The sequence below is a fragment of the Gracilibacillus suaedae genome (assembly GCF_017599345.1).
GTDB lineage: Bacteria > Bacillota > Bacilli > Bacillales > Amphibacillaceae > Gracilibacillus > Gracilibacillus suaedae.
Map to the genome: position 1 here is coordinate 1 of NZ_JAGFVL010000035.1, position 115,343 is coordinate 115,343.

The following is a 115,343-nucleotide window of genomic DNA, read 5'->3' on the forward strand; positions in this document are numbered from 1 at the left end:
GTAACGATTCGAAGTAAGCTTCCTCGGTGCAAGGGATCAAGGAAGATATTTCACCGTAGTTCCCTGGCTGAGGCCGTGCCCATGGAAAGCGCAGTGTTCTGCCGGAGCGAATGACAACACTTCTCAAAAAACAGGATGGAACAACGCAAATCCATGTCCAGTTACTGCGCAGTTTATGGATTTTGTGCTTTCTTTTCATACAAAAAGTATACACTCACTCGTTTCCTTTGAATCGAAACGGGGTGTATACTTTTCTGACGGCTGTGTACGTCTGGCATATGCCTGTCGCTACTCCGGCTGTTCAAGTGTTATGCTTCCTAATCTTCCGGATCGCAAGTCTTGGAGGATGATGTCTGCTGTTTTCTCAAAATTCACTCTGCCACCTGCCTCCAGACAACCTCTCCCTCTACCGATGTGTTCAAATATTTCGTTCATATCTTCATTATCCTCTGTTATTTGATAACGTTCCTTTAACACAGAAGGATAATTGGATTGTAAATACTGAATCACAAACGCTGCAATATCTTCTATTGGCAACAACTGATCCTTAATTGTACCTATAGCTGCCAGTCGATAACCAACAACTTGCTCCTCAAATTTTGGCCAAAGTATTCCAGGCGTGTCTAATAACTCAAAATCCTTTTTTACTTTGATCCACTGTTGGCTTTTGGTCACACCTGGTTTATCTCCCGTCTTGGCTATCTTCTTATGAACTAATCGATTGATCAATGTGGATTTGCCTACATTCGGTATGCCAATAATCATTGCACGAGCAGGTCTTGGACGAACCCCTTTTTTCTTTAACCGATCCATTTTCTCTTTAGCCATATCCTTTGCTGTCTGAATAACATGTTGGATATCTTTCCGTTCATTTACATTCACCGCAATGGCAACCATGCCTTCTGCTGAAAAATGGTTAAGCCAAACTTTTGTCAACCCTGGATCTGCCAAGTCATCCTTCATTAACACTACCATTTTTGGTTTTTGATTTAAAATTTGCTGTAAAAGGGGGTTTTGAGAAGATGCAGGCGCCCTGGCATCTACTAATTCAATCACAAAATCAACCAATTTTAATTTTTCTTGTACTTCTCTTTTTGCTTTGGCCATATGTCCAGGAAACCATTGAATTGTCATGTGTTCACCTCAATTTCTGCTATGTTAATCTACGAAGCCGATCTTATCTACAGGCCAATACGTTACACCAGCAATTCCTACTACTTGATCCATCGGGATGAATCCCAAATGTCTACTATCTGTTGAATTTGGTCTATTATCTCCTAAAACAAACACATGTCCTTCCGGAACTTCTTCAGCATCACCCGGAATATCCCGCAAAGAAAAATTAGTTGTATAATTCGATTGGTCTTTGTTTATTTCCTCATCAATAAACGGTTCTTCCACTCGTTGTCCATTAATATATAACTGGTCATCTTTATAGACAATGGAATCACCTGGTAAACCAATCACCCTTTTTATGTAATCCTTCTTCGCCGTAGCATGAAAAACAACAACATCAAAACGATCTGGCTCACCAAACATTAAACCTATCTTATTTACGATAATTCGATCTTTATTCTCTAGTGTTGGTAACATGGATGGACCATCAACTACAATCGGTACTGCAATAAACATGCGAAATAATATTACGATCAATCCTGTAATAATAATGGTTTTGATCCATTCAACCCAGTCAACATTTTTTTTAGCCATGAAAGATCCCTTTCCTTCATACACTCCAAGTGCTTCTAGATTATTATATAGAAGAAAAAGGAGCCTGACAATGCAAGCTCCTTTTTACACGATACTCATTAGCGAATTTCTTTAATACGCGCAGCTTTACCACGTAGGTTACGTAGATAATAAAGCTTAGCACGACGAACTTTACCACGACGAGTTACTTCAATTTTATCAATTCGTGGTGAATGCACAGGGAATGTACGTTCAACCCCTACACCGTAAGAAATTTTACGAACTGTAAATGTTTCACTAATACCACCGTTTTGGCGTTTAATGACAACACCTTCGAATACCTGAATACGTTCACGGTTACCCTCAACAACTTTCACGTGAACTTTCACTGTATCACCAGCACGGAACTCAGGTAAGTCAGTTTTTAATTGATCTTTTGTAATTTCTTCGATTAAATTTTGCATTCTGTTACACTCCTTCCAAACCAATGCTCTTAACGAATTAGACGGCAGCGGAACATCGTTTATTCACCTTAAGCGTTCACTTAAGCACAACTATCAATATAGCATATCAATCCAGGGAATTCAACTATTTTCTTGTGAAGTTTCCCATTCTTTTATCCACTTTTCTTCTTTTTCAGTTAATTGCAGATTTTGCAATAAATCTTGTCTTCTAACATAAGTCCTTTTTAACGCTTCTTTTCTGCGCCATTCTTCAATATGGGAATGATTTCCTGATAACAATACATCAGGTACTTTTAAACCACGGAAATCAGCGGGTCTTGTATAATGAGGGTGCTCTAATAACCCCGTAGAAAACGAATCCTGAACTGCTGAATCTTCGTTACCTAATACGTCTGGTAACAAACGGACAACACTGTCAATTACGACCATTGCTCCTAATTCTCCACCTGTAAGCACATAGTCTCCAATCGAGATCTCATCGGTTACGAGCTCTGTTCTAATTCGCTCATCATAGCCTTCATAATGTCCACATATAAAGATTAAATGCTCTTCTTTTGCAAGTTCTTCTGCTTTTTTTTGTGAGTATGTTTCTCCTTGAGGACACATTAAAATAATACGGGGTTTCTCAGACGTTTTTTTTTCGATCGCCTCTACCGCATCAAAAATTGGTTGAGGCTTTAATACCATCCCAGCACCTCCACCATAAGGGTAATCATCTACTTTATTGTGTTTATTATCCGTATAATCACGGAAATTCACATAGTTATACTGAAAAGCTCCTGACTCCTGTGCCTTTTTTAAAATGGAAGATTGAAAAACACCATTAAACATTTCTGGAAACAATGAGAGTATATCTATTTTCATCAGTCTAATAATCCTTCCATTGGTTCAATTTTAATAAGTTGCTGGTTCGTATCAACTTCTTTCACTACTTGTTCAATATAAGGGATTAAATATTCCTTTCCCTTCTGCTTAACAACCCATACATCATTTGCACCAGGTGAAAGAATTTCTGTAACCTTACCTATAAGTTCACCATCGGTTGTTTCGACTTCGCAGCCTATAATTTCATGATAATAAAACTCGTTCTCTTCTAACTCTGAAACTTCGCTTGTTTTAATAACTAACAATGATTCTTTAAAATGTTCTATATCATTGATATTGTTAAATCCTTCAAAATGTAATAGATCAAAATTTTTGTGTACACGATGACCATCAATAGTAACTGGTTTTAATTCTTGGTTATCCTTTTCTTTAATCCATAAGGTAGAACCAATTTCGAAACGTTCGTCGAAATCGGTAATACGAACTACTTTTACTTCTCCTTTTATACCATGCGTATTGACAATTTTCCCTACTTTTAAATGATCCATCTTAGCTCATACCACCTGTTATGTAATTTTCGTAATCATGCCATCTTTTATAATAATGGATTTTTGTTCTGTTAAGTCATCCCAGTTCATACCTTCTTCAAGATCGATAACTGCTTCGACTTCTCCATCATTAATTTCACTCCCAATTGGTAATATTTCCAACTGTTCGAGTTTGTATTTATACCAATTAATATGGTCCTTGCGATTAGATAACTCTTTCTTGAATTTGGCTGCGATATCTGCTTTTTTGTTAGCAGAGCGTTGTTCCAATTTTTTCTGCTCAAATTTTAATTGTTCACATTCCTGCTCAAGTTTAAAAATTTTGAATTGATATCCTTCTTTCAATTGTTCTTTACTTTGGTCTGTTACTATTTTTTTGACGGCTACTTTTTTAATAATTTTCATTGCTTCAGCCTCTCTCTCATCCCTATTAAAGAGCATAGAAACACCTAACAAAAGAATAGCACGCCACCAAACCAAAGCGCAAGTATACACTAGAAAACCCGCACACTAATCTCCCCTCACCTGATTCGTAATAGATATATACTGCGAAGTAATGAAAATACTGTTTGTTCGAAACTAAATGCACAGTCAACTACGAAGTAATTTTGACATATATCGTGATCATAACCGCCACTCCGGCTGCCCACTTCCCTTTCCGTGGGGTTTGCCCTTCAGCTAACTTTTTCGAGCAAAAACCGCTCAAAAAAGTGGATCTTCAGGTCAAACAATTCCCACAGGAGTGGAAGTGGGCGGCTTTCGTTAAGATATGCTCCACAACACTAACCCGAAATCAACCAATCGATTTCTCCACCATATGTAGCATAGGTTCGACTATGCTCAAGGGGAGTACAGTCGATTAGCACTGTAATAAAACAGAAAAGTTTAGTTCCATGAGTTCATTTCTTTCTATAATCAGAATAACAAAAATAGCGGAGGCAGAATACGGAGACTCCTATGGGAACTCACGCGAGCCGAAGACCCCGCAGGAAAGCGATTTTTGCTTTCCGAGGAGGCTAAGGCCGTGCCCATGGAAAGCGCAGTATTCTGCCGGAGCGAATGACAACACTTCTCAAAAAACAGGATAGAACAACGCAAATCCATGTCAAGTTACTGCGTAGTATATGTTTATGGCGCTCTATTTATTTAACCGTTCTGCTAAAAAAAGAGGGGGCTATTAGCCTCCCTCTTTTCACATAATATCTAAATAGATTTTTTTATTAGATTTCATTCCAGCTGCATAAACAACTGTTCGTATTGATTTGGCAATGCGACCATTTTTGCCGATCACTTTCCCTACATCATTTTCATGAACTTGCAGGTGATACACAACTTTGTTTTCCTCTTCTTTTTCGGTAACAACGATGTGCTCAGGATGATCGACTAATGGCTCTACAATGGTTGCAATCAAAGATTTCATCGAATCACATCACTTTATTATTGATTTTTTGATTCGTGGAATTTCTTCATGATGCCTTCATTTGAGAATAAGTTACGTACCGTATCACTTGGTTTTGCACCTTTAGTCATCCAATCAAGTGCTTTATCTTCATCTAATTTCACTTCAACCGGGTTAACTACCGGGTTATATGTTCCAATTTGCTCGATAATACGTCCATCACGTGGAGAACGAGAATCAGCAACTACGATACGATAGAATGGATTTCTTTTAGATCCCATACGCTTTAAGCGAATTTTTACTGCCATGTTTAACACCTCCAAATAAATATCTAACACAAGATAGAATTGTATCAGATTTATTTCAGTCTGTAAAGGGTTTTTACCTTACATGAATGGAAAATTAAATCCTTTCGGTTTTTTTCCTTTTTTCCCTTTCTTTCCTTGCTGTGAATTTGTCATTTGCTTCATCATTTTCTTCATTTCTTCAAACTGTTTCAACAAACGGTTTACCTCTGAAACAGAACGACCTGCTCCTCGCGCTATACGCTTACGGCGACTTGCATTAATTACACTTGGATCCTGCCGTTCTTTTGCAGTCATCGATTGGATGATTGCTTCCACATGAGCAATTTGCTTTTCATCAAAATCAACATTTTTAAGGCCTTTCATTTTATTAGCACCAGGTATCATGTCTATTAATTCATCCAGTGGTCCCATGTTTTTCACTTGACCCATTTGTTCTAGAAAATCATCTAGTGTGAACGAAGCAGAACGCATTTTTTCTTCTAATTCTTTTGCTCTTTTTTCATCAACATTTTCTTGAGCTTTCTCAATTAGTGAGAGAACATCCCCCATTCCTAAAATCCGAGATGCCATTCGTTCTGGGTGGAACACTTCCAGTTCATCTAACTTTTCACCCATACCTGCAAATTTAATCGGCTTTTCTGTAACAGCTTTAATAGATAGTGCTGCACCACCACGAGTATCTCCATCAAGCTTCGTTAAAACAACACCGGAAACATCTAATTGTTCGTTAAAGCTCTCTGCCACATTCACTGCATCTTGACCAGTCATTGAGTCAACCACTAAAAAGACTTCATCCGGATTAACATTTTGTTTAATTTGAATCAATTCATCCATTAATTCATTGTCCACATGAAGACGACCAGCAGTATCAATGATGACATAATCCAAATGTTCCTCTTTAGCACGTTCCATGGCTTTTTTGGCAATATCCACTGGGTTTGCATCAGTTCCCTCTGAGTAAACTGGCATATTTAATTGTTTACCTAACGTTTCTAGTTGATCAATCGCTGCAGGACGGTAAACATCCGCTGCAACCAATAATGGCTTACGATTGTACTTTTTACGTAATAAATTAGCTAATTTACCTGTTGTAGTTGTTTTACCGGCACCTTGTAAACCAACCATCATGATCACAGTAGGTGGCTTATCTGCCACTGCTATTTTACTTTCATCACCACCCATTAATTCTGTTAATTCTTCTTTTACCACTTTGATGACCTGTTGACCTGGTGTTAAACTTTCCATTACTTCCTGGCCAACTGCACGTTCTTTCACTTTTTTAATAAAATCTTTCACGACTTTAAAGTTTACGTCCGCTTCTAGTAAAGCTAAACGAACTTCTCTCGTCATTTCTTTGACATCTTGTTCGGTTACTTTACCTTTTCCCTTAATTTTCTGAATGGTATTCTGCAGGCGGTCGGCTAAACCTTCAAATGCCATACTATACGCCCCCTATTCGATTTCAATAATCTGTTCTACTTTTTCTTTCCATACTTGGTCATTGTTCTCTTCTGCCAATGCAAGCAATTCCTGAAGCAGACTTTGTCGCTTTAAAAATTTCTGATAGAGACCAAGCTTTTGCTCATATTCCTCTAACATTTGTTCTGTTCTGCGAATGTTATCATAAATTGCTTGTCTTGATACATTAGATGTCTCAGAAATTTCCCCTAATGAGAAATCTTCTACATAATACATCTCCATATAATTTCGTTGCTTGTCAGTCAGCAATTGTTGATAAAAATCATAAAGAGCGTTAATCCTTGTCGTTTTTTCTAACATAATAAGGACACCTCGTTAAGTAAAATACCTTTACACTTCAGTCTAATCATCTTAAAGCAACACTGTCAAGTCTCGAGACTATTCTTCTTCTAACAAATCTGCAAATAAGCCATACACAAATGCATGCGGATCAAAAGTTTGCAAGTCTGTTACTTTTTCCCCAAGTCCTACTAACTTTACTGGGGTTCCTAGCTCATTTCGGATTGCCAAAACGATACCACCCTTAGCTGTACCATCTAATTTTGTTAATACAATCCCGGAAACATCTGTTGCTTCTGAGAATGTCTTCGCTTGGCTTAAAGCATTTTGTCCTGTTGTTGCATCGAGTACAAGTAACACTTCATGAGGTGCATTTGGAACTTCACGCTCGATTACTCGTTTTACTTTTGCTAATTCATTCATTAAATTAACCTTATTCTGCAAACGACCTGCTGTATCACAAAGTAATACATCGGCATTACGGGATTTTGCTGCTTGAATACCATCGTAAATAACGGCTGCTGGGTCACTGCCTTCATTATGTTTAATAACATCAACACCAACACGTTTTCCCCATTCATTTAACTGTTCGATAGCACCAGCACGGAACGTATCACCAGCAGTTAATAGTACTTCTTTTCCTTCTGATTTCAATTGATGCGCTAATTTACCAATCGTTGTTGTTTTTCCAACTCCATTAACTCCAACAAAAAGGATAACGGTTAAGTCATCTTGCTGCATATTTAATGAAGTATCTTCTGATTCGTCATCATCCCCCTGGTAAATTTCGACCAGTTTTTCGGAGATCACTTGCTTTACTTCATTGGTATCTTTAATATTTTGTCTTTTCACTTCCATTTCAAGTTCTTCAATTAAATCCATCACGGTTGTCACACCGACATCAGCTGCGATCAACACTTCTTCGAGATCTTCGAAAAAGTCTTCATCCACTTTTCGATAGCGAGCAACTAAATCATTGATTTTTTCGGAGAAAGACTTCCTTGTTTTGCTCAAGCCATCTTTATACTTATCTGACACTTCTACTTGCTTATCTGTTGCTTGAAATTTATCCTTCAGCTTTTTCAGGAAACTCATTTTTCTACCTCCTCACACTTAGGCTTCTAAAAGCTCTGGTGCTTCTTCTAATTTAACAGAAACTAAACGTGATACACCTGATTCTTGCATGGTAACACCATATAATACATCTGCTTCTTCCATTGTACCTTTTCTATGTGTAATCACAATAAATTGCGTGTGCTTACTATAATGTTTCAAATACTGGGCAAAGCGAGTCACATTTGCTTCATCCAGAGCAGCTTCCACTTCATCCAGTACACAGAACGGAACAGGACGTACTCGTAAAATCGCAAACAATAATGCGATAGCAGTTAATGCCCTTTCTCCACCGGATAATAAACCTAATTGTTGTAATTTTTTACCTGGCGGCTGTGCAATAATATCTACACCAGTTTCTAGTAATTGATCCGGATCAGTTAATTTTAATTCAGCATGGCCCCCACCAAATAAACGTTGGAAGACTACTGTAAATTCTTCTTTTATTTGCGAAAAAGTTTCATTAAATCTTCTGGTCATTTCTTCATCCATTTCCGCAATAATTTCATATAATGTCCGTTTGGCTTCCACTAAGTCTGTTTGTTGACTGGTTAGAAATTGATGTCGTTCTTTAATCCTATCATACTCATCAATAGCACCAATATTTACTGTTCCTAATTCTTCAATCGATTTCTTAATTAATTTGACTTGTTCTTTCGCATCCTCGAGATTGTCTGGCTGAGGGTAGTCAGCTTTCGCCTTTTCAAAAGTCATAAAGTATTCACTCTCCAGTAGTTGAAGACGATTTTCCAACTCCAGATCTAATCGATTTCGTTCAATTTCAACCGCTTGGATCTCCTGTTGTAACTGATACTCCTCTTTTTTGGCTTGTTTAAGTGAGCCGTCTAAAGTAGTAACTTTTTGCTGTGTTTCGGATCGTTGTTCACGTAATTGTTGCAACTCTTGCTGCAATGCTGTTTTTTCTTGTGTTTTTAGATGAATCTCTTCGTCAATTTCTTCTGGTGTCTGTTGGCTATTTTTAACATCAATTAATTGCTGTAGCTGTTTTTGCTTTCCTACAATCGTCTCAGAAACCTCAGATAAATCGTTTTTCGAATTTGCAATCTTCTCTTTTTGGTTGGACAGCTTACTTCTTAGTTCTGCTTGCTCGACATGCAGTGTTTGTAATTCCTGTTTAAGTTGTTCTTCTTTTGCTTCAAAATTTTGATGCTGATCTGTCAATTCTTCAATTTCGTTATCTAGTTTACTCAATTTTTCTTGTGTTTTTTCTAGATCTTGTTCAATTTGTTCCAATTGCTGTAACAAGAGTTTTCGATCTTCTTCTTGTTGTAATTTGTCCTGATCATAAATCGACAACTGATCATTTAAATGCTCTAAAGACAATTTCCATTCTTTAAAATTGCTTTGGTGATCTTGATATGTTTTACGAATTTCATCTAGTTGTCGATAACAATTATCTTTTTCTGCTTGCAAATTCGCTAATGCGTCTTTTTGTTCGCTAATTTGCCTCTCATAGTCTGTTACTCGAGTTTGGTATTCTTTATATTTACTCGTTAATGTTTTTAGTTCACGGTCTCTCGTAAATAATGATTGATTATTTTTCTTTTTGGCTCCACCAGACATGGAACCACCAGGGTTCACCACATCTCCATCAAGTGTCACGATGCGGAATCTTCGACCTGTATGCTGTGCAAATCGATTTGCTGCACTAAGTGATCTAGCAATAATAACATTACCTAACAATGCTTGCATAACTGGTTGATATCTGGATTCATAACGAATTAAATCCGCAGCTACTCCGACAAACTCTTCTTCCTGTTCAAGCATTTGAACCATATTTGTTGGTATCTGTTTTGGTTTCATTGCGTTTATTGGTAAAAAAGTAGCTCTACCCTTATTTGTTTTTTTCAGCCATTGAATGGCCTCTCGTGCCGATTTCTCAGAATCAACTACAATATGTTGGGCTTGAGCGCCAAGAGCAGTTTCCATTGCATCCACTAATTGATCATCAAATTCTATTAATTCCGGTATTGCACCGTGAATACCGGTTAACTTCTGTTGTACCCTTGCTTTTAGCACTTCTTTTACACCAAAATAGAAACCTTGAAAATCTTCTTTTAAGTCCTCCAGCATTTCCTTTTTGGATTTAAGGTTTTCAACCATTTGATAGCCTTTATATAATTTTTGCTGCATATCTTCTAATAGCTTCGACTCTACCGTTACTTTTCTCTCTAACTGTTCGTACTCCGATTGGCAGGTATGTAATTGTTCCTCATCTTGTTTACATTTTTCTTCTGCTTCTTGAACAGCTTGCTTTAACTGAAGACGTTCTTCATGGAGGTTTTCCCATTTAGAAGATTTGACATGTTGTTTCCCTTCCATCTTCTCCAATTGCTGCTCAATTGAGTTTTTCTCGTTTCGTTTAGCTGCTTGTTCATTTAACCATTCAATATAATCACTTTTAAGTGTCTCGATATCTTCTTCTATCGTATTTTTACCTTTTTCTAATTGTTCTTGGATAACGGTTATTTGTTCTGTTAACTGTTTATTTTTTTCCTTGTAGTCACTCAGTCTAGTTTGCTCATCTTCTAAGCTGTTTAAAAGTATAGCTTTTTTGTTTTCCGACTCTTCTATTTCCTGTTCCAGTTTTTCTTTATTTTCTTGGAAATGTTGAAGTCGTTCATGAAATATCTTTTTATTTCCTTCAAGACTTTCTAACTTTTGGGTGTCAACAAGTAGTTTTTCCTGTAAACTTGTGATTTTCTCATCCATTTCTTGTATCTGTGCTTTTAGTTGATCACTTTCTGCCTCTCTTGTCTCAACCCATTGCTGTTTTTCTTTTAGTGCATGATGTTTACCTTTTATTTGTTTTTCTGATGCTTCCCATTTCTCATTTAATTGTTCAATTTCTTTAGCCAACAAACCAACTTCCACATTAGTCAATCGTTCTTTTTGATCTAAGTACTCCTTAGCAATTGAAGCTTGCTGTTCAAGCGGTCCTAGTTGCCCGTCTATTTCATATATAATATCTTCGACACGATTTAAATTCTCTTGTGTTTCTGCTAATTTATATTCGGCTTGTTTCTTTCTGTTTTTATATTTCAAAACGCCTGCCGCTTCTTCAAATATAACGCGACGTTCTTCTGATTTTGAACTTAAAATTTCTTCAACTTTCCCTTGACTTATAATAGAAAACGCTTCTTTACCCATACCTGAATCCATAAATAGCTCTGTAATATCTTTCAAACGGCATGGTTGCTTGTTCATTAAATATTCACTTTCGCCAGAGCGATATACTCGACGCGTTACACTAACCTCGTGATAATCAACAGGTAATGCATTGTCTGAGTTATCTAACACGAGTGTTACTTCAGCAACATTTAACGCATTACGTGTATCACTACCTTGAAAAATGATATCTTCCATTTTGGCACCACGTAATGATTTTGCTGATTGTTCGCCAAGTACCCAACGGATTGCATCTGTAATATTACTTTTTCCACTACCGTTAGGCCCTACAACAGCTGTAACGCCTGGTACAAATTCTATTTTTACTCTTTCAGCGAAAGATTTAAAACCAATTGTATCTAATTGTTTTAAATACATGTTTAAAACCCCTATTTATTATCATCTAACAACATAACTTGTATGTTGATGTTAATTTATCCTTTGCATTTCAACTTATTTATTTTATCATAAAGAATAGAGTAAGAGAAGGAAGTTTCATAAAATACCGAAATAGGAGTGAATTGATTTGAATTTGGAAGAGAAATCCGAGGAAAATTTAGCACATATCATTCATGAGATGGGTAGAATGTTGCAAGTAGTTAATGATTCTATAATGAATCCTAAAGATTATGACCTTGATAATTACGAAGAATTAAAATCCTTACATGATCTTTTGCAACAGAAAGGAAAACTAACGGTTGCCGAAACCCAAGCATTTATCGCAGAGCTGAGAGAATACCGAAAATAATAGAGAAAGTCTTAGGAGGGGCTTGTCAAGAAAAGTGTGTAAGTTATTCTAAATACTTTAACACACGTTCATTGAGGTGATCATGAATTAACAGCTGATTCATGACCATTGCCCATTGTTGAATATGGCCACCTTCCCACTTATTTTCAAGTTCTTTGGTTCGTAAATACAAAACTTTTAGAAGGGCGTTCTCGTTTGGGAATGCTCCTTTTTTTGTCACTTTTCTAAAGCTGGAATGTATACTTTCTACGGCATTCGTAGTGTACATAATTTTGCGTATCGCACTTCCATAATCAAATAGTTGTTCCACATGGGAGAAATTCCGTTTCCAAACGTCAATAGCTCCAGGATAAGCAGACCATTGTTGTTGAAAGGTTTCAAATGCACTATGACATGCTTTAAGGCTTGGTGCTGCGTAAACCTTTTTTAATGCAGCAGTAAAAGCTTTATAGTCTTTACTTGGAACATACTTAATCGAATTTCTAATGAGATGAACCATACAGCGTTGTACGACAACTTGTGGGAAAATGGCACGAGCTCCATCTTCTAATCCACTTACTCCATCCATAGAAATAAAGAAAATATCTTCTACACCACGAGCTTTTATTTCATCAAAGATTTGCATCCATTTATGCTTACTTTCCGTTTCATTTAACCATAAACCAAGAATGTCTTTCTTTCCTTCCATGGTATAGCCTAACATGGTATAAACAGCGTATTTCTTGGTTTCGTAGTCGTTACGTACGGTCGTATAAAGACAATCTACGAACACAAAAGGATAACAGTTGCTTAAAGGGCGACTTTGCCACTCTTCTAAATCAGGAAGCACTGTATCCGTAATATCGGATATCATTTCATGAGACACGGAGAATCCATAGATATCTTCAATCGTGGATGAAATATCTCGCTGAGACATTCCTCTTGCATACATGGAGATGACTTTATCCTCGATGGCAGAAACATCTCTTTTACGCTTGGGAATGAGGTGTGGTTCAAATGAACCGTCACGATCACGAGGTACAGCAATATCCACTTCGCCATCTGTCGTTTTGACTGTCTTTTTTCCGTAACCGTTCCGTCTATTGTTTGTTTCCTTTTCTCCCTTATCATTGGATTCATAGCCCAAATGATGATTCATTTCACCTTTTAACATCGATTCAAACATCGGTCCGAATATGTCCTTTAATGCATGTTGCATATCTTCTACAGACTTTGGTTGATACTGTTCAATAATCTTGTTAGCTAATTCTACGGAGTTAGGATCTCTTTTGGGTTTGCCCATTTAAAACACTCCTTTAGCTTTATAGTTATTATTCTACCAAATAAAAAACTGTGTGAGTAAGAAACCGTACGCATTTCTTACTTACACAGTTAATATTACACTCCCCTTAGGAGATTATTTAAGAAAACTCCTAAGACTTTCTAATTCTTACCTTCCCCTTCCAAATAAAAAGACTGTTCAATCTTAAGAACATCTATATGACGAATAGTAACATTTTATCTAGTTCTATTGCACTATTTGTTGGAGACGTTGTCTATTGTGGTATCCACTGGCAATTTGAGGATGACTTTGTCCAAAAGTAATATTTCGAGTACCATATTCCTTTATTGCGATATCTGCATGGTTTATTGCGAAATGTAGTTTCTTTATTGCGAAATACTGCTTCTTTAATCATATATGCTTAAATTTTCTTTTTTGATAAAAAACCCCTCGCTTCAACCTTAATTGAAACAGGGGGTTCACCTTTTCAGACTATTTTATGAAAAATTTTTAATGAGGCAGAGCGTCTAATGCTTGTTTTGCCGCACGTTGTTCTGCTTCTTTTTTCGTCCGACCTACCCCTTTTCCTGCTGTCTTACCATTAATCGTAACAACAGCGAAAAATTCACGGTCATGTGCAGGGCCTTTCTCGTCTACAATACTGTATTCCACTAATCTATTCTTATGTTGCTGTACTGTTTCCTGCAATTGACTTTTGTAATCCATCGTATGCGAAAAAGCACCGGTTGTAATCTCAGGGTACACATACTTCCTTAAGAAGGTAATAACTTGATCATATCCTTGATCTAAGTATAATGCTCCAATGAAGGCTTCAAAGACATCTGCTAGTAATGCAGGGCGATTACGACCACCCGTCATTTCCTCACCCTTACCTAATAAAACGTATTTGCTAAAATCGAGTGTCTCAGCAAAGCGAACTAGAGCTGGTTCACACACGATCGAAGCTCTCATCTTGGTTAAATCACCTTCCTCTAATTCATTATATTCCCGATAGAGGTATTGAGAGACTCCCAGTTCTAGAACCGCATCACCCAAAAATTCTAACCTTTCATTATCTACTAGATTCTTTTTCCGGTGCTCATTCACATAAGATGAATGAGTAAAGGCTTGTTTTAACAATGTTTCATTTTCAAAATAAATCCCTAATTTTTCTTGAAGCTCTTTAAAATCAGACACAATCCTCACCTACCAACATGAAATCAATCATTGTCATTATTATAAAGGATACATAGCTTATCGCCAACCCTAAATTGTAAAGGTTTTTAATAGTTTTGGTTTTGTCTTACTGGATTAGAAACACACCACTAATTCAAGAATTTTGGTTTTCATAAAGGACAAACCCGTTTCATGTTGATTGAAACGGGTTAATCTGTACAGACTGTACTCTTAGACAGCCGAAACTTATTACTTGATTGAACAGTTCTATTGGTTGCTGTCTATGTAATTTACAGCATCACCTACTGTAGCAATTTTTTCCGCATCTTCATCAGCAATTTCCATGTCGAACTCGTCTTCTAATTCCATTACAAGTTCTACAACATCAAGAGAATCAGCTTCCAAATCATCTTTAAATGATGCTTCAAGCGTAACTTTATCTTCGTCTACATCAAGACGATCGACAACGATTTGCTTTACTTTCTCAAAAGTCTCTGACATTTTCACGTCACCTCCTTTCAAAGTATATGTACCTTCCTACATAACCATACCTCCATCAACCGGTATAGTTTGTCCGGTAACATAATTAGCTTGTTCAGAAGCTAAGAATAAAGCAACATTCGCTACATCTTTCGCTTCTCCTAATTTATTTAATGGAATTAATGCAAGCATTTGCTCTTTCTGTTCTTCTGTGAGTTGATCAGTCATATCTGTTGCAATAAAGCCAGGTGCAATAGCATTGACTAATATATTTCTAGCTGCTAATTCCTTCGCAGTTGTTTTCGTTAAACCAATAACACCCGCCTTAGCAGAGACATAATTTGCCTGACCAGGGTTGCCGCTTATACCAACAACAGAGGATACATTAATAATTCGACCACTTTTTTGTTTCATCATTTGACGTGTCACTGCTTTGGTACATAGGAATACCCCTTTTAAGTTTATGTCAATGACATCATCAAAGTCAGCTTCACTCATGCGCATCAATAAATTATCTTTTGTAATACCTGCATTATTCACTAAAATATCGAGACTGCCAAACGTTTTCGTCGTTTCTTTCACCATTGCTTTGACGTCATTTTCATCACTGACATTTGCTTTGATCTTAATTGCTTCTCCTCCGTCAGCAATGATTTGATCTACTACTTCTTGAGCTTTATTTTCACTTCCAGAGTAGTTTACCACTACTTTTGCACCTTTACTAGCAAAAGTTAAAGCAATTTCTCGTCCGATTCCTCTTGAGGCACCTGTTATTAGTGCGACTTGATCCTTTAACATGGTTAATCCTCCTTCATCCATTCGATAAATTCAAATAATGTTGCTTTGTCTTGGACAGTAAAAGTTTTCGCGCGACGATTCACTTTTTTTACGAGACCTGTTAACACTTTGCCACTGCCTACTTCGACAATCGCATCGAGTGGCTCCTCCAATAGTTTTTCGATAATTTCTTCAAAACGTACTGGCGAATATAATTGTTCTACTAGTAATTGCTGAATTTGTTCTTTTTCAGTGACTTTATCAGCGGTAACATTTGCATAAACAGGTATTTCTGCATCAGACCAATTAATATTATGTACTAATTGTTGAAACTCCTTAGCTGCTGACTTCATTAGACTTGAGTGAAATGGCCCACTCACAGGTAAAGGTAATACACGTTTTGCACCTGCTGCTTTTAAATGGTGAGCTGCTTCATCAATTGCTGATTTCGTTCCAGATACAACGATTTGTCCTGGACAATTGAGGTTAGCAATCTCGATAACACCATCCACTTGTTCACTAATTTTTTGCAGTTCATTACCTAAGGTTTCTTGATCCATTCCTAAAACAGCCGCCATAGAGCCTTTTCCTTCAGGATAGGCATTTTCCATTAGCTTACCTCTTTGATGTACTAAAGAAACAGCATCAGAGTAGGAAATAGCATTCGCTGCAACAAGTGCACTATATTCCCCAAGACTGTGACCACTTGTAACAGATGGTGTAATACTATTTTCCGCTAAGATTTTTGTAATGGCTGTACTAACTGATAACAATGCTGGTTGAGTATTTTCCGTTTTTGTCAATACCTCTTTAGGACCTTCAAACATAATCGACGTTAAGTCATAACCTAAACGTTCATTAGCAGTATCAAAGAGCTCTCTTACTTGTGGATACTCCTCATATAAGTCTTTCCCCATTTCGACTACTTGTGATCCTTGACCAGGATAAACAAAAGCGATCTTTTTCACGATTTATTCCTCCTCAGTAGCAGCTTGCAACGTTTTTACGTCAGCTTCTATCTTTCCGATTACATCTTTTTCTACAATGTTTATTGTTTGTTGGATAGCACTGAAAATGGCTTGTTGATTGGATGACCCGTGCGCTTTGATCACTGGAGCAGCGAGGCCAAATAATGCAGCACCACCGTACTCTGAATAATCTAATTGCTCTTTTAAGCCTTTTAGATCTTTTTTCACAAGTGCGGCAGCGAGTTTGGTTTTGGTATTGCTCATAAATGTGTCTTTAATCATCGAAAACATCGTCAAAGCGGTACCTTCCACTGTTTTCAAGGCAACATTTCCACTAAATCCATCGGTAACAACAACATCCGCCACACCATTTAACAGATCTCTCGCCTCGACATTACCAACAAAATTAATCGGCAGTTGTTGCAACAGCTCAAATGCTTTTTTTGTTAATTCATTTCCTTTGCCATCCTCTGTTCCAACGTTCAAAAGTCCAATACGCGGATTCTTTACTTGACGAACTTTTTCCATATAAATAGATCCCATTAGACCATATTGCTGCAGGTGTTGTGCTTTGGCATCAACATTTGCTCCCACATCTAGCAATAAGAAGCCATTACCATTAACGGTTGGAAGTGTCGGGCTTAAAGCCGGGCGGTCTATCCCTTTGATTCTACCGACAACAAACAACCCAGCACTCATTAAAGCACCCGTGTTTCCTGCAGAAATACAAGCATCTGCACGTCCAGCTTTTACTTCGTTTGCCATGAGCACTAAGGAGGCATTCTTTTTACGGCGAACTGCTTTTACAGGTTCATCATCACTAGTAATCTCCTCTTCCGTATGAATAACTTCAATTGCAGCATGTTTCTCCAGATATGGAGTTATCATATTTTCATCACCAATTAACGTAATTTCCAGATCACTAAAGTGGTTCACAGCTTTTAATGCGCCTAATACAATTTCCTTTGGTGCATGGTCGCCGCCCATAGCATCGATTGCGATTTTCATGATTCGTTCCCTTCCTTCTCTTGAGTCGATCGAAACATTTCAAAAACTCCCGAAAAAACCGTTTCGTTATCCACATAGCTAAGCACTTCTACTACAGTCCGATTGTTTTTCTCTAGACCTACTACTCGTGCTTTTGCAATGACCCGTTCTCCCTGTACGACTTGACGGGTAAATTTGATATTTGCATTTGTTGTTAGTGCTAATTCATCATTGATAACGGCAACAGCAAGGGAGTTAGCCTGCGCAAATAAATGGTGGCCACGCGCAATTTTATTTCGTGAAAAAACATGTTCCCCAGTAATATCCATAATTGAAATAGCACGTTTATCTAATTCTAAATCAATAATTTCACCAATAACCTCATCGATCGGAAGTGCCTTAACCGTTTCATTCCAATTATTCGTTGCAACAGATTTGATCCGTTCACGTAACTCTGGAATATTTAACTCCATCCGATCTAAACGAATTGTCTGAATGCTAACATCAAATAATTTCGCTAGTGCTTCATCCGTAATAAAGGGCTTTGCTTCAATCGTTTCTTTTAACAAAGACTGCCGTTCTTTTTTACTTCTTTTCATGAATTACACCGTCCATCTGCAAGTCATCATTCATTCCAACGAAAAATTATGACTAGGTACTAATAGTAATATATAATACCATTAAAAAATATGCAAGTGAATCTAATTTAATAATTGCTGATCTATTTCAATTTGAGAAAGTAAATACTCCATTAATGCTTGGAATTCAGGATTTCTCCACCATTCATTTTCGACAATATCGACTGCATCTGCTCTTGCTGTTTCCAATGCTCGATAATCGTGAACTAAATCTGCTAATTTAAATTCTGGTAACCCGCTTTGTTTGACACCAAATATATCACCAGGACCGCGCAGTTCTAAATCTCGTTCTGCCAAAACAAAGCCATCAATTGTTTCCGTCATAATTCGCATACGTTCTTTCCCTGTTTCACCTTTAGGATCAGCTACTAAAATACAATAGCTTTGCTTATCTCCTCTCCCGACACGTCCTCTTAATTGATGTAATTGTGATAAACCAAAGCGATCTGCGTCCTGGATCATCATCACCGTGGCATTCGGGACATTGACCCCTACTTCTACTACTGTAGTTGAAACTAGTACTTGAACTTTGTTCGCAGCAAAGTCATTCATCACCTGTTCTTTTTCCTCGGTCGTTAATCTTCCATGCATAAGTCCTACTGTTGCCTTATCTTGTAAAATGGTTTGTAATTGATGATATAAATCCAATGCATTCTGAATATCTAATTTATCTGATTCTTCAATTAAGGGACAAATAATATATGCTTGAGAACCTTTCTTTATTTCCTTATATACAAAATTAACGGTTCTTTCAAACATGTTATGCTTGACCCAATAAGTTTCAATTGGCTTTCTGCCCTTAGGCATTTCATCAATTTTGGAAACATCCATATCTCCAAATGCAGTAATAGATAAAGTTCTTGGTATAGGTGTAGCGGTCATAAATAAAATATCTGCTAAAATACCTTTTTCACGTAATATATTACGTTGTTGAACACCAAATCGATGTTGTTCATCGATAATGACATACCCTAAGTTGTCAAAATTTACATCGTCCTGAATGAGTGCGTGTGTACCTATTACGACATTACATGAACCATTTTCAATTTCTGTTAGCATTTCTTTTCGCTTTTTGCCCTTTATTGATCCAGTTAACCGATGTACACTAACATCATCTGGTAATAACTGTTTTAAAGACTCTTCATGTTGTTCCGCTAAAATTTCTGTTGGAACCATTAAAGCAACTTGCTTACCTGCTGTAACAACTCCATAAAGACTAATAACAGCTACAGCAGTCTTACCTGAACCAACATCGCCCTGTAATAATCGATTCATCCGGTAAGGTGATTGCAGATCCTTAAAAATTTCTGCTAAGGCGTTTTTCTGAGCAGAAGTTAAAATAAAAGGTAATTGTTCGATCAACTGTTTTACTTTTTCCATATTAATCTCTTTGGCATTACCTTTTGTAGCTTCCCGGTTTCTCTTTCGGTAGAGTTGCATTTTTATTTGAAACAGCAATAATTCTTCATAAATAAACCGCCTCTTGGCGTGTTTTAACTGTTGAAAGGATGGAGGAAAATGAATATTCCCCAAGCCATCGGCCCGATTTGGTAATTTGTACTTATCTAAATAAGAAGTCGGGAGAATTTCGGTAATTTGATCACGGAAGGTAGCCAATGCACTCTCCATTATTTTTTGGAATTGAGCATTTTTAATGTCTCCTTTGGAAGAGTAAATCGGGGTAATAGGACTTGAGCCTTCTATTGCGCCCTTTTTATAATTATCAATCGTTATTTGCAGCCGGTGTTGATCCCATTTTCCATTTACCGATACTTCTTCACCTGGAATAAAATGCTTTTTGGCAAAGGCACGGTTAAAGAGGACACCCTTTACAACTGCTCCATTAACACGTAAAGAAACAACCATCCTGGATTTTTTTCTTTGATAAAATTGTACGGTTGGCTCGTGGATAACTTCACCAACTATCGTCACTTTTTCATTATGTATCAGTTCATGAAGTGGTTTTTGTTCATAATGATCATATCGGTTTGGAAAGTAATATAGCAGATCTTCAATTGTATGGATGCCAATTTGTTCGAGCGTTTCAGCAAGCTTTGGCCCGACCCCTTTCACTTCTTGAACAGAAATATTATTCATTTTACTCACACTCTCTTAATTCAATTATATAATACAACCCACCAGGTTCTCAGTAGATATATACTGCGAAGTAATGAAAGGTGAAAAAGTAAGGCTTTCTCCCATTCTGGATAATGATGAGTGCTGAAACGACGCTGCGGAAAAAATACTCACTTTCCGTGGGGAACGCTTCAGCCAGGGAACTTCTTGATTTAAACATATTTGTTCCCTTGCACCGAGGAAGCCTACTTCGAAGCTTTACTAGGAGACGCAGGTGCATCACGCGGGGTATTCAGACTGTTCCTTTCCCACAGGAGTCTCGCATTTTTTCCGCAGCTTAGTGTAGTGTTCTGATGAAATAACAGGAAATCCTAAGAATATAGTTCCCTAAGTTCCATTCTTACAATATCAGAACACTAAAATTAGCGGAGGCAGAATACGGAGACTCCTGTGGGACTCACGAGAACTGAAGATCCACTTGGCAAAGTGTTTTTCTTTGCCAAGTTAGCTAAAAACCGCCCACGGAAAGCGCAGTATTCTGCCGGAGCGTATGGCAGCACTTATCAAAATGCAGAATGGAAGAGAGCAAATCCATGTCCAGTTACTGCGCAGTATATGGATTTTGTGCTCAAATTGGATAAAAAGCTCTATCACCTGGGATAGAGCTTTTGTTTTTATTCGATAGAAAATATATAAGAATAGATCGGTTGGTTACCTTGATGAACTTCCACTTCTATATCTTCAAAATTATCCTCGATAAATGCAATAATTTCATTTTCTTCATGATCAGTTGTTTCTTCTCCCCGAATAACAGTAACAATCTCATCTTCATCTGCCTCGATCATTTCAGTTAACAATTCCTTGATAACAGTCATTTGATCAGCGTTTGTTACTTTAATTTTTCCATCAGCAAGCCCCATATAATGACCATTTTCAATCGTCATGCCTTCTATCTGTGTATCACGAACGGCATAGGTTATCTGACCAGTTTTTACTTCCTTGCTTGCATCAGTCATTGTTTCTTTATTTTCATCCAAACTAAGCTCAGGATTATACGTTAACATAGCAGACATGCCTTGTGGGATTGTTTTCGTCGGCACTACTGCTACATTAACTTCAGCTAGTTCGGCAGCCTGTTCAGCAGCCATCACAATATTTTTATTATTAGGCAATATAATAATATTTTCAGCATTTGCCTCTTCAATAGCATTTGTTAAATCCTGTGTACTCGGATTCATGGTTTGACCACCTTGAATCACAACTGTTGCTCCTAAGCTTTTAAATAATTCTGTCAGGCCATCTCCCATTGCAACTGTTACTACTCCGAAAGGTTGCTTTGCTTTAGGCTTCTCTTTTTTCTGATCGACAATGCTGGAATGTTGTTCTCTCATATTTTCTGCTTTTAAATGAATAAAGCTACCAAACCGTTGTCCTAAATTGAAAACATCACCAGGGTATTCCGCATGAATATGAACTTTGACAATTTCATCATCTGATACAACTAATAATGAATCACCATGCTCGCTTAATTCTTCTCTAAAAGCAGCCTCATCATATGGATGTTCTTTTAGTTTATCTTCTTCGAAACGAACCATAAATTCTGTACAATAACCATACTCAATTTCGTCAGTACTCATATAGTCTTGTGCCAGTTTGTGATGCTCTGCACTGACTAGATCATCTAAATCCATTGTGTCATCTTGAGAGGACTCCGGTACTTCTTCACCTTTTAATACTGCTAAAAATCCTTCATAAATCACGACTAATCCTTGTCCACCACTGTCTACTACTCCTACTTCTTTTAGCACAGGTAAAAGTTCTGGTGTTCTCTTCAAAGATTGTTTCGCAGCTTGAACAACTTGTTCCATAAAAGCAACAATATCCTGTTCCTCTTCTGCAATTTTCTTTGCTTCAGCAGCTGTGTCTTTTGCAACGGTAAGAATCGTTCCTTCTACCGGTTTCATCACTGCTTTATAGGCAGTATTCACACCACTCTCAAGTGCTGTAACAAAGCTCTCAATATCCAATTTAACTGTTCCTTCTAATCCTTTGGCAAAACCTCTGAATAATTGTGATAAGATAACACCTGAATTACCTCTAGCTCCCATTAGTAATCCTTTGGCAAATGCATTAGCTACTTCTGAGACACTATCATGATTTGCTTTTTTCACCTCGTTTGCCCCGGAGGTAATAGATAAATTCATATTTGTTCCAGTGTCGCCATCTGGTACTGGAAATACATTTAAAGCATCTATTTTCTCAGCATTATTTGCTAAACTGCGCGCACCAGCTAACACCATATTGGCAAACAATGCCCCATCTATATTTTTTTGCGTCACTTGCGTGTTCCTCCCTCTGCTCCTATTTCCGAAATAACGAATTTTGCACGAAATAGTAGATAATCGTAATTAATCTTGAATCACACGTACGCCTTGAATATAAATATTGATTGAATTAATTTTTAAACCGAGCGTTTTTTCAAGATTATATTTTACCTGTGATTGAACGTTATGTGCAACTTCAGAAATTTTTGTACCATAGCTTACAATGATATACATATCAATGTGCACATCTTCATCATCTTGTCGAACGACAACACCTTTGGCAAAGTTTTCTTTTCTTAAAATTTCTGCAATACCATCACGTAGTTGTTTTTTCGAAGCCATACCAACAATACCATAACATTCTATGGCAGCACCACCAGCGATAGTTGCTATTACTTCATTTGTAATCGTTACATGGCCATCTTCTGTTTTTAGTTCTATTGACATATTTTATCCTCCTTCTTAAATAAATAAAAGAAAAAGTTCCATCAGTGTCTACACCATTTTATATTTGCGTTTTAATTTATTATTAGAAAAAAATGGCTTATCACCAAGTACTAGCGAAGTCTTTGTTTATCTTATAATTTGTTTATCTTATAATATGTAGAGTTTTATTTTTCACTATATCAAAAGACTTCACTGCCAAAATTTTTAGGTCCTAAAGTGCTATAAAATATAAGGGTATTCCATTATAGAATGTATGAAAATCACGTCTATGTCAAGCAATTATAAGAAATGCTACATGCAACCTCTAAAAAAGCGAATTGACCAAACCAAAACATACAAAAACCTACCCTACATTAATTCCTAAATACTTTTCTAATTTGAAATTGCAAAATCATAAAAACTATGATAAATTATATAAGTATGGATTGAGTTAGGTAGGAGGGAACAAAGTAATGGGACGTAAATGTGTAGTAACTGGTCGTAAAACGACTTCAGGAAATAAGCGTTCACACGCTATGAATGCAAATAAGCGTAATTGGAAAGCAAACGTACAAAAAGTTAGAATCATGGTTGACGGCAAACCAAAACGTGTGTATGTTTCTGCTCGTGCGCTTAAATCAGGCAAAGTAGAACGCGTTTAATTTTATAATCAACTCTTAAAAGTAGAGAAGAAAAAAGGCTCCTGTTGACAAGGAGCCTTTTTTCTTTATTTTTTCCCTGAACCTAACAATGCTCGAATGAAACCACCGATAAACCGCGGGAGCTTAATTGTATAAAATTTCATCATACCCCTCCTCTTCACCATGAAGACATAACCTCATCATTATCATTACAACATCTGATTCTTATACAGCTTATGAGGATACATGACTATAATTGCATACCTTTCCATATTTTCATAAGATTTTACGGATTGCTTATTCCGTACTCTTTATCATTATTAATATGCCATCATTAAATAAAAAAGTACCTTGTTCGTTAATTAATTGATTTGATATACAACGAGTACTTCCCCATGTAACTGTATAATTATCTAAAGGATAATAGAATCCATCTAAGGTCAGCCCTTCTACAGTAGGGGTTAGCGGTATAAATGATATTAGTTCAGAACTATTCGCCTGGACACTATAATAACCTGGCTTATAAATAGATAAGATATTTTTATGATCAATTATTTTTGCACTAACGTTTTTTTCTAATAGGCGATAAAGCAGCTGGATATTCGCTAATTCATGATCCAGCCTGCCAGCAGTAACACCAAACAAAAAAATGGAAGCAGGCTGATAAGAAAGAGCTGCTGCAACCGCTAATTCTAAGTCTGTTTCATTTTTTTCTGGAGGAAACTCACGAAAGTTATTTGCCTGTTTTTTAATAACTTGTTTTTCTTCGTTGTCAAGTGAGTCAAAATCACCTATTGCAATATCAATAGGTAATTGATTTCTTAAAAGATAGGAAGCACCTAAGTCTGCTCCTATCCAAATATCAATATCATCCCGATAGGAAAGTAAGGAGGCAAGTGCTTTTTCAGGTCCTCCCGCGACGATTCCAATATTCACGTCAAACAACCCTTCCTCATTTTAAAAATAACCGACTCTGAACAGGGTCTAATTTCTAATTTTTTGAATAGCTGACGCCCGATCTTTTTCATTAAATATTGCACTTCCAGCTACTAGAACATCAACACCTGCTTCTATACATTGTTGCGCTGTTTCTTCGTTTACTCCTCCATCTACCTCAATTTCAAATGATAAACCTAATTCTTCTCGCCATTGTACAGCTTGTCTTACTTTATCTAACACTTCAGGGATGAAAGTTTGTCCACCAAAGCCAGGGTTAACGGTCATAAATAGAACAAGTTCGACATCTTTAATAATCGGTTTAATCATTTCTACTGGTGTTGCCGGATTAATAACAACCCCAGGTTTAACACCCGCATCCTTAATCATATGTATAGTCCGGTGTAAATGGGTACAAGCTTCAACATGAACAGTTAAGATATCTGCACCAGCATCAATAAAGTCTTGTATGTAACGATCAGGTTTTTCAATCATGAGATGTACATCAAGGATTGCATCTGTTACAGGTCGAATAGCAGATAAAACTAACGGTCCTATCGTAATGTTTGGTACAAAATGTCCATCCATCACATCAACATGTATATAGTCTGCTCCTCCCTCTAATACATCTTCAATTTCTTCTTTTAAAATGGAGAAATCAGCTGATAAAATCGATGGTGCTATTTTCGTACGCATGTTAATACCTCGGCTTTCTATTTTTAATTTCTTCTACAAATTGCAAATAGTTTTGATAACGATCTTCTAAGATTTCTTGTTGATCTAAAGCTGCTTTAACTGCACATTTAGGCTCTTTAATATGCATACATCCTCTAAATTTACACTGACCTTGTAAATCAACGAATTCCGGAAAACAGCCTGGTAATTCTTCTAACTCAATTTCTTTAAAATCTAAGGCACTGAATCCAGGTGTATCAGCAATTAATCCTTGTTCAAATGGAATAAGCTCCACATGTCGAGTTGTATGCTTACCTCTACCTAAACTTTCTGAGATGTAGTCTGTTTCTAACTGTAAACCAGGTATAATTCGGTTCAGAAGTGATGTTTTTCCGACACCAGATTGCCCGGCAAAAACAGAAACATTATTATTTAGGTAAACAGATAATTGTTGGTTTACTTCCTTATCTTTCGTAGAGAGAAACTCCACTGTATAGCCGATCTTTTTATAATAAGCGAGCTTATCTTTAATAAGCACAGCTTCCTGATCCGTAAGCAAATCCATTTTAGTAAAAAACAATAATGGTCTAATGACTTTTGACTCAACCAATACGAGAAATTTATCTAAAAGATTAAGGCTTAAATCCGGTTCTTTAACAGAGGCGACAATAATAGCCTGATCCACATTAGCTACCGGTGGACGTGTTAATTGATTATCACGTCCATCGATAGAAAGAATATAACCCTCTTTTTTATCGCGGTATTCAAATTCGACAAAGTCACCAACAAGAGGCGTAATCTTTTTTTGGCGAAAAACCCCTCTTCCACGGCATTGGACAAGACCACCTTCATATTGCACATAATAAAAGCCACTCAGTGCCTTGACAATTTTACCTTTTGGCATTTACTCACCCTCTACATCTTCATACGTTAACGTTTTTTCTATGATGATTTCGTCATCTTTAATCACTTTATAAGTTCCTTCCTCATCAGGTTCAATCGTTAATTCAATCGTAAATGTTGTATCTTCTGTAATCATCTCTACATCCTGATATAGTTCCGAAACCTCGTTATTCATATCTCCTACATAAATACTGATTTCTTGAGGCTCTGGTTCATCTGTTTCCTCATTATTCTCACCAGTATATGGTACGGTGAATGATTCCGTATGAGTAATAGGTTCTTTTGGCTCAGGCCCTTTTGACACTGTTAGTTCGACGACTTCTCCCTTTTCAACCTCTTCATTTGCAGACGGGTTCTGCTCAATGACATGACCTTCTTCCACTTCATCATGATGTACCTCTTTAACATCAGCTGAAAGGTCCCTATCTTTTAAATAATCTGTTGCTTCATCCACATGTAATCCAACCAATCTGTTTAATGTTATTTTTTCTGGACCTTTACTAATTTCAAAAATAACATTTGTATCTCGTGGTACAACTTCATCACCTGGAGAAGGTTGATATTGAGCAATAATTTCACCTACTGGTCGATCCGAGAATTCCTCGTAAAACTTAACATCATTAAACCCTTCATCAAGAAGGATCCCTTCAATGCGTTCATAGTTATTGCCGACATAATCATCGAAAACAACCGCCTCAGGTCCTAAACTGACATAGACCGTAATATCTTTCCCTTCTTTCACCGTGTCATTGGAGCGTGGATAAGTTTCGATCACGTGGTTTTCTTCTACTTCTTCATCGTGGTCTTCTTCCTTCAACACATTCAATTTTAAATCTTCTAATTCTTGAAGTGCTTCTTCATAACTTAATCCAGTTACATCAGGAACTTGTACATCTTTCGGTTGAAATAAACTAGGCAACACGAACAATGCTAACAAAATTGCGCCGAACAAGATCACAAATAAACTCGTAACCAAAATAAACGTTTTTTTACGCTTCTTCTTTTTCTTTTCCTTCGGTTTATCCTGTTCTTCATTATTAATACCTTTCGTAACGATCGTTGTCTCTTCGTCAACCAGAGTGTTATTTACATTTTCATCATCCTTCACAATCGGTATAGCTTTTGTAATCGTATCGTCGGATTCCGGTGGCACGAATTTAGCTACATGTAATTGGCTTGGATCGAGCGCATGTGTTAACTCCGCTTCCATTTCGAAAACTTCCTGATAGCGATGAAACGGATCTTTAGCTGTTGACTTTAAGACAATATTTTCTACAGATTGAGGCACTCTCGGGTTAAATTCTTTTACTGACGGTGTTTCAGATTGTAAATGTTTGAGTGCAATCGAAACGGCTGATTGTCCTGAAAATGGCAATTGACCTGTTAATAATTCAAATAAAACAATTCCTAAAGAATAGATATCTGATTTGCGATTAGCTTTACCGCCTCGTGCTTGTTCCGGTGACAAATAATGCACGGATCCCAACATTGAATTGGTTTGTGTTAAAGCCGTTGCACTTAATGCTATCGCAATACCAAAATCAGTTACTTTAATTTGACCATAAGGGTCAATTAATATATTTTGCGGCTTGATATCTCGATGAATTAAGCCATTATCATGGGCATGTGAAATAGCAGAAGTAATTTGCGTCATAATTTCTATGACTTCCTCTACTTCTATCGGTGCATGCAATTGTATGTATTGCTTTAACGTCATCCCATCCACGTATTCCATTACCATATAGTATATTTGATTTTCTTCCCCAACATCAAAGATATTAACGATATTTGGATGTGATAAGCTCGTAGCTGCTTGTGCTTCTCGGTGAAATCTTGTAATAAACTCTTCATCATTGGCATATTCTAAACGTAATACTTTAATAGCTACTTGTCTTTCCAGAATAGTATCATTTCCCAGATAGACATTGGCCATTCCACCGCCACCAATTAATTTAATGATCTCGTATCGTTCATTTAATACTTTTCCTTCTAGCATGGTGGCTCACCAACTTCTTCGTTCTGATTAATAATCGCAAGCGTTATGTTGTCTTCTCCGCCGCGTTCATTAGCCAAATCAATTAATGTTTGGGTTAACTTGTCATCCTCTGTTTGCATAATAATGTGATGTAGTTCCTCATCTGTAATTTTATTGGTTAACCCATCGGAACAAATTAGTAATCGTTCATATTTATCCCACTTAGCATGAAAAATATCTGGTTCTAATTCTCTCTCTGTACCTAAGGCCTTTAAAATAACATTCCTTTTTGGGTGTACTTGTGCATCTTCTTCTGATAATTGTCCAGTACGGACCAGCTCACCTACTAAGGAATGGTCAGCTGTTACTTGTTTCCAAGTTGATGGATTAAATAAGTAGGCACGGCTATCTCCAATATGGCCAATTACCAGCTCTTGCGCAGTACAAATTGCAACCACAATGGTAGTTCCCATCCCTTGACAAGCACTGTCCGATTGAGCTTTTTCGTATACCACGTTATTTACTTTCTTAATAGCATCTGCTAACCAGCTTTCTAAATCTAGATGTTCCAAAGGTTCATCCAGTTCCGACCACATTTTTTCTATTTGTTCAATAGTAAGTTTACTAGCCACATCTCCTGCTTGGTGTCCGCCCATACCATCAGCTACCACTGCAAGTAACGCATTTTCTCTAGGGAAAACAGCTACAGCATCTTCATTTAATTTACGGACCTTACCTTTGTCGGATTGATATACGTATTTCATTTCAACACCTCTTCTCCCAGTCAACTATCCCTAACTAGTCTTGTCATGAAAAAGCCATCACTATTAATATCTTGAGGGAAAATCTGAATTCCAAATTGACTACGACCTTTACTGTTCTGCAATACTTCCGGTAGTTCAGCAAAAAATGCCGGATCCACTCGGTAAGCTGGATGTTTTACAAGGAAATCCTTGATAACTTCTTCATTTTCCTCTTGATCAACGGTACAAGTGCTATACATTAATTTACCTTCATTTTTTAATAATGGTTCGACATGATGTAAAATTTCTTTTTGAATCGTTGCTAGCTTGTCGATGTCTTCACTTGTCTTATTATATTTTATATCAGGCTTACTTCGAAGTACACCAAGACCTGAACAAGGTGCATCAATTAGAATTCGATCAAATGTATGATTAACATGCTTTTCTTGTAGCTTTCGTGCATCTGATTGCGCTGCCTGAATGGATGTAAGCCCTAATTCTCTTGCCTTTTTGCTAACTAATTCTGCCTTTTTTTCGTGCAAATCATACGCATACACTGCCCCACTATCATTCAATTTTTCAGCAATATGTGTAGCTTTTCCTCCAGGTGCACTACATGCATCAAGCACGGTCATTCCTTCTTTTAAGTCCATCAATTCTGAAACCAACATCGAACTTTCATCTTGAATAGTAAATAAAGCTTCATGGAACGTTTCATCTTTCAAAATATTGCCTTCTTCAATTACTAAACCTTGATCTGAAAAAGTAGATACTCTAGCCTTTATATGACTGTCTTCCAATCTGGAAAGTAATTGCTTCCTTGATATTCGAAGCGGTTGTACACGAATAGAAATTTTCTTATGCGTAATATTGGTTTGACACATTTGTTCGGTAGTTTCGATTCCGTATTGCTGATTCCATCGCTTTACTAACCAGTGTGGATGACTTGTTTCAATACTGATTCGTTTCACCGGATCATTTATATTCTGATAATTAGGAAAACCCTCCCGCTGTGCCGAACGTAAAATACCATTGACAAAGTTAGCAATTCCTTTATGCCCTTTTCGCTTTGCAATTTCAACAGACTCATGAATCACGGCATGATCTGGTACTTTATCCAAATATTTCATTTGGTAAAAGGATAAATAAAGTAACCATTTCACCCATTTATCAATTTTTTTGTTCGATTTAATAAACGTGTTCAAGTCGTAATCAAGTGTTAGCTTTCTTTGCAGTGTACCATAGACGATTTCTGTCAATAATCCTCCGTCTCTTGGTTCAAGTTGATGTTTTTTAAGCATTTGATCAATCACTAAGTGACTATAGCCACCTTGATCACTTATGCGGATTAATAGGTCGAGTGCTATGTTCCTAATATTGTATGATTGTTTTGTCATTCGCCTAGTTTCTCTCCTACTGTCATATTGCTTCCTACACCTCTAAGAAAATCTGCTGTCGTCATTTTTTTCTTTCCTGCTGGTTGTACTACTGTTAATTGTATTGCCTTGTGATCACCAGTTGCAACTAGAAGGCCATCTTCACTAATATCAATCACGCTACCAGCTTGCTCATTAGTGTTTTTGTTTACCTTGGATGCTTGATATACTTTCAATACTTTACCTTTCCATGTTGTAAATGCAACCGGCCATGGATGTAATCCTCGAATACGATTATAAACATCTTGTTGTGGTTGCGTCCAATCAATTTTCTCTTGATCTCGTGTAATGTTTGGAGCAAATGTTGCTTGATTGTCATCTTGCGGCTTTCGATTTGCCTCACCTGAAAATATCGCAGGAACCGTTTCTAGTAATAAATCTGCTCCCACTTCTGATAATTTGTCATGTAATGTTGCTACGTCATCATTGTCTTCGATTATAACTTCGTTCTGACTAATGATATCACCTGCATCTAACTTTTCTGCCATATACATAATCGAGATTCCTGTCTTATCATGCCCTTCGAGAATTGCATAATGAATCGGCGCCCCACCTCTTAGCTTTGGTAATAATGATGCATGAACATTAATACAGCCAAACTTCGGGATTTCTAATAACCCTTTTGGAAGTAATTGACCAAATGCAGCAGTAACAATAAGATCAGGGTTTCTTTTCTTAATTTCTTCATAGTCGTCTTTTATTTTTTCCGGTTGAAATACTGGAATATTATGCTTTTCGGCAGCCACTTTCACTGGTGGAGGTGTTAGGATTTTTTTTCTTCCACGAGGACGATCAGGCTGTGTAACGACTAAATCAATGTGGTAGTCTTCCTTGATCAATCCATCCAGTACAGGGACAGCAAAATCTGGCGTTCCCATAAAAATGATTTTCTTCATTTAAAAAACTCCTCTTACATTAATGAATATGGTTCAAAATCGACTTGTATCGTTAAATCATGTCGTTGAATGTCATCATAATAATGTTCTTGAACTTTGCGAATAATTTCTCTTTGATTCGGTTCATCCTTATATTTTACCATGCACTGGTAGCGATATCTATTATTTATACGAACCATTGGTGAAGGGGTAGGTCCTAAAATAGTAGCTTGATCTGACAGATATTTATATAACAACTTACAAATTGTTTTGGTTACTTCTTGTGCCTTCCATTGATTTGGATGTGATACCGTAATTAATGTCAAAAAATAATAAGGTGGATAATGAAAGCTTTTGCGCATCTCCATTTCCTGCAGGAAGAACCTTTCATAATCGTATTGACTGGCTAACTGTACACTATAATGTTCAGGAGTATACGTTTGAATAATAACTTCTCCAGGTAAACGATGTCTCCCTGCTCGTCCACTAACTTGTGTCATCAGTTGGAATGTTTTTTCAGCTGATCTGAAATCGGGCAAATGTAACATCGCATCGACTGCTAAAACACCTACAAGTGTAACATTTTCAAAGTCTAGTCCCTTGGCAATCATTTGAGTACCTAACAAAATATTGGCTTGTCCATTCCCAAACTTCTCTAACAGCTTTTTATGCGATCCCTTTCGCCTCGTTGTATCAACATCCATTCGAATTACGCTAGCCTCAGGAATATGTTCTTTTAAGGCTTCTTCGACTTTTTGCGTACCTGTTCCAAAATAACGGATCGTTTTACTTCCACACGCTCCACATTCTTTTACCATCGGTATCTGATAATCACAATAATGGCATTTTAATTGGTGAGAGCTTTTATGGAACGTTAAAGCAATATCACAATTCGGACATTTCATCACATCTCCACATTCACGGCACATCACAAAGGTAGAATATCCTCTTCTATTTAAAAATAAAACAACTTGCTGGTTCTGATCAATTCTCTCTTTAATTGCATCCAATAATTTTCGTGAAAACATGGTACGATTTCCTGCATACAATTCGTCACGCATATCCACAATATCGACAGGCGGCATCGTTCCTTCATTCATACGATCAGGCATCTCTAGTAAATGATATACACCTTTTTTTGCTCTGGCATATGATTCCAACATTGGTGTCGCACTCCCTAAGACTACAGGACATTTATGATAAACACCTCGTTTTTTGGCTACTTCTCGTGCGTGATATCGTGGTTGTTCATCTTGCTTATAACTCGTTTCATGCTCTTCATCAATGATGATAATACCAATATTCTCAAATGGTGCAAAAATTGCCGATCTCGCTCCTACAACAACTTTCACTTCTTGTTTATGAATTTTCGTCCACTCATCAAATTTCTCACCAGGTGATAATGCACTATGTAAAACTGCCACTTCTGATCCAAATCTACCTTTAAAACGTTGCACCATCTGTGGTGTAAGTGCAATTTCAGGAACTAATACAATGGCTTCTTTTCCTTGATTTAAAACTTTCTCGATCGCTTGTAAATACACTTCTGTTTTCCCGCTACCTGTTACACCATGTAATAAAAACACTTGGTTCTGTTTTTCTTCAATTGCTTGCCAAATGGGTTCAATCGCTTGTTGTTGCTGCTTACTTAATGGTAATGGTTGTGTTCTTTCAAATTCACTGCCTTGAAAGGGATCACGGTAAACCTTCTTTTCTATTTTCTTTAGCAGCTTTTTCTCTACTAATTGATTAATGGTAGCTGTCGTAGTGTTGAAATCATTTAATAGTTCTTTTTGTTCGATCGGATCAGGATGCTGAATAAAATAGTCAATAATCTGCTTTTGTTTTTTCGCTCTGTTGGATATATCTTCTAATGCTTCCTCTAATAAGTATGTCTCTTTATTCGGTGCAATAAACAGTTTTGTTTTCTTGGTTTCTTTAGATTTAACGATATAATTGATTTGAACATGACCATTACGTACTTCTTTTAATAATAGATTATAGTTACCATTTCTTTCAATAAATTCATCGTAATCGATAACTGCTCTGCCTGCGAAAAGCTTTTGTAACTCATCAGGTAATTCGTAATCTGTTAGTGCTTCTATTTCTTTTTTATATTTTGCCTTCAGGATCTGCGGCAACATCGCCTGAAATGTTTGGATATAGAAACTAACCGTTTGCTCACTAATCCATTTCCCCAGTTGTAATAGCTCCCCCGTTAAAACCGGGGTAAGATCCATCACTTCTTCAATAAGTTTAAGTTTATCAAAATCAGAGTGATCGACAACGTCTAATACAAATCCCATCACTTTACGTGGACCAAATGGAAGCGATACACGCATACCTTTTTGCACTAGATTCTCTAGGTTCTCCGGTATCAAATAATCAAAGGTATGATTTGTCTGGTTTGATGGGACATCCACAATAACTTTTGCTACTCGCATACTTAAACCTTCCTTAGTTCAGAATCTATTAATTGAATAATCTGTTTAGCAATATTCTTTTTGCTGTTCTGTTCGATTGCCTGTTCTTCCCCATCTCTAGTCATAAATAAAACTTCATTTCGATCAGAAGCGAATCCGATATCTTTACGGCTAATATCATTGAGTACAATGGCATCTAGGTTTTTCTTTTCAAGCTTTTTCCTTCCGTACTTCTCAATATCCTGTGTTTCCGCCCCAAATCCAACTAAAAATTGCTTTGTTTTGTGTTGACCAAGATAATGAAGAATGTCTGTCGTTCTTTCCATTTCCAGTGTTAATGGTCCATCTTGCTTTTTCATTTTCTGTTCATTTCTTATTGCGGGGCGGTAATCTGCTACCGCCGCAGCTTTAATAATAATATCCATATTCTCATAGTTCCTCTTCACTTGTTCAAACATCTCATCCGCACTTGTTACTTCTATCGTTGTGACGTTTACCGGAGGGGTTAATCTTGTAGGACCTGTTATTAAAATGACTTCCGCTCCGTTTTCCATTGCTGCTTGTGCTAGTGCATATCCCATTTTTCCAGATGAATAATTGGTAAAAAAACGAACCGGATCTAAAGCTTCTCGAGTCGGACCCGCTGTAATTAATACTTTCTTCCCCTTCCAGTTATTTGTTCGATTTGTTTCTATTTCCAATAACTCGACGATATTTTCCGGTTCTTCCAAACGACCTTTTCCAATATAACCACAAGCCAGATAACCATCACCTGGTTCGATAAAGCGGTAGCCCCAATTCTCCAGTCTGTAGAGATTTTGAATTACTGCTGGATGTTGATACATATGAACGTTCATAGCAGGTGCGATATAAACAGGTGCTTGTGTAGCTAAAAGGGTAGTGGTTAACATATCATCCGCAATCCCGTTTGCTATTTTGCCGATTATATTTGCCGTAGCAGGAGCTAACAACACTAAATCAGCCCAATCTGCCAAGTCGATATGTGCTATTTTTGCAGGATCCTTTTCATCAAATGTATCGGTATAAACCGGATTTCTTGATATTGCTTGAAAAGTAAGAGGTGTCACAAATTCTGTTGCGTGCTCTGTCATCATCACTCTTACATCTACACCAGCCTGTGTCAATTTACTTGTTAATGCAACTGCTTTGTAAACAGCGATACCACCAGAAACCCCCAAAAGCACTTTCTTTCCTTTTAACATATCGGTAACCCCTTTCCTGATATAGAAGAAACCCCCGCAAGCAGAAGCAATGCGAGGGAGTCTCTTCTATTCAACATCGATATTATTCATTGATCATTTTATACTCAGGATCTACTGTTAATTTCTCCTCCAGGATTTCTTCTAAAGCAAGCCCTACGAAAGTTGCTGCTCTAGGAGTCTCTACCTGATGCATTTTCGTATCTTGAATTTGTCGTGCTCTTTTGGCAGCAAGTGTTACTAAGGTGTATTTGGAATTAATTTTTGTTTGTAATTTATCAATCGATGGCTCTAAAATCATTGTTCATCTACCTCCAATAATGCTTTGTATTGTTTTGCTACTCTTTCGCGTTTGCAATGTTCACTTTGTACTATTGCACGAACTTTCCTGACAGCTTCATTTATATTATCATTTACTACAACATAATCATATTTATCCATCATTTCAATTTCATTTCGTGCTTCTTTCAACCGGTTCATGATGAGTTCCTCTGTTTCCGTTCCACGGTCGATAATTCGATTTTTTAATTCTTCCAGGCTAGGAGGAATTAAAAAGATAAATACACCTTGCGGGAAATTTTCTTTCACTTGTAATGCGCCTTGAACTTCAATCTCAAGAAAGACATCATGGCCTTTCTCAATTGTATCTTCTACATATTGTTTCGGTGTGCCGTAATAGTTGCCGACATACTCGGCATATTCTAGCATTTTCTTCTCATTTATCATTTGTTCAAACTGCTCACGTGTTCGGTAAAAATAATCGACACCTTCTCGTTCGCCTTCACGCATAGCTCTTGTTGTCATAGAAATAGAATATTTTAAATTTGTATCTTGTTCAAATAACGCTTTTCGTACTGTTCCTTTTCCCACTCCAGATGGTCCAGATAGAATAAACAGTATTCCTTTCTCATCTATCAACATAGCTCCTCCTACTACTCTTCATTTATTTCGTCATGACTAATCACTCTTTGGCCGACCGTTTCTGGTTGAACAGCTGATAACACTACATGATCACTGTCTGTAATGATAACTGCTCTCGTTCTTCTGCCATATGTAGCGTCTACCAGTTTATTATTATCTCTCGCAACTGTAATAATACGTTTAATTGGAGCAGATTCTGGTGATACAATGGAAATAATTCGATTCGCAGACACCACATTTCCAAAACCGATATTAATTAACTTCAAACTCATCTCGAGCTCCCCCTTAAATTGTAAAGAACAAGTTATTCTACATTTTGTATTTGTTCTTTCATTTTTTCTGCTTCACTTTTTAAATAAACAATTTGCTCGCTGATCCACACATCATTTGACTTAGAACCTATTGTGTTTAACTCTCTGTTTAGTTCTTGAACAATAAAATCTAATTTTCTACCAATCAGATCAGTCTCCTCCATCATTTGCTGAAATTGCTTAATATGACTATTTATTCTTGTTAGCTCTTCGGAAATATCGCCTTTTTCTGCAAGCAGGGCAACTTCCTGATAGAGTCTTGAATCATCAGAAACAGGCGTATCTTCAAGATATCTGTTCATACGCTCAAGTATTCGCTCTTGATACTCTATTATAACAATTTTTCGTCTTTCACCCAACTGTTTTATATTATGAAGTATATTTTCTGTTCTCATCAGGAGATCTTTTCTTAATTCTGCTCCCTCGATTGTTCTCATTTGATTAGCTTTGGTGACCGCTTTTTCCAATGTGTTTTTTACATGTGTTTCTAAATCAGAACTTATTTGTTCTTTTTCTTCAATGTGAAACACATCAGGAAACTGACTAATCATTTCCACTGAGATTTCCCCTGCCAGCTGGTACTTGGTTTGTATTTGTTTTACATGTGCAACGTATTGTTCTACTAAATCCCAATCTGTCTTTAATTGTTTACGGTGTGTATAGGTACCAGAAATATAGATAGAAACGCTGATTTTTCCACGTTTCATCTTATTTTGAATGATTTTTTTCAATTGATCTTCAATAGGTAATAAAAAATGAGGCATATGAAAAGTAATGTCGAGATAACGATGGTTAACCGCTTTAATTTCTGCATTAATTTCCAACTGTTCATTCCGAAACTCTGCTCTACCAAAACCAGTCATGCTTAACATATTTCATATCCCTTCCATTTAACAGTATAAACACTTGTTTCTAACCATAATCATCATATCAAACATTCTATTCAATAGACAAATAATTCTTCGATTCTTTTTGCCTATAAAATTCGTGTTCAAAAAGTTGCCAAATTAGAAGTAAGAAAGATCAAGGCGGTGTAGTTTTGAGTAGCGGAACGTTTGCTTTTAGATACGTGAGCACAAAGGAAAGCTCCATAGAACTACATCGCACGCCGGAAAAGTGTTCATCTTTTCCAAGGAACGGAGAAACAAGCCAACAAAGAGATTCGCCGCTTATCATTTGGTAACTTTTTGAACAACTTCTATAAGAAATGGTATAATGAAATAATGAGGTGATTTTAATGGTATTTGATGGAATTGTTACCCGCGCAATAACACACGAGCTTCATCATGAAATGGCATCAGGACGTGTATTAAAAATATATCAACCTACAGATACCGAATTGTTATTTACAATTAGAAAGTTCGGTACCAATAAACAGCTTTTGATTAGTGCTCATTCAAGTTATGCCAGAATTCATTTTACAACAGATACGTACGAAAATCCTACAGAACCTTCGATGTACTGTATGATGCTTCGCAAGTATTTAAATGGAAGCTTTATTGAATCGGTTGAGCAGATGAAAAATGAGCGAATTATTCATATTCATTTTCAAACAAAAAATGAAATCGGGGACCAAAGCGTTAAAACATTAATAGTGGAATTGATGGGAAAGCATAGTAATATTATTTTAGTTGACCAAGAACGTCAGGTGATACTTGAAAGCATTAAGCATGTATCAAGTGCTCATAATCGACATCGAGCTATTTTACCTGGCAACACGTATGTACAACCACCTAATCAAGGTAAATACAATCCGTTAACCATTGATGGGGATGCATTTATTCGAAAGCTGGATTTTAATGCAGGTAAACTTGATCAACAAATCGTCAATACCTATATGGGGATTTCTCCTGTTTTAGCAAAGGAAATAGTAGTACAAGCTGGTCTTGGTAAAACAGATGCATTTAAAGACGCATTTACAAAGATTCAACAGCAAATACTAGAACATCAATATGAGCCTTTTATAACTAGGAATAAAAAAGAAGGGTTTTATGTTTTACCTTTATCGTCCAAAGATGGTGAAAAAGAGTGTTTTAATTCCGTAAGCAGTATGTTAGATACATTTTATTCCGGCAAAGCTGAGCGTGACCGAGTAAAGCAAAAAGCTGGTGATTTATTACGCTTTTTAACCAATGAACAAAAGAAAAACAAACGAAAGTTAGTGAAATTAGACAAAACATTGGAACAAGCGAAAAATGCAGATCGCTACCAACGAGACGGAGAATTATTAACGGCTCACATGCATTTAGTGGAAAAAGGCGATAAAGAAGTCGAAGTGATCGATTATTATGACCCTGATCAAGCGAAAAGAACGATTACGTTAAACGAGAATAAAACACCTAGCGAAAATGCGCAGGCTCTTTTCAAAAAATATCACAAATTAAAAACGTCGAAACAAATGGTTGAAGAAGAGAAAAAGAAAACCTATCAAGAAATGGAATATTTAGACCAGGTAATCGAACAAATTGATACGGCTAGGGAGCAGGATATCGAGGAAATACGCGAGGAATTACAAGAACAGGGATATTTAAAGAAAAGACAAGCAAAAACAAAGGCAAAAAAGAAAGTGACGAAACCAGTTCCAGAAACATTCTACGCTTCAGATGGAACCGAAATTTTAGTTGGTAAAAACAATAAACAAAATGAATATTTGACTAATCGTCTAGCACGCAAGGATGAAGTCTGGTTGCATACGAAAGATATTCCTGGTTCACATGTTGTGATTCGGTCAACAAACCCTAGTGAAGATACATTATTGGAAGCAGCACAGTTAGCCGCTAATTTCAGTAAATCAAAACATTCTTCCTCTGTTCCGGTTGACTATACGTTAATCAGGCATGTAAAAAAACCAAATGGTGCGAAACCAGGCTTTGTCACCTATGACAACCAAAAAACATTGTTTGTAACACCTGATCAAAGCTATTTGACAAAGTTAAAAGCTAAACCATAAAGCTAAACGCTCAGTCGGTCTAATATACTTATACTCCCCTTAAAGGTAAACAGATTAATGAATAAAATCTGTTTTCATCTTACGGGGAGTTTTTATACCGGCAATCTAGTAGTTTACAATTCTTGTAATTCATTGACCGTGATAAACTGATAATCTCTCTCAGATAACGTTTCTAAAATACCTTCGATGGCCTTGAGTTCTTTTCCTTTATCGTCATACATCGGATGCATCAAGATAATGGATCCCGGTTCGATATTTTCTACCACGTAATTAACTTTATCAGCAGCCTGAACATAAAAACTATCTGGTTCCAGATTCCACATAATTGTTTCCATATTATTTTGCTGTAAATACCATGGTAAAGCAATGATCTTTTTTCCATTCGGTGGGCGAAAATCAATTTGCCCCTCATAACCAATTTCTCTAATTAATTGGTCTGTTTTTTCAATTTCGTTTTTAATAAACGATGGAGATTTGAAAATCATTCGGTTATGAGAATAAGTATGGTTTGCAACCTGGTGCCCAGCTTGTACGATTGCTTCAGCCTCTTCTGGAAAGTTTTCTATAGATTCTCCAATCAGAAAAAACGTTGCCTTAGCATTATATGTTTCTAACAACGATAGAATCTCGTGAACGTTTTTAGTAGGACCGTCATCAAAGGTAAGTGCTACAACTTTTTCTTTCGTTTCAACTTTGGCAGTTAAATCACCAAATAATTGAAAGGTTCTAGAATTCATTAGCTTATAGCCACTAAATAATATGGATACGAAACAAATAACAATAATAGTAATTAAAACGATTGGTTTTCTCATAGCCAATACCTTCTCTTCATCATATTATCAATAACTTGAATAACTGATACTCCATTAATATAACACAGAACATCATCTAGGTGTATGGAAGATAGCAAGACTCTCATTCACAATATAGTAGAGTCATAAAAAAATAACAGCCTATAAATCATATGATTAACAAGCTGTTTTTAATTCATTCTTATCTCCTTTTGCTATATCAACCTCGAACGACACCGCAGAGAAATATCCTTAAAATATAGTTGTGGACTAGCTTTTACTTCCTTGTTTATTATCTCTCATCCTTCTCGATTATCTTTCCAATATAACGGGATTGTGGTCGATAAATCGCATTATTATCAGCTTGTTCAAGTACATGAGCAGTCCAGCCAACCACCCTACTCGCAGTAAATGTCGGTGTAAAAAGTTGTGGATCTAGGTTAATAGACTTCATAATTGCCGCTGCATAAAATTCTACATTTGTATATAAAGAACGACCTGGCTTTAATTCATTTAATACTTTAACAGCTACATCCTCCACATGAATGGCAAGATCTAACCAGGCATCTGAATCTTTCGATTGAAGCAAGGTCTCTCGTAATGCAATTGCTCGAGGATCATGTGTTTTATATACACGGTGTCCAAATCCCATTAACTTTTCACCGTTGTTCAGCTTATTTCTGATCACTTTTTCTGTATTTTCTTTTATGGCTATTTCCTCCAATAATTGGATCACCCCTGAAGGAGCTCCACCATGTAAAGGTCCTTTCATCGTTCCGATTGCAGCAGTTATACTCGATACTAGATCAGACTCTGTTGAAGCGGTAACTCTAGCAGAGAAAGTGGACGCATTCATACCATGCTCCATGGTCAAAATCATGTATGTTTCTAATCCATCCACTTGAGCTTTAGTTGGCTTTTTTCCATTTAGCATGAATAAGTAGTTTTCAACGTGACCGTAAGCATCATTTAGTTCATTAGCACCATTCCCGTTTATTTTATTGTACCAATAAGCGATAATAGTAGGAATTAATGCTGTTAATCTTATAGCATGAGTAATCGAAGGCTTCCATTGGTAATCTGTAGTTCCTTCTGCTGATATAACCGTCCTGATTACGCTCATCACATCCATATTTTGCGGTAGATGCTCCATTATGGATTTGATTGTTGCTGTTAAATGTCGCTTTTTGATTAGTTCATTCTTTAGATTTTCTAATTCATCTGCAGTTGGTAAATAGCCATACCAAAGCAAATAGGCAACCTCTTCAAACGAATTGGCTTTTGCCAATTGTTTTGCTTCATATCCTCTATAAATTAATTGAGCCTTTTCACCGTCAATGTGACTAATATATGTTTCTGCAGCGACAACTCCTTTAAGTCCTTGGTTAACCATTCTCCTCTTCCTTTCTGTTAGAACTTCCTTTATAAACATTGTATAATAGTAATTTAATTATAAAAATTAAATATTTTTAAAATTATTAATTAATATATTTAATAAGGAAGATATACATGGAGTTAAGTTGGATTCGTACATTTATTACTGCAGCTAAAACAGGCAATTTCCGAAAAACTGCTGATTATTTATTTATTTCGCAGCCTTCTGTAACTGTACATATTAAACAATTGGAAAAAGAGCTTGGAATTCAGTTATTTCAAAGAGATGGCAAACGTGTAAAATTAACAGAAGCTGGTAGGAGGTATTTAAACCATGCCATTCATTTGACAGAGGTATATGAAGCAGGAATGGAGGATATCAAAACCTTTAGCCAAGGATACACAACAAAATTAACCCTTGCTATCTCTCCTCTCATTGCAGATACGATCATGCCCTTTGTACTTAAGCAATATATCAAAAAACACCCAGAAGTAGAGATTACGATAGAAATTGTGGAATCAAAAGATATTGAGAAAGCGGTTAGTAATGAAACGGTGGATATTGGTCTATCATGTCTTCCAAGTTTCCATCCTGACCTTGAGAGCCAATTACTATATAACGATCAAGTTGTTTTGGTTGCACCTCATGATGGAATAGATTTTGAAGCTGCACTCCCATTGGATGAAGCAGAGATATTATCCGCCAATCGCTTATTGACACATAATCATCCTGGCTACTGGGATGACTTAATTCAAAATGTAAAGTTATTTTATCCAGGTATTCAAATGATGAAAGTCTCACAAACTCATATTACAAAGCGTTTTATTGTAGAAGGGCTAGGGGTCTCATTTCTTCCTTTCTCAACAGTAAGAAGGGAGCTGCTTGAAGGTAAAATGATTGAGGTTGATATTCAGTCTTTTCCACCACCCCAAGCAAATACTTATGCAATCTATAAATTTGATCATAATAAGCAAATGGAGCTTTTGGAATTTATTGGCCAGTATCATTTATAACAAAAAGTTTTCGAATAACTATTCTGGACTGATTATTCCGAAAATGATAATATGTTCAAAAGGAGGTGTGCCATCATCGCAAGAATTAAAGAATTTCATAAGGAACAAGCATTACATCAAGCCATGCTGTTGTTTTGGAAAAATGGGTATGAAGCCACAAGTATACCAGAGTTATTAAATGTCATGGGTATTAGCCGTTCAAGTCTTTATGACACTTTCACTGATAAACAAACCTTATATATATCTGCCTTAGAACATTATAAAGCTATTTATTCGAGAAAAAGAGATATTCTTGACAAAGCGACAAATGTGAAGGATGGAATTGATCGATTTTTTAAGATTCATATTTCGAGCGCTTATGACCCAAGACTTCCTGGTGGTTGTTTTATAACGAATGCAGCTATATCGCTAGAATCATCTGAAGATAAACAAGTAAACCAATTGATAAAAGATAGTCTTAGTAAACTGGAACAGTCTTTTTTCACACTATTGGAGAAAGGGAAAAATTCTGGAGAAATTAACAGGAATGTTGACATAAAGGCATTAACCTCTCTACTGTTAAATCTGAATCACAGTATAAATGTAATGGCCAAAGCAGGTAAAGATAAACAAGAAGTAGAAGCAATGATTTCTTTTGTTATCCATACTTATTTATAATTTTTTGCCTATTTTGGACTGATCATTCCGTAAACAGTAATCCTATTAACTAAATTAATTCTAGAAAAGGGGATCCATGATGAAAATATCTTTTGTTGGACTCGGAAATATGGGAATACCTATGGCTGAAAATCTTTTAAATGCAGGCCATGAATTAACACTATACAATCGTACATACAAAGAGATCGAGTCTTTCGATAACCAGCAAGTGACATATGCTAAGACTCCACTTGAAGCCGCACGAGAAAGTGATATTACCATTACGATGCTTTCTGATGATAAGGTAATAGAAGAAGTTGCACTGGGTAAAAACGGCATTTTACATGGCTTACCTAGTAATGGTATTCATATTTCAGCAAGTACGATTAGTATCGAGATGTCCAAAAAGTTGACTGAAGCCCATCAATCAAAATCACAATACTTTTTATCTGCAACAGTACTCGGACGCCCTGATGCTGCAAAGGCAGCTAAACTGCGAGTACTTTTAGCAGGACCTAAAGAAGCTCGAGATCAATCCATTCCTGTTTTAGAAGCTTTAAGCCAAGAAATATTTATAATGGGCGATGACCCAGCAACAGGTAATGCTACCAAACTTGGTGTTAACTTTTTAATCGCTTCTATGATAGAATCTTTGGCCGAATCACAATTGCTTGTTGAAAAATATGGTGTAACCTCTAAAAATTTTATGGAAGTAGTCAATGCTCTCTTTCAGTCACCTATATATCAACATTACGGTTCCATGATGGTGAAAAAGCAATTTGAACCAGCAGGTTTTAAAATGAACTTAGGTAGAAAAGATGTCCAACTAGCTATTGATGCTGCTAGCTCTGTCCAATCCCCTCTTCCTTTAGCTGAATTAATTCATGGTCATTTTAGCAAAGGAATTAATCAAGGATATGGTGAATTAGATTGGACGGCTTTAATAAAGTGTTTAAAGGATAGCCCAAATATAGATAAAGTATGAAAAATAGCGAAAAAACAATTAATACTCCTAGTAGCTTTAAATTTTTATTGAATTCTGTAAGACATTAATAAAACAGAACAAGAGGCTAGGACAGAAGCGTTTTATAATTAGTGAAATCCAATAGTCTGGGACATAACTAAATAGGTAGAACGAGAATCCGAACTAAGCGTAGGCAAAATACACAGACTCCTCATGACGAGCACGCGAGCCGAAGATCCACTGTGTGAAGTGTTTTTCTTCACACAGTTAGCTAAAGATCGCCCACGGAAAGCGAAGTATTTTTATCGAAGCGGTATGTGTACTCAGACTTTAATGTTCTCATTTTTCTTAATCTAATTACTCTTTTTCCCAGCCTTGTTTTTTTCATGCATAGTATTTGAATATTTGTATGAACTGTTTTTTTATCCAAGTGGTAATATGGAATTTTGTTGTTTCACCACTATTGACTAATTCATAAAAGATCAGCAACCAAAAACCACCAGTGCAGTACTTTGAACGGTTATTTTTATTGTTGATTATTAGGATCCATTTTTCCTGCACCTCGTTGGATTCTCATTTCTAAAGGAGGTGTACCATGAATGTATGTTGGCCCTGGTTGTAAATTAGGTTTTTGTCCCATCGCTTTTGGATTTTGAATATATTCAAAATTAGCCTGACCATCAAAAGATGGTCCATTTGCCCATCTCCCTGTACTGCTTTCTTCTCCTTCAGAATAATTCATAAACGAATATGAAACTTCTTGTTTTTCATACTCTTGGTTAAATGTACTTGGAACTACAGCTCCTTGAGATTGTTCTAACTCTTCAATCGCAGCCATCCATTGATTTTGATGCATTGTATCACGCGCAATTAGGAAGGAAAGCATATCTCTAACTCCTGGGTCCGTTGTCATCTCATACAATCGAACTACCTGAAGTCGCCCTTGAGATTCTGCATTGAGATTCGCCCTAAAATCTGCTAGCAAGTTTCCACTCGCTATTGTATAACGAGCAGTCCAAGGAAAACCTACACTATCATTAGGCTGTGCACCTAGTCCATTAACAATTGCGTGTTGAGGGTTCATACCGCCAAGAACAGCTTCAACCGCTGGATCTTTAGCTACTTGTTCTTGATCATGAGCAGGCGCTCCATCTAATAGTTGAGCAATCATTGTTGCAATCATTTCCACATGTGCTATTTCTTCTGTTGCAATATCGAGAATCATATCTCGGTATTTACCTTCAGCACGACAATTCCATCCTTGAAATAGATATTGCATCATAACAGACATTTCGCCATATTGTCCACCTAGGATTTCTTGTAATTTTTTCGCATATACTGGGTCTGGCTGACTTGGTTTGGCATCATATTGTAACTCCTTAACATGATAAAACATTTACTAACCTCTCCTTTTTGCTAGGTATAATACTACTCAAGATTAGGTTTAGTAACATATATGATTTATATTAGATGAAATAAATTCCATTCATTAGGTTATAGGAAGAGCTTGACCATTCAATATAAAAAGAAATAACAATAACATATTCTAAAGAATCTGCTGTTTCACACTATTAATAGGTTTATTTATTATTCTACTTATTTATAGTTGGTTATCCATTCCGATGATTGAGTTATAACATAACATTATTTTATATAACGAAAGACAAGAGGGTATTAAAGTTAAAGATTTAGAAAGGAAGTGCATATGATGACAATTATATTAGGACCAGTAATTATAAATAGTAATGAAGGTATATTATCAAATAACATCTTTATTGCTTCTCCAACATCAACAAGTAAAGTCGTTGCCGGTGCTGGAAGTTTTAACACAGGCGATTGGATAACAACCAATAATTTCTTTAATAGTTCTTCAGCTGTTGATCCAGATGCAATTGACTCGAACATTGATGATAGGATTTAAATTGAAATGTAATATTTAACTTAGGGGGTTCTAGAATGTCGGGTTCTTTCTTTAGATCAGTCACTATTAATAGTAATGAAGGATTTATTTTTAAAAATGCATTAAATGTATCTCCACCTTCTACAAGTAAAGTAGTGACTGGATCAGGAAGCTTTAATACGGGCTTTTTTACTTTCAGTAATAATGGAATTAATACGAGTAGTGCAATTGATCCTGATGCAGATGATTCAAATATTGTAGATCCGATAGGTAGGGATGTCGGCGAGATTTAAATAATGTTCTTTTATAAGTGTACCAACTAGAATGAACGCTTACCATACAGTCTAATCAAGCACCACTTCAAACATTAACTATTATTTTTTAAATTCCAAGTACACAGGCTGGTAATTATTCCGACGCAAATAATGGCTATAGTCGATAATAGCAAGGTTTCTGTTGATATGAATATTCCACCAATCATTATAATTAAGGCATCCATCATAAAAATAATAACACCAACATTCAACCTAGTTATTCTAGAAAGCAGTTGTGCCAGTAAATCAGTTCCACCTGTACTTGTTCTAAAACGGAGCATGATCCCTGTTCCAACTCCAATAAATACACCTCCAAGCATAGAACTAATTACAGAAGGCAATTGCAATATGGTTAAAAAAGAATGCTGTAATGGAGCAAGGTAATCGATAGCAAATGAAGAAACCAGCATTCCATGTAGACTGTTATAAAAATAATCTCTTTGATGAATCCAGGCTAATATAAAAACAGGAACACTTAAGAAGATGATGACTAAGCCAGCTTGTATACCGGCTAAGTATTTAACAATTAAGCCTAAGCCAATCATTCCTCCATCCAATAGTTTAAAAGGAATTAAGAAAAAGTTTACACCAATCGCTAACAAGATACTGCCAATTATTATCGTATATATTTTTTTAATTATAAACATATCGATCATCACCAAATCTCACTCGATTTAAGACATGTTTATTTATATGAAAGTAGTGCTTTTGTTTAGACTAAAAAAAGACTGTAACTATAAATACTCAATGTATGAACACTAGTACTCAGCTGATATTGCTCTTACTGTAGACACTTAATCATTCCACTTTCCAGTACAAATCTTCCACAAATTGGTGTGTAAAATACCAGAATTAGAGACAGCATACCTTGTTGTTGGTGAGATTGAAATAAAACTACCGGTTTATACATTATCACTCTAAATATTCCATATTTCCTGAAAGGTTTCTTCTAGGATCAATTTTATTCAAGAATATACAGCTTGAAATAATTTAGCTACAATTTATAGAAGTTTGTTTCAAAAATTCTCTTGCTCTTACCCACCTTCATTAATTTCTTAAAATGATAAAGATCATATAAAGAATATATGCAATAACTAGAATGCCACCTTCAATTTTTCCAACCTTAAAGTTTGTTCTTGAGAAGATTAGTAAGACTCCTGTTAGTGCAATCATAATGAGTATATCGAGAATGATTTTGCTGTTCACTACCAGCGGATGAATGACAGCGGTAGTTCCTAAGACGAACAAAATATTAAAGATGTTGCTACCCACTATGTTTCCTAAAGCAATTTCACTTTCTTTTTTTATTGCCGCAGTAATAGAGGTTATTAATTCTGGTAGTGATGTACCAATTGCCACTATGGTTAAACCAACCAACGTTTCACTCATTCCAAATGAAAGAGCGATATCGGTAGCATTCCTTACCACTAATTCTCCACCAAAAATGATTCCTAGCAGTCCACCAATCGTAAGTAATATATATTTTCCCCATGAGACAGACTCTTGCTCCTTCTTCTCCTTCTTCATCTTATCCCGACTATTTTTAGCAACCTCAACGATATAGTACAAGAATATCGAAAAAAGCAGTAATATGATCAATCCGTCGCCTCTTGTAATAAGGTTTTCATTAACCGCTTGGAGTTGTACATCACTAATCAAAATCAGTAATGCTACACTTGCTAATAACGTAAAGGGGATTTCTTTTCTTATCGTTTCACTTTCTACTTTTAACGGATAAATGAACGCAGCTACTCCAACTACTAATGAGATATTCAATATATTACTTCCTACAACATTTCCAATGGCAACTCCAGCATTTTCTTCCAATGCAGCAATAATACTAACCGTCGCCTCTGGGGAGCTTGTTCCAAACGCGACAATGGTTAGACCTATTAGTAACGGTGAAACATGAAATGCTCGTGCAATTTTTGAAGCACCGTCAACAAATAAATCAGCACCTTTAATTAATAATACAAAGCCTAGAATTAGTAAAATATAAGCCACTTTATTACCTCTTTCTAATGAAAAACTAATATTATTTTGCACTAAATCAAAAATGATACTCAATTTGGGTAAAACTCAAAAATTAAAATAACCGTATATTGAACACCTCATCCTGTCAGCTTCTTTAATAGGCGACAATACTCCATCACTATTTATGATGATACTAAAAATGTCCTTACTTAAATGTAACACACATATTCTTTTCAGACATAGGTTAAATAAGGAATGGTCCAATTCCAATCATCAGAACGGTTTGTGCTAAAGACAGTTGCTATCTAAAAGCTGTAATACCAATCGTTATATGCTTTCCGCCCTTATTAAAAAATCATCTAAACTCCTTCCATATGAAGGAGTTTAGATGATTTTCCTGTGTAGTTCTACGATGATAATATTGTATTCAACGCAGATTTAGTAATTGACTAATCAAGTGAGTATATATTCAAGATTAATGTGGTTTGTCATGTTGTCACAGCAATATTTGTATGTGCTCCATTATCAACCCATCACATATTGATCATCAAAAGTATAAACATAAGATAGCCAAAGGTAGCTAGTAGCTATCATATTAATGGACAATTTACACAGTAGTTACCTTTACCTCTATTTTTATCTAAAAGATGATACAGACAGCAAGTTTTTCTCTGAGGGTTTTCCTTCAACTCTTCGCCAATCTTAAGAAACCGCTCTAGCGGATTATTTCCTATGCCAAATAGATCGGCATCTCCCTGACTAAGAAAGTTAAAGTCTTTATAAATATTAGTAATCATTTGTTCGGCAGGATTCGTTTCTAACAGTTTACGATAGACTGAATTTACTCTCACAGCAATATTCTCCCACAGCACATTCTCCTTAACACCTGTACTTCTCGACAATGTTAATACTAAAGGTGTAAGGTGTTCGGCAAATAGTTGACGTAAGTAGCTCTTCCGTATTGCATTTCTATCTGCTTCGTTTAATGTAATATAGTTCACTTCTGCCTCCTTAAGACTGAGAGAACCGTTTTTAGACCATGTCAAATTAGCAGGATGAAGGGGCAAAATTGTTTGATGAACAATCATACTATACAATGTAGATGAGACAGTAATTACTGCATACCTTTTTATAAACATGGAAGCGGCAGTGACTAAATTTGGTGCTCCCCAAATTTTACTTTGTTCTTTTAACATATGCTTACATATCTCATCATCCAGTAAATCTTGTACTATTACCCCTTCTTTTGGATTAATGTAAAGATGATAGTTTTCTAGATCAGATAATAATTCATTCATGGCAAAACTTCCCTTTTAATTGTGATATCTGTTTCGATACAATAAATAGATAAAAAACGGTGCTCCAATAGCAGCAGTGAACACGCCCGCTGGAATGTCTAACGGATAAAAAGCTGTCCGTGCTACAAGGTCAGATGCAGCAACCATTATGGCACCGATCAAAGCTGTTATTGGTACAAGATGGACAAAGGAATAAGAAATTAATTTCTTTGCAATATGGGGCGCAATTAATCCAATAAACCCGATTCCACCTGCAAATGCAACAGCAGAACCAGCCAACATAACACTAAGAACTAGTAATGAAAACCTAATTAATTGCACACGTACACCCAAGCTAGTTGCTAATTCATCTCCTAATTCCAACGTACTAACCGTTCTTGCTAACATGATAGTCATCAAGATACCTATTACTGCCCAAGGTAAAAGCTGATATACATCCTTCATAACAGCACCGTAAATACTGCCTGTCATCCAAATATATGCCTTTGTTGTAACATTTGTATCACTAAAAACAATCATAAATGATACAAGGCCCTGCATTGCTGCGGCTATTCCAATACCAATTAAAACTAAACGATTGGGCGTTACTCCGTTTTTCCATGATAATCCATAAATAAGAAACATAACAATGGCAGCGCCTGATATTGCAAATAATGGTAACCAAATGATGTTTATTGTTCCCATAAATAAGACAAGGAAAACCATTGCACCAACAGAGCCTCCAGCTGTCACACCAATAATATCTGGGGAAGCCAACGGATTACGAATAATCGATTGTAATATAAGACCGGCAACGGCTAGACAGCCTCCAACTAATATCGCTAATAAGACTCTAGGTAATCGCAACATAGAGATAGTGAAATCGTATTCTCCTGCTGTTTGTCCCGTAATATAACGCCATAACTCAAAAGGAGAGATCCACTCAGCACCCATTGATAGACTAAGAATTACCACTCCAATAAAAATAAGGATTAAAACGGGATATATATATAATAATGTTCTTCCGTTTTTGGTTTGAGCTGCATCCATATTATGATAACCTCCGTCTAGCGATGTAAATAAAAAATGGTGTGCCTATAAATGCTGTCATGACACCAATTGGTACTTCCTGTGGCATAATAATCAATCTAGCAGCTACGTCAGCCAATAATAACAGACATGCTCCTGTAATTCCGCATAATGGTAGTACCAAACGATAATCTGGACCAACCATGCCTCGTACCATATGAGGCACTATTAACCCAAGAAAACCGATGGAACCACCAATAGCAACAGAACCACCTGCTAAAAAAACCACAACGATCGCAATACCTATCTTAATCCATATCGTCTGTTGCCCTAACCCTTTTGCTACATCTTCACCTGACAGCAATATATTAATCGAATGACCCATTAGAAGTGCTATCACTATCCCTGATGCAATAAAAGGTAATACGGGTAATAACATATCCATACTTCTTCCTGCTACTGAACCAGTCATCCAAAATAAAACCGTTTGAATTCGTTGTTCATCTATTACCAATAACCCTTGTGTAAAAGACATAAATAATGCTGAAATTGCTGCACCAGATAATACTATTTTTAATGGTGACACTCCTTGTGAACCAGAGCTTCCTAAAACATAGACACATATGGCCGCTACTCCTGCTCCCAAAAAAGCAATCCACATATATTGCGTCAAAGATTCCATAGAAAAAAAGGTAATACCAACTACAATGAAAAATATAGCTCCGGCATTAATACCAAAAATACTTGGTGAAGCCAATGGATTTCGTGTTAATGCTTGCATCATAGCACCAGCTATCGCAAGGCTCGCACCAATAACACAAGCAATCAAAGTTCTAGTCAGACGGGAAGTTACAACAATAATATGTTCTGTGTTATTAGGATCAAAATGTAGAATTGCATGAAGCGTCGTAGAAATAGAAATATTTGTTTGACCGAGTGTAAGACTAGCAAAAAAGGATAGAATTAATAGGATAACAGCTACGATAAAGGTTAATATCCTTTTTTTTACTCTAGATTTAGTTTTCATCTAACACACCTCATTGTATTCTAGAGAATACTGACAAAAATCAACAGGTAGGAAGCTGCTCCTACCTGTTTTTCATCACTTCTCTAAGTCGAATCGATCGTAGATATCATCGAGCATTAAATTTGCCGCAATGATACCCCCACCCATATTCCATATCACTTCATCAACTCGATTGACTTGATCTGCTTGAACTGCGTCAAGTTCTTCCCATAAAGGATGTGAGGTCCAATCTTGATACGTTTGTTCAACTGCAGGATCATCATCCATAAACAAGTAAAATACATCAGCATTCATCTCTGTAATACTTTCCTTATCTGTTAGCTTAAGCACAGCTTGTGACTTATCAGTTATATTTTTTGGTCCCTTGAAACCTAACTCATCTAGAATAGAACCTGCAAATCCTGTTACATATATACGAGCATGATCTGCTCTAAAATTAAGAACAGCTGCATGTAATGGCCATTCTCCTTCATATTCTTTTGTAACCTTCTCTTGGAAATCTGTCACTCTATTATCCCATTCTTCCAATAGCTTGGTCGCTTGTTCTCCTTTACCAGTGGACTCTCCAACTAATTCAAGTGTTTCCTTAAAAGCAAATACAGTTTCATGTGCAACAGTTGGCGCAATAGCACTTAATTGATCATATATCTCTTCATGTCTTATCTTGGAGGCTATAATTACATCAGGCTCAAGTGCTGCGATCTCTTCTAAATTAGGTTGTGTTTCTTGACCAACATATGTAACTTCTCCTAAATCATCTTTTAGATAATCATACATCGGAGCCTGACGCCACGATTCTACCACACCGACTGGTTTAATTCCTAAAGCAACCGCTGCATCTGTTGCCCCTTGATAAAGCGTAACTACCCGCTCCGGTTCTCCATCAATTGTGCTTGTTCCTAAGGCATGATCAATTTCTATCAAACTCGTTTTTGATTCTGCTTTATCAGAATTTTCCTCCTGGTTAGCACTATCTGACTGGCCACAGGCAGTCAAAAACATAAAAAATAAACATATAAAAGAAATAATTACTCCTTTTTTCATTTGTATTTCCCTCCTGTTGTGATAATGAGAATCATTTTCGTTTGAAAATATCGTTATTAGTGTACAGTAATATGAATCAGATAGCAATAGGTGATTCTATTTTTTTTAGAAGAATTAAATTATTTGCTGCTTATCTACAATGCTTTACATGTGAAATATGTCTGCCTAGTGAATTGATATCAGCAACATTATTGGATCTGGTTAGAAGAGATGCCATAAGAGATAGCTTTTATCTCATACAATTCAATAATTATAAAAAAAGAAAAGCATTCTCACTAAGAATGCCTCTCAAAGAATTGATGCTCTCTTAATTAAATTCTATTTAATTATCTTGAAGAAGTCTCTTCCACTGTTTCGCCCAGTTGTACTTACTTATCTCAAGGATAATATATATGTTAAAACTGTGGCAAATTATCTAAGTTATTGCTTGGATCACCATCTGCATCACTACGCAAATGCTTATCGCCATCCCGTCCTTTAAATGTATTGACATGTTCAATCTCACCGTTATCTGCCATTTGTTGTGCTTGTTTATAATCGACGACTTGTCCAGAAGATAATTTCATTTTCACAATATCTCCATCTTGATTTTTTTGAACAGCTACAATTTGTTCAGCCATTATATCGCCTCCTTTATTTCCTATTTTGCCTATTTCTTAAAAATTTATTACGATTTCAACGGATCAATTAGTTACAAGAATACAAATTGACCAAATTTAACAAGTAATTTGGTGGATATTATCTGTATCTAAATGTTTTTTTCATCCCTAATTAACTAACTTGATATCGTCCGCTCTTTGATGGGGATAAACTTACTGTCAATAAGATTAGTGATAGCAACATCATTACTAATGATCCTAGAATTACTGTTATTTGAATTGAAATAACTTGAGCAGCAGCTCCCATGATACTTGTTGTCACTATTATTAACATTGCTTCCACTAAGCTATAGAAACTACCAACTCTCCCCATCACGTCCGTAGGAATATTTGATTGGTAAAATGTTAGAAATCCTGTATTAGCATAGGAAATAAAAAAGGCAAGAATAAAAAATCCTATTCCGGCAATAAGGAATGTATTGGAAAAAGCATATATAATATAACCAAATGAGACTAAAACCGTACCTAATCCAATTAAGATAGAATTTGTTATCCATTTTACTAAAAATGAATTTATAACTGCTCCTGCCACGATTCCTGCACCTGCAATGGATACAAGTAGCCCATATTCGCTATCCGATAAAGATAAAACTTCTTTAGCAAAGGCTGCTTCCAGTGAATCAATTGAACCAGCCAATACAATCATTACAAAACTAAACAAAACGTAAACCACCATTATATATTTCTTTTCACGGCTGAATTTCAGTACTACGGTCCAATCTTTTATAAATTGCTGAATTGAGATATTGTGGCCTCCTGAGGAAGGAATACTCTTCTTTTCTAAGTTCGGCATCAAACAGGTGAGCAATCCAGAAAAGAATAAAGCTATTGCATTTATATAAATTGCAATTGTAGGATTGCTAATCAAAAACAATAAACCTGCAATAGCTGGGCCAATTAAAAATGCCCCCGAAGTAACTAAACTATGAAGTGAATTGAACCTTTTTCTATCTTTGGCAGGTATCAGTTTTGTGATATACGTCATAGATGTTGGTTCAAACATTGAACTCGCCATGTTTATAATAAAAATAACTAGGTATATTAGAAGAACGGATGACATCATAGGCAACAAAGCTATAAATATAGATCGTATCAAATCAAGAAATATCATTATATTTCGCTGGTTTATACGATCTATAAGACTTCCAGCCCAAAAATTTGTAAATAAAGTAGCTAAAGGTTTAATAATATACAGTCCTGATACAGCAAGAGGCGATCCAGTCATATCTAAGACGATTAAGTTTAGTGCTATAAAGTAAATCCATTCCCCTACATTTGAAACACCAATACCCAGTAATAAGATGGACGGGTATTTCCAAGACATAATAATATTCTTCATTCATACGCCCCCATTATATACTTGAAGCATTGTCAAATTCATTAAAATTGCAAAAAAAATCCCACCCCCAAGACCTTAGTCTTGGGGGCGAGATTTACGCGGTGCCACCCCAGTTTATTAATATGTCACCATATTAACCTCTTCAAGTACGACAAAATATAATTTTGCTTATACTTTAGCCCTATAACAGGAGCCCCTGTCACGCCATCATTTTATAAATCCAACGTGATACTCTGAGGTTTGTTTCAACAAAATAATTCATACTCCTTTTCACCAGCTGGAGCTCTCTGATATAAATTCATTTTGTTTACTCTTCTCGTCATCGTATGTTGTATTTGAATGTATAATTTCATTTATGTTAACATTTGGTAGCTAAATTTTCAATATTTTTATTAAACATTCTCCCTGTTAGTGCAATTCATGCTAAAGAATAGCATCTATTATCTATTTAAGATAAGACCTATTCATTAACACTATTCGCCAACCGTCAGGATCTTCTACGGTAATCCCCTGTTCTTTCCAGTAGCCATTCTCTGGTTCAACTTCTGGATAACCCATTTGCTTTAACCGTTCCGATACTATATTGATTTCATTTTTATCGGTTATATAAAATACTAAAAGGTTATCTTTTGTAGGAGCAGGACAAGGGCTTCCATCAATATGGCGGATGAATTCTAAATGATAATGAACATCTGGCAATCCAAATATAACTCCTTCATATCCCCTATGTCCTTTAAATTGTTGAATTTGCTTAAGACCTAAGCCATTTTGATAAAAATCAATGATTTCTTCAAATTTGTCAGTAGGCCTAGCTATTCTTACTTGAGCTGCTGTGAAGTTCTTAAATTCCATATTTTTAAACCAACCTTTCTTCCTATAGTCATTTGTCAATACAATGTCTAAATATAACAAAAATTCACTACCAGTTAGTGCAATTCTGCTCCTACCATATAAACATAATCTGGTCTTTTTAGTCATTCCCTTTACATATATCCAAAAGATTAAAATCATCGCCTGCCTTATTGTTTATTTTCTATAACCACAATTCGGACATGATTTAAGTGTGTGATCAAATTCATTATTACAATTTGGACATTTCTCATTTGTTTTGTAAAGTTGATTCATGAATTTATTTTGCTGTTGTAATTGAAATAATATATTTTCTTGTTTGTCCATAATATGACTTAATGCAAAAAATATCATTGCTGATAATACCCCACCAATTAAACTAAACAATAAACCAAAGAAAGTTCCATTCATCAATCCTAGTACTATACTAATAATGATTGCCACTATACCAGATATAACAAGTGCTAAACTCATAGATTTCTACCCCCTTTTTACCTCTTTCTTTAGTTAAGCGCTTTAATCATTATCATAAATTCAGTGGATTTATTGGTAAAAGCAATATCCTTAACAAAGCCAAATTTTTCGTGCAAATGAATAGCTCTTTGATTGAATTTGGCTACAGACAGACGAAGTGATGTAATATTATTGTTTTCAATACGATGAAGAACAAATGAGAAAAAGAGGAGCCATTTCCTCTACCTGTCAATTCAGGTTTCATACCAATTCCAATATCTACGAATCCTTCTTGGTACGCTCCGACTTTGAATCCAGCTGGGACTTGTGCAGGCTTGCCAATACAAAAGAATCCAACTAAACCATTGTTTTTATCAACCACAGCATAATATTCATTCTCCAGCAACTCTTTTATGAAGTCTTCATCAACATTATAGAGATCATATGGAGCATCATACTTCCAAGTTACTGTTTCTTTTGCAAAAGCTTCATCGATATCTCTTAATGATAAACCTTTCGTCTTATGCCCTCCTTCAAGGAGAAAATTAAACGAAAATAAATAATGGCGAAAGATAATCTATTTGGGTTCGGAACGATAAAGTTAGCCTATGATCTGTGGAATTTTTGATCCCCACTGATCATTAGCGAAACGTAGCGTCCTTATCCCTAAACATACAGACGTATCGCGCCGTAATATAACATATTTATTTGAGCAATATGTTATGTCCTAGCTTATCCCCTGTTCACATTACCATAAAATAAAGGGATTTTACTCTATGTCTAAAGTAATTGTTAATTGGAAAACTGCTTCATGACATTCAATAATTCCTCAATGGTTTCTTGACCCTCACCTTGCTTGATCGCTTCACTGACACAATGTTTGATATGTCGTTCTGTGACTGAAAACCCTACATTTTTAAGTGCTGATTGAATGGCACTTATTTGAACTAATACATCTACACAATATCGATCATCTTCCACCATTTTTTGTATTCCTCGAACCTGACCTTCTATACGCTTTAAGCGGTTAATGACTTTTTGTTTTTCATCATTGGTTCTTGGCTTAATTGGTTGGTCGTGTAAAAATTCATCCACAAAAACACTTCCTCTCTTTGTACTTACGTCATATCCATTATGGGTTGGGTATTTGTATTTTTTGCAAGCGAACTGATAAAGTAAAGCTATTATACCATATCAACGAATTATCAGTTATCGTTCAATTACTACGCATTATATAAGTATACTTGGATAATCGCTAATCCCTTAGTTAACCATAGTTGTTCCATAATAGTACTTATCTATCTAGCTAATGAGATAGCTTCGGCGGGTTACACAATCTTACTTTTAATAAGCTCCATACAACATTTGCAACACGAGGTTAATATAAGATATTAGTCGCTGAGATAATCTTATCACAATGAATGAAACCTTTTATACATCCAGGTCGTATCTAAATTAGAGAGGAGCTTGAAAACAATATGAAGAAGAACCTAATACTGCTTGCCTTTGTTTTTTCAATTTTCTTACTACCTCAACAAGTCTTTGCAGTTGATTTTTCCATTACGAACACAGAAATTAATGCATATTTACAGGAAGATGGTGATGTGCAAGTTAAAGAGCAACACACCTATCAATTTGATAGTGACTTTGATGGAATCACCCGTACACTGATACCGAAAGAACAGACAGAAATAAATGACTTTCAAGCATTTGAAAATAACAAATCTTTAGATGTTGAACAAGACGAGAATCTTTATAAAATTTACCGAAATGGTTCAGATCAGAAGATCCAAATTGACCTCTCATACACCATTACCAATGGAGTGGAAGTATACACAGACTTGGGGCAATTTTACTGGCCTTTCTTTGACACCAGTAACGAATCCACGTATCAAAATATGGATATTTTTATCCACCCACCTCAGGCAACTGGAGATGTGCTGACATTGGGGTATGATGAAGCTTATGAGACTTCGAGTATAGCTTCAGATGGCATTGTGCATTTTGCCATGGGTGAAGTTGAAAGTGGGACAAATGGAGACATCCGTGTAGCTTATGATGCTTCTCTTTTCCCCGCCGCGAATCTTAAAGAAAACAAGACAATTCGTGAAGATATTCTAGCAGATAAGGCTGAATTAAAGACAAAACAAGTGGCTTATGAGAATAGACAATATCTATTAAGCCATATCTCCCCTTATATTGTTAGTGGGTTATTTACATATTTAATAGCACTAGTTATGGTGGGATGGAGAAAAAAGAACAGCAGATTAAGGGAAGTAGAACGTAGCTCGATCCAATCATTATACTTACCAAATCAAGAGATGAGTTTACCTGCTACTATCCTTTATATGAGAAATATGTATGTGAGTAGTGAATTGGTTTCGGCAGCATTATTGGATCTGGTTAGAAAAGGGTATGTTAAACGAGAGGGTGAAAGTAAATTTGTTGTCGTAAGTTCGAACACAGACTTTCATCATGAGAACATATTAATCGAATGGTTATTCCATAAAATAGGTAAAAATGGCACATTCTCCTTATCAGATCTTGAAGCCTATACAAAGAATAAAGATAATCATTCGACATATCATAGTGACTTTGGCAAATGGAGGGAAGCTGTAAAAGCAGAGGTAAAACAGAACCACCTGTTTGAAAAGAAAAAAGGAGTTCGTTGGACAGCAGGTATTGTCAGTCTTTTAATAATTCCCTTTATTATCATACTAGGTGTACATTCTCTTTTTATGTGGATGATTTTCTCTATCTTTCTAAGTTTCTCCTTATTGCTATTCGCTATATTCTACCAACCCAAAACTATTCAAGGGGTTAGGATCAGACAACAATGCAAACAACTCAGCTCCAGTTACGAGAATATCAGTGAAAACGATTGGAATGACTCGATGAGTGATGAACAAATGCAAACATATATTTATGCAATCGGTACAGGTAATAAGTCGATGCAGAAGAAATTCGAACAACTTAGTCATAACTTGTCCCCAACCTCTACAGCTGATAATAATTTGCAAACAAATGACTTAGTGATGTTGATGCTTATTGCAAGTGCGGTGACTAACCAATTTGACAATGCTGATTCGACGGTGTCCGCTACTACTAGTAATAGTGGAAGTGTTTCTGGCGGTGGAACAGGAGTCGGTGGCGGCGGTGGTGGCTCAGGTGCTTTCTAATATGGAAAGAAAGCATATAACCATTGATATCACAACTTTTGTAAGCAAGTATGTATAGGAAAAGGTGATTTAAAACATATATTTTAAGAAGCAAGAATAGCTATACAGATGGGGTTGCCATTTTGAAAGCCAGCTAGTGCCAGTCAACCGCTATGGCTGACCGTTTCACTTTCCAAGGGGCCTGCTCTTTTAGCTAACTTTTGCAGGAGTACTCCTGCAAAAGTGGATGTTCAGATCATGCTAACGCTAAAGGAGTCGAAACGGTCGGCCTTCGCTATCCTTTTTTCTACAACGAATAACAGAAAAAGCATATGGTTTTATAACCCCTATTAGTATTTCCTATGCCATACCTTACACTTTCACAGGGATAATAACCCAATTACCTGGTCTGACAAATGTTGTAGCACATGGACAAAGCGTAGGCCGCCCATTTCCACTCCTGTGGGAATTGTTTGACCTGAAGATCCACTTTTTCGAGCGTTTTTTGCTCGAAAAAGTTAGCTGAAGGACAAACTCCACGGAAAGGGAAGTGGGCAGCCGAAGCGGTGGTCAAGCTGTTCAAGTATTTCATAATGGATGCTAGAGAAAAGTCATAAGGACTGAGCGGGTTTTTGCTTGTTTAGTTAAAGAAGTAACCATTTAAATGCTAATCTGTTCCAATGCGCTTTGAATATTGTCGGTCAAACCTTATACCTTTTGTCAAAAAGATTAAAGCCTTCGTATAATTTAGCCGGAATCAGAGAAAATAAAAAGTAAGTATCGTTCAATCTTTGTAACAATACTCATACAAATAACAGAGTCACATGGAGGTGTTTTACTTGAATCAGCCTTACCGGTGTCCTAAATGTAAAACAAACCGTTCACGTTTTAATGTAATTGAACAAGTTGCTAAACCAGTGAAATTAAACGCAGCTACTGGCGAAGTGATCAATAATTACGAGCAGGAACCGTTAGAAGCTTTTCATGTCGCCTACAACGGCCCTACCAGGAGAATACAATGCGGTATATGTGGCTTAATCGAAGATGAAAACACCTTTATTAAGTATGCGCAAACAACATAAATAATCATGGAGGATGAATAAATATGACCAAAAACCGCAAAGGACCGAAACAGCAAGAACAACCCGATTTACCCAAAAGCGTACAACAGCCCTACGGTGAACCTTTAGCAGGATCGCATAAAGTAAAAAATAAAAACCATTCCCGACAAAAACATGGTGCATCACATGACATGTGAGAAGACTGTTCAATACGAGGTACTGAGGTAGGAGTTATTCTACAATCTGAACCGATCACGAAACAAAAAAATACTGCATGTCAATACAGGCTTATTTATCAAAATTTTTACACTAATCTTCAAAAGTCCTGTTTGACTTTCCCACTATGACTAAAACCGCTTTCCATACAAAAAATCGCCTACTCCCATTAGTATTAATGGAAATAGGCGATTTACTATTAAATCTACTAAGATGAAAAACGTATATAAACTAACGTTTCATTATATAGCATTTTTCCACATGATCTCGTCGAACAACATCGAATAAATACATTTCCTGCGGTTTCCCAGGAAATATTAATATTAATTATTTCCTAGTTCATCCCGCCATTGTAATAAGTCTGTTTTTTCTACATCTGTAATTTCATTATTTTCAACTAATGCTTTAGCTAAAATATCAAAATTAGTAATCGTTGTAAAAGGTATATTAGCTTCTTTAAATTGTTGATCCGCCTTTTTCAAACCATAACTAAAGATTGCTAACACACTTAAAACTTCAGCACCTGCTTCTCGTAATACAAGTGCACTTTCGATAGATGATCCTCCCGTAGATATAAGGTCCTCAATTACGATGACTTTATCTCCTTGTTCTACCTTACCTTCTATCTGATTTTGCTTGCCATGTCCTTTTGGCTTTGATCGTACATAAACCATTGGAAGATTTAAATAATCCGCTAGCCATGCAGCATGAGGTATACCTGCTGTGGCACAGCCTGCAATCACATCTGGCTTTTCTGTTAACTGATCAATTATTTCCGCGAATTGTTTTACGATTTGTTTTCGTACATCTGGATAAGACATCGTTAATCGATTATCACAATAGATGGGAGAATGAATGCCAGATGTCCATACGAATGATCGATCTGGACGAATTTGAATGGCATCTATCTCATATAGCGCATTGGCAATTTCTTTAGATTTAAGCATTTGCCCACTCCTCTACTACTCGGCTATAATTAGCTTTTGGATTTTCTGCCTGTGTAATACTTCTTCCTATAACTAAATAATCCGCTCCATTTTGCTTCGCAAGTTGAGGGGTTGCTACTCGTTTTTGATCATTCTGATTAGACTCAGTCAATCTAATTCCTGGTGTTACGGTTAAGAAGGCATCACCACAGGCTTGTTTAATAATTGGTACTTCATGTGCCGAACATACAACACCATCTGCACCACTGTTTTTCGTTAATAATGCTAGTCGTTTAACGGCATCGTCTACTGATTGATTGATATATAATTCCTCTTTTAATGTTGACTGATCCAGTGATGTCAGAACAGTTACCGCAATTAGTTTAGGAACTTTACCATCCGCTCCAGCTTCAAGCCCTCTTTTGGCTGCTTTGATCATATCAGAGCCTCCCGAAGCATGGACGTTGACAATATCAACCCCTAAGGTAGCTAAATTAAACATGGCTTTTTCCACCGTTGTCGGAATATCATGAAGTTTCAAGTCTAAGAAAATCGGATGTTTATGTTCTTTTAGCCAATCAATCATTTCCCTACCTTCACGATAAAATAATTCCATCCCTACTTTTACAGGTACTCCATATAAGTCATGCTTCTCGATAAATGCTTTCACATCATCTGCTGTACGAAAATCTAAGGCGAGGAAAAATGGTTGCTTCATTACACATGCCCCTTTCCTATTACGTCTTCCACTGAATCAAATCCATACTGCTTTAACACACTTGGTAAATCATTAATTATCTCAGGGCATGCAAGCGGGTTTTGAAAATTAGCCGTTCCCACTGCTACAGCATTAGCACCTGCTAAAAGAAATTCTAAAGCATCTTCTGCTGTGATAATTCCTCCCATTCCAATAATCGGAATATCGAGAGCTTGACGAACTTCATAGATCATCCGAATCGCAATCGGTTTTATTGCTGGACCTGATAACCCACCAGTTTTATTGGCAATAATCGGTTTGCGTTGTTTTAAATTAATTTGCATTCCTGTTAGCGTATTAATCATCGATAAACCATCAGCTCCAGCATCTGCTACTGCTTTTGCCATTTCTACAATATTTGATACATTCGGAGATAATTTGACATAAACCGGGTAGTCACTTGCTTCTTTTACCTGATAAGTTACTTCTTTCGCTAGTGACGGATCCGTTCCAAATTGGACACCGCCCTCTTTGACGTTAGGGCACGATATATTCAGTTCAATAGCAGCAATATCTTCTGAACGATTCAATGTTTCGGTAACTTTGACATATTCCTCTACCGTACTACCTGCAACATTTGCAATAACTGGCGTGTCATATGATCGTAAAAAAGGTAACTCTTCTTCGATAATTTTTTCAACACCAGGATTTTGTAGTCCGATTGCATTTAGCATACCACTAGATGTTTCTGCTACTCGTGGTGTCGGATTTCCGTATCTTGCTTCACCTGTTGCAGCTTTAACGATAATCGCTCCTAATTCACTTAAATCATAAAACTGACTGTATTCCTTGCCAAACCCGAAACAACCGGAAGCAGGCATGACAGGATTTTTTAACGTTAACCCAGGTAATCTTGTCGTTAAATTCATGTTAAGATCACCTCATTTGCTGAAAATACTGGTCCATCCTTACATATTTTTTTCGATTTCTTAGGGTCTTCTTTTAAAGGAACAACACATGCATAACATGTCCCAACTCCACAACCCATTCTTTCTTCTAATGAGATATAGCCTTTATGTCCATCTAATTGACCGGAAACTGCCTTCAACATCGGGGTTGGTCCGCAAGAGAAAAAGTAATCAAACGCAGGGTTTAATTCATTGATAATGTCTGTAACAAAGCCTTTTTTTCCATAACTGCCATCATTTGTCGCAATATACGTATTACCTAATGCTTGAAATTTTTCTTCATAAAAGATTTGCTCTTTCGATTGGAAACCAAGAACACTCGTAACCTTTATCCCTTTTTCCTTGAGCGTTTTAGCTAGATAGTAGAGCGGAGGAACACCAATCCCCCCACCTACTATTAAGGCATGGTCTATCTCTAATTGATCCACAGGATAATAGGATCCACATGGCAAAATAACATCAAGTGAATCTCCTGCTTGAAATTTACTTAGCTCACGCGTTCCTGCCCCAAATATTTTAAAGATGATCGTAAAAGTTTCCGATTCGGTGTCAACCCCTGCGACAGAAACAGGTCTGCGTAGCATATGATTCGCTAAGGCAATATGCACAAATTGCCCTGGCTTTAATTCTTTTGCCAATGGAGAGTGTAATACCACTTCAAAGGTGTCCTCAGCAATTTGCATATGACTTTTTATTGTCAGCAATTGTTTCGTTATCACAGTACAATCGCCTTCCCTTCTACTGCTGGCTTCGCAGTAAATGTTGTCGAATCAATTACATTCACGATTGCTTCCGCTGTATCTAAGCTAGTTAAACATGGGATACCATGTTCTACTGATTCACGACGAATTCTAAAACCATCAGAACGAGGTTTCTTGCCAGAAGTAAGAGTATTAATCACAACTTGAACTTCTCCTTGTTCAATGATGGAGATTACGTTTTTACCTTCTGCTCCTACTTTTCCAACCTCTGTTACAGGAATATTTAATTCTCTGATCGTATTTGCTGTACCCTCGGTTGCATAGAGATGAAAACCTAATTCAAAGAATCGTTTCGCTATTTCCGATGCTTCTGACTTATCTTTATCAGCTATCGTAATTAGGATGGCACCTTCCATCGGGATTTTTAACCCTGAAGCTGTTAAACCTTTATACAATGCTTTTTCTAATGTTCTGTCACGTCCGATTGCTTCCCCTGTTGACTTCATTTCAGGTCCAAGCATCGTATCAACACTGCGTAATTTTTCGAAAGAGAATACTGGTACTTTAACAGATACTGTTTCTGGTTCTGGTAGCAACCCTTTTTGATAGCCCATGTTGGCCAATGATTCGCCTATAATACAACGTGTAGCAATATTAGCCATTGTTACACCTGTAATCTTACTTAAAAATGGAATCGTACGGCTTGCTCTAGGGTTCACTTCTAATACATATACTTCATTGTGGTGCACGACAAATTGAATATTAATAAGCCCTTTGACACCTAATTTTTCCGCAATTTTTATCGTAGTGTCTACACATTCTTGTTTAATATCCTCTGATAATCGCTGTGCAGGGTAAACGGCAATCGAGTCACCTGAATGTACACCGGCACGTTCAATGTGTTCCATTACTCCTGGAATAATTGTTGTTTCTCCATCACTGATCGCATCTACTTCTACTTCAATTCCCGTTAAATATTTGTCGATTAATACTGGGTGCTTGTGCTTAATATGGTTTGTTTTCGCTAAATAGCTCTCCAACTCATCTTCACTGTAGACAATTTCCATCTGACTTCCACCGATCACATACGATGGACGTACTAAAACTGGATAACCGATCGAAGAGGCTGCTTCCTTTGCTTGATCTAACTGACGCACACTTTTACCTTGTGGTTGTGGAATGTCTAATTCTTGTAAAAGTTGTTCAAATTTATCACGATCTTCGGCAGTATCTATTGCTGTAAGTGGTGTACCTAAAATTCTTACCCCTCGACGCTCTAACCCTTCTGCTAGGTTAATAGCGGTTTGACCACCGAATTGAACAATAACTCCTTCTGGTTTTTCCAGATCAATTACATGCATAACATCCTCTAATGTTAATGGTTCAAAGTATAACTTGTCAGAAACACTAAAGTCAGTTGATACTGTCTCTGGGTTACTATTCATAATGATTGCTTCATAGCCTGCTTCTTTTAATGCTAATACAGAGTGAACTGTTGCATAATCGAATTCAATCCCTTGACCGATTCGGATCGGACCTGAACCGATAACTAGTACTTTATTACGGTCGGTTACTACTGATTCATTTTCCTCTTCATATGCACTGTAAAAATAAGGCGTTTCCGATTCGAACTCTGCTGCACAAGTATCTACCATCTTATAAACAGGTATAATATTCTCATTTTTTCTGAGTTGATACACTTCATCCACATCAACATTCCATAAACGAGCAATTTGAGTATCAGACATACCTAATTGTTTTGCTTCTTTTAATAAATCGAGATTTTGCGGTAGTTCAACTAATTTCACTTCTAAATCAATAATTTTCTTCAACTTCTCTAAGAAGAAACGATCGATCTTCGTTAACCGAAAAATTTCCTCAACAGTCATTCCTTGGCGCATCACTTCAGCTAATACATAGAACCTCTCATCATCCGCATCTACAAGGCGTTCTTTTAAAACATCTAATGATTCATCTTCTAATACTGCTAGGTAGAAATCTTCACCACTGATATCTAGAGATCGTATTCCTTTTAATAGAGATTCTTCGAAATTACGACCAATTGCCATAACTTCCCCTGTCGCTTTCATTTGTGTACCTAGTTTACGGTTACCTAATACAAATTTATCGAATGGGAAGCGTGGAAATTTCGTTACGACATAATCTAAAGCTGGCTCATACATCGCGTAAGTAGTTCCCGTAATTGGATTCATAATTTCATCCAATGTCATACCGATTGCAATCTTAGCGGCAATCTTCGCAATTGGATAACCTGTTGCTTTAGATGCTAAGGCTGACGAACGGCTTACCCTAGGATTTACCTCAATTATATAGTATTGAAAGCTGTATGGATCTAACGCTAATTGGACGTTACAGCCTCCTTCAATTTCTAATGCGCGAATAATTTTTAAAGATGCTGAACGCAACATTTGATATTCACGGTCACTTAATGTTTGGGATGGTGCTACTACAATCGAATCACCAGTATGAATCCCAACTGGGTCAATGTTTTCCATGTTACATACAACAATCGCTTGATCATTTTTATCACGCATAACTTCATATTCAATTTCTTTAAAACCTGCAATATTTCTTTCTATTAAACATTGATTAACTGGTGATAAAGCTAAACCGTTTCTTGTTATTTCTGTTAAGTCGGTTTCGTTGTAACACATACCGCCACCAGTACCACCGAGTGTGTATGCTGGTCTAACAATTAGTGGATAACCAATTTCACCTGCAAAGTCTAATGCTTGTTCTACTGTATTAACAATTTGACTTTCTGGTACAGGTTCATTAATTTCATTCATTAACGCTCTGAATTTCTCACGATCCTCTGCTTGCTGGATCGCATCTAACTTGGATCCAAGTAACTCCGCTCCATACTCTTCTAAAATCCCTGATTCATCTAAAGCAACAGCTAGATTCAATCCAGTCTGCCCGCCGAGAGTTGGCAACACAGCATCAGGACGTTCTTTACGAATGATTTTTGATAGAAATTCTACCGTTAGTGGCTCCATATATACCGTGTCTGCAATCGTGTGATCAGTCATAATGGTTGCAGGATTGGAGTTAGCTAAAATTACTGTGTAACCTTCTTCTTTCAATGATTGACATGCTTGTGTTCCAGAATAGTCAAATTCTGCTGCTTGTCCAATGACAATTGGACCTGATCCGATTACTAATATTTTTTGAATATCTGTTCTTTTTGGCATTAGACTTCCTCCTTCTGTGCTGCTTGATAGCTTTGAATATTATTGATAAAACGATCAAATAAATAGTTTGTATCATCAGGTCCTGGTGAACTTTCAGGGTGATATTGTACCGAGAACGCCGGGTAATTGGAATGTTTTACCCCTTCAACTGTTTTATCGTTTAAAGCAATTTGAGTAAGCTCTAGTTCGGTTTGTGCAATAGATTCTTCTGTTACTGCATATCCGTGATTTTGTGAAGTTAGGTAAGTACGTTTTGTCTCAAAATCATAAATAGGATGATTGGATCCACGGTGACCAAACTTTAATTTTTCCGTATCAGCCCCACACGCTAATGCTAATAATTGGTGTCCTAAGCAAATACCAAAGGTCGGTACAGTCGGCATAACATCCTTGATCATTTCGATCGCTTCTGGAACATTTTTAGGATTGCCAGGACCATTGGTTAACATGATACCATCTGGTTTTAAGCGCAAGATATTTTCTGCACTGTAGTTGTAAGGTACTACGGTGACATGACAATTACGTTTCGTTAATTCTCGTAAAATACCATGCTTCATTCCAAAGTCTACTAATACAATCCGGTACCCTCTACCAGGTGAAACGTATGGCTTTACTGTAGAAACTTGTGCAACTTGATTAGTGAGTAATTTTGCTTGTTTTAATTTAACTAATGCCTCTGGATCCTCAGCACCGGCTTCTGTTAAAATACCGCGCATTGTCCCGTGTTGTCGTAAAATTTTAGTAAGTTTTCTTGTATCAATTCCAGCAATACCTGGTATTTGATTGGCTTTCAAGTATTCATCAAGGTTTTCGTCACTTCGAAAGTTAGAAGGTATTTCGGCGAATTCTTTTACTACAAAACCAAAAATAGATGGCGTAATCGTTTCAAAATCGTCTCGATTTATACCGTAATTTCCAATGAGCGGATATGTCATCGTAACGATTTGACCACAATAGGATGGATCAGACAATGTTTCCTGATAACCTGTCATTCCAGTATTAAATACCACTTCACCAATACTTTCTTCTAATGAACCAAATGCTTCACCATTAAAAACGGTACCGTCTTCTAAAATAAGCTGTCTTTTCATTCTGTTGCCTCCTCATAAGCGATCTCACCTTGATAAATCGTCATTACCGGTTTTCCTGTTACTTCCCATTTATCAAATGGTGTATTTTTCCCTTTCGATACAAACGTATCTTTATCTATACTTTCATTTGTTTCGAGATTAAGTAGCGTTAAATCGGCACTAGCTCCAATCTCCATTCTTCCATATGGTAGACCGAAAGTATCTGCTGGTTTTACCGTCAGCCAATCAATAAGCTGTTTCAATGTAAAGATTCCTTCTTGGACAAAGTGGGTATGAAGAAGAGAAAATGCTGTTTCAAAACCAACAATGCCAAATGGTGCTTCTTCCATACCGTTCGCTTTCTCCTCTGCAGTATGTGGAGCATGATCTGTCGCAATAAAATCTATCGTTCCATCAAGTAAGCCTTCAATCAGTGCCTCTTGATCTTCTTTGGCACGTAAAGGCGGGTTCATTTTAAAATTTGCATCATTTTCGGTAATGGCATTTTCATTGATTAATAGATGATGTGGTGTTACTTCTGCTGTTACACGAATCCCAGCTTTTTTCGCATCACGGATTACACGGACAGATTCTTTAGTACTGACGTGGCATACGTGATAATGGCATCCCGTTGCTTCTGCTAAAAGAACATCACGCGCAATTTGTACAGACTCACAAATAGAAGGTATTCCAGGTAAACCTAATTGCTGACTTACTTGACCTTGATGCATCACGCCATTGTGAATTAATGTATTTTCCTCACAATGGGCAACAATAGGCATGTCAGCCGCTGCTGCTTGCGTCATCGCTTGTAACATCATATCTGCTGATTGAACACCTACACCATCATCTGTATACGCAAAAGCGCCCGCTTCCTTTAATGCCTTCATATCCGTTAACTTATCCCCTACAAGTCGCTCCGTAATTGATGCATATGGTAATACACGAATTGCTGCTGTCTCTTTAATTCGGTCCTGAATAGCTTGTAGAACTTCAACAGAATCAGGTGTTGGTTGTGTATTCGGCATGGCACAAACCGTTGTATATCCACCTCGTGCAGCTGATTTTGTACCAGTTTCAATCGTTTCTTTTGCCTCGCCACCTGGCTCTCTTAAATGAACATGGACATCAACAAACCCTGCAGTAACCAAGTTACCTTTGCCATCGATTTGTTCTACTTCTGAAACATCGATGTCAGTTCCAATAGCTTTGATTTTCCCATCTTCTATTAAAATTTCACATGGTTGTAAATGACCGTTAACCGATAAATGCTTGACGTTTGTTAAAATCTTCTTCATTGAAGTTGCCCCCTTTGGTTAAAAGTGTCTCCATTACTGCCATTCTTGCTACTACACCATTTTTCATTTGCTTGAATATTCTTGATCTCTCACATTCAACTAAGTTTGTATCAATTTCCACACCTCTGTTTACAGGTGCCGGATGTAAGATAATTGCGTGTTTTTTCATCTTTGCTTCTCTTTCCACAGTTAAACCATATTTCTCAAGATAACCTTCTTGTTGCATGGAGGTTCGTTGCTGATGTCGCTCATGCTGAATCCGTAGTAGCATCATTACATCTGCAATTTCGATAGCTTCATCCATCGATACATATGAAAAGGCTAATGAATCATCATGCCATTCTTCCTTTCCAGTTAGATAGACCTCACAGCCTAATGTAGAAAGAGCAATAGCATTGGATCGAGCAACACGACTATGCTTGATGTCACCAGCAATCACTACTTTTAATCCTTTAAACTTTTGATATTCCTGGTAAATAGTTACCAGATCCAGCAGGCATTGTGTCGGGTGTTCACCTGTTCCGTCTCCTGCGTTAATGACAGGGATAGATAAAGATTCGGCTAATTGATTAGCTATGTTTTCTTCTTGGTGTCGTACTACGATAAGATTTGCGCCAATCGCTTCAAACGTTTTTGCTGTGTCATAAATACTTTCACCTTTTGTTACACTAGAATGGTCAGCCATAAATTCTAATGGTTCTATTCCTAGTTTTCTTTCTGCTACAACAAAACTCGTTTTGGTACGTGTACTTGGTTCGAAGAAAAGATTAGCAGCAAAAATTTGTCCTTTTAAAGGGTTTACCCCTTTTTGACTAATTTCATTTGCTCTTTTAACCAATTGAAGAATTTCTGCTGCGCTTTTTTCCTTCATCGTCACAAAATGCTCCATCTTTACATCCTCCCTATCTTTTTTAGTTGATCTATTATTCTCCATCTTCAGGTGTTGCAAACATATTACCATTGCCATAACCTGATTCTTTCTCTGGTAGTATAAGATTTAAGATCAGGCCAATTAAGGCTGAGAGAGCCATGCCTGCGATGGTTACATCTACATCTCCGACCGGAATGTTTACATATGCTCCACCGATGCCGATTACTAAGATAACTGACGAGATGACTAGATTTCGTTTAATGCCAAGGTCAATGTGGTTATCAATCAGCATGCGTAATCCACTTGAGGCAATAATACCGAATAGCAGAATCGACACACCACCCATCACTGGGGTAGGAATGGATGCTATCAGTTCGGTAATAATCCCGATAAAACCGAAAATAATTGCTAAGACAGCTGCGCCACCGATAACAAACACACTAAATACTCTCGTTATTGCCAATACGCCAATGTTTTCTCCATACGTAGTATTTGGCGGGCCTCCTAATAATGAAGCGATGATTGTTGCTACCCCATCACCTAATATCGAGCGATGTAGTCCAGGTTTCTTTATGAAATTTTTACCAGCTACTTTAGATAACACCATTTGATCACCGATATGCTCCGCTACGGTTACAACAGCGACTGGTACCATGAGGAACACGATACTCCAGCTAAACACATCGACTGGATTAAACGTAACAAATGGGATAACAAAATCGGGCACTAAAAAAACCGACTGAACAACTTCACCAAATGAGTTACTGGAAACAATTTTATCCCATGCTGCTTGTACGCCACTGGCATCTAATACCTTTACATTAGTGATAGCAGTAATAATTAATGAGTAAACATAACCACCTATGATCCCAATCAGGATCGGAATAAGACCGAAAAATCCTCTGAATAATAAGGAGCCAATAACCGTGATCAGCAACGTTACAATGGCTGCACTGAAATGAACACCGCTATATTCTCCATCTACATTCATCGCCATATCAATCGCTGTTGGCGCTAAGCCTAATCCAATCACTATAATGACTGGTCCTACTACGATCGGTGGTAATACTTTTATAATCCAATCCGTTCCAAAAGCACCTATCAGTAACGAAAGTATTCCATAAACAACACCTGCAAGGAAACTTCCAATCATAACTCCACCAGGTCCACCTATTGCCATCGCACTTGTAATTGGTGCAATAAAAGCAAAGCTGGAACCTAAATAGGCCGGTATCTGACCTTTTGTAATCAGCAGGTACGCTAATGTACCCATACCACTGGATACTAAAGCGACCGCTGGTGATAAATCTGTTAGAAATGGTACTAAAATCGTAGCTCCAAACATGGCAAATAAGTGTTGTATACTAAACAGTAACCATTCTGATATTTTAGGTACTTCCCTGACACCTAAAACCATTTTTTTCTCTGACATTTCTCTATCTCCCCTTCTTTTCGGCTAAAAAAACCTCTTTGCTGGTCGCAAAGAGGTAGACGTGTAGTATAAAAAGGTACACGTATCCTTTAAATGCGACCTTGCAAGCATCTCTGTACTTGTTTAAAGGTCTTATTTTTTTTCATAAATACTGACACTGTCTTGTTGATCAATTTCTTCCAACTCAACCGTAATAATTTCATTTTGGGATGTTGGGATGTTTTTACCGATAAAATCTGCACGTATGGGCAGTTCACGATGTCCCCGATCAACTAAGACAGCTAACTGCATTTGAGACGGTCTTCCTTGATCCATAATAGCATCCATAGCAGCTCTCACTGTTCTTCCTGTGTATAAAACATCATCTACTAAAATAACATTTTTACCTGTAACTTGTTCTTTTAGGTTGGCTTCATTTAGTCTTGGTTCCTGGTTGTCGACATGTGATAAATCATCACGGTAAAGCGTAATATCCAATTCTCCAATCGGGACCTTTACACCTTCGATATCCTGAATCCGTTCTTGAAGCCGTTTGGCAATCGGCACTCCTCTGGTTTTAATTCCTACTAGCATTAATCCTTCTACACCCTTGTTTCGTTCGAGAATTTCGTGGGCAATTCGTGTCAGTGCCCTTCTCATTGCCGGTGCATCTAGTACATTTGCTTTTTTATTCATCATAAAAACCTCACTTTATATAACTTGTTAAGACCTATTACTTCGTTTTTAGAGCGGTCATTATCTATCTTCCTTCTTGCATAAAAAATCCTTATTCTCCGTGGGAGAATAAGGATTTTTTTGGCATACCTGTAGTATGTTGATCCGTTTCCTTTTCAGCCTCACGGGACTGTTTTAAAAGGTCTTTATGATATTGTTTATATTATGTCAAAAACTGCCCGCTAAGTCAATAACTTTTTCGGATATTTTCTAACACCGTTGCAAATTTCTCTGGTACTGGTACTTCGAAATCCATCTGTTCTTTCTTCACGGGGTGTTCAAAACTTAGATGATAAGCATGCAGTGCTTGACCATCGACATCTATTGTTTTTCTTTGACCATATTTTGGATCACCAACTAATGGATAACCAATATATTTCATGTGGACACGAATCTGATGAGTTCTCCCAGTTTCTAACACACATTTCACAAGCGTGAATTTTCCATGCAGTCTTTCAATCACTTCAAAATGTGTCACAGCATCTTTGCCTTTCTCCGTAACATCCATTAACTGACGATTCTTTTCGCTTCGTCCTATCGGTGCATCAATCGAACCATATTCATGCGGTATATCCCCATGAACAATTGCTTTATATGCTCTTTTCATTTTTTTCTCTTTCAGTTGCTCTGCTAATCTTTCGTGTGCAACATCGTGTTTAGCTACTACTAATAAACCACTCGTGTCTTTATCAATTCGATGGACTATCCCAGGTCTCTTCACACCATTAATACCTGATAAATCATCACAGTGGTACAGTAAAGCATTGACTAAAGTATCTTCCTGATGCCCAGCTGCGGGATGAACGACCATGCCGCTTTTTTTATTAATGACAAGAATATCTTCATCTTCATATACGATATCAATCGGTATATCTTTTGCCACTACATCTAACGGTTCTACTTCCGGTACTTGCCACTCTATTTGATCCTCAATCTGGCATTTATAGTTTTGTTTCACCGTCTTACCGTTTACAAGCACTAAGTTTTTATCAAACCAAGTTTTAATTTGTGATCTGGAATAGTCTTCTGTAATATCGACTATTAGTTTATCTATCCGTGTCCCTTGATCATTCGTCTTAACTACATAAGAAAACTCGCTCATGTCTGGTTGCTCCTTTTTTTGTTTCTCTCATCTAAAAATGTATAGATGAAAATAGCGATAACTCCTACTACCAATGCGGAATCAGCAATATTAAAGATCGGATAATCATATGTACCGATATAAACGTCAAAGAAGTCAACTACCTCTTTACGGAACAGGCGATCAATAAAATTACCGATTGCACCGCCTAAAACAAAAGCTAAAGCAAGTCTTAACCATTTACTCTCCTTACCAAACTTTTGGATATAAAAAATAATAAAGCCAATAACGATCACGGTAATGATGTAAAAAAAGATCATCTGACCTTGCAATATCCCCCATGCTGCACCAGAATTTCGGTGTGATGTTAAATAAAAAAAGGATTCAATAACTGTGATTTGTTCTCCAAGTTCCATATTTGTTACGACAAGCCATTTTGTTAATTGATCAATAATGACAACTGCTAACGCTACTACATATACTCTCCACATAATATACCTCCGACATTTCATTAAACGAACTACTTAAATACCCATCATATTATACCATTATCTTCCCATTAAAGAAAACTTGTAATACCATAAAGCCACAAACACACGTCTACCAATTTAACAGCCTTCGCCGTATCCATATACTACGCCGTAACGTGCATGGATTTACTCTCGTCCCTTACTGCATTTTGATGAGTGCTCACATACGCTCCGGCAAAATACTGCGCTTTCCATGGGCGGTTTTTAGCTAACTTGGCAAAGAAAAACACTTCACCAAGTAGATCTTCAGCTCGCGTGAGTTCCCACAGGAGTCTCCGTATTCTGCCTCCGCTATTTTTGTTCGCTGATTATAGAAAGAAATGAACTCATGGAACTAAGCTTTTCTGTTTTAATCGGCTGTAAATCCCTCCTGAGCATAGTCGCGCTCTATTGCTACATATGGTGGAGAAATCGACTGGTTGATTTCGGATTAGTGTTGTGGAGCAAATATTAACGAAGGCCGCCCACTTCAACTCCTGTGGGACCTGTTTGGCCTGAAGATCCACTTTTTCGAGCGGTTTTTGCTCGAAAAAGTTAGCTGAAGGGCAAACCCCACGGAAAGGGAAGTGGGCAGCCGGAGTGGCGGTTATGATCACGATCCATGTCAAAATTACTTCATAGGTGACTGTACATTTAGTTTCGAACAAATAGTATTTTCATTACTTCGCAGTTTGTATCAACTGCGATATTTCTATGTGGAATAGAAAAGCAACTATCTTTATGTGGAAGATAGTTGCTTTGATGATACTATTCTACAAGCTCTGCATAGTTTTCCTTTACTACCGTTGCACAACGCGTACATAACGTTGGATGATCTTGATCTTTACCTACTGTATCTGAAATCACCCAACAGCGTTCACAAGTTTCCCCATCATGTTTACTAATTTTCAATGTTACATGTTCAAACGTTTGACCATCTGTTAGTTCATCAACTAGTTCCACATGAGAAACAATTAACAGTTGATGTAGATATGGTACTTCAGCTAATAACGTTGCTACCTTATCATCATTAGCTTTGATCGTAACAGAAGCTTCTAATGATTTACCAATTACTTTTTCTGCACGTGCTTCTTCTAAAGCTTTTAGAATATCGTCACGTACATCCATAAATTGTGACCATTTTGAAGCTAATTGCTCTTGATCTTTGATTTCTCTTGCTTCTGGCATATCCGTTAGTTGTGGACTTTCTGCTTCCACACCTGGAATATAACTCCACACTTCTTCCATTGTATGAGTTAAGATCGGTGTCAACAATTTCACTAAGGAAGTAATCATTTCGTGATAGACTGTTTGAATACTACGTCTTCTATGATTATCCTCTGCCTCAATATAGAGAATATCCTTTGCAAAATCTAGATAGAATGAGCTTAAATCAATCGTACAGAAATGATGAATCGTTTGATATACTGTTGAGAAATCATATTCGTCATAGGCTTTGCGTGACTTATCAATCACTTGTTGCAGGCGATATAACATGTAACGATCGACTTCTTCCAGTTGGGCTTCTTCTACACGATCCTCTAGTGTGAAATCAGCTAAATTACCAAGTAAGAAGCGGAACGTATTGCGAATTTTACGATATCCTTCTGATGTTTGTTTAATAATCTCATCAGAAATACGAACATCTGCCTGATAATCAACAGAAGCTACCCATAAACGAAGAATATCTGCACCGTATTGTTTCATGATTTTAGAAGGTACAACTACATTTCCTACCGATTTACTCATTTTACGACCTTGGCCATCTAATGCGAAACCGTGACTAATTACTGTTTCATATGGAGCTTTACCTGTTACTGCAACAGCTGTTGAAATAGATGAGTTAAACCAGCCACGATATTGGTCAGAACCTTCTAAATACACATCTGCAGGTCGTTGTAGATCCTCTCTTCCTTCCAATACTCCTTCATGAGAGCTACCGGAGTCAAACCATACGTCCATGATGTCCATTTCTTTCGTGAATTCCCCATTTGGACTGTGTTCAGAAGAGAACCCTTCCGGTAGTAAATCTTTCGTATCCCACTCAAACCAGATATTAGAACCATGTTCTTCAAAAAGTTCAGCTACATGATGGATCGTTTCGTCATTAATGATTGGTGTCTTATCTTCACCGTAAAACACCGGAATTGGTACACCCCATGTACGTTGTCTAGAAATACACCAATCTTCACGATCTCGCACCATATTAAATAGTCGCGTTTCGCCCCATTTTGGTAACCAGTTAATTCGATTAATTTCCGCTAAAATATCCGCTCGAAAATCTTTGATTGATGCAAACCATTGATTAGTCGCACGGAAAATCGTTGGCTTTTTCGTACGCCAGTCATGTGGGTAGGAGTGAGTGATAAAGTTAAGTTTTAAGAGCGCATTGTTTTCTTCAAGTTTTTCGGTTACTTGTTTGTTGGCTGCATCATAGAATAACCCTTCGAAGCCTGGTGCTTCCGCTGTGAAAACTCCTTTTTCATCAACAGGGCACAATACATCTAAACCATATTGCTTACCGATAATAAAGTCATCTTCCCCGTGTCCTGGTGCAGTATGAACAAGTCCTGTACCACTTTCGGTTGTTACGTGATCACCTAAAATGATTAATGATTCACGGTCATAGAAAGGGTGCTCTGCAACTAGTCTATCTGCTTCTTTACCCTTGAAAGTTTTCACTACTTCTGCTTCTTGCCACTCTAATGTTTCTTTTAGTTCATTTAACATATCATGTGCGACAATATATTTTTCGTCAGCAACTTTCACAACAGCGTATTCTAATTCTGGATGTACTGAAATAGCTAAATTTGCTGGAAGTGTCCAAGGTGTTGTTGTCCAGATCACAAATTTTTCATCACCATCTAATAAACCTTTACCATCTTTCACATTAAATGCTACATAAATAGATGCTGAACGTTTATCTTGATATTCGATTTCAGCTTCTGCTAAAGCAGATTCTGATGATGGAGACCAGTAAACAGGTTTTAACCCTTTATAAATATAGCCTTTTTTGGCCATCTCTCCAAACACCTTAATTTGTGCTGCTTCATAGGACTTGTTTAATGTGATATAAGGATTTTCCCAGTCTCCTCTTACACCTAACTGTTTAAATTGGTTTCGTTGATTATCAATTTGCTTTAATGCATACTCTGCACATTTTTGTCTAAATTCGGCAATGGTCATTTTCTTACGGTTCACTTTCTTCTTAGCAAGTGCTTGCTCGATTGGTAGACCGTGTGTGTCCCAGCCAGGCACATATGGTGCGTGGAACCCTGCCATTGATTTATATTTGACAATAAAATCCTTTAATACTTTGTTTAGTGCATGCCCCATATGGATGTCTCCATTTGCATATGGAGGTCCATCATGTAATACGAACAACGGCTTCCCCTCTGTTCGTTGTTGTACTTTTTCATACAGTTTTTCTTCATCCCACTTTTTTTGCATTTCTGGTTCTTTGTTAGGTAAATTACCACGCATCGGAAATTTCGTGCGAGGCATTTTCAATGTTTGTTTATATTCCAATTTAAGTCCTCCTTATTCTGATTTGCCAAAGATAAAAACTGCGAACTAGTAAAATATTGTCTTGATGCTAATGTTTGTTGAGCGGACATTTAGTGCGTTATTTGACGGAATAACAATCGTTTTTCGGTGTTGGCGGACATCTAATCCCTTATTTGGTTATTTTTTTAGAAAATTAACTTTATTTTCGATGAATAACGGAATAGATGTCTGCTAGTATCCTAAAAACACCATTTTTGTCACCAATAACGGAACAAATGTCCACGATCATCCCGGTTTAACGTTACCTTGCAGTTTATGGATTTTGTACACTGTTTTAAGGGGTCTAATCCAAAAAAAGAACTCCTCATCCCGGAAAGGGACGAGGAGTTCTCGCGGTACCACCCTTATAGATAACAACGCACGTCGTCGTGCTATCCACTCAGCAATTCGTAACGTGAATGACTCGTTTACACTTACTCTATTCAGTGTAACTACTCATGGGTGATTTTCTATTTAGGTACTAAATTAGGCTTACACCATCCCTAACTCGCTTTGTTAGTAATCCAAATATACTCTCCCAATCATAGTATTTCCTTCAAGTATGAAAAGTTTGTAGTAAGAATTATATGTAATATTTTTTATTTCGTCAAGAATTAATATTGATTGGACTCTTCTCTTTCCGGTTCTTCTTCGTTCTCGATGTTTATTTCAAATAATCCATCCCAATCATTATTTTCTACTAAGTCAAGTTGTGCTTCTACTAACATTTTCAATCTGGTACGGAATACTTTCGCTTGTTTCTTTAATTCTTCTACTTCTAAAGCGATAGATCTTGATTTATGCAATGCTTCATTAATAATTCGGTCTGCATTTTTTTCTGCTTCTTTTATGATCAATTTAGATTCTTTTTTGGCATTTTCTTTTACTTCTTCAGCAGTCTCCTGTGCAACCAGAATCGATTTGTTTAACGTCGTTTCAATATTGGAGAAATGGCTAAGCTTCTCATTTAATTGGTCCACTTTTTCTTTTAAATCTTTCTTTTCACGAATAACCGCTTCGTAATCTTTGATCACCTGATCAAGAAATTCATTTACATCATCTTCATCATAACCCCGAAAACCTCTAGCAAATTCCTTGTTATGAATATCGAGCGGTGTTAAAGGCACATCGGCCACCTCCTATTAGATGTCATTCTTTATACAATATCTTATCATACTTTATTGACAAATCACTAAAAAATTCAACAAAAAATTATAATAATTTTTCAAAAGTAATTCTTATTTTGTCTTTTTTGGTACGACCTTGTAATTCAGTAATCCGAGACCTACCTTTCCCTCTAATCGATATAAGATCTTCTTCTTCAAGCACAAAGGAAGGTTGATCAATGGTTTGGAAATTTACCTTTACCAGACCTTTCTTGATCAGATTCAACGCTTGTTGTCTGGAAATTTGGTACATTTCTTTGATGATTACATCTAAGCGTAAAGATGTACATGTTGCCATTCGCGATTGCCATGTATCTTGAGATGGCAGTCTTTCGGCCATCGAAACTCTGTCAAAAGTGACTCCTGCCTTCTTGATTGACGTGACATTTGTAATAAGATAGGTCGTTATATCTGATGCTACGAGAATCTGAATAGTATCATTGTGAATAACAATATCACCAATCTTTTTTCGTTTGATACCAGCAGATAAAAAAGTTCCTAAAACATCTCGATGTTCAACGGAAACAAATTTTTGTGGAAAAGTAGCTTGTAATAACTCTACTTCAAAACTTGATTCCTTGATTTCTTCATAAAAAGGTGCTAGTATCGCTCGTTTTCTTTCAGCCGATTCCCAGCCTCCAAAGAAAACTAACTGCAATTCTTCATCATTTCCAATAATCATCTCAAAAATCTTTTGTTCCCTTGGGTGAAGAAAATCAATTACTTTTCTCTCATATCTCGTATTTACTTCATCACGCCAAGACAATACCTGGTCGATAAAAGGGTATTCCTCTTGCCTAAAATGCTGATACAAATCCATCTCCATCACCTATAGACCAACTACAATAGAAAGGAGGTTGATAAATAAATAATTCAATCCTCGCATTGCGAACTGAAGAACAAAAATTGCTACAATTGGTGAAATATCGATCATACCACCGATAGGAGGAATGATTTTCCTGAACGGCTCTAAATATGGTTCTACAATTGAACCGAGCATTTGCCCAAATGATGATTCTCTAGCTCCCGGAAACCATGACATTAAGATATAAATAATAATCGCATATGTGTAAAATGTCATCGCATAATATAAAATCTGATGTAATAATCCCATTTCATTCATTACCACCTTTGTTCTGGATCTGTTTCTTCCATTATTTCCGTAATATTTCCGGATATTTCAATGTTTTCTGGTGTACATAAAAAAGTTTGTGAACCTAGCTTTTTAATTTGACCAGATACAGCATAAACTGTTCCACTCATAAAATCAATTATTTGTCTTGCTTGTTGTGTATCCACTCGTTGCAGGTTAATGACAACGGATCTCCGATTCACAACATGATCAGCAATATCTTGTACTTCATTGAATGATCTGGGTTCAAATAAAACCATTTTCGCACTTTTTTGAACGGATTTTAAACTGACAACGTTGGCTTTCTCTTCTTTTCTTTCACTTCGTGTTTGTGGTTTATTCTCTTGTTCTAATTCTTCTTCGATAATCTCATACTCTTCATCTTCAATTCCGAAGAAATTACGGAACTTCCCCTTCATACTCATCATTCATCACCCCTATTCTTCATATGGTCCCACTAAACTGGAACCAATACGTATATGAGTAGCACCTTCTTCAATTGCAATATGATAATCATTACTCATTCCCATAGACAAATACTGACATGGTGCATGTTCCCATCCTCTTTCTTGAATAGTATTCTTTAACTTATGTAAGGATCGGAAGACATTGCGCAATACCTGCTCATCAGCTACATGCGGAGCCATCGTCATTAATCCGACTACTCTAATCTTTGGATAGTTTTGTAACGTGTCAATAAACGACTCAACCTCTTCTGGTTGCAGTCCATGCTTCGATTCTTCGCCACTTACATTCACTTGAACAAAACAATCAACAGGATTGTCTGTCCGTTTATTAATTTCCTTAGCTAATGATTTTCGGTCTAATGAATGAATATAGTCTATCTTATCAATAATGTCTTTTACTTTACGGGATTGTAACGTACCAATAAAATGCCAAATTGCTTGTTCACCCATATTCTCGTGTTTCTCTAGAAATCCTTCCATCCGATTTTCACCTAAATGGCGAACACCGGAATGAACAGCTTCTAAAGCTCTTTCTATTGTAACATATTTTGTTACCCCAATAATGGTGATATCTTGAGGATCTCGTCCAGCTTTGTCGCATGCAAATTTGATATTTTTCTGTATTTGAGTGAGATTTTCTGCTACTGTCATGTTAAAGCTCCTTTCATCACCGTTAAACTAATGCAATAAAACCCATCATCCTGCCAGTAGGGTGGTGGTCTCTTCGGTGAGAGAAAAATGATGAATGATGTGATGTGCAATACTTTGAAATATGTATATGATTAGCTGAAACACCAGCATCCAGTAATAATCTATAGTTTAAATATTTTAAATCTAACTGGTATTGGTCATCTGACCCTTGATAAGAATCAACATATTTTGCATCAATATGCTGAATAACATGGTCATTTACTTGATAACATGAGCCACAAATACTTGGTCCAATCACAACTTCGATATCTTTTGCGTCAGAAGATAATTGTTTAAAATGATCGATTGTTTTTTTGGCAATATTGGAAACAGTCCCTTTCCAACCAGCATGTGAAATAGCAACGATTCCTTGCTTTCTGTCTGCGAAAAATAATGGAACACAATCTGCAAACAATGCAGTACACAACACATGTTTCTCCGTTGTCATTAAACCATCTGTTTCTAGTATTGCATCATCTCTGGAGAACGCTCCATTACCACTATCTTTGGATTGAATGAACTGCACATGATTACCATGTACTTGGTCTGCCATTACCCACTTTTCTAATGGAAATGAGATAGTTTCCGCTACGTATTTTCGATTTTGTAATACATCGCTTGGATTATCCCCCACATGAAAGCCTAGGTTATTACTTTGGTATGGGGGATGACTAATACCGCCCTCACGTGTTGTAAAACCGGCTACAATGTTGGAGTTATTTCTCATCCATGGTTTAATCCATAATATTCCTTCATCTTCAAGCTGCATAAAGGGTTCCGTCATCATACCCCTCCTATTTTAAATTATTTTATCATATTTTAGCGTAGCAATACAGTTCCATGTCGTTTATTGCTGATAAGTGGATGAAGAATCCTCGTTATCTTGAACTTGAAGAGTTGGGTAATGTCCGTTCTTTTTCACCAAAATTACATCATGTCCGATTTTCATAACATATTCCCATGGAATGATAATTTCCCGTGACTCTCCAAAAACTCCAAATGTTTTTGTTTTTGTTGCTACTACTAAATTAGTGATTTTACCCATATCTACATTTATCTCTATATCCGTTAAACTCCCTATTTTAGTTCCATCTTCAATATACACAATATCTTTCATTTGTAAAGCAGATAATGTTATCATTTCGCTCCCTCCTTTATATCAATATATGTCTTGACTTAAAAAATATGGTGTTTATGACAATAAAATTCGCTCATGTTCTATTGGTATTGGCACACACTAAAAATAATTCAGTTAGTGAAGGAGTGACTAAATTGGGTAGAGATGAACATAAAAAAAATACTACGAGAAATCCATTAGCACAGACGCCCAAAATGGAAAAAACGGATGGAATTGATGTGGAATTCTCCAATGAACTCGCCGATGCAGACGATTTAGAAGCAAAAGAACGAGGCGAAAGAGCAGACAAAAGAGCCAAGAAGCGATGAAACCACATCGCTTCTTTTATAATAAAGTACACAATATACATAAACTACAAGTAATTCTTATATGGATCTACTTTTTTCATTCTAATTAGAGCTGAATGATGTCATCCGCTCCGACAGAATACTGCTTTCCATGGGCACGGACTCAGCCAGGGAACTACGGTGAAATATCTTCCTTGATCCCTTGCACCGCGGAAGCTTACTTCGAATCGTTACTAGAAGACACAGGTGCATCACGGGGTCTTCAGGCTCGCGTGAGTTCCGATAGGAGTCTCCGTATTCTGCCTCCGCTAAGCGTATTGTTCTAATTTTCGAAAGAAGAGAACTTTTGGGAATATTTTCTGTGAATTTCTTCTTACTTGATAAGAGATTCACACTAAGCTGCGGAAAAATGCGACACTCCTGGGGGAACAGCGCGAGCCGAAGATCCACTTGGTGCAGTGATTTTCTTCACCAAGTTAGCTGAGGCCGTGCCCCCGGAAAGGAAGTGTTTTTCCGCAGCGGCGAATGAGCACTTAATTTCAGAAGAATGGAAGTAAGCTACTAAACAGAATTTTCATTACTTCGCAGTTTGTATCAAGTGCGAAGAAGGTAGAGATTGTTTTTAATGCATAATAGGAGCAAAACCACTATGGTTTTGCTCCTATTATTATTCAAACATTTCTTTATTCATTTCTTTAATTGCTGCTTTTTCTAATCGTGACACTTGAGCCTGTGAAATACCAATTTCTTCAGCTACTTCCATTTGTGTTTTCCCTTGAAAGAAACGCTTGTTAAGTATCATTTTTTCACGTTTATTTAACCGATGCATACCTTCTTTTATCGATAAATGATTAATCCAGTCATTATCTTTCACATTATCATCACTAACTTGGTCCATTACATAAATAGGGTCACCGCCATCATTAAAAATAGGCTCAAATAACGAGACAGGGTCTTGAATTGCATCAAGAGCAAAAATTACATCAGTAACTGGTACATCTAATTCTTCTGCAATTTCCATAGGAGAAGGATCTTTTGACGTTTTGTTTAATAATTTCTCTCTTGCATGTAGCGCTTTATAAGCAATATCTCGTAATGACCTGGATACTCTTATCGGATTATTATCGCGTAAATACCTTCTAATCTCACCGATAATCATTGGGACAGCATAGGTGGAGAATTTTACATTTTGACTTAAGTCAAAATTATCAATCGATTTTAATAAACCGATACAACCGACTTGAAATAAATCATCACCGTACTCCCCGCGATTAGAAAAACGTTGAATAACACTAAGTACTAATCTTAAATTGCCATTAACTAATTTCTCTCTTGCAGATTGATCCCCATTCTGCATAGCCTTAAATAAAATTCGCATTTCATCATTCTTTAATACTGGTAAGGTTGCTGTATCTACCCCACAAATTTCTACTTTATGTCTTGTCATTTAATACCCTCCCAATTGGAGATCCTTCTCAAAAATCAGTATCACCAATCAGGAGGTTTTTATGCATCATCCATCATTTACCATTTGTGTTTTCAGACCATTTTATTAAACTCTTTTTGCAGCCTTTTAATAATCTTTTTCTCCAGTCGTGAAATGTAGGATTGCGAGATACCAAGTAAATCGGCAACATCTTTTTGTGTCATTTCTTCCTTATCCACAAGCCCAAATCTTAACTCCATAATTTGTCTTTCTCTTCCATTTAATTGATCTAACGCTTTTCGTAATAATGTTTTATCAATGCTCTGTTCCAAATCTTTAAATGTCACATCTTCATCCGTACCTAACACATCTGATAGTAATAGTTCATTGCCATCCCAATCCACATTTAACGGTTCATCAAACGAAACCTCCGTTTTTATTTTGTTATTTTTCCGAAGATACATTAATATCTCATTTTCAATACATCTTGACGCATATGTCGCTAGTTTAATTTTCTTTTCGGGATTAAAGGTATTAATCGCTTTGATTAAACCAATTGTTCCAATACTGATTAAATCTTCAATATTAATACCCGTATTTTCAAATTTCCGAGCAATATAAACAACAAGGCGTAAGTTTCTTTCGATTAACATTGCCCTTGCAGCTTTATCACCTACTGGAAGTCGATGAATTAATTCATATTCCTCTTCTTTAGATAGTGGTGGTGGTAATGCTTCGCTTCCCCCAATGTAGTAAATTTCGTCTACTTTAAAGCCCATTTTCTTCAGAATTTTGTAAAAAATCATTTTATATTTTTGTTGTACGATTAGCATTCCTTCCACTCCTTATCCTTTATAATGTCACCCTGTCTGCTGAAAAAGTTTAGGGTGTAATAAACAATGATAACTGTTGTCAGCCACTAAGTTCCCAAATTGAATTCCTATTAAAACCTTCTTGTTTGCCAGTGGAACATCTTTCATATGTATTTCAAGTAAATCCGGTTTAAAAGCCAACATAAAATCATGTTGTCCACTTACTCCTTGAAAAGGTAATATTCGAAAAGTGTTCGAAGTAGAATCGAGTATTTCACCTTCCATCAAATTCTGAGCGGATGTTTGCAGTTCCATCATTTCTTCTTCATCAAACCAATGCCCAAGGATGGTTTGGTCAACAATAATGACAGGCGTCTGGGTAAACGGATCTACTAAATGGTTTCCACTATCCAAATATCCAGTTGTTTCTACCTGTTTACCTCTCCACTTAATCGTTACACGATAGTAAAACTCTTGTTGGAACTGCTGCATTTTGTGCTTGTCCATTCGGTATTTTGTAAAGAAAAAGATGATAGGAAATCCAATTAAAACAAATAAACCATGTATTTCATCATTTGCTAGACCTGGACTTGAAAAATAATCTTCAGTTGAAAATAAAAAGTGAATGGCAAATAAGCCACCACCTATTGAAAATGTCATAAAATAAAATGAACAAAGTAATTTGAAATAGATAGCAACATTTTGAAAGCCAAAAGCAATCCAAATTATAATAAGTGAATGTACTATTTTTAATATCCATGAATCAATCGGAAACGTTGGAAAAATGAAGGATATTGGTACTATTAATGAACCAAAAAAACTGGCTATTATTAATCGATACCATTTGGTTATGTGTTTTGTAATTGATTGAGTTAGTAATAGAATCATCCAGTCTATCATGAAATTGAGCAGCCATACGATTTCTACATAAACAACCACCATGTCCTTCCTCTCCAGCTAATATGAAATAAGCTTTACTTGTCTATTTAGTATAAAGAAAAGAAAGAAAGAAGTCTGTCACAGTTTGTATGCAAAAATCATCTAGTTTTCAGAAAAAACACATAAAAATGTTGAATTACTGAAGAGACATTTAAATGAGGGTAATGTAAGGGGGATTCTAACGATCATATGAAAGCACAAACCTATTTGACTATACTTCAAAATATTACAACACTACTTTGTAAAAAATGCACATAACCATTATGATCTGCTTTATGGTATAACGTAGCCTGAGCGGACATTTAGTACGTTAGTTGGCGAAATAACTGCCCATTGACGGTGTTGGCGGACATTTAATCCTTTATTCGGTTCATTTCGGATTAAATTAGCACTATTTTTGATGAATAGCGGAATAGATGTCCACAACCCCCTCAAAAACGGAAATTTTGTCACAAATAACGGAACAAATGTCCGCACTTAGGATATAATCGTACTATGCAAGGAAGCAAGAACTTTTTCCTTGGAGCAAGATGAGCTCTTCCATAGAAAAGAAATACGCATCCACTAAAAAACACGAACAATAAATTGTTCGTGTTTTTGTCAGTGTCCCAGTCACTGTTGATATAAAGGATATTTAATTATCTTCTTCGATTACGATTTCTTAAAAATGTTGGTATATCTAATGTATCTTCTTCTTGCTTTGGTCTTGAACTGGAAGAAGATGATGGACTAGGTTCTTGTGTTTTTTCTGGCTGCTGCTTTTCTCTCTTAGGAGAGCTAGCTTGTAAAACAGATTTAGGTTTATTTTGTGCATTTTTGATTTGTGATTCATCAAAGCCGGTCGCGATGACAGTTACAACAATTTCATCCTTCAAATCTTCGTTGATTACGGAACCGAAAATGACATTCACTTCTTGATCTGCCGCCGAAGTTACAATGTCTGCTGCCTCTTGAACTTCATATAAGCTTAAATTAGTTCCACCGGTTATGTTCATTAATACACCATGCGCTCCATCAATAGAAGTTTCCAGTAGCGGAGATGAAATAGCCTTCTTAGCAGCCTCAGCTGCACGACTTTCACCTGTAGCTACACCGATACCCATTAGTGCCGAACCTTTATCAGCCATGATAGTTTTCACATCGGCAAAGTCGACGTTTATTAATCCAGGTGTTGCAATTAAATCTGAAATACCTTGTACACCTTGTCGTAACACATTATCTGCTTCTCGGAATGCTTCTAGCATAGGTGTATTTTTATCAATTATTTCTAGTAATCGGTCATTAGGAATTACAATTAGTGTATCTACACTGCTTTTTAATCCATCAATACCTGAAACCGCTTGAGTTGCTCGTTTTCTTCCTTCAAAAGTAAATGGGCGAGTAACTACCCCTACTGTTAATGCCCCTAATTCTTTGGCTACTTGGGCAATAACAGGAGCAGCTCCTGTCCCTGTTCCACCGCCCATACCAGCTGTAACAAAGACCATATCAGAACCTTTAAGTATTTCTTCAATTTGTTCCTTGCTTTCTTCCGCAGCTTTTCTTCCTACCTCTGGGTTTGCACCTGCGCCCAATCCTCGTGTTAATTTTGTACCAATTTGCATTTTAACTTCTGCTTTAGAAAGATTTAATGCTTGTGCATCTGTATTCACTGCAATAAATTCTACGCCTTGCACACCGTGCTCTATCATTCGGTTAACAGCGTTGCTTCCACCACCGCCTACACCGATTACTTTTATCGTAGCTAGTTGATCCATGTTCGTATCAAAGTCTAACATACCATTTCCTCCCATTTTGCTAGATTAATAGTCTGTCTTTTTCCTCGTCTTGATTTACCCCAATATTCTTAATCAAAGAAATATTTGAAGAAGTTTGCTAGTTTAGGTTCTTTCTTTTCTTTCACATTTTGTTTATTTGTTGTTTTCTTTGTTCGTTTTGGTTTTGGCTTAGGTTTTTCCATATCTACCTGATGTGCTTGCTCTCGTTGTTCAGTTACTGCATCTGAAAACTCTTTCCCTTGTATTTTCGCATTCTTGTACGCAAATTTCAAGATACCAATGCCTGCTGTAAATTGAGGTTCACGAACCCCAATATAATCAGGAATTGCGATTCGAACATTACTTTGGTAAATATCTTGTGCTAAATCAGCAGCCCCTGGCATACTCATCGTACCACCTGTAAGCACTAAACCACCAGGAATTTCATCATATCCCATTTTTTGAATTTCACGCGCGCTATATACTAATATTTCTTCTAATCTAGCTTCGATTATTTCTGTTAAATCTAGCTGATTATACATTTGCCTTTGATTACTACCAATGATATTCACTTCAAATGTTTCCTCTTCATTAGCATCATTAAAGAAGGCGTGTCCATGATCGAGTTTAATATCCTCCGCTTCTTCTGATGATGTGCGGAGTCCGATAGATAAGTCCTTCGTAATATTATATCCACCTAATGGTATTACACTAGTGGCTACCAATCCATCATTTTCAAAAACAGAAATAGTTGTGCTTCCTCCACCTATATCAAGTAATGCAACTCCTAAATTTTTCTCGTCTTGAGATAAAGCCACTTCCCCTGTTGCTAATGGTTGCAAGCAAATATCCATAATACTTAAACCAGCTTTTTCAACGCATTTCAATATATTATGTAACATCGTCTTCGAACATGTAATAATCGTACCTTCCATTTCTAATCGAACCCCAATCATTCCTCTGGGATCTCGAATCTCATCTAATCCGTCGACGATAAATTGCTTAGGTATTACATCAACAATTTCCCTTTCAGGTGGTATGGACATAACCTGTGCTGCGTCCAATACACGATGAATATCCTCTTCTGATATTTCCTTATCATCACTAGATACTGCAACTACTCCATGACATGGTTGTAATTGTACGTGATTACCATTAATTCCAACTATAACTTGATCAATATGTATATCTACCATGCGTTCAGCTTGTTCAACTGCTGTTCGGATTGAATGAACAGTCTCGTCTATATCAACGATTGCTCCTTTTTTCATACCTAGAGACTTAGCGGTACCAACTCCAATCACATTTAAAGAATCACCAAGAATTTCTCCGATGATAACCTTTATTTTTGATGTACCTATATCCAAGCTGACTAGAATTTCACCGTTATCCATAAGGCACCTCCTATTTCAATGCATTAAACTACGACTCATTGCATATAAGTATAATAAACTGTATTAAACACTATTATAATAAAAAAAACAATATTTTTACATGAATATATGTAAATTTACCGGAAAAATCTTAAATATTATGATTTAGTATCTTTTTTTACTTCTCTATACAACTCATATTTTTCTATTAAGAGCCTTCTTATCATCGCTAAATTCTGGAATAATCTCACTCCAAATGCGAAAATTGCTGCTAAATATAAGTCAATGCCTAGCTGAACCCCGATAAAGGCCAAAAAAGCAGCTAATAATACATTGAAGAAAAAACCAGAAATAAATACTTTTTGGTCAAATTTCGCCTCAAGTTGGGCCCTGATACCACCAAATAGCGTATCTAAAGCTGCCAACACTGCAATAGATAGATAATTGGTATAGGCATCTGGTATGCTCATATTTGTCATAAAACCTAATAATAAACCAATTATTAAAAAGAGTGCCGGTAACCACATTAACTTTCACCTTCTTCTGGGACATCAACAATATCTACATCTTGTAAGTCAATTTGCTCATCATACTCTGGAAGTACAATATCACTTTGTTCAGATAGATTCATTGTAACATTTTCTAACGCAAAGTAGTCACCTATTTCACTAACTTCTAGATGGTTTATTATTTCTTCCGAATCATTTGTAAGAACATGTATTTTAGTTGGTAATTCTCCAATTGAACTATTGTTGACATATATGTTGTCATTCACATCTCTTATCGGTGTTATATTGATGACTCGTTGACTTTCAATAGCCATTTCTGTGGCGCCAGCTGCATTTAATTCGTTAATTAATAGTTGAAGTAACTCGGCATTTATTTCAGGATATTCCTGATAATCTTCTTCTAAAAACATTGGTTCTAATGTAACGGTTATGCCTTGTCCACTTTTCTCTGTTAATCCTGCTTGTTCTCGTAATTCATTGATCGAATTTTTTAATGATTCAATTTGCTGGTGTTCTGTTTGTTCTTGATACTCTTGAAGTGTTTGTTCAGCTTCTGCAATCTCCATGTATAGATTTTGCTGAATCTTCTGTTCTTCCAGCAGTGCTGTTCTAATCTCCCAAGTATCTCTTGTATCTCGATCAATAGTTTGGTGATTGGTATTAAATAATATCGCAATCATTAAGCCGACCAATAAACAAACTATTCCAATCGCAACGTTCTGTTTATTAAAAACATTTTTCATACCGTCACATATCCTTTGCGTACATTTCTATATTAGATTTTTTCTCGATTGTCACTTCGATGTTATCTTGAACAAGCTGATCGATAACCCCATTTCTAAGGTTTAGACTGACATCAAGGACTTCTTGCTCACCAATTGCAGAAATCACAAATGGTGCAGGATATGATTTTCCGTCAATAGATATAACAGGCCCAATACAAGATATGTAACTATTACGATATATTCGCTGTCCATTTATTGCTATTGCTTTTGCACCAGCACTAAATAATTCGTTTACTGTTTGATGAATGTGCCGGTCATGAACAATATGTTGATTCGCATGGTCTTCTGCTGGAATAAAGCTAGCATCTTTTAGTGTTACCATAATTCCCTCACCACTAATTGACATTTCACCAGTTAATTTTTGCAAATTAGATTTGGTAGCTACTAAATCTTTTAATACATCAACTTCCTCACCAATTTCCTGTTCTATTGCTTGTACTTCTTGACGAATTTGTGTTAATTCAGATCTTAACTGTTTATTTTTTTCTTCCATATCGATTAATTGTTTTCGATAATAAAAATCTCGTTCCCATTCCTGATTATTGACTTTTGCGATTTCAGCAGTTGATTTAGTTTGTTGATAACTAAAAGTTAACAAGAAACCCGATACGAGAAAGACCAATGCAAAAACTAATTGTCTACTCTTCATTTTCCTCTTCTATCTCCTCCTCTTCCTTATCTACATCATAAGGAGTAAATACCGCTCCACTTTCGTCAATTTTAATGATACCTGCCTCACTCTGATCCAACTGACTTACGATAGAAGGATAGCTGTCCAGGTTTCCAGATAAATTCCGAATCGAGGCCTCTACTTCCTGACCATCTGTCATATATAGTTGAATCTTATATGGATTGGAATCCGATGGAATCCAATTTACTTCAGAGATTAATGCAGCAACATATGTAGAAAGATTGGCTAATTCTTCCGCTGTTTCTTGCAAATAATGATTATCGTTAAATCCTTTTAAAATGGGAGCTTCTCCATTTATATCGGAAGAATTAACCTCTTCTAACAGATCACCATTTTCTAAAAGTGGCTGTATTTTTCCGTTCAATTCAACATATGCTACATGTCTTAACTCAGTTATATCCATAATGATCGTGTTCGGAAATGATTTCGAAACATCAGCTTCTTTAATTTGAGGGTGGGAAACGATATTTTCTTCTAACTCTTTCGTTTGTACTCCCCAAAAATTTGCATTTTCTTCTATTTCACTTTGGTTTATTATTTCTTCTTTTTCCAGCCATTGCAAACCATTTACTGATATATTTTTCACATAACTCATGGGTGATTGCAAATAAATCACAATAAAAATTAATACAAAAAAGATGAGCAAATAAAAAATCAGTTTTCTGTTTGCTTTTTTTCGACGCTCTTGTTTCAATTTTGGAATTCGATCTTCTATCGAAACGACCCTTTTTTGTACCATATTTTTTATACTTCCTTTTCTATAATCCATTCACTAAATTTTGTATGCATGTCTCATTTCGATTATATCATAGTCATTACTTTCTAGGTATCATCCAAATCTCCCAAGTTTATTGCCGATATTTACTAATGTTAATTAATATTCCGACAGAACAAAGAGTCAAAGTCAAAGAAGAACCGCCATAGCTTAAGAATGGTAATGTTATTCCAGTGACCGGAATTAAACCAATGACAACACTGATATTAATCATGACCTGAATAGCTATCATACCAACAATGCCAACCGCTAATAATCTAGCAAAAAGATCTGGTGCATGGATCGCCGTTAATATTCCTCTCCAAATAAATAAAAAGAAAAGTACAATGACAAAACTTGCACCAATAAATCCTAATTCCTCTGCAATAATTGCAAAAATAAAATCATTATGCGGTTCCGGTAGGTAAAAATATTTTTGCAGACTGTTTCCGAAACCAACTCCTAATAATCCCCCAGGTCCAATCGCGTACAACGACTGAATGATTTGAAAGCCTGTCCCTAAAGGATCTTGCCAAGGATCGAGAAATGCTGTGATCCGATTAATTCTGTATGGAGCAGAGATAATAAGCAGCAGAAAACCAATTACACCAAAACCTGCTAAAAATACAAAGTGCATAATCTTGGCACCTGCTACGAAAATTAAAAGAAAGCAGGTTAACAGAAATACCATACCTGTACCTAAATCAGGCTGAAGCATAATAATTAGAAAAACGATTACCGAAATCGAAAGTGGTGGGAGAAAACCTTTTTTGAATTCCGTAATTTTATCCTGATGATTGACTAGAAAACCACTTAAAAACATAATCATCGCAAGCTTAATAAATTCTGCTGGTTGAATACTAAATGCACCTACTCCTATCCAACTTCTTGCACCACCTCTAACCATACCGATCCCAGGAATTAAAACAGCTACTAACAGGATTAGAGACCCAATAAAAATCCATTTCCGGTGCCTTATCCATTGAAAATAGGGAATGTTAGAAACAACCATCATCGCAATTACACCTACACCAGCAAAAAGTATCTGTCGCTTTAAGAAATAGAAAGAATCATTGAATTTATACTCAGCCCAAATTGAGGAGGCGCTATAAACCATGACTGTTCCGACCAATAAGATAGCAATGATCACACAAATCAAAAAATAATCCGGCGTATGTTGACTTTTCATCTTCGGTTGCACGAAAAAAACCCCCAAATCTATTAATGAATTAGGGGCTCGTTATATTTTCATACAACATCGTCTGCACTTATTATAATAGACAAGCCCCTATTATAATTTATGCACAGATTCCATAAACATGTTGCCTCTTTCTTCAAAGGTTTTATATTGATCCCAGCTTGCACAAGCAGGCGATAATAAGACAACATCCTCTTTATTGGATAATTGATATGCTTTTTGAACAGCTTGATTCATCGTGTCTACCAATTCTATATTTTCAATTCCACTAGCCTCTCCGACTTTTCGTAATTTTGGACTTGTTTCACCAAACAATACAAGAGCCTTCACGTTGGACATATACGGCTTTAATTCATCAAAATCATTACCGCGGTCAAGACCACCTGCCAGCAATATGATCGATTGATTAAATGCTGATAATGCCTTAGTTGTTGCAAGTATATTAGTTGCTTTGGAATCATTATAAAACTTTCGACCGTTAACTTCTTTCACAAATTGCAGACGATGTGTTACACCTGTAAATGTTGTAAGGACAGTTTCAATCACTTGATTTGAAATACCTTCGAGTTTCGCAACCGAAACAGCAGCTAAAATATTCTCAAGGTTATGTTCTCCTACTAACACTATAGAAGCTAAATCAATTACTTTCTCTCCACGGAAATATATTGCTTCTTCATCACAGTATGTACCGTACGTTATTCCAGCTTTACGGCTAAATGGAACAAGGTTAGCATCAGCACGCTTAATTAAATTTACAATACGTTGATCATCAGCATTATAAACTAAATAATCATGTTCTGTTTGATTTTTAAAGATATTAGCTTTTGCATTTTGATAATGTTCCAAAGTATGATGATAATCTAAATGTGCTTCAAAAAGATTAAGGAGTACGGCAATTTTAGGTTTAAATGTATCTATTCCTAATAATTGAAAGGAAGATAATTCAGCAATCATCGTTTGTTTATCATCCATTTGCTCAGCAACTTCTGATGCAACATGACCAATATTCCCTGCTAAGCTAACGGGTGCATCTGCTTTTTTAAACATTTCAAAGATTAAAGTTGTTGTCGTCGTTTTCCCATTTGAACCAGTGATACCAACGATTTGATTAATACCGAAGTACGGTATTAATTCTATTTCTGTTAAAACAGGAATTTGTTGCTTAATAGCACTATCTATTAAAATATTTTCATAGGGAATACCCGGATTTTTAATAATTGCATCGACATCTTCAATCAATGACAAAGGGTGTTCACCAACAACTACAGAAACACCTTGACATCGGAGAGTTTGTACATTTTCATCGTCTTCCGGAGCTTTCAAATCATTGGCAACTACCTCTATACCATTTCTATTTAACAATCTCGCAACAGCTGTTCCACTTTTAGCAAGACCTAACACAAGTACTTTAGCAAAAGGGAAATTCTTTAATTTTCTCATGATGACAACACCTCAATATAAATACCTAAAATTGCAAATAATATACCGATTGCCCAAAACGTGGTCACTACTCGCCATTCAGACCAACCTTTTAACTCATAGTGGTGGTGCAGTGGGCTCATTAAAAAGATTCTTTTTCCTCTTGTTTTAAAAGAAATAACCTGAATAATAACGGACAATGTCTCTAAAACAAAAACACCGCCAATGATAACTAATAAAATTTCCAACTTTAAAAGAATAGCAATAGCGGCAATAGCACCACCTAATGCCAAGGATCCAGTATCTCCCATAAATACTTTGGCAGGATGTGCATTAAATACTAAGAATCCCAATAATGCACCTACAACAGATAAACTAAATAATGTTACACTCAAATTTGGGATACCATACCAAGCCAATATAGCAAATGCACCAAACGCAATAGCAGCTGTTCCAGCCAATAGCCCATCTAGTCCATCAGTCAGATTGACGGCATTCGAAGCACCAACTAACATTACTACAATAAAAATAGGATATAACCAGCCTAAGTCAAATGAGATGTTGGTACCTGGTACAGCAATACTTGTTGAAAAATCTTGTTGCAGTAATACTACATAAAAGATAATGGCAATTACGATTTGTCCTAATAACTTTTGCTTAGAGGTTAGTCCTAAGTTTCGTTTTAATACCACTTTAATAAAATCATCAAGGAAACCTAATAAGCCAAACCCTACCAAAACTAAAAGTAACAACAAGACTTCATAGCCCAAAACACCATTGTTAACACGGCTAACGACAATGATACTTGTTATCGAAATACTTAGTATAATCATAACCCCACCCATGGTTGGCGTGCCTGATTTTTTTTGGTGTGACTGAGGTCCTTCTTCTCTAATACTTTGTCCAAATTTTAACCTTTTAAGAAAAGGAATTAAAATCGGGGATAGTAGGACAGTAATTAAAAAGGCGATCGCTACTGTAATTAAAAACGTATATTCATTCATCCATGTTCTCTCCAATCTTCTATCCGGGTGTTACGAGTTTAACTTGTTAATTCAAATACTTGATTGCTACTTGTTCATCGTCAAATTCTAAGACTTTATCTCCAACAATTTGATATGTTTCATGTCCTTTACCAGCTATTAAGACAACATCTTTGTCATTTGCCTGTTCAATTGCTTGTTTAATCGCTTCTTCACGATCTAATACTGTTTGATAATTGCTATACTTCAGACCTTTCACCATATCATCAATAATTGCTTGAGGGGATTCTGAACGCGGATTATCAGATGTAAAGATTGCTTGATCTGCATATCGGCAAGAAACTTCTGCCATCAATGGTCTTTTACGACGATCGCGATCTCCACCGCAACCAATTACTACAAGTATATCTCCCGCACAAAATCGCTTGATGGTTGACAAGACATTTTCCAAAGAGTCTGGTGTGTGTGCATAATCAATAATAACACCAAAGTCTTGATTATGTTCCACTGGTTGGAAACGTCCTTTAACTCCTGAAGTATGGTTTAACACATGTTGTATTTTTTCTAATTCAATACCCGATACATAGGCCGCAGTTGCCGCTGCTAATAGGTTATAAACACTAAACATTCCCATTAGTTTACTCTTGATTGGAACATTTCCTTTTGGTGTTTTCATTATAAATGAAACACCATTAGCCATCAATTCTACATTGATAGCTTGGAAAGACGCTTTTTGTTGTATACCATAGGTTAATACTGGTTGAGCTGTTACTCTTTTTAAGAAGTCAGCATGTTCATCATCTTGATTAATAACCGCATATTTTGGTCTTTCATGTTTCAACGAATTACCTAACTGAGAAAATAATAAACTTTTGGCGTATAAGTAGTTTTCCATTGTTAGATGATAATCAAGGTGATCTTGACTTAAATTAGTAAATACAGCGATATCGAAATCTACTCCATGAACTCTACCCAAATCCAGTGCGTGGGAAGATACTTCCATCGTTGCCACATCTATTCCCTTTTCGACCATTTGATGTAAGTTTTTTTGCAAAAATAAAGCATCAGGTGTTGTGTTTTTTACTGGATGCCTTTCTCCATCAATCATCATTTGAATCGTTCCAATTAATGCTGTCTTTTGGTTAGCATAATGGTGAATTTCATCGATAATATGTGTGACCGAGGTTTTTCCATTTGTACCAGTAACACCAATAACTTTTAACTTATTGGAAGAATGGTCATAAAAAATGTTAGCTAAATGAGCTAAAGCCCTGGATGTATCTGGTACGATAACTACAGGTACAGATACATCGAGATTTTTTTCCGCTACAATAACAGTTGCACCATTATCTACCGCAGCTTCCGCAAATTGATGACCATCTACGGTATACCCTTCGATACATACGAATAAAGAATCTTTCTCTAAAAGTCTGTGATCCATTTCTATATGTTCTATATTAATCATATCAAGGTCCTGTTGACATTGATAATCTGGTAAATTTTTTATTAAATCTTTAGCATTCATATTAGTCACCTTTTTCTTTTGGATTACTGTTGATAAAGTGAGACTATGATCAATAGGGGCTTGATCAATAGCGAAACTTATCAAGGTGTTAGCGTTTATTAACCTTCACTTAGCTTCTCCATGTTTATTGATGTATAAAGTGGGGTGTTACAGACAATTAGTTACGTGATAAACAACTATATTATTATACCAAAGACTTTTGAACTTTACGATAAATATTTATAACTATTTATTGCCTAAAACAAGCCTGATTTTACTTCCTTCTTGGACTTTTTCTCCTGCAGCAGGTGCTTGATCAATAATGTAATCTCCACTACCTACTACATCAGCCTCAAGTGAGAATAAATATTGTTGTAATTCATTTTTGTTGAGACCAACCAGATCAGGAACTTCAATTGGAGGAGATTCTGGCCAATCATAATCCTTTTCAATTCCCTCATCTTGTTTTTCCACACCTATTGCTCGCAAACTATCTTCAATAACGGTACCTACAATTGGAGCAGCTACCACACCTCCAAACTGAACAACATCTTTAGGATTGTCAATTGCGACATATACTACTATCTCAGGATCATTAGCAGGTGCAAAACCGATAAAAGATACTATATGGTTGTTCTCCATATAATTGCCATCTTCACCGACTTTTTGAGCTGTACCTGTCTTTCCACCAACTCGATACCCATCTACATAAGCACTTCTACCAGTCCCTAAGGCTACAACCGATTCTAGCGCCTCACGAACTTCTTTAGATGTTTCAGAAGATATAACTCGATCTTTCAAAACTGGGTCGGTTGTATCTACAGCTTCACCCGTCACCGGATCGAGGAATGCTTTTGCAACATGAGGTTCGTAAAGATAACCACCATTAACTGCAGCTGAAACAGCCATTACTTGTTGGATCGGAGTAACTGATACACCTTGACCAAAAGCAGTTGTTGCTAATTCGACAGGACCAACATTATCTAAATCAAAAAGGATACCATTTGCTTCGCCTTGTAAATCAATTCCCGTTTTTTGACCAAAACCAAAATTATCAATATAAGAAAATAATTTTTCTTTACCTAATTTTTGTCCTAATGTAATAAAACCTGGGTTACAGGAATTTTGAACCACTTCTAAATATGTTTGATGTCCATGGCCCCCTTTTTTCCAACAATGCAGGGTTGTGCCACCAACTTCAATATCCCCATCATCTACATATTCATCGTTTTCTAGATCTACCATATCTTCTTCTAATGCAGCAGCTAGTGTAATAATCTTAAATGTTGACCCTGGTTCATAGGTGCTCCATATCGGTAAATTTCGATTATATACTTCAGCACTGATTTCCTGATAATTGGCAGGATCAAAGTTTGGTCTTGACGACATACCTAAGACACTGCCATCTTTTGGGTTTACAGCTATAGCTATAGCTCCATCTGGATTATATTTCTCTTCTGCTATATCTAATTCTCTCTCAATAATGGTTTGGACTCTGCTATCTATGGTGAGTTGAAGATCATAGCCATCTTCTGGAGGAGTATATTTATCAGCCATTTGCGGCATTCTTTTTCCTTTTGCATCACTGTAAAAGGATAAACTGCCTTCTGTTCCACTTAACATGTCTTCATACATTAATTCAATGCCCGTTAATCCTTGGTTATCAATGCCACTAAATCCAAGTACATGTGACAAATAAGCGCCATTGGGATAGTGCCTGATGGAATCCTCTGCAATATAAATTCCTTCTAAATCTAACGTTTGAACGGCCATTGCTTTGTCTTCCGATATTTTCCGTCCTTCTGGCTGCAATATCACAATCCGTTCATTTTTATGAATAGCTTCTAATACATCTTCATAAGACATATTCAGTACATTTGCTAGCTGTCTGGCTGTTTGTTCTGGTTCTGTTACTTGTCTTGGCACGACCATAACAGTAGGAGCAGAAACATTCTCCGCTAAAACTTCTTCGTTAGTGTCAATAATCTTCCCTCTTTCTGGCTCAAAAACAATATCTCTGCTCCACAAATCTTCTGCCTCGGCAATTAGAAAATCAGACCAGATAAATTGCACATATCCTAACCTTGCCACAATAACTCCCATAATGATTAATGCAAAAAGAAACACAGCGACTATTCTGCGTTGCACCTTAATATTGGTTATCTGTTTCATGACATATCTCCTTTAGTTCAAGAAACTGTTTGTCCCAATATATGTTTGTGAAAGGCTGAATAGAACACTGTGTATGATTGTTTACTATTCTTCTTCGGTCGCTTCATCATCAGATTCATCTGATGCATTTTCCTGATCTTCGGGTACATCTGGTTCTTCCAGTTCAACCATTAAATAATCTTTTTCGTTAAGAGACGACCCTTTCTCAATACTCTGTTTCTTAACATAACCATTTCCCATCCACTCTAAATCTAGATCTAAAAATTCTCGCAAAGATAAGACATCTCTAAATGACCATCCCGTTAAATCCGGCATTTTCATATTATCTGTTGCCACCATAACTGTTTGCCTTGCTGTTATCTTTGTACCTGGTTGCATGTTTACTTTCTTGATCTTTTCACCATCACCGATAACAATTGGCTCCACACCTAAATCTTTCAATTTATTTAGATATGAATCTGTTTGTTTACCTTCCCATTCGGGAATCTCCACTACTTCGATTGGCTCTGTTGCATCTTTGTCCGGTTCGATATTTAAATAGCGTAAACTATTTTCCATTACATTTTTAAAGACAAAAGAAACGGGTGCTGAACCTGATTCTGTCACATCTAAGTTCGGCTCTTTGACAGATACATACATAATTAACTCTGGGTCTTCTGCAGGTGCCATGCCTAAGAAAGAAAAGGTGTAACTATTTCTTCCTGTTTTATATTTGCCTGTTTCAGGATCTACAAAGTTGGCAGTACCTGTTTTACCTGCAACGGTATAATCGTTTAAATTATAAATGTTATGGCCTGTCCCATTTTCAGAAGTAATAACCGTTTCTAGGACCTCTAACGTTTTTTTCGCAGTTTCAGAAGAGATTGGTTCACCTACTACTTCAGGTTTATTCTCAACAATCACCTCATTTGTATCATGATCTACTGTTTTATCAATGATATATGGTTTTAACATTTTACCTTCATTTGTAATGGTAGTTGCTGCTTTCATCAATTGTATTGGTGTTGTAGTAGTTCCTTGACCAAATGCAGTAGTTACCTTTTCACTTTCCCAATTATAAAGTATTTCGCCTGCAACTTCACCAGGTAAGTCAATCCCTGTTTTTTGATCAAAATCAAAAGCTTGCAAATAATCTAAAAATCTCTCAGGTCCTATTTTTTCATAGGCTAGTTTTGCGGCACCCACGTTGGAAGAACGTTGAATTCCTTCCAAATAGCTAATCTTACCCCAGCCCCTCCGTCCATTATGATCTCCAATAGTCCTATCACCGGCTTTGTATGTCCCTGATTTAAATTTTTCATCAGGATTCCAGACACCTTCTTCAATCGCTGAGGCTAATGTAAATACTTTCATCGTGGAACCAGGTTCGAAAGGTGTGGCAATAACATCATTATACCAATTCTCTACTTCACCAATGCTATTAGGGTTATAACTCGGTCTGTTACTAAGAGCAAGTATTTCTCCTGTCTTGGCATTCATGACAACAGCCGTCATTCTATCAGGATCATACTCCTCTTCTACCTCTGATAATGCATCTTCAACCAATGTTTGAATTTTCTGATCAAGTGTTAGGTACACATCATCGCCATTATCTGGCTCATTAATTACCTCTTTAGGATCTAATAGTTTCATATTAAATTTATCACGTTGATACGAAATCGATCCATTGACTCCAGTGAGCAAATCATTCATGAGCCCTTCCACACCATTAATTCCGATGATTTGATCATCTTGTTTATCCGTTAATCCGATTGTATGTGAAGCAAACTTCCCGTTCGGATAGAAACGGATTGGTTCTTCCATAAAATTAATACCAGGTAATTCTAAAGCTTCAATTTCTTCTTTTTGCTCCTGATTCAACTCTCTGGCATTAGAACCAAATTCTACTTGGAATCTTTCATTATTAATACCATCATTCAAACGCTCCGCTATTTCACTTTCTTCCATTTCTAATATAGGTGCTAGTTTCTTGGCAGTTTTGTCAACATCTTTAACATGTTTAGGATGCAGAGGATTGGTAGTATGTGACTCATCAACAATAGCATATAAACGGTACACCACATGTTCTTGAGCTAGTGCCATTCCATTACGGTCGTAAATTGTCCCTCTACTTGCGGGAATACTATAGTGATTGGTTCTTTTCTCATCAGCCAATTCCTGAATGGAAACTCCAGATACTTCTCCAGATACTTGAATATACAAAAACCTTCCAGCTATGACAAGAAAAAAGGTAGTAAATATAACAATCCAAACAATTGGCATGATTTCAGTTGTTCTACTTTTCATCTTTAACACCTATTCTACTAAGTCTGTTGCTCGTTTCACTTGGGTGTTTTGAACTTCCAGACCATGTTTTTTGGCATTTTCAATAATCCGTTCAGGTTGGCTTAATTCTTTTTGTTTAAAAGCAAGGTTCTCGTTATGTACAGTTTGCTGTTGAATTTGTGTATTTAACGATTCCACCTCACGATTTAATTGATCTAGCGAAGAACTATAGCTAACCAAGTAAGCAGAAATACTAAGAAATATGACAGCAAAGAAAGAATACATCATTTTTTCACCGCGAGTTACCCAGCGCTTCTGTACCTTTACTTTTTTTCTGACTACATTTGGTTGTTGAACTTGTTCTCTTACTTGATCATGTGTGTAATAAGCTCTTGCGTGTTGACTACTCATGGATTTGCCACCCTTCTATTTTATATTTTCTTCATTCCAATCCTTTACTTTTTCAATCACTCTCAACTTAGCTGACCTTGAACGTCGATTTTCAGCCAATTCATTCTCTGATGGTAAAATTGGTTTTCGATTAACTAGACGAAACGGCGGTTTAAATTCCTCTGGTATAACTGGAATATTCTTTGGTACAGGAGGAGTTGTACTCCATGTTTTAAATGTTTGCTTACAAATTCGATCTTCTAGCGAGTGAAAGGTAATAACCGAAATACGTCCACCTATCGAAAGAGATCTACCTGCTTGATATAACGCATCTTCAAAAGCTTTCAATTCATCATTAACAGCTATGCGTATCGCCTGAAAAATTCGTTTGGCAGGATGTCCGCCTTTTCTTCTAGCGGGAGCAGGTATTGCTTCTTTAATAATGTCCACTAATTCAAACGTAGTGTCTATTGTTTTTTTCGCTCTTTCTGCTTCTATAGTGCGCGCAATTTGTTTGGAAAACTTCTCTTCACCATACTTAAAGAAAATCGATACAAGATCTTCATATGGCCATTTATTCACTATTTCAAATGCATTTAATTCACTGTTTTGATCCATTCGCATATCTAATGGCGCATCATGCTGATAGCTAAAACCTCGTTCCCCTCTATCTAATTGCGGAGAGGAGACACCTAAATCAAACAAAACACCATTCACTTCTCTTATTTGCAATTTTTCTAATTCTTCACTTAAATGACGAAAATTCCGTTGTATCAAGGTGACTTGGTCAAGTCGATCATTCAATCTTTCTTTAGCAGCATCAATAGCGTCTTGATCTTGATCAAATGCGATTAATTTGCCTTTCTCATTCAGCTGTTCTAATAAATACCCGGAGTGTCCGCCACCGCCTAATGTGCAATCAACATAAATGCCATTTGGATTGATATCGAGACCATTGACCGTTTCTTTTTTTAATACCGTATAATGTCCAAACATGAAGTCACCTCTATTTCTTGTTGTCTTTACAAATCAAAATCCATCATATTTTCTGCAATTTCTGCAAATGATTCTTCCGATACATCTACAAATTCATTCCATTTATCTTCTGCCCAGAATTCTACTCTGTTTGATACACCGATCACTGCACATTCTTTCTCAATTCCTGCATATTTACGAAGTGGAGCAGGTATATTTATTCTTCCCTGCTTATCTAGTTCACATTCAACTGCGCCAGAAAAGAAAAAACGGGTAAATGCTCGGGCATCTTTTTTAGTTAACGGTAATTTTTTCAATTTTTCTTCCAACTGGTGCCATTCATTCATCGGGTATGCAAACAAACATTGATCCAAACCACGGGTAACGACAAACTGCTCACCAAGTCCATCTCTGAACTTAGAAGGTACAATTATACGTCCTTTTGTATCAATGTTATGTTGATATTCTCCCATGAACATATCCAGGCACCCCACTTTCTACCCTTATCGTACCACATTCCCCCACTTTTCACCACTAAATCTTTAAAAAAACTAACCATTTTTTTGTAAAGGTACTTTTTTTGCTACAATAGCTGGAATTCGTGTGTAAAAAAATATAAAAAAGGTAATTGGCTTTATCGACCAATTACCTTTTTTTATAAGTACACGATGTAATGTTGTTTTTTCCAATCAAACGTATAATTATTTATTTGTTTGACCCATTCAAATCCATGGTGATTAAGGAAATAAGTAATATTCCAAGTTCGTTCTTGCAGTCCATTTTCAGGTTTTAAGTGCATTTGAATATAATCAAACTCTTTTAATTGCATATGATACTTCTGGGAAAATTCCTTATTGATTCTTTTTGAAAGCTTATCTACTTGTTGTAATAACAGTTGCAAATTTTTATCCGCATATTGTGATACATCATCTGTTAGATCCTTTGTTACTTCTTTTAGTGGTTGATGTCCCATTTTAATAGCTTCCTTCAGTTGAAACGTCATTTCTTCAACAGGACTGCTAGCTTGAGCTGATAACCAATTCATTTTTTGAGTCTGGACTCCGTTATCAATTGCGGAGATAGAATCAATATCATACTTATTCAATAACTTTAACAGCTTCTCATCGACTAATGTTAGTGACACACGCGGCAAAACAGGTGGCATCTTTAGTGATAGACTATGGAATGCATTTTTTAATATAGACCAGTATGCTGCTTCACTCGGACCCGCAAAAAAAGCTAGTGTGGGAAATAATTTTTCTTGCATTAATGGTCTAGTTACTACATTGTTGCTCAATCGCTCTGGTGTTTCTTTTGCTATTTCCAAAAGCTCTTGATTAGAATATTGACATTCGTTATTTTTGCCAACCCAATTTCGACCATCTTTTTGAAGTAAAATTCTTTCCCCTTCCTGTTCTACAAATAAATGTCCATCTTGTTCATTAGCATCAACACTAACATGATATCCCTTTGTTCTCATTGACTGTAGAGAACGATAAACAACTCGGCTTATTTCTGGCTGCTTTTCAATCATTTCATGAAAGTATGTCGATTCTAGCTGCCGTATTTCTTTATTTCCAGAGTCAACCAGGATTAATCCAGTATCAGCAAAAATCTCGTGAATAAAGGATGCAAAAAAATCAACAAAAGTACTGGATGTCATCAACTTATCATGTAAAGTCTGAAACAATTGTTTCGTATAAGCAGTTTCTTTTAGTGATCGAAATGTTGTTTCCAACCAACGATAGGTTTGCTCTTTATTTAACTTTCGTTGAGATACAGCTGTTCTTTCTTTATGATGATCCTCTATAGAAAATTTTCGAAGGCCAGTTTCTTCTGGTAAGAAAATATGATTCACTTCAGCAAAATCGTGATCCTCTCCTGCTATCCAAAAGACAGGTAACACAGGAATACCTAATAATTCTTCTTGTTGCTTTGCCAAAGAAATAATGGAGACTATTTTGTTGATCGTATAAAGTGGACCAGTTAGTATCCCTGCTTGTTGCCCCCCAATAACAACCACACTGTTTTGATCTCTCAGCTTTTCAATATTTTTATGTGTTGCTTCCGTGGCAGACCAACGTTGATTAATCGAATGTAACACATCGGCCAGAGTCTCTCTTTGAAATTGCTGCTCTTTCAAGTCTTTCTTACGTTCTTTAAAAACATTTTCTTTATAAGGATTATAATCAAAATGAGCCAACAAATCCTTTACTTCCATTTGATAATCCATGATAAATTTATTATGTAAATCGAGTCTTTGGGATTCGATACGCATTAATGAACTGCTCCTTTATCTTCAATATATACAATAGTAATCCAATAGTATTGTACATAATGAAAACGATAAAAGCACATAATTTGTTTGTAATGATGAGATCATTACAACACTTTGCTTATATTATAAAAGATTCCATATAAGATCGTAATAATATGTAAAGAGAAAAATAACAAAAATGTAGCTTTCCAGAAACGTTTACAGACATGAGAAAAAATGATGTCAGTATACACCTTCCAATGAATCAAGACACATACCATTAAAATGAATAACAACAGGAGAAAAATGTAACTAATAGGATTTATCGAAAAAACAGAATAAATAATTGCTGCAACTGATGCGATATATAAAATTGTCGTCGTATCAATCGCTAGATGAAAGCAATATCGTTTTTCACCTACAAACTTATACGATAGTTTATAAACTAAAAATGTTATAGCAAACGGTAGTGTAACCATTAAAGCAAGCAGATAGTACAACCCTTCTATCATAAAATACCCTCACTTTTAAAAAATGTTATAACTTTCAAACTATTACTTTTGGTCATGTTTATATCCATTATATAAGACTTTTGAACTTGTGCAAGCTCCTTTTTAAAAATCCATTATAAATTGAGAAAACCATTAAGTATCATGGCAAACAACATAAAAACCCCATCTTTTCGATGAGGTTACTAACTCATAATAATAATGAATTAATGCTTTACCTTTTCCATTGCTTGCTGAACGGTTTCAAGAAATACTTGATACTGATATAACTTTTGCTTTAACTGTTTATTTTCTTCCACTAATTTACGCAATTCTTCCTGATGGTCTATTTCCTGATAATATTTTTGCAGTCGCTCTAAAGTTTGGATCACTTCATGGATGTTTGGCTGTTCAGTTTGACTAGCATCTAGCTGTTGGTTTGATTGATAGGATATTTTCTTACGGTTCTGTTTTGCTAACTGGATAGCTTCTTCATATTGTTTCCTTAACGTTGCATTCCAACGAAAACCACACGCTGCTGATGTTCGCGATAATTTTCCCCCTACTTCCTTAAAAGCCTCTAATTGTGTCTTTCCTTCACGAATATAGCGTAAGACAGTTTCAGCTAGCAATATATCTTCATCACTAGTCCATGCATCTTGTCGATTCCCTTGCACAACTCCACCTCCTCTATTCTTGATACAATGTATGCAATTAATAGAAGAGATAGACATATTGTTGCTAAAATATTATAAAAACTTAGTACTCTGTTATCATAACCACTTTAATATTCTTCGCCAATATACAAGCATGATATATCTCGCTAAATAAGAAAAACTGAACAAAATTCCGCTCATTCCTTATTACTAAATGCTAGGTAAATCTGTGATCCTCTAGTAGCCATTATGAAATATATGAATCGTATGACCACCACTTCGGCTGCCCACTTTCCTTTCCGTGGGGTTTGTCCTTCAGCTAACTTTTTCGAACCAAACCCGCTCGAAAAAGTGGATCTTCAGGCCAAACAATTCCCACAGTCATCCATGTATCGCAAAAAACAGCTATACACCACAAAGAATTCCCTTTCCGTAGGGGTTTGCCCTTAGAAAGCGAAACGGTCAGCCGTAGCGGTTGACTTGCACTAGCTAGCTTTCAAAATAGCAGCTTTATCTGTATAGCTATTCTTGCTTCTTAAAATATTTGTTTTGAATCACCTTTTCCTATCATACTTGCTTATAAAAGTTGTGATATCAATGGTGATATACTTTCCTATCTGATTAAAAAAGTGTAAGAGATCTCATCTCTTACACTACTTGTTGTACAACATATCAAATTATTGTTCTACTACTTGTTTTCCATCATAATGTCCACAAGATTTACATACATGGTGTGGTTTTGTTAGTTCACCACAATTTGAACATTCTACCATTCCTGGTACATGTAATTTTTTATGAGTACGACGTTGGTTTTTTACCTTTTTTGAAGTTCTGCGCTTTGGTACTGCCATGCATTACACCTCCTTTAAAGAGAAGCAAAGATCTATCCTTCACTATCTTTCTCATTACTTTTGTCATCTAATAAAGATTTCAGCTTTTCAAGGCGCGGATCAACTTTTTCTGATTGTTCTTCTTCAGTAACAAGTGTCCAACCTTTACCTTCCTTCATTGTGTTTGCTTCTAATTTTTCATCATCAGCAAACACTCTTAAAGGCGTTTCTAATAGTACATTTTCCTTGATAAATGGTGTTAAGTCAAGTACCTCACCATTTACTAAATGCACCTCTTCTTCTTCCCGAAAAGATGATGTCGTAAAAGATTCAATTGCATGAATCGAAAATTCATACGACACATCAACTAACGTTCTTGCACAAGGTAGAATCATCGCTCCTTGAATTTGAAAATCACAGGTAATATCGTCTCCATCCATCCTAGCTGTTCCGTCAACTAAAACTGGTTCGATTCGTCGAATATCATTATCCAAATTCACAATATCTGAAATGTCTACTTCCTCACGAAAAGAAACGGGTTCTCCCTGTGACTGTTTAAGTTTTTGGATATATAATTTCATTTATATTCACCTCAAGGCAACAAGAAATATTTTAAAATGTATTGGTCCATTTGTCAATATATTTTCTTTACAGAACAAACATTTATTGCTTGATTACAGTGCTAAGTGTCTGTAATCGTACCACTTCGAGCTTCAAGTAACTCAAGGAAGGTCAGAGGGATAACAGACGTTAACACACTGATCAGTTACGCTAATGATCAGTCGGGTTCAAAATCCCACTGATCATTGTATCACTTTATATGATATACTTACTACAATATGCTTATCATGCACATTTACTTGAAAGATCATTCATGAAACCAATGATGGAGGTGGTTACTCTGAAAGCATGTGGATTAATTGTTGAATATAACCCCTATCATAACGGACATCACTATCACTTTCAACAGGCAAAGCATGTTTCAGGTGCAGAATGTATGATTGCAGTCATGAGTGGGAACTTTTTACAACGTGGGGAACCAGCGATCGTAGATAAGTTCACAAGAGCCAAAATAGCCGTACAACAAGGAATTGACCTCGTTATTGAACTACCTTATTTTTATGCGGTTCAACATAGTGAGCTTTTTGCAAATGGTGCAGTTAAAATTTTGAACAGTCTTCAAGCTGATTCATTGTGTTTTGGAAGTGAACATGGTGAGATAGAAGACTTTAATACATTGTATCATTTCATTACGGAACACCAAGAAGACTATGATCATTATTTAACGGATGCTTTAAACCAAGGTCATTCCTATCCAAAAGCAAATGACATAGCTTTCACCAAGATTGGTGGTGAAACGTTATCTATCGATTTTGCCAAACCAAATAATATACTTGGCTATCAATATGTCAAAAATATTTATGATCTACATACAACGATAACACCATACACAATTCAACGAATAAAAAATAATTATCACGATCGTAAAATCCATGATCCGATAGCTAGTGCAACTAGTATTCGCAATCAATTACTGTCAGATCATACCAACACAAAAAAACTGAACAATACTATCCCTGCGATAACTAAAGAAAAACTTGAAGCATATAAAGAACTTCATGGTACTTGGCATTATTGGGAGGCATATTTTCCATTACTCAAATATCGAATATCAACGATGAAAAAGGAAGAATTCACCAAGATCCATGGTATCAAAGAGGGGTTAGAGAATCGAATAGTTAACACTGCAAAAAAAGCAGAGTCTTTTGCAGATTGGATGGAATGGCTAAAAACGAAAAGATATACTTGGACAAGTTTGCAACGCGTATTCACACATATCCTCACCAATACATACTCTAGCGAAATTGAAGCATTCGTGACTGAAAAACAACCGTCTGCAATCCGGATTTTAGCTATGAGTGAAAATGGACAAAACTATTTAAGTGCTAGAAAGAAAGATATTGATGTTAAATGGTATACAAGTAGTAAGCAGCCCTACCCCTATCAAGCTTTTGACGAACGAATTGATCATGCTTATTACAGTGTTTTACCGTTATCCTCACAAAAGCATTTAACAAAACAAGCCTATCAAAAACCAATATTTAAGACGCCTTAATTACGGCGTCTTATTAAACTGAGTGGAGGAATCCCACTTCTGTTTATTTAATTGTGTTTGCTCTACCCTCTTACCCGTTTAAATTTTCTAGATAGTCTAAGGCGTCATCGAAGGTATCGACAGGAATGATCTCCATGTCTGTACCGATATCTTCTGCGACTTGTTTAGCTACTTGATAGTTTGAGTCTTCTCTACCGTTTTCATTAGGTGCGAAGAAGATATCACAACCCTCACGGTCTGCTGCAACTACTTTCTTATCTATGCCGCCAATTCTCCCTACATTACCTTGATAATCAATTTCACCCGTACCTGCGATTTGATACCCTTTCGTTATATCTTCCTCTGTTAATTGATCGTAGATTTCCAACGAGAACATCAATCCTGCACTTGGACCCCCAATTTCACCACTAGAAAAAGTTAGTTCAGGCGAAACGGTCACATTTCGATTTGTAACAAGTTGAATCCCGATCCCTGGTTGCCCATTTAACGCCTCAAGTGCTTCCAAGGTTATATCTGTTTCGAAAGTCTCTTCATTTCGTTTCACTGTTAACGATATGCTATCACCAACCTTTTTCGTGGTGACATAATCAATCAAGTCTTCTGCCTCATTTATCGTGTTGCCATCGATTTCGATAATTTCATCTGCTGATTGTAAGATACCATCAGCTGGCATGTCTTCTACTACTGATACTACATAAATTCCTTGATAATCGATGTTGATCTCCTTATTTGCTGCTTCATAAGCAACAACTGTTGACGCTTCTTTTGAACTTTCCATCATCATTAATTGCATTTGTCGATATTCATCATCTGTCATCCCATCTACTAATACTTCCTCTACCGGTAGTATATCGTAATAATCTCGCCATAATGCCAGCATATATTGAAATGGTGTAGCCCTCCCACCTTGTATCGTGACAAGATGCATATCCCCTTCACTTTCTGAGGCTCCCTCTACTTCTACAACAGGATTTAGTGGATCTGCATGTCCTGGTTTATGAATATAGTAGGGTAGCTGATAGCTAAATAGTAAAAAAATGATAATCAATGCTACGAAAAAACCAATAATTCTTGCTTTACTTTTTGTCTGAAACATCTAATCCCTTCCTTCTCACAGTCTTCCAATTTTATCTGAAGATAAGTCATATTTCATCTATACAGTTGCGTATATTTAAATGAAGGACAAACTTAAAAACACTACATATTTTACTACTCATTCTGATAAACGTACAGAAAAGTGCTATTAAAGGAGTGCAAAACTTGAAGCAAAAGTTGTATTCTATTATCTATGCATCCGTCTCCGTATTTATGGCTACAATGATTATAGCCTTCCCTCAAGAAGTATTAAAAGCTAGCCAGAGAGGTTTAGATGTTTGGGCTAATGTTGTATTCCCTTCATTATTACCTTTTTTTATTGTAGCCGAATTATTAATCGCTTTTGGTGTCGTACATTTTATAGGGGTATTATTCGAACCTGTAATGAGGCCATTATTTAATGTCCCAGGTGTTGGTGGATTTGTATGGACAATGGGAATGGCTAGTGGTTATCCGTCAGGGGCAAAATTCACCGCAAGATTAAGAGAAGAAAATCAATTATCAAAAACAGAGGCAGAAAGGCTTGTCAGCTTTACAAATGCCTCTAATCCATTATTTATTATTGGAGCCGTTTCAATTGGCTTTTTTCATGATCTCAAGCTAGGTATTTTGCTTGCTATCACTCATTATACCAGCAATTTCTTGGTCGGTATTTGTATGCGATTTTACAAATACCACGAAAGAAATCGTTATTCAACACAACACTTCTCTATCTCAAAAGCTTTGTCAAAACTCCATCGTGCAAGAATGAGGGATAAAAGAGCTCTTGGGAAAATATTAGGTGATGCCGTAACCCAGTCTATTCAAACATTGCTTGTTATCGGTGGATTTATTATTCTTTTTTCGGTACTAACAGAAATCTTACGTGAGGTACAAATTGCCCAATTTATATCTGGAGGAATCACCATCATTTTAAGCTGGTTTCAAATACCGGCAGAGATGGCTTTACCACTATTGTCAGGTATATTTGAGATTACCATAGGAGCAAACGAAGTAGCTAGCGCAGATTCTTCTACTTTAATTAAAGCTATTTTAGTTTCCATTATCCTAGCCTTTAATGGTTTTTCTGTTCAGGCTCAAGTTGCTAGCATTCTTGCGGAAACAGATATCCAATTTACGCCTTACTTCTTTGCTCGTTTATTACATGGACTTTTCGCTGGCATTATTGTCACCATACTATATGTACCTGTTTATAAAAACTTACAAACAACCAATGAATCGGTCATAACAACTTTAGCACAACCATCTGTTGACAACATTCAGCAGTTATACTTAATGTTCGAACAAATGGGATTCATTATCACCTTGTCAGCTTTATTTATCAATTTGATTATTTTAATGAAAAATAAAGTGAGATTATGACCAGTAGGTGGTTAAACCACCCTATCGTCATTAGCGAAACTTATTATGGTGTTAGCGTCTGTTACTCTTAGACTTATCCTAGTGTTACTGGAAGCTTGAAGTGAAGGTCTTACAGACGTTTAGCACCGTGATAAAAATTAAACATTGCTAAACTTTTCTTTTAGTGCCTCTTCTACAACAGGAGGTACTAAATCTGACACATTTGCTTGATACTTTGCTATTTCCTTTACCATACTCGAACTCAAAAAAGAATATTGATTGTTCGTCATCATGAAAAACGTTTCAATTTCTTCATTTAGTTTTCGGTTCATGGAAGTAAGCTGTAGTTCATATTCAAAATCTGATACTGCTCTTAATCCGCGTAACACAGCTTGCGCATTTTTACTTTTAGCATAATCCATTAATAAGCCACTACATGCATCTACCGATATGTTATCGTAATCCTCTGTAGCTTTTTGTAAAAGGTGAACTCGTTCCTCAACAGTAAACAGTGGATTTTTGGATTGATTGTTAAACACAGCAACAATTATTTCGTCAAAAACTTTAGCCCCTCTTTGAATAATATCCAAGTGACCATTTGTTACTGGATCAAAGCTGCCTGGGCAAATTGCTAATCTAGTCATCATCTTTCACACCTTTCTGGAAAATCGTGATAGCGGTAGTGGTATTATATACCTCATGTTTCCATATATGATACCCTTGATACCTATCCTCCATACTAATATTTGGATCATGCTCACAAATAATGAGCCCATTTTCAGCTACTATGCCTGTTGAAGTAATACCTTGCAGCAATTTATCATAGGACACTTTATGATACGGTGGATCCAAAAAAATAGTATCGAACTCTAATGCTCTTTTTTGTAAAGCCTTTAATGCTTTAAAAGCATCATTCCGATATATTTCTACCTTATCTTGAATATGTAAATGGTTCACATTTTGATGAATAATAGAGATTGCTTTAGGTTGTTTATCCACTAAGATCGCTTTTTTCATTCCTCTACTAATAGCCTCTATAGCCAAAGCACCACTACCGGCAAATAAATCAAGACATATTCCACCTTCAAAGTAAGGCCCAATCATTTGAAATAAAGACTCTTTCACTTTGTCCCCTGTAGGTCGAGTTAATTGGTTAGGAACTGCCTGAATTCTGTTACCTTTAAAATCACCAGCAATTATTCTCAAAGCATTCCCTTCTTTCTGCTTTTTAAATCTCCCTTACTATAGCACGAAAGTAACAAAATTCTCAAATTCATTTGTATAAAAGCAATAGGTTTTGTACAAACTCTAAATATAGCAACATAAAAGTTGCTTAAATACGGAGAAGACTTACATTTCCCCATAAGTTCTTCCTCCGGTTTCTCCTCTCCCTTTATCTTTTTATTTTCTTGTAAAGAAAATAAAAAGAACCTGCAGTTATTGATGAACTGCAGGTTGTTTTTTTATATCCCCATTTTGTAGTCATATTCTTTTTCTTCTTTATCAAATGCTTTATTTTCAAAATCCGTTTTAATAAATGGTTTATAAGAGGGTTCTACTTTTGTGACAAAAGATAACTTTAACAGCGATTGATATGTATCATCCAACTTATTCTGATCAACATATATCATCGCGTATTTTAACTTTTTTGAGACATGAACCATATGACCATATTTTTTGATATGTTTAACATGCTTCATTTGATGAAACCAAACAATTAATCCTTGTCTTTTTACTAGCATCAGGCCACCTCACTTTTCACTGCATTTCGCTAAGAAGCTCTACAGCCACATCCGCTGCTTCCAGATCCACAGCCACATCCACCATCTGTAAGTGCTGCTCCATCCATTGGAACTTTTACTTTATCACTTACACTAAATGCAACTAACTGACTAATCTCATCTAGAAATTTCTGAAGATTGGTTTCAGCCATTTTATAAGCAGCAATGGATTCATGCATATCCATCTCACGTTTGGCAACACGTATTTCTTTCATTATTTTACTATAATCAGGGTGATATCTGCCAAACCTTTCTACTTCATCATAGGATTCCTTTATTTGATTAAAGCTTCTAATTAGCTCCTGTGCTTTTTCATCTTGTTCCATTACTACTTTTGCTTTATAAAAATCCTGCATGACATCAGATTCTAATACCATCTGACCTAGTGCTTCTGATTTATCTAAAATATCAACAATTTCCATTGTTGCTAACATAAACTCTTACACCTCCATATTTTTATCACGTTGGTAATCGTCCGTAACAATTCCAGTTCAAGGTTCGATTAAATCAAAAAAGCTAAGTGAAGGATAACGGACGCTAACACTCTGATAAGTTTTCTGATGATCAGTGGGGGGGTGTCCACCTACCGATCATCGTCTCACTTTATCATACCAATTATAAGGAAGAAATTAAAGAGGCAGCACTCTAATCATTCCACGAGCCTGCCATTTGCATTAATAATCGGATCATCTGTATATTTTGTTGTGCTTTTTCCATACGCTGTGGTAGCGTTTTTCCATAAAATTGCTTTGCCTCTGTTTCCAATTCGCCAATCCTACTTGGATTTCTTGTTAAATATCGATACCACTCAGGATTTAGCCGAATAAAACGCCACAAGTCTTCACGCTGCTGGATGAAACGATAAGTCTCCGGCTCCATCTAAATCCTCCTAATCCTTTGGTTTATAAAAGAAATTGTCTGATTGAGATTGGCTCGTTTGATTATTTCGAAACTGTTTAAACTGATCGATCAATGTCACAATATTATCTATAGCACCATTTAGATCATTAATATGATTTTCTACTTGATTCACATCTAATTTTTCTATATGTTTCCAAAATTTCTGATATAGTTGATTTGTAGTGGTATCTTTTGATTGATCATTGTCATGATTAGGCTTATATTTTTTCCAAGTAGGGTCTTCCTCACCTAATAAAACATATTGCTCATAAGCCTCTTGCAAACTCATTTTTCCACTTTTAATTTCCTTTATTAATAGTGGATGCTCATGAATAAATGCTTTAAATTGTTGTACAGAAGGATTGGATGCATTTTTCATTGCTGTGCTCCTCTCTTACAACCTTATCTACCACAATATATGCAAATGGCCTATTTTTGTGCTTTCAGCATTATTTTTGAATGAAATTTTGTGTGTAAAATGATTGATAAACCCCAACACCCAAATGTGTATATTCTTCTTTTAACAAAGCTTCTCGGTGGCCCTCACTGTTAAGCCATCCGTGAATTACAGCTGGAGCATCAACATAATGAGCAGCTATATTCTCCCCTGCCGATAAATAATGGGCATTAGCGGCTAACAAGCGTTCCTTCAATCCATCCCCATTCAAGCTATAATGGGAGAAATAATTCTCTTCAAGCATATCTTTACTATGAGCTTTTGCAGCATCTGCTGCCTGCTCATCCCATGATAATCTTTCCAATTCATGTACTGTACGAATTTCATTTGTTAAGTCAAATATTTGCTGTTCTAAACCTTCCTCAATAGCTTCCCATTGATCCACATCTGGTTCGCTAGCTTCTTTTATTTCACCCCAATAGAACAACTCATAAGGTTTTAACATTTCAAATGCATCTTTATTCAGCAGTCGTATACCTGCTAATTTTTCCGTAAATTGATCGATATATAACTGAGCAAATACTTCTTCAGATAGCCTTAATACAGGCCTTTGTTGCAAATCGTCTTCAGTCAATTTAAAGCGTATATGATCAAACTCAATTTCCTCTTGTAATTGATATATTTCTTCGATTTCTTCTATTGTTTGGCCAATTTCAAGCGGACTGAAGTCTAATGTAGCTGTGTTAGAATAAATACTCATAATTGTTTCATTCTGCACTGCTACCTGTATATAGAAATCTTCTTGCTTAAATATCCACCATTCAAAGTCATATAATGAAGGGTCTTTTCGATCCGGTTCTCCGTAGACAGAAACAAAATTATCAATATTTTGATTTACATATTTCCATACAGCATTTTGTTGAACGATAAGTGTATGATCTTCAGCCAAATGAACTTTATCACTTTTGGTAAGAGTAGGTTTTTTATGATAATGCACTAATTGAGGTTCATCATGTTGACTAAAGTAAAAAAGACTGAACAAAACTATTAAAAATACTATTATGATAAAAGAAACCACTTTTATTTTCATGTAACCCCACCTATTATTTACTTGTGTTAACTCCATTATATGCAACTCTATATTAATCATGAAAGTTTTTAATAGGGAATAAACTTTTTTAAATTGCATCTTTTGGCATTTCATACTATTATAGGTTTAGTGATAATTTTAGATGAGGTGAAAGTATGAAAATTACAAACACAGGAATAGAAGACGTATTAATTGATTTACAACCATTAGATCATGCGATGGCAAAAGCTAATTTTATACGGGCAGATCAGTGGGATTATGAACGTGTTACATATGATTATAAGGTTGGC

The 115,343-nt window shown here is 36.4% G+C and carries 116 protein-coding genes, 1 pseudogene and 2 other annotated features (1 of these 119 running past the window's edge); of the genes and pseudogenes, 15 read left to right on the forward strand and 102 right to left on the reverse strand.

Annotation, left to right across the window (positions count from 1 at the left end; all coding sequences use genetic code 11):
- Nucleotides 1-288: 288 nt before the first annotated feature.
- The 12 genes from ylqF to smc form a co-directional block, all read right to left on the reverse strand.
- Nucleotides 289-1,134 carry a ribosome biogenesis GTPase YlqF gene (gene ylqF, locus J5J03_RS09750; protein ID WP_208589148.1) on the reverse strand — a complete coding sequence of 282 codons (846 nt, stop codon included), beginning with the start codon at nt 1,132-1,134 and terminating at the stop codon, nt 289-291.
- Between the two features lie 24 nt (nt 1,135-1,158).
- Nucleotides 1,159-1,710 carry a signal peptidase I gene (gene lepB, locus J5J03_RS09755; protein ID WP_208589149.1) on the reverse strand — a complete coding sequence of 184 codons (552 nt, stop codon included), beginning with the start codon at nt 1,708-1,710 and terminating at the stop codon, nt 1,159-1,161.
- Nucleotides 1,711-1,808: 98 nt separating this feature from the next.
- Entirely contained in the window at nt 1,809-2,153 is a 345-nt protein-coding gene (gene rplS / locus J5J03_RS09760; protein WP_153836974.1) for a 50S ribosomal protein L19, read from the reverse strand.
- A 120-nt stretch (nt 2,154-2,273) separates the two neighbouring features.
- Nucleotides 2,274-3,017 carry a tRNA (guanosine(37)-N1)-methyltransferase TrmD gene (gene trmD / locus J5J03_RS09765; RefSeq protein WP_208589151.1) on the reverse strand — a complete coding sequence of 248 codons (744 nt, stop codon included), beginning with the start codon at nt 3,015-3,017 and terminating at the stop codon, nt 2,274-2,276.
- Nucleotides 3,017-3,526, reverse strand: a complete 510-nt coding sequence (gene rimM, locus J5J03_RS09770; RefSeq protein WP_208589152.1) for a ribosome maturation factor RimM — start codon at nt 3,524-3,526, stop codon at nt 3,017-3,019. Before rimM ends, trmD begins: the two co-directional genes overlap by 1 nt.
- An 18-nt stretch (nt 3,527-3,544) precedes the next feature.
- The gene (locus tag J5J03_RS09775; protein ID WP_208589154.1) at nt 3,545-3,931 is read right to left on the reverse strand and encodes a YlqD family protein; all 387 of its coding nucleotides are present in this window, start codon (nt 3,929-3,931) and stop codon (nt 3,545-3,547) included.
- A 787-nt stretch (nt 3,932-4,718) separates the two neighbouring features.
- On the reverse strand, nt 4,719-4,946 hold the full coding sequence (locus tag J5J03_RS09780; protein WP_208589156.1) for a KH domain-containing protein: 228 nt from the start codon (nt 4,944-4,946) through the stop codon (nt 4,719-4,721).
- Nucleotides 4,947-4,963: 17 nt separating this feature from the next.
- Nucleotides 4,964-5,233: a 30S ribosomal protein S16 gene (gene rpsP / locus J5J03_RS09785; protein ID WP_018932699.1), complete on the reverse strand. Its 270-nt coding sequence runs from the start codon at nt 5,231-5,233 to the stop codon at nt 4,964-4,966.
- 78 nt (nt 5,234-5,311) lie between these two features.
- Nucleotides 5,312-6,673, reverse strand: coding sequence for a signal recognition particle protein (gene ffh, locus J5J03_RS09790; protein WP_208589158.1), 1,362 nt, complete (start codon nt 6,671-6,673; stop codon nt 5,312-5,314).
- A 12-nt stretch (nt 6,674-6,685) separates the two neighbouring features.
- Nucleotides 6,686-7,012, reverse strand: a complete 327-nt coding sequence (locus J5J03_RS09795) for a putative DNA-binding protein (RefSeq protein ID WP_208589159.1) — start codon at nt 7,010-7,012, stop codon at nt 6,686-6,688.
- Between the two features lie 78 nt (nt 7,013-7,090).
- On the reverse strand, nt 7,091-8,086 hold the full coding sequence (gene ftsY / locus J5J03_RS09800) for a signal recognition particle-docking protein FtsY (RefSeq protein ID WP_208589168.1): 996 nt from the start codon (nt 8,084-8,086) through the stop codon (nt 7,091-7,093).
- Nucleotides 8,087-8,104: 18 nt separating this feature from the next.
- Nucleotides 8,105-11,671 (reverse strand): chromosome segregation protein SMC, encoded by a 3,567-nt coding sequence (gene smc, locus J5J03_RS09805; RefSeq protein ID WP_208589176.1) that lies wholly within the window; start codon nt 11,669-11,671, stop codon nt 8,105-8,107.
- 148 nt (nt 11,672-11,819) lie between these two features.
- On the opposite strand from smc, the gene J5J03_RS09810 reads away from it, so the two are divergent.
- Nucleotides 11,820-12,041, forward strand: coding sequence for a DUF1128 domain-containing protein (locus J5J03_RS09810; RefSeq protein WP_208589177.1), 222 nt, complete (start codon nt 11,820-11,822; stop codon nt 12,039-12,041).
- A gap of 43 nt (nt 12,042-12,084) precedes the next feature.
- Here J5J03_RS09810 and J5J03_RS09815 read toward each other — a convergent pair whose 3' ends face one another.
- The 10 genes from J5J03_RS09815 to J5J03_RS09860 form a co-directional block, all read right to left on the reverse strand.
- The gene (locus tag J5J03_RS09815) at nt 12,085-13,323 is read right to left on the reverse strand and encodes an IS256 family transposase (protein ID WP_208589178.1); all 1,239 of its coding nucleotides are present in this window, start codon (nt 13,321-13,323) and stop codon (nt 12,085-12,087) included.
- Nucleotides 13,324-13,812: 489 nt separating this feature from the next.
- Nucleotides 13,813-14,499 carry a ribonuclease III gene (gene rnc / locus J5J03_RS09820; protein ID WP_208589179.1) on the reverse strand — a complete coding sequence of 229 codons (687 nt, stop codon included), beginning with the start codon at nt 14,497-14,499 and terminating at the stop codon, nt 13,813-13,815.
- A gap of 246 nt (nt 14,500-14,745) precedes the next feature.
- Nucleotides 14,746-14,979 (reverse strand): acyl carrier protein, encoded by a 234-nt coding sequence (acpP, locus tag J5J03_RS09825; protein ID WP_018932706.1) that lies wholly within the window; start codon nt 14,977-14,979, stop codon nt 14,746-14,748.
- A 36-nt stretch (nt 14,980-15,015) separates the two neighbouring features.
- On the reverse strand, nt 15,016-15,756 hold the full coding sequence (gene fabG, locus J5J03_RS09830; protein ID WP_208589180.1) for a 3-oxoacyl-[acyl-carrier-protein] reductase: 741 nt from the start codon (nt 15,754-15,756) through the stop codon (nt 15,016-15,018).
- Nucleotides 15,757-15,758: 2 nt separating this feature from the next.
- A complete protein-coding gene (fabD, locus tag J5J03_RS09835; RefSeq protein WP_208589181.1) occupies nt 15,759-16,703 on the reverse strand; it encodes an ACP S-malonyltransferase in 945 nt (314 codons plus the stop codon).
- A 3-nt stretch (nt 16,704-16,706) separates the two neighbouring features.
- Complete coding sequence (gene plsX / locus J5J03_RS09840) at nt 16,707-17,711, reverse strand: phosphate acyltransferase PlsX (protein ID WP_208589182.1); 1,005 nt, start codon at nt 17,709-17,711, stop codon at nt 16,707-16,709.
- Nucleotides 17,708-18,289, reverse strand: coding sequence for a transcription factor FapR (gene fapR, locus J5J03_RS09845; RefSeq protein ID WP_208589184.1), 582 nt, complete (start codon nt 18,287-18,289; stop codon nt 17,708-17,710). The genes plsX and fapR overlap by 4 nt, the downstream gene beginning before the upstream one ends.
- Before the next feature lie 102 nt (nt 18,290-18,391).
- Complete coding sequence (gene recG, locus J5J03_RS09850) at nt 18,392-20,434, reverse strand: ATP-dependent DNA helicase RecG (protein WP_407927828.1); 2,043 nt, start codon at nt 20,432-20,434, stop codon at nt 18,392-18,394.
- Between the two features lie 644 nt (nt 20,435-21,078).
- On the reverse strand, nt 21,079-22,743 hold the full coding sequence (locus tag J5J03_RS09855) for a DAK2 domain-containing protein (protein WP_208589194.1): 1,665 nt from the start codon (nt 22,741-22,743) through the stop codon (nt 21,079-21,081).
- Nucleotides 22,744-22,812: 69 nt separating this feature from the next.
- The gene (locus J5J03_RS09860) at nt 22,813-23,175 is read right to left on the reverse strand and encodes an Asp23/Gls24 family envelope stress response protein (protein ID WP_208589196.1); all 363 of its coding nucleotides are present in this window, start codon (nt 23,173-23,175) and stop codon (nt 22,813-22,815) included.
- 452 nt (nt 23,176-23,627) lie between these two features.
- Between J5J03_RS09860 and rpmB the strand changes: the two genes are divergently transcribed.
- Nucleotides 23,628-23,816, forward strand: coding sequence for a 50S ribosomal protein L28 (gene rpmB, locus J5J03_RS09865; RefSeq protein WP_018932714.1), 189 nt, complete (start codon nt 23,628-23,630; stop codon nt 23,814-23,816).
- A 65-nt stretch (nt 23,817-23,881) separates the two neighbouring features.
- On the opposite strand, the gene spoVM is transcribed toward rpmB, so the two are convergent.
- From spoVM to J5J03_RS09935, 14 genes are all read right to left on the reverse strand, one after another.
- Nucleotides 23,882-23,980 carry a stage V sporulation protein SpoVM gene (spoVM, locus tag J5J03_RS22360; protein ID WP_083939039.1) on the reverse strand — a complete coding sequence of 33 codons (99 nt, stop codon included), beginning with the start codon at nt 23,978-23,980 and terminating at the stop codon, nt 23,882-23,884.
- A gap of 112 nt (nt 23,981-24,092) precedes the next feature.
- Nucleotides 24,093-24,731 carry a thiamine diphosphokinase gene (locus J5J03_RS09875; RefSeq protein ID WP_208589200.1) on the reverse strand — a complete coding sequence of 213 codons (639 nt, stop codon included), beginning with the start codon at nt 24,729-24,731 and terminating at the stop codon, nt 24,093-24,095.
- Between the two features lie 48 nt (nt 24,732-24,779).
- Nucleotides 24,780-25,427 carry a ribulose-phosphate 3-epimerase gene (gene rpe, locus J5J03_RS09880; RefSeq protein ID WP_208589202.1) on the reverse strand — a complete coding sequence of 216 codons (648 nt, stop codon included), beginning with the start codon at nt 25,425-25,427 and terminating at the stop codon, nt 24,780-24,782.
- Between the two features lies 1 nt (nt 25,428).
- Nucleotides 25,429-26,310, reverse strand: coding sequence for a ribosome small subunit-dependent GTPase A (gene rsgA, locus J5J03_RS09885; RefSeq protein ID WP_208589208.1), 882 nt, complete (start codon nt 26,308-26,310; stop codon nt 25,429-25,431).
- Complete coding sequence (gene pknB / locus J5J03_RS09890; protein WP_208589209.1) at nt 26,311-28,305, reverse strand: Stk1 family PASTA domain-containing Ser/Thr kinase; 1,995 nt, start codon at nt 28,303-28,305, stop codon at nt 26,311-26,313.
- Nucleotides 28,299-29,048 carry a Stp1/IreP family PP2C-type Ser/Thr phosphatase gene (locus J5J03_RS09895; RefSeq protein WP_208589221.1) on the reverse strand — a complete coding sequence of 250 codons (750 nt, stop codon included), beginning with the start codon at nt 29,046-29,048 and terminating at the stop codon, nt 28,299-28,301. Before J5J03_RS09895 ends, pknB begins: the two co-directional genes overlap by 7 nt.
- Before the next feature lie 20 nt (nt 29,049-29,068).
- A complete protein-coding gene (gene rsmB / locus J5J03_RS09900; RefSeq protein ID WP_208589224.1) occupies nt 29,069-30,424 on the reverse strand; it encodes a 16S rRNA (cytosine(967)-C(5))-methyltransferase RsmB in 1,356 nt (451 codons plus the stop codon).
- A complete protein-coding gene (gene fmt, locus J5J03_RS09905; protein ID WP_208589228.1) occupies nt 30,421-31,359 on the reverse strand; it encodes a methionyl-tRNA formyltransferase in 939 nt (312 codons plus the stop codon). Before fmt ends, rsmB begins: the two co-directional genes overlap by 4 nt.
- Nucleotides 31,360-31,373: 14 nt before the next feature.
- Nucleotides 31,374-33,782 carry a primosomal protein N' gene (gene priA / locus J5J03_RS09910; protein WP_208589230.1) on the reverse strand — a complete coding sequence of 803 codons (2,409 nt, stop codon included), beginning with the start codon at nt 33,780-33,782 and terminating at the stop codon, nt 31,374-31,376.
- 2 nt (nt 33,783-33,784) lie between these two features.
- Entirely contained in the window at nt 33,785-34,984 is a 1,200-nt protein-coding gene (gene coaBC / locus J5J03_RS09915) for a bifunctional phosphopantothenoylcysteine decarboxylase/phosphopantothenate--cysteine ligase CoaBC (protein ID WP_208589233.1), read from the reverse strand.
- Between the two features lie 82 nt (nt 34,985-35,066).
- Nucleotides 35,067-35,282, reverse strand: coding sequence for a DNA-directed RNA polymerase subunit omega (gene rpoZ, locus J5J03_RS09920; RefSeq protein WP_018932724.1), 216 nt, complete (start codon nt 35,280-35,282; stop codon nt 35,067-35,069).
- A complete protein-coding gene (gene gmk, locus J5J03_RS09925; protein WP_208589235.1) occupies nt 35,279-35,899 on the reverse strand; it encodes a guanylate kinase in 621 nt (206 codons plus the stop codon). The genes rpoZ and gmk overlap by 4 nt, the downstream gene beginning before the upstream one ends.
- 14 nt (nt 35,900-35,913) lie before the next feature.
- Complete coding sequence (remA, locus tag J5J03_RS09930) at nt 35,914-36,174, reverse strand: extracellular matrix/biofilm regulator RemA (RefSeq protein ID WP_018932726.1); 261 nt, start codon at nt 36,172-36,174, stop codon at nt 35,914-35,916.
- Nucleotides 36,175-36,206: 32 nt separating this feature from the next.
- Nucleotides 36,207-37,085, reverse strand: coding sequence for a YicC/YloC family endoribonuclease (locus tag J5J03_RS09935; protein ID WP_208589237.1), 879 nt, complete (start codon nt 37,083-37,085; stop codon nt 36,207-36,209).
- A 365-nt stretch (nt 37,086-37,450) separates the two neighbouring features.
- On the opposite strand from J5J03_RS09935, the gene J5J03_RS09940 reads away from it, so the two are divergent.
- A complete protein-coding gene (locus tag J5J03_RS09940) occupies nt 37,451-39,163 on the forward strand; it encodes an Rqc2 family fibronectin-binding protein (RefSeq protein WP_208589239.1) in 1,713 nt (570 codons plus the stop codon).
- A gap of 113 nt (nt 39,164-39,276) precedes the next feature.
- On the opposite strand, the gene J5J03_RS09945 is transcribed toward J5J03_RS09940, so the two are convergent.
- Nucleotides 39,277-39,975 (reverse strand): polysaccharide deacetylase family protein, encoded by a 699-nt coding sequence (locus J5J03_RS09945; protein WP_208589242.1) that lies wholly within the window; start codon nt 39,973-39,975, stop codon nt 39,277-39,279.
- A gap of 271 nt (nt 39,976-40,246) precedes the next feature.
- Nucleotides 40,247-41,347, reverse strand: coding sequence for a citrate synthase/methylcitrate synthase (locus J5J03_RS09950; RefSeq protein ID WP_208589243.1), 1,101 nt, complete (start codon nt 41,345-41,347; stop codon nt 40,247-40,249).
- Between the two features lie 116 nt (nt 41,348-41,463).
- Here J5J03_RS09950 and J5J03_RS09955 point away from each other — a divergent pair, with 116 nt between their 5' ends.
- The 3 genes from J5J03_RS09955 to J5J03_RS09965 all read left to right on the forward strand — a co-directional run bounded on the left by J5J03_RS09955 (nt 41,464) and on the right by J5J03_RS09965 (nt 43,963).
- Entirely contained in the window at nt 41,464-42,342 is an 879-nt protein-coding gene (locus J5J03_RS09955) for a LysR family transcriptional regulator (RefSeq protein ID WP_208589244.1), read from the forward strand.
- A gap of 51 nt (nt 42,343-42,393) precedes the next feature.
- Entirely contained in the window at nt 42,394-42,999 is a 606-nt protein-coding gene (locus tag J5J03_RS09960; protein WP_231710682.1) for a TetR/AcrR family transcriptional regulator, read from the forward strand.
- A gap of 79 nt (nt 43,000-43,078) precedes the next feature.
- On the forward strand, nt 43,079-43,963 hold the full coding sequence (locus tag J5J03_RS09965; RefSeq protein WP_208589245.1) for an NAD(P)-dependent oxidoreductase: 885 nt from the start codon (nt 43,079-43,081) through the stop codon (nt 43,961-43,963).
- A gap of 505 nt (nt 43,964-44,468) precedes the next feature.
- Here J5J03_RS09965 and J5J03_RS09970 read toward each other — a convergent pair.
- On the reverse strand, nt 44,469-45,338 hold the full coding sequence (locus J5J03_RS09970) for a manganese catalase family protein (protein WP_208589246.1): 870 nt from the start codon (nt 45,336-45,338) through the stop codon (nt 44,469-44,471).
- Nucleotides 45,339-45,650: 312 nt separating this feature from the next.
- Here J5J03_RS09970 and J5J03_RS09975 point away from each other — a divergent pair, with 312 nt between their 5' ends.
- Together J5J03_RS09975 and J5J03_RS09980 are read left to right on the forward strand one after the other, a co-directional pair.
- Nucleotides 45,651-45,863, forward strand: coding sequence for a spore germination protein (locus J5J03_RS09975; RefSeq protein WP_208589247.1), 213 nt, complete (start codon nt 45,651-45,653; stop codon nt 45,861-45,863).
- Nucleotides 45,864-45,898: 35 nt separating this feature from the next.
- The gene (locus J5J03_RS09980; RefSeq protein WP_208589248.1) at nt 45,899-46,135 is read left to right on the forward strand and encodes a spore germination protein; all 237 of its coding nucleotides are present in this window, start codon (nt 45,899-45,901) and stop codon (nt 46,133-46,135) included.
- 74 nt (nt 46,136-46,209) lie between these two features.
- Here the strand turns inward: J5J03_RS09980 and J5J03_RS09985 are convergent, their stop codons facing one another.
- The 12 genes from J5J03_RS09985 to J5J03_RS10040 all read right to left on the reverse strand — a co-directional run bounded on the left by J5J03_RS09985 (nt 46,210) and on the right by J5J03_RS10040 (nt 56,902).
- Nucleotides 46,210-46,803 carry a YitT family protein gene (locus tag J5J03_RS09985; protein WP_208589249.1) on the reverse strand — a complete coding sequence of 198 codons (594 nt, stop codon included), beginning with the start codon at nt 46,801-46,803 and terminating at the stop codon, nt 46,210-46,212.
- Between the two features lie 400 nt (nt 46,804-47,203).
- On the reverse strand, nt 47,204-48,160 hold the full coding sequence (locus tag J5J03_RS09990; protein ID WP_208589251.1) for a calcium/sodium antiporter: 957 nt from the start codon (nt 48,158-48,160) through the stop codon (nt 47,204-47,206).
- 560 nt (nt 48,161-48,720) lie between these two features.
- A complete protein-coding gene (locus J5J03_RS09995) occupies nt 48,721-49,428 on the reverse strand; it encodes an IucA/IucC family C-terminal-domain containing protein (protein WP_208589253.1) in 708 nt (235 codons plus the stop codon).
- Between the two features lie 15 nt (nt 49,429-49,443).
- Nucleotides 49,444-50,457: a FecCD family ABC transporter permease gene (locus J5J03_RS10000; RefSeq protein ID WP_208589255.1), complete on the reverse strand. Its 1,014-nt coding sequence runs from the start codon at nt 50,455-50,457 to the stop codon at nt 49,444-49,446.
- A 1-nt stretch (nt 50,458) separates the two neighbouring features.
- Nucleotides 50,459-51,463, reverse strand: coding sequence for a FecCD family ABC transporter permease (locus tag J5J03_RS10005; protein WP_208589257.1), 1,005 nt, complete (start codon nt 51,461-51,463; stop codon nt 50,459-50,461).
- 75 nt (nt 51,464-51,538) lie between these two features.
- Entirely contained in the window at nt 51,539-52,507 is a 969-nt protein-coding gene (locus J5J03_RS10010; protein ID WP_208589259.1) for an ABC transporter substrate-binding protein, read from the reverse strand.
- A gap of 395 nt (nt 52,508-52,902) precedes the next feature.
- Nucleotides 52,903-53,127 carry a DUF3892 domain-containing protein gene (locus J5J03_RS10015; RefSeq protein WP_208589261.1) on the reverse strand — a complete coding sequence of 75 codons (225 nt, stop codon included), beginning with the start codon at nt 53,125-53,127 and terminating at the stop codon, nt 52,903-52,905.
- Between the two features lie 151 nt (nt 53,128-53,278).
- The gene (locus tag J5J03_RS10020) at nt 53,279-54,505 is read right to left on the reverse strand and encodes an MFS transporter (RefSeq protein WP_208589262.1); all 1,227 of its coding nucleotides are present in this window, start codon (nt 54,503-54,505) and stop codon (nt 53,279-53,281) included.
- A gap of 80 nt (nt 54,506-54,585) precedes the next feature.
- Nucleotides 54,586-54,837: a binding site (T-box leader), on the reverse strand.
- A gap of 112 nt (nt 54,838-54,949) precedes the next feature.
- On the reverse strand, nt 54,950-55,357 hold the full coding sequence (locus tag J5J03_RS10025; protein ID WP_208589469.1) for a VOC family protein: 408 nt from the start codon (nt 55,355-55,357) through the stop codon (nt 54,950-54,952).
- A 174-nt stretch (nt 55,358-55,531) separates the two neighbouring features.
- Entirely contained in the window at nt 55,532-55,828 is a 297-nt protein-coding gene (locus tag J5J03_RS10030) for a hypothetical protein (protein WP_208589263.1), read from the reverse strand.
- Between the two features lie 142 nt (nt 55,829-55,970).
- Nucleotides 55,971-56,189, reverse strand: a complete 219-nt coding sequence (locus tag J5J03_RS21990) for a hypothetical protein (RefSeq protein WP_231710683.1) — start codon at nt 56,187-56,189, stop codon at nt 55,971-55,973.
- Between the two features lie 410 nt (nt 56,190-56,599).
- Nucleotides 56,600-56,902 carry a metal-sensing transcriptional repressor gene (locus J5J03_RS10040; RefSeq protein WP_208589265.1) on the reverse strand — a complete coding sequence of 101 codons (303 nt, stop codon included), beginning with the start codon at nt 56,900-56,902 and terminating at the stop codon, nt 56,600-56,602.
- A gap of 383 nt (nt 56,903-57,285) precedes the next feature.
- Here J5J03_RS10040 and J5J03_RS10045 point away from each other — a divergent pair, with 383 nt between their 5' ends.
- From J5J03_RS10045 to J5J03_RS10055, 3 genes are all read left to right on the forward strand, one after another.
- Nucleotides 57,286-58,986 carry a DUF2207 domain-containing protein gene (locus J5J03_RS10045; RefSeq protein ID WP_208589266.1) on the forward strand — a complete coding sequence of 567 codons (1,701 nt, stop codon included), beginning with the start codon at nt 57,286-57,288 and terminating at the stop codon, nt 58,984-58,986.
- An 818-nt stretch (nt 58,987-59,804) separates the two neighbouring features.
- Nucleotides 59,805-60,047 (forward strand): DNA alkylation repair protein, encoded by a 243-nt coding sequence (locus tag J5J03_RS10050; RefSeq protein WP_208589267.1) that lies wholly within the window; start codon nt 59,805-59,807, stop codon nt 60,045-60,047.
- A 23-nt stretch (nt 60,048-60,070) separates the two neighbouring features.
- Nucleotides 60,071-60,223: a small acid-soluble spore protein P gene (locus J5J03_RS10055; RefSeq protein ID WP_100360704.1), complete on the forward strand. Its 153-nt coding sequence runs from the start codon at nt 60,071-60,073 to the stop codon at nt 60,221-60,223.
- Between the two features lie 342 nt (nt 60,224-60,565).
- Here J5J03_RS10055 and pyrE read toward each other — a convergent pair whose 3' ends face one another.
- The 20 genes from pyrE to J5J03_RS10155 all read right to left on the reverse strand — a co-directional run bounded on the left by pyrE (nt 60,566) and on the right by J5J03_RS10155 (nt 81,866).
- Entirely contained in the window at nt 60,566-61,189 is a 624-nt protein-coding gene (gene pyrE, locus J5J03_RS10060) for an orotate phosphoribosyltransferase (protein ID WP_208589268.1), read from the reverse strand.
- Nucleotides 61,182-61,886, reverse strand: coding sequence for an orotidine-5'-phosphate decarboxylase (gene pyrF, locus J5J03_RS10065; protein ID WP_208589271.1), 705 nt, complete (start codon nt 61,884-61,886; stop codon nt 61,182-61,184). Before pyrF ends, pyrE begins: the two co-directional genes overlap by 8 nt.
- Nucleotides 61,886-62,794, reverse strand: coding sequence for a dihydroorotate dehydrogenase (locus tag J5J03_RS10070; protein ID WP_208589273.1), 909 nt, complete (start codon nt 62,792-62,794; stop codon nt 61,886-61,888). Before J5J03_RS10070 ends, pyrF begins: the two co-directional genes overlap by 1 nt.
- Nucleotides 62,791-63,552, reverse strand: a complete 762-nt coding sequence (locus J5J03_RS10075; protein ID WP_208589275.1) for a dihydroorotate dehydrogenase electron transfer subunit — start codon at nt 63,550-63,552, stop codon at nt 62,791-62,793. The genes J5J03_RS10070 and J5J03_RS10075 overlap by 4 nt, the downstream gene beginning before the upstream one ends.
- A complete protein-coding gene (gene carB / locus J5J03_RS10080; RefSeq protein WP_208589277.1) occupies nt 63,549-66,749 on the reverse strand; it encodes a carbamoyl-phosphate synthase large subunit in 3,201 nt (1,066 codons plus the stop codon). Before carB ends, J5J03_RS10075 begins: the two co-directional genes overlap by 4 nt.
- Entirely contained in the window at nt 66,749-67,840 is a 1,092-nt protein-coding gene (locus J5J03_RS10085; protein ID WP_208589279.1) for a carbamoyl phosphate synthase small subunit, read from the reverse strand. The genes carB and J5J03_RS10085 overlap by 1 nt, the downstream gene beginning before the upstream one ends.
- Nucleotides 67,837-69,117 carry a dihydroorotase gene (locus tag J5J03_RS10090; protein WP_208589280.1) on the reverse strand — a complete coding sequence of 427 codons (1,281 nt, stop codon included), beginning with the start codon at nt 69,115-69,117 and terminating at the stop codon, nt 67,837-67,839. The genes J5J03_RS10085 and J5J03_RS10090 overlap by 4 nt, the downstream gene beginning before the upstream one ends.
- Nucleotides 69,077-70,006, reverse strand: coding sequence for an aspartate carbamoyltransferase catalytic subunit (locus J5J03_RS10095; protein ID WP_208589281.1), 930 nt, complete (start codon nt 70,004-70,006; stop codon nt 69,077-69,079). The genes J5J03_RS10090 and J5J03_RS10095 overlap by 41 nt, the downstream gene beginning before the upstream one ends.
- 34 nt (nt 70,007-70,040) lie before the next feature.
- Complete coding sequence (locus tag J5J03_RS10100) at nt 70,041-71,420, reverse strand: solute carrier family 23 protein (RefSeq protein WP_208589282.1); 1,380 nt, start codon at nt 71,418-71,420, stop codon at nt 70,041-70,043.
- A gap of 132 nt (nt 71,421-71,552) precedes the next feature.
- Nucleotides 71,553-72,095, reverse strand: coding sequence for a bifunctional pyr operon transcriptional regulator/uracil phosphoribosyltransferase PyrR (gene pyrR / locus J5J03_RS10105; RefSeq protein ID WP_208589283.1), 543 nt, complete (start codon nt 72,093-72,095; stop codon nt 71,553-71,555).
- 226 nt (nt 72,096-72,321) lie between these two features.
- The gene (locus tag J5J03_RS10110) at nt 72,322-73,236 is read right to left on the reverse strand and encodes an RluA family pseudouridine synthase (RefSeq protein WP_208589284.1); all 915 of its coding nucleotides are present in this window, start codon (nt 73,234-73,236) and stop codon (nt 72,322-72,324) included.
- Nucleotides 73,233-73,706 (reverse strand): signal peptidase II, encoded by a 474-nt coding sequence (gene lspA / locus J5J03_RS10115; protein WP_208589286.1) that lies wholly within the window; start codon nt 73,704-73,706, stop codon nt 73,233-73,235. The genes J5J03_RS10110 and lspA overlap by 4 nt, the downstream gene beginning before the upstream one ends.
- A gap of 786 nt (nt 73,707-74,492) precedes the next feature.
- Entirely contained in the window at nt 74,493-77,252 is a 2,760-nt protein-coding gene (gene ileS, locus J5J03_RS10120; protein WP_208589293.1) for an isoleucine--tRNA ligase, read from the reverse strand.
- Between the two features lie 351 nt (nt 77,253-77,603).
- Nucleotides 77,604-77,825 (reverse strand) — a binding site (T-box leader).
- A gap of 59 nt (nt 77,826-77,884) precedes the next feature.
- Nucleotides 77,885-78,397 (reverse strand): DivIVA domain-containing protein, encoded by a 513-nt coding sequence (locus tag J5J03_RS10125; RefSeq protein WP_208589294.1) that lies wholly within the window; start codon nt 78,395-78,397, stop codon nt 77,885-77,887.
- Between the two features lie 85 nt (nt 78,398-78,482).
- Entirely contained in the window at nt 78,483-79,262 is a 780-nt protein-coding gene (locus J5J03_RS10130) for a YlmH family RNA-binding protein (protein ID WP_331460475.1), read from the reverse strand.
- A 3-nt stretch (nt 79,263-79,265) separates the two neighbouring features.
- Nucleotides 79,266-79,550, reverse strand: a complete 285-nt coding sequence (locus tag J5J03_RS10135) for a YggT family protein (RefSeq protein ID WP_208589295.1) — start codon at nt 79,548-79,550, stop codon at nt 79,266-79,268.
- Nucleotides 79,551-79,558: 8 nt separating this feature from the next.
- Nucleotides 79,559-79,993, reverse strand: a complete 435-nt coding sequence (locus tag J5J03_RS10140; protein WP_208589296.1) for a cell division protein SepF — start codon at nt 79,991-79,993, stop codon at nt 79,559-79,561.
- 12 nt (nt 79,994-80,005) lie between these two features.
- A complete protein-coding gene (locus J5J03_RS10145) occupies nt 80,006-80,686 on the reverse strand; it encodes a YggS family pyridoxal phosphate-dependent enzyme (protein ID WP_208589299.1) in 681 nt (226 codons plus the stop codon).
- A gap of 22 nt (nt 80,687-80,708) precedes the next feature.
- On the reverse strand, nt 80,709-81,509 hold the full coding sequence (gene pgeF / locus J5J03_RS10150) for a peptidoglycan editing factor PgeF (protein ID WP_208589303.1): 801 nt from the start codon (nt 81,507-81,509) through the stop codon (nt 80,709-80,711).
- 63 nt (nt 81,510-81,572) lie between these two features.
- Complete coding sequence (locus tag J5J03_RS10155; protein ID WP_208589306.1) at nt 81,573-81,866, reverse strand: YlmC/YmxH family sporulation protein; 294 nt, start codon at nt 81,864-81,866, stop codon at nt 81,573-81,575.
- A gap of 122 nt (nt 81,867-81,988) precedes the next feature.
- Here J5J03_RS10155 and J5J03_RS10160 point away from each other — a divergent pair, with 122 nt between their 5' ends.
- Nucleotides 81,989-82,171 carry a YfhD family protein gene (locus J5J03_RS10160; protein WP_407927829.1) on the forward strand — a complete coding sequence of 61 codons (183 nt, stop codon included), beginning with the start codon at nt 81,989-81,991 and terminating at the stop codon, nt 82,169-82,171.
- Between the two features lie 646 nt (nt 82,172-82,817).
- On the opposite strand, the gene sigG is transcribed toward J5J03_RS10160, so the two are convergent.
- The 23 genes from sigG to J5J03_RS10275 all read right to left on the reverse strand — a co-directional run bounded on the left by sigG (nt 82,818) and on the right by J5J03_RS10275 (nt 106,914).
- Nucleotides 82,818-83,597: an RNA polymerase sporulation sigma factor SigG gene (gene sigG, locus J5J03_RS10165; RefSeq protein ID WP_208589309.1), complete on the reverse strand. Its 780-nt coding sequence runs from the start codon at nt 83,595-83,597 to the stop codon at nt 82,818-82,820.
- Between the two features lie 92 nt (nt 83,598-83,689).
- Nucleotides 83,690-84,409, reverse strand: coding sequence for an RNA polymerase sporulation sigma factor SigE (gene sigE / locus J5J03_RS10170; protein WP_153837044.1), 720 nt, complete (start codon nt 84,407-84,409; stop codon nt 83,690-83,692).
- A 27-nt stretch (nt 84,410-84,436) separates the two neighbouring features.
- On the reverse strand, nt 84,437-85,330 hold the full coding sequence (gene spoIIGA / locus J5J03_RS10175; RefSeq protein ID WP_231710684.1) for a sigma-E processing peptidase SpoIIGA: 894 nt from the start codon (nt 85,328-85,330) through the stop codon (nt 84,437-84,439).
- Between the two features lie 635 nt (nt 85,331-85,965).
- The gene (gene ftsZ, locus J5J03_RS10180; protein ID WP_153835406.1) at nt 85,966-87,105 is read right to left on the reverse strand and encodes a cell division protein FtsZ; all 1,140 of its coding nucleotides are present in this window, start codon (nt 87,103-87,105) and stop codon (nt 85,966-85,968) included.
- 68 nt (nt 87,106-87,173) lie between these two features.
- Entirely contained in the window at nt 87,174-88,478 is a 1,305-nt protein-coding gene (ftsA, locus tag J5J03_RS10185; protein ID WP_208589310.1) for a cell division protein FtsA, read from the reverse strand.
- A 137-nt stretch (nt 88,479-88,615) separates the two neighbouring features.
- The gene (locus J5J03_RS10190; protein ID WP_208589311.1) at nt 88,616-88,984 is read right to left on the reverse strand and encodes a small basic family protein; all 369 of its coding nucleotides are present in this window, start codon (nt 88,982-88,984) and stop codon (nt 88,616-88,618) included.
- Nucleotides 88,984-89,709, reverse strand: a complete 726-nt coding sequence (locus J5J03_RS10195) for a DUF881 domain-containing protein (RefSeq protein ID WP_208589312.1) — start codon at nt 89,707-89,709, stop codon at nt 88,984-88,986. The genes J5J03_RS10190 and J5J03_RS10195 overlap by 1 nt, the downstream gene beginning before the upstream one ends.
- A gap of 4 nt (nt 89,710-89,713) precedes the next feature.
- Nucleotides 89,714-90,400 carry a DUF881 domain-containing protein gene (locus J5J03_RS10200; protein WP_208589325.1) on the reverse strand — a complete coding sequence of 229 codons (687 nt, stop codon included), beginning with the start codon at nt 90,398-90,400 and terminating at the stop codon, nt 89,714-89,716.
- Nucleotides 90,390-91,181: a cell division protein FtsQ/DivIB gene (locus J5J03_RS10205; protein ID WP_208589327.1), complete on the reverse strand. Its 792-nt coding sequence runs from the start codon at nt 91,179-91,181 to the stop codon at nt 90,390-90,392. The genes J5J03_RS10200 and J5J03_RS10205 overlap by 11 nt, the downstream gene beginning before the upstream one ends.
- 109 nt (nt 91,182-91,290) lie before the next feature.
- Nucleotides 91,291-92,385 (reverse strand): stage V sporulation protein E, encoded by a 1,095-nt coding sequence (spoVE, locus tag J5J03_RS10210; protein WP_208589472.1) that lies wholly within the window; start codon nt 92,383-92,385, stop codon nt 91,291-91,293.
- A 102-nt stretch (nt 92,386-92,487) separates the two neighbouring features.
- Nucleotides 92,488-93,834 (reverse strand): UDP-N-acetylmuramoyl-L-alanine--D-glutamate ligase, encoded by a 1,347-nt coding sequence (gene murD / locus J5J03_RS10215; protein WP_208589329.1) that lies wholly within the window; start codon nt 93,832-93,834, stop codon nt 92,488-92,490.
- Entirely contained in the window at nt 93,831-94,817 is a 987-nt protein-coding gene (mraY, locus tag J5J03_RS10220; RefSeq protein WP_208589331.1) for a phospho-N-acetylmuramoyl-pentapeptide-transferase, read from the reverse strand. Before mraY ends, murD begins: the two co-directional genes overlap by 4 nt.
- A gap of 46 nt (nt 94,818-94,863) precedes the next feature.
- Nucleotides 94,864-96,321, reverse strand: coding sequence for a UDP-N-acetylmuramoyl-L-alanyl-D-glutamate--2,6-diaminopimelate ligase (locus J5J03_RS10225; protein WP_208589332.1), 1,458 nt, complete (start codon nt 96,319-96,321; stop codon nt 94,864-94,866).
- A gap of 225 nt (nt 96,322-96,546) precedes the next feature.
- Complete coding sequence (locus tag J5J03_RS10230; RefSeq protein WP_208589333.1) at nt 96,547-98,472, reverse strand: stage V sporulation protein D; 1,926 nt, start codon at nt 98,470-98,472, stop codon at nt 96,547-96,549.
- 84 nt (nt 98,473-98,556) lie between these two features.
- Entirely contained in the window at nt 98,557-100,758 is a 2,202-nt protein-coding gene (locus J5J03_RS10235; RefSeq protein ID WP_208589334.1) for a penicillin-binding transpeptidase domain-containing protein, read from the reverse strand.
- A 9-nt stretch (nt 100,759-100,767) separates the two neighbouring features.
- Nucleotides 100,768-101,148, reverse strand: a complete 381-nt coding sequence (gene ftsL, locus J5J03_RS10240) for a cell division protein FtsL (protein ID WP_208589335.1) — start codon at nt 101,146-101,148, stop codon at nt 100,768-100,770.
- A gap of 15 nt (nt 101,149-101,163) precedes the next feature.
- A complete protein-coding gene (gene rsmH, locus J5J03_RS10245; RefSeq protein WP_208589336.1) occupies nt 101,164-102,123 on the reverse strand; it encodes a 16S rRNA (cytosine(1402)-N(4))-methyltransferase RsmH in 960 nt (319 codons plus the stop codon).
- A gap of 26 nt (nt 102,124-102,149) precedes the next feature.
- Nucleotides 102,150-102,581 carry a division/cell wall cluster transcriptional repressor MraZ gene (gene mraZ, locus J5J03_RS10250; RefSeq protein ID WP_018932776.1) on the reverse strand — a complete coding sequence of 144 codons (432 nt, stop codon included), beginning with the start codon at nt 102,579-102,581 and terminating at the stop codon, nt 102,150-102,152.
- A gap of 176 nt (nt 102,582-102,757) precedes the next feature.
- Nucleotides 102,758-104,380, reverse strand: a complete 1,623-nt coding sequence (bshC, locus tag J5J03_RS10255) for a bacillithiol biosynthesis cysteine-adding enzyme BshC (RefSeq protein ID WP_208589337.1) — start codon at nt 104,378-104,380, stop codon at nt 102,758-102,760.
- Nucleotides 104,381-104,484: 104 nt separating this feature from the next.
- Nucleotides 104,485-104,871, reverse strand: coding sequence for a DUF3397 family protein (locus J5J03_RS10260; RefSeq protein ID WP_208589339.1), 387 nt, complete (start codon nt 104,869-104,871; stop codon nt 104,485-104,487).
- Between the two features lie 203 nt (nt 104,872-105,074).
- Nucleotides 105,075-105,524, reverse strand: a complete 450-nt coding sequence (locus J5J03_RS10265; protein WP_208589340.1) for an RsfA family transcriptional regulator — start codon at nt 105,522-105,524, stop codon at nt 105,075-105,077.
- Nucleotides 105,525-106,180: 656 nt separating this feature from the next.
- Nucleotides 106,181-106,354: a 50S ribosomal protein L32 gene (gene rpmF / locus J5J03_RS10270; RefSeq protein WP_208589341.1), complete on the reverse strand. Its 174-nt coding sequence runs from the start codon at nt 106,352-106,354 to the stop codon at nt 106,181-106,183.
- A gap of 32 nt (nt 106,355-106,386) precedes the next feature.
- Nucleotides 106,387-106,914 (reverse strand): YceD family protein, encoded by a 528-nt coding sequence (locus tag J5J03_RS10275; RefSeq protein ID WP_208589342.1) that lies wholly within the window; start codon nt 106,912-106,914, stop codon nt 106,387-106,389.
- Between the two features lie 293 nt (nt 106,915-107,207).
- Between J5J03_RS10275 and J5J03_RS10280 the strand changes: the two genes are divergently transcribed.
- Nucleotides 107,208-108,449, forward strand: coding sequence for a nucleotidyltransferase (locus J5J03_RS10280; protein ID WP_208589343.1), 1,242 nt, complete (start codon nt 107,208-107,210; stop codon nt 108,447-108,449).
- Between the two features lie 70 nt (nt 108,450-108,519).
- On the opposite strand, the gene J5J03_RS10285 is transcribed toward J5J03_RS10280, so the two are convergent.
- Nucleotides 108,520-109,545 (reverse strand): SepM family pheromone-processing serine protease, encoded by a 1,026-nt coding sequence (locus J5J03_RS10285; protein ID WP_208589344.1) that lies wholly within the window; start codon nt 109,543-109,545, stop codon nt 108,520-108,522.
- Nucleotides 109,546-109,709: 164 nt separating this feature from the next.
- Between J5J03_RS10285 and ylbJ the strand changes: the two genes are divergently transcribed.
- Nucleotides 109,710-110,906 (forward strand): sporulation integral membrane protein YlbJ, encoded by a 1,197-nt coding sequence (gene ylbJ / locus J5J03_RS10290; protein ID WP_208589345.1) that lies wholly within the window; start codon nt 109,710-109,712, stop codon nt 110,904-110,906.
- A gap of 137 nt (nt 110,907-111,043) precedes the next feature.
- Here the strand turns inward: ylbJ and coaD are convergent, their stop codons facing one another.
- From coaD to J5J03_RS10325, 7 genes and pseudogenes are all read right to left on the reverse strand, one after another.
- Complete coding sequence (gene coaD / locus J5J03_RS10295) at nt 111,044-111,529, reverse strand: pantetheine-phosphate adenylyltransferase (protein ID WP_208589347.1); 486 nt, start codon at nt 111,527-111,529, stop codon at nt 111,044-111,046.
- Nucleotides 111,522-112,094: pseudogene (gene rsmD, locus J5J03_RS10300) on the reverse strand (16S rRNA (guanine(966)-N(2))-methyltransferase RsmD); the annotation flags it as partial. The gene coaD and the pseudogene rsmD, both read right to left, overlap by 8 nt.
- 254 nt (nt 112,095-112,348) lie before the next feature.
- Nucleotides 112,349-112,627 (reverse strand): YlbG family protein, encoded by a 279-nt coding sequence (locus J5J03_RS10305; protein ID WP_208589350.1) that lies wholly within the window; start codon nt 112,625-112,627, stop codon nt 112,349-112,351.
- Nucleotides 112,628-112,656: 29 nt separating this feature from the next.
- Nucleotides 112,657-113,100: a YlbF family regulator gene (locus J5J03_RS10310; protein ID WP_208589352.1), complete on the reverse strand. Its 444-nt coding sequence runs from the start codon at nt 113,098-113,100 to the stop codon at nt 112,657-112,659.
- 211 nt (nt 113,101-113,311) lie between these two features.
- The gene (locus J5J03_RS10315) at nt 113,312-113,545 is read right to left on the reverse strand and encodes a YlbE-like family protein (protein ID WP_208589353.1); all 234 of its coding nucleotides are present in this window, start codon (nt 113,543-113,545) and stop codon (nt 113,312-113,314) included.
- Between the two features lie 10 nt (nt 113,546-113,555).
- The gene (gene ylbD, locus J5J03_RS10320; RefSeq protein ID WP_208589354.1) at nt 113,556-113,945 is read right to left on the reverse strand and encodes a spore coat protein YlbD; all 390 of its coding nucleotides are present in this window, start codon (nt 113,943-113,945) and stop codon (nt 113,556-113,558) included.
- Between the two features lie 70 nt (nt 113,946-114,015).
- Complete coding sequence (locus tag J5J03_RS10325; protein WP_208589355.1) at nt 114,016-115,053, reverse strand: CAP domain-containing protein; 1,038 nt, start codon at nt 115,051-115,053, stop codon at nt 114,016-114,018.
- 155 nt (nt 115,054-115,208) lie between these two features.
- Between J5J03_RS10325 and J5J03_RS10330 the strand changes: the two genes are divergently transcribed.
- On the forward strand, nt 115,209-115,343 hold the beginning of the coding sequence (locus tag J5J03_RS10330; RefSeq protein WP_208589356.1) for a YugN family protein. The gene runs 231 nt beyond the window's last position; only the first 135 of its 366 coding nucleotides appear in the window; the start codon lies at nt 115,209-115,211; the stop codon falls past the right edge of the window.

Bases quoted from the DNA above. Each gene is read 5' to 3' on its own strand.
- priA (WP_208589230.1), bottom strand. From the start codon at position 33,782: ATGCGAGTAGCAAAAGTTATTGTGGATGTCCCATCAAACCAGACAAAT.
- plsX (WP_208589182.1), bottom strand. From the start codon at position 17,711: ATGAAAATCGCAATCGATGCTATGGGCGGCGACCATGCACCAAAGGAA.
- sigG (WP_208589309.1), bottom strand. From the start codon at position 83,597: ATGACAAGACATAAAGTAGAAATTTGTGGGGTAGATACAGCAACCTTA.
- J5J03_RS09950 (WP_208589243.1), bottom strand. From the start codon at position 41,347: ATGGTTAACCAAGGACTTAAAGGAGTTGTCGCTGCAGAAACATATATT.
- coaBC (WP_208589233.1), bottom strand. From the start codon at position 34,984: ATGTTAAAAGGAAAGAAAGTGCTTTTGGGGGTTTCTGGTGGTATCGCT.
- J5J03_RS09815 (WP_208589178.1), bottom strand. From the start codon at position 13,323: ATGGGCAAACCCAAAAGAGATCCTAACTCCGTAGAATTAGCTAACAAG.
- spoVE (WP_208589472.1), bottom strand. From the start codon at position 92,385: ATGAAAAGTCAACATACGCCGGATTATTTTTTGATTTGTGTGATCATT.
- J5J03_RS10085 (WP_208589279.1), bottom strand. From the start codon at position 67,840: ATGAAAAGACAGCTTATTTTAGAAGACGGTACCGTTTTTAATGGTGAA.
- J5J03_RS09780 (WP_208589156.1), bottom strand. From the start codon at position 4,946: ATGAAATCTTTGATTGCAACCATTGTAGAGCCATTAGTCGATCATCCT.
- rpmF (WP_208589341.1), bottom strand. From the start codon at position 106,354: ATGGCAGTACCAAAGCGCAGAACTTCAAAAAAGGTAAAAAACCAACGT.
- pyrF (WP_208589271.1), bottom strand. From the start codon at position 61,886: ATGAAGCAACCATTTTTCCTCGCCTTAGATTTTCGTACAGCAGATGAT.
- J5J03_RS09965 (WP_208589245.1), top strand. From the start codon at position 43,079: ATGAAAATATCTTTTGTTGGACTCGGAAATATGGGAATACCTATGGCT.
- acpP (WP_018932706.1), bottom strand. From the start codon at position 14,979: ATGTCAGAGACTTTTGAGAAAGTAAAGCAAATCGTTGTCGATCGTCTT.
- J5J03_RS09970 (WP_208589246.1), bottom strand. From the start codon at position 45,338: ATGTTTTATCATGTTAAGGAGTTACAATATGATGCCAAACCAAGTCAG.
- pknB (WP_208589209.1), bottom strand. From the start codon at position 28,305: ATGCTAGAAGGAAAAGTATTAAATGAACGATACGAGATCATTAAATTA.
- trmD (WP_208589151.1), bottom strand. From the start codon at position 3,017: ATGAAAATAGATATACTCTCATTGTTTCCAGAAATGTTTAATGGTGTT.
- fapR (WP_208589184.1), bottom strand. From the start codon at position 18,289: ATGAAAAGAAGTAAAAAAGAACGGCAGTCTTTGTTAAAAGAAACGATT.
- smc (WP_208589176.1), bottom strand. From the start codon at position 11,671: ATGTATTTAAAACAATTAGATACAATTGGTTTTAAATCTTTCGCTGAA.
- J5J03_RS10205 (WP_208589327.1), bottom strand. From the start codon at position 91,181: ATGGTACAAAAAAGGGTCGTTTCGATAGAAGATCGAATTCCAAAATTG.
- rpe (WP_208589202.1), bottom strand. From the start codon at position 25,427: ATGCGTACGAAAATAGCACCATCGATTTTATCAGCTGATTTCTCCATT.
- pgeF (WP_208589303.1), bottom strand. From the start codon at position 81,509: ATGACGGAACCCTTTATGCAGCTTGAAGATGAAGGAATATTATGGATT.
- rsmH (WP_208589336.1), bottom strand. From the start codon at position 102,123: ATGTTTGGACATTATACGGTATTAAAAAAAGAAACGGTCAATGGTCTC.
- ffh (WP_208589158.1), bottom strand. From the start codon at position 6,673: ATGGCATTTGAAGGTTTAGCCGACCGCCTGCAGAATACCATTCAGAAA.
- J5J03_RS10260 (WP_208589339.1), bottom strand. From the start codon at position 104,871: ATGATAGAAGGGTTGTACTATCTGCTTGCTTTAATGGTTACACTACCG.
- J5J03_RS10195 (WP_208589312.1), bottom strand. From the start codon at position 89,709: ATGAAAAATGTTTTTAATAAACAGAACGTTGCGATTGGAATAGTTTGT.
- rpsP (WP_018932699.1), bottom strand. From the start codon at position 5,233: ATGGCAGTAAAAATTCGCTTAAAGCGTATGGGATCTAAAAGAAATCCA.
- J5J03_RS09960 (WP_231710682.1), top strand. From the start codon at position 42,394: ATGTTCAAAAGGAGGTGTGCCATCATCGCAAGAATTAAAGAATTTCAT.
- ftsA (WP_208589310.1), bottom strand. From the start codon at position 88,478: ATGGATAACGGTGAAATTCTAGTCAGCTTGGATATAGGTACATCAAAA.
- rpmB (WP_018932714.1), top strand. From the start codon at position 23,628: ATGGGACGTAAATGTGTAGTAACTGGTCGTAAAACGACTTCAGGAAAT.
- ftsZ (WP_153835406.1), bottom strand. From the start codon at position 87,105: ATGTTAGACTTTGATACGAACATGGATCAACTAGCTACGATAAAAGTA.
- J5J03_RS10225 (WP_208589332.1), bottom strand. From the start codon at position 96,321: ATGAATGCTAAAGATTTAATAAAAAATTTACCAGATTATCAATGTCAA.
- spoVM (WP_083939039.1), bottom strand. From the start codon at position 23,980: ATGGTGAAGAGGAGGGGTATGATGAAATTTTATACAATTAAGCTCCCG.
- J5J03_RS09955 (WP_208589244.1), top strand. From the start codon at position 41,464: ATGGAGTTAAGTTGGATTCGTACATTTATTACTGCAGCTAAAACAGGC.
- ylbD (WP_208589354.1), bottom strand. From the start codon at position 113,945: ATGAAAAATGCATCCAATCCTTCTGTACAACAATTTAAAGCATTTATT.
- J5J03_RS09895 (WP_208589221.1), bottom strand. From the start codon at position 29,048: ATGAAATACGTATATCAATCCGACAAAGGTAAGGTCCGTAAATTAAAT.
- J5J03_RS10020 (WP_208589262.1), bottom strand. From the start codon at position 54,505: ATGAAGAATATTATTATGTCTTGGAAATACCCGTCCATCTTATTACTG.
- mraY (WP_208589331.1), bottom strand. From the start codon at position 94,817: ATGAATGAATATACGTTTTTAATTACAGTAGCGATCGCCTTTTTAATT.
- J5J03_RS10280 (WP_208589343.1), top strand. From the start codon at position 107,208: ATGAAACCAATGATGGAGGTGGTTACTCTGAAAGCATGTGGATTAATT.
- J5J03_RS10230 (WP_208589333.1), bottom strand. From the start codon at position 98,472: ATGAAACAGATAACCAATATTAAGGTGCAACGCAGAATAGTCGCTGTG.
- J5J03_RS09940 (WP_208589239.1), top strand. From the start codon at position 37,451: ATGGTATTTGATGGAATTGTTACCCGCGCAATAACACACGAGCTTCAT.
- J5J03_RS10190 (WP_208589311.1), bottom strand. From the start codon at position 88,984: ATGTGGTTACCGGCACTCTTTTTAATAATTGGTTTATTATTAGGTTTT.
- J5J03_RS10140 (WP_208589296.1), bottom strand. From the start codon at position 79,993: ATGAGTATGAAGGGGAAGTTCCGTAATTTCTTCGGAATTGAAGATGAA.
- J5J03_RS10010 (WP_208589259.1), bottom strand. From the start codon at position 52,507: ATGAAAAAAGGAGTAATTATTTCTTTTATATGTTTATTTTTTATGTTT.
- J5J03_RS10045 (WP_208589266.1), top strand. From the start codon at position 57,286: ATGAAGAAGAACCTAATACTGCTTGCCTTTGTTTTTTCAATTTTCTTA.
- J5J03_RS09795 (WP_208589159.1), bottom strand. From the start codon at position 7,012: ATGTTAGAAAAAACGACAAGGATTAACGCTCTTTATGATTTTTATCAA.
- rpoZ (WP_018932724.1), bottom strand. From the start codon at position 35,282: ATGATTTTAGAGCCATCGATTGATAAATTACAAACAAAAATTAATTCC.
- J5J03_RS10130 (WP_331460475.1), bottom strand. From the start codon at position 79,262: ATGGAGATGGATTTGTATCAGCATTTTAGGCAAGAGGAATACCCTTTT.
- pyrR (WP_208589283.1), bottom strand. From the start codon at position 72,095: ATGAATAAAAAAGCAAATGTACTAGATGCACCGGCAATGAGAAGGGCA.
- fmt (WP_208589228.1), bottom strand. From the start codon at position 31,359: ATGAAGAAAATCATTTTTATGGGAACGCCAGATTTTGCTGTCCCTGTA.
- rsmB (WP_208589224.1), bottom strand. From the start codon at position 30,424: ATGACAAAACAATCATACAATATTAGGAACATAGCACTCGACCTATTA.
- J5J03_RS10135 (WP_208589295.1), bottom strand. From the start codon at position 79,550: ATGGGATTATTACATCAGATTTTATATTATGCGATGACATTTTACACA.
- remA (WP_018932726.1), bottom strand. From the start codon at position 36,174: ATGAGTTTGAAGTTAATTAATATCGGTTTTGGAAATGTGGTGTCTGCG.
- J5J03_RS10015 (WP_208589261.1), bottom strand. From the start codon at position 53,127: ATGGCTGAACAAATTGTAGCTGTTCAAAAAAATCAAGATGGAGATATT.
- J5J03_RS09945 (WP_208589242.1), bottom strand. From the start codon at position 39,975: ATGAGAAAACCAATCGTTTTAATTACTATTATTGTTATTTGTTTCGTA.
- carB (WP_208589277.1), bottom strand. From the start codon at position 66,749: ATGCCAAAAAGAACAGATATTCAAAAAATATTAGTAATCGGATCAGGT.
- J5J03_RS10025 (WP_208589469.1), bottom strand. From the start codon at position 55,357: ATGGAATTTAAGAACTTCACAGCAGCTCAAGTAAGAATAGCTAGGCCT.
- murD (WP_208589329.1), bottom strand. From the start codon at position 93,834: ATGAGAAAATTAAAGAATTTCCCTTTTGCTAAAGTACTTGTGTTAGGT.
- J5J03_RS10070 (WP_208589273.1), bottom strand. From the start codon at position 62,794: ATGAATTTAACGACAAGATTACCTGGGTTAACGTTAAAAAATCCTGTC.
- J5J03_RS10200 (WP_208589325.1), bottom strand. From the start codon at position 90,400: ATGAAGAGTAGACAATTAGTTTTTGCATTGGTCTTTCTCGTATCGGGT.
- J5J03_RS10235 (WP_208589334.1), bottom strand. From the start codon at position 100,758: ATGAAAAGTAGAACAACTGAAATCATGCCAATTGTTTGGATTGTTATA.
- J5J03_RS09980 (WP_208589248.1), top strand. From the start codon at position 45,899: ATGTCGGGTTCTTTCTTTAGATCAGTCACTATTAATAGTAATGAAGGA.
- J5J03_RS10155 (WP_208589306.1), bottom strand. From the start codon at position 81,866: ATGATAACATTATCTGCTTTACAAATGAAAGATATTGTGTATATTGAA.
- J5J03_RS10275 (WP_208589342.1), bottom strand. From the start codon at position 106,914: ATGAAATTATATATCCAAAAACTTAAACAGTCACAGGGAGAACCCGTT.
- J5J03_RS10095 (WP_208589281.1), bottom strand. From the start codon at position 70,006: ATGGAGCATTTTGTGACGATGAAGGAAAAAAGCGCAGCAGAAATTCTT.
- lepB (WP_208589149.1), bottom strand. From the start codon at position 1,710: ATGGCTAAAAAAAATGTTGACTGGGTTGAATGGATCAAAACCATTATT.
- rimM (WP_208589152.1), bottom strand. From the start codon at position 3,526: ATGGATCATTTAAAAGTAGGGAAAATTGTCAATACGCATGGTATAAAA.
- lspA (WP_208589286.1), bottom strand. From the start codon at position 73,706: ATGTGGAGAGTATATGTAGTAGCGTTAGCAGTTGTCATTATTGATCAA.
- J5J03_RS09995 (WP_208589253.1), bottom strand. From the start codon at position 49,428: ATGAATGAATTATTATCTGATCTAGAAAACTATCATCTTTACATTAAT.
- mraZ (WP_018932776.1), bottom strand. From the start codon at position 102,581: ATGTTCATGGGAGAATATCAACATAACATTGATACAAAAGGACGTATA.
- J5J03_RS10090 (WP_208589280.1), bottom strand. From the start codon at position 69,117: ATGAAGAAGATTTTAACAAACGTCAAGCATTTATCGGTTAACGGTCAT.
- J5J03_RS09935 (WP_208589237.1), bottom strand. From the start codon at position 37,085: ATGTTAAGCATGACTGGTTTTGGTAGAGCAGAGTTTCGGAATGAACAG.
- J5J03_RS10285 (WP_208589344.1), bottom strand. From the start codon at position 109,545: ATGTTTCAGACAAAAAGTAAAGCAAGAATTATTGGTTTTTTCGTAGCA.
- J5J03_RS10110 (WP_208589284.1), bottom strand. From the start codon at position 73,236: ATGAGCGAGTTTTCTTATGTAGTTAAGACGAATGATCAAGGGACACGG.
- bshC (WP_208589337.1), bottom strand. From the start codon at position 104,380: ATGCGTATCGAATCCCAAAGACTCGATTTACATAATAAATTTATCATG.
- J5J03_RS10315 (WP_208589353.1), bottom strand. From the start codon at position 113,545: ATGGAGCCGGAGACTTATCGTTTCATCCAGCAGCGTGAAGACTTGTGG.
- ftsY (WP_208589168.1), bottom strand. From the start codon at position 8,086: ATGAGTTTCCTGAAAAAGCTGAAGGATAAATTTCAAGCAACAGATAAG.
- J5J03_RS10310 (WP_208589352.1), bottom strand. From the start codon at position 113,100: ATGTTAGCAACAATGGAAATTGTTGATATTTTAGATAAATCAGAAGCA.
- J5J03_RS10100 (WP_208589282.1), bottom strand. From the start codon at position 71,420: ATGTCAGAGAAAAAAATGGTTTTAGGTGTCAGGGAAGTACCTAAAATA.
- spoIIGA (WP_231710684.1), bottom strand. From the start codon at position 85,330: ATGGTGGTTGTTTATGTAGAAATCGTATGGCTGCTCAATTTCATGATA.
- J5J03_RS10005 (WP_208589257.1), bottom strand. From the start codon at position 51,463: ATGAAAACTAAATCTAGAGTAAAAAAAAGGATATTAACCTTTATCGTA.
- J5J03_RS09985 (WP_208589249.1), bottom strand. From the start codon at position 46,803: ATGTTTATAATTAAAAAAATATATACGATAATAATTGGCAGTATCTTG.
- ylqF (WP_208589148.1), bottom strand. From the start codon at position 1,134: ATGACAATTCAATGGTTTCCTGGACATATGGCCAAAGCAAAAAGAGAA.
- ftsL (WP_208589335.1), bottom strand. From the start codon at position 101,148: ATGAGTAGTCAACACGCAAGAGCTTATTACACACATGATCAAGTAAGA.
- J5J03_RS10325 (WP_208589355.1), bottom strand. From the start codon at position 115,053: ATGAAAATAAAAGTGGTTTCTTTTATCATAATAGTATTTTTAATAGTT.
- J5J03_RS09860 (WP_208589196.1), bottom strand. From the start codon at position 23,175: ATGTCAATAGAACTAAAAACAGAAGATGGCCATGTAACGATTACAAAT.
- rplS (WP_153836974.1), bottom strand. From the start codon at position 2,153: ATGCAAAATTTAATCGAAGAAATTACAAAAGATCAATTAAAAACTGAC.
- J5J03_RS10055 (WP_100360704.1), top strand. From the start codon at position 60,071: ATGACCAAAAACCGCAAAGGACCGAAACAGCAAGAACAACCCGATTTA.
- J5J03_RS09775 (WP_208589154.1), bottom strand. From the start codon at position 3,931: ATGAAAATTATTAAAAAAGTAGCCGTCAAAAAAATAGTAACAGACCAA.
- J5J03_RS10145 (WP_208589299.1), bottom strand. From the start codon at position 80,686: ATGACAGTAGCAGAAAATCTCACTCAAATACAGAAAAATATCAAATTT.
- coaD (WP_208589347.1), bottom strand. From the start codon at position 111,529: ATGACTAGATTAGCAATTTGCCCAGGCAGCTTTGATCCAGTAACAAAT.
- pyrE (WP_208589268.1), bottom strand. From the start codon at position 61,189: ATGCTTAAATCTAAAGAAATTGCCAATGCGCTATATGAGATAGATGCC.
- J5J03_RS10000 (WP_208589255.1), bottom strand. From the start codon at position 50,457: ATGGATGCAGCTCAAACCAAAAACGGAAGAACATTATTATATATATAT.
- J5J03_RS09975 (WP_208589247.1), top strand. From the start codon at position 45,651: ATGACAATTATATTAGGACCAGTAATTATAAATAGTAATGAAGGTATA.
- sigE (WP_153837044.1), bottom strand. From the start codon at position 84,409: ATGCTAATCGTACAACAAAAATATAAAATGATTTTTTACAAAATTCTG.
- J5J03_RS10305 (WP_208589350.1), bottom strand. From the start codon at position 112,627: ATGCTAGTAAAAAGACAAGGATTAATTGTTTGGTTTCATCAAATGAAG.
- fabG (WP_208589180.1), bottom strand. From the start codon at position 15,756: ATGTTAAAGGATCAAGTCGCACTAATAACAGGTGCCTCAAGAGGAATC.
- rsgA (WP_208589208.1), bottom strand. From the start codon at position 26,310: ATGCCAAAAGGTAAAATTGTCAAGGCACTGAGTGGCTTTTATTATGTG.
- J5J03_RS10030 (WP_208589263.1), bottom strand. From the start codon at position 55,828: ATGAGTTTAGCACTTGTTATATCTGGTATAGTGGCAATCATTATTAGT.